This window comes from Colwellia sp. F1, assembly GCF_056238625.1.
The window spans coordinates 30,319-145,661 of the sequence record NZ_JBWDLI010000011.1 but is presented as its reverse complement, the minus strand read 5'-3'; the positions used below and the strand labels follow the sequence as shown (position 1 = coordinate 145,661).

General features: G+C 40.4%; 86 protein-coding genes, 2 pseudogenes and 1 riboswitch (1 of these 89 running past the window's edge). Of the genes and pseudogenes, 36 read left to right on the top strand and 52 right to left on the bottom strand.

Translation table 11 applies throughout. From position 1 onward, the window contains the following. The 4 genes from AC0UA9_RS12105 to ssb form a co-directional block, all read right to left on the bottom strand. A protein-coding gene (locus AC0UA9_RS12105) for a hypothetical protein (RefSeq protein WP_475660354.1) crosses the window boundary here: on the bottom strand, positions 1-1,427 show its 5' portion. The gene continues 811 nt to the left of window position 1, outside the view; only the first 1,427 of its 2,238 coding nucleotides appear in the window; its start codon is at positions 1,425-1,427; its stop codon lies beyond the left edge, outside the window. Beyond that, entirely contained in the window at positions 1,420-3,012 is a 1,593-nt protein-coding gene (locus AC0UA9_RS12100) for a site-specific integrase (protein WP_475660353.1), read from the bottom strand. Before AC0UA9_RS12100 ends, AC0UA9_RS12105 begins: the two co-directional genes overlap by 8 nt. Next, the gene (locus tag AC0UA9_RS12095; protein ID WP_475660352.1) at positions 3,002-4,345 is read right to left on the bottom strand and encodes a tyrosine-type recombinase/integrase; all 1,344 of its coding nucleotides are present in this window, start codon (positions 4,343-4,345) and stop codon (positions 3,002-3,004) included. Before AC0UA9_RS12095 ends, AC0UA9_RS12100 begins: the two co-directional genes overlap by 11 nt. A 150-nt stretch (positions 4,346-4,495) precedes the next feature. Then, complete coding sequence (gene ssb / locus AC0UA9_RS12090; protein WP_475660351.1) at positions 4,496-5,179, bottom strand: single-stranded DNA-binding protein; 684 nt, start codon at positions 5,177-5,179, stop codon at positions 4,496-4,498. 390 nt (positions 5,180-5,569) lie between these two features. On the opposite strand from ssb, the gene AC0UA9_RS12085 reads away from it, so the two are divergent. Next, the gene (locus tag AC0UA9_RS12085; RefSeq protein ID WP_475660350.1) at positions 5,570-7,174 is read left to right on the top strand and encodes a BamA/TamA family outer membrane protein; all 1,605 of its coding nucleotides are present in this window, start codon (positions 5,570-5,572) and stop codon (positions 7,172-7,174) included. Between the two features lie 103 nt (positions 7,175-7,277). On the opposite strand, the gene pssA is transcribed toward AC0UA9_RS12085, so the two are convergent. Next, positions 7,278-8,606, bottom strand: coding sequence for a CDP-diacylglycerol--serine O-phosphatidyltransferase (pssA, locus tag AC0UA9_RS12080; RefSeq protein WP_475660349.1), 1,329 nt, complete (start codon positions 8,604-8,606; stop codon positions 7,278-7,280). A 170-nt stretch (positions 8,607-8,776) separates the two neighbouring features. After that, positions 8,777-10,885 carry an oxidoreductase gene (locus AC0UA9_RS12075; RefSeq protein WP_475660348.1) on the bottom strand — a complete coding sequence of 703 codons (2,109 nt, stop codon included), beginning with the start codon at positions 10,883-10,885 and terminating at the stop codon, positions 8,777-8,779. Between the two features lie 230 nt (positions 10,886-11,115). On the opposite strand from AC0UA9_RS12075, the gene AC0UA9_RS12070 reads away from it, so the two are divergent. After that, a complete protein-coding gene (locus tag AC0UA9_RS12070) occupies positions 11,116-11,613 on the top strand; it encodes a hypothetical protein (RefSeq protein WP_475660347.1) in 498 nt (165 codons plus the stop codon). A gap of 50 nt (positions 11,614-11,663) precedes the next feature. Here AC0UA9_RS12070 and AC0UA9_RS12065 read toward each other — a convergent pair whose 3' ends face one another. The 8 genes from AC0UA9_RS12065 to AC0UA9_RS12030 form a co-directional block, all read right to left on the bottom strand. Beyond that, a complete protein-coding gene (locus AC0UA9_RS12065) occupies positions 11,664-14,234 on the bottom strand; it encodes a glycoside hydrolase family 3 protein (protein WP_475660346.1) in 2,571 nt (856 codons plus the stop codon). Between the two features lie 48 nt (positions 14,235-14,282). Continuing rightward, the gene (locus tag AC0UA9_RS12060) at positions 14,283-15,533 is read right to left on the bottom strand and encodes a sugar MFS transporter (RefSeq protein WP_475660370.1); all 1,251 of its coding nucleotides are present in this window, start codon (positions 15,531-15,533) and stop codon (positions 14,283-14,285) included. A 90-nt stretch (positions 15,534-15,623) separates the two neighbouring features. Continuing rightward, complete coding sequence (locus AC0UA9_RS12055; protein ID WP_475660345.1) at positions 15,624-18,605, bottom strand: TonB-dependent receptor; 2,982 nt, start codon at positions 18,603-18,605, stop codon at positions 15,624-15,626. Between the two features lie 127 nt (positions 18,606-18,732). Next, positions 18,733-21,405 carry a family 16 glycosylhydrolase gene (locus AC0UA9_RS12050; protein ID WP_475660344.1) on the bottom strand — a complete coding sequence of 891 codons (2,673 nt, stop codon included), beginning with the start codon at positions 21,403-21,405 and terminating at the stop codon, positions 18,733-18,735. Positions 21,406-21,656: 251 nt separating this feature from the next. After that, on the bottom strand, positions 21,657-22,511 hold the full coding sequence (locus tag AC0UA9_RS12045) for a LytR/AlgR family response regulator transcription factor (protein WP_475660343.1): 855 nt from the start codon (positions 22,509-22,511) through the stop codon (positions 21,657-21,659). After that, positions 22,504-23,619, bottom strand: coding sequence for a sensor histidine kinase (locus AC0UA9_RS12040; RefSeq protein ID WP_475660342.1), 1,116 nt, complete (start codon positions 23,617-23,619; stop codon positions 22,504-22,506). Before AC0UA9_RS12040 ends, AC0UA9_RS12045 begins: the two co-directional genes overlap by 8 nt. 143 nt (positions 23,620-23,762) lie before the next feature. Continuing rightward, positions 23,763-24,221, bottom strand: coding sequence for a Crp/Fnr family transcriptional regulator (locus tag AC0UA9_RS12035; RefSeq protein ID WP_475660341.1), 459 nt, complete (start codon positions 24,219-24,221; stop codon positions 23,763-23,765). Beyond that, entirely contained in the window at positions 24,221-25,624 is a 1,404-nt protein-coding gene (locus AC0UA9_RS12030) for an MFS transporter (RefSeq protein WP_475660340.1), read from the bottom strand. The genes AC0UA9_RS12035 and AC0UA9_RS12030 overlap by 1 nt, the downstream gene beginning before the upstream one ends. A 214-nt stretch (positions 25,625-25,838) precedes the next feature. Between AC0UA9_RS12030 and uvrA the strand changes: the two genes are divergently transcribed. Then, the gene (uvrA, locus tag AC0UA9_RS12025; protein ID WP_475660339.1) at positions 25,839-28,673 is read left to right on the top strand and encodes an excinuclease ABC subunit UvrA; all 2,835 of its coding nucleotides are present in this window, start codon (positions 25,839-25,841) and stop codon (positions 28,671-28,673) included. 151 nt (positions 28,674-28,824) lie between these two features. Here uvrA and AC0UA9_RS12020 read toward each other — a convergent pair whose 3' ends face one another. Continuing rightward, positions 28,825-29,592: a lysostaphin resistance A-like protein gene (locus AC0UA9_RS12020; protein ID WP_475660338.1), complete on the bottom strand. Its 768-nt coding sequence runs from the start codon at positions 29,590-29,592 to the stop codon at positions 28,825-28,827. Between the two features lie 86 nt (positions 29,593-29,678). On the opposite strand from AC0UA9_RS12020, the gene AC0UA9_RS12015 reads away from it, so the two are divergent. From AC0UA9_RS12015 to AC0UA9_RS12000, 4 genes are all read left to right on the top strand, one after another. Next, on the top strand, positions 29,679-30,215 hold the full coding sequence (locus AC0UA9_RS12015; protein WP_475660337.1) for a GNAT family N-acetyltransferase: 537 nt from the start codon (positions 29,679-29,681) through the stop codon (positions 30,213-30,215). 153 nt (positions 30,216-30,368) lie between these two features. Continuing rightward, complete coding sequence (locus AC0UA9_RS12010) at positions 30,369-30,938, top strand: fused MFS/spermidine synthase (RefSeq protein WP_475660336.1); 570 nt, start codon at positions 30,369-30,371, stop codon at positions 30,936-30,938. Next, the gene (locus tag AC0UA9_RS12005; RefSeq protein WP_475660335.1) at positions 30,931-31,824 is read left to right on the top strand and encodes a spermidine synthase; all 894 of its coding nucleotides are present in this window, start codon (positions 30,931-30,933) and stop codon (positions 31,822-31,824) included. Before AC0UA9_RS12010 ends, AC0UA9_RS12005 begins: the two co-directional genes overlap by 8 nt. Positions 31,825-31,911: 87 nt before the next feature. Then, on the top strand, positions 31,912-33,807 hold the full coding sequence (locus AC0UA9_RS12000) for a propionyl-CoA synthetase (RefSeq protein ID WP_475660334.1): 1,896 nt from the start codon (positions 31,912-31,914) through the stop codon (positions 33,805-33,807). Between the two features lie 257 nt (positions 33,808-34,064). On the opposite strand, the gene rluF is transcribed toward AC0UA9_RS12000, so the two are convergent. Further along, positions 34,065-34,868, bottom strand: coding sequence for a 23S rRNA pseudouridine(2604) synthase RluF (gene rluF / locus AC0UA9_RS11995; RefSeq protein WP_475660333.1), 804 nt, complete (start codon positions 34,866-34,868; stop codon positions 34,065-34,067). Positions 34,869-34,965: 97 nt separating this feature from the next. Here rluF and AC0UA9_RS11990 point away from each other — a divergent pair, with 97 nt between their 5' ends. Then, positions 34,966-35,664, top strand: a complete 699-nt coding sequence (locus AC0UA9_RS11990) for a glycerophosphodiester phosphodiesterase (protein ID WP_475660332.1) — start codon at positions 34,966-34,968, stop codon at positions 35,662-35,664. A gap of 70 nt (positions 35,665-35,734) precedes the next feature. Here AC0UA9_RS11990 and hutI read toward each other — a convergent pair whose 3' ends face one another. Next, positions 35,735-37,024: an imidazolonepropionase gene (hutI, locus tag AC0UA9_RS11985; protein WP_475660331.1), complete on the bottom strand. Its 1,290-nt coding sequence runs from the start codon at positions 37,022-37,024 to the stop codon at positions 35,735-35,737. Between the two features lie 153 nt (positions 37,025-37,177). Here hutI and hutC point away from each other — a divergent pair, with 153 nt between their 5' ends. The 4 genes from hutC to AC0UA9_RS11965 all read left to right on the top strand — a co-directional run bounded on the left by hutC (position 37,178) and on the right by AC0UA9_RS11965 (position 42,000). After that, positions 37,178-37,906: a histidine utilization repressor gene (gene hutC, locus AC0UA9_RS11980; protein ID WP_475660330.1), complete on the top strand. Its 729-nt coding sequence runs from the start codon at positions 37,178-37,180 to the stop codon at positions 37,904-37,906. Positions 37,907-38,019: 113 nt separating this feature from the next. Continuing rightward, the gene (gene hutU, locus AC0UA9_RS11975; protein ID WP_475660329.1) at positions 38,020-39,735 is read left to right on the top strand and encodes a urocanate hydratase; all 1,716 of its coding nucleotides are present in this window, start codon (positions 38,020-38,022) and stop codon (positions 39,733-39,735) included. 180 nt (positions 39,736-39,915) lie between these two features. Further along, positions 39,916-41,472, top strand: a complete 1,557-nt coding sequence (gene hutH, locus AC0UA9_RS11970; protein WP_475660328.1) for a histidine ammonia-lyase — start codon at positions 39,916-39,918, stop codon at positions 41,470-41,472. Between the two features lie 159 nt (positions 41,473-41,631). Then, positions 41,632-42,000, top strand: a complete 369-nt coding sequence (locus AC0UA9_RS11965; RefSeq protein WP_475660327.1) for a PH domain-containing protein — start codon at positions 41,632-41,634, stop codon at positions 41,998-42,000. Between the two features lie 11 nt (positions 42,001-42,011). Here the strand turns inward: AC0UA9_RS11965 and AC0UA9_RS11960 are convergent, their stop codons facing one another. The 3 genes from AC0UA9_RS11960 to AC0UA9_RS11950 all read right to left on the bottom strand — a co-directional run bounded on the left by AC0UA9_RS11960 (position 42,012) and on the right by AC0UA9_RS11950 (position 45,150). Further along, positions 42,012-42,953 carry a tRNA-dihydrouridine synthase gene (locus AC0UA9_RS11960; protein ID WP_475660369.1) on the bottom strand — a complete coding sequence of 314 codons (942 nt, stop codon included), beginning with the start codon at positions 42,951-42,953 and terminating at the stop codon, positions 42,012-42,014. 340 nt (positions 42,954-43,293) lie between these two features. Further along, positions 43,294-44,160: an NAD-dependent epimerase/dehydratase family protein gene (locus tag AC0UA9_RS11955; RefSeq protein ID WP_475660326.1), complete on the bottom strand. Its 867-nt coding sequence runs from the start codon at positions 44,158-44,160 to the stop codon at positions 43,294-43,296. Positions 44,161-44,223: 63 nt separating this feature from the next. Beyond that, positions 44,224-45,150, bottom strand: a complete 927-nt coding sequence (locus AC0UA9_RS11950) for a bifunctional GNAT family N-acetyltransferase/hotdog fold thioesterase (RefSeq protein ID WP_475660325.1) — start codon at positions 45,148-45,150, stop codon at positions 44,224-44,226. A 62-nt stretch (positions 45,151-45,212) separates the two neighbouring features. Here AC0UA9_RS11950 and AC0UA9_RS11945 point away from each other — a divergent pair, with 62 nt between their 5' ends. Further along, positions 45,213-46,001 carry a class I SAM-dependent methyltransferase gene (locus tag AC0UA9_RS11945; RefSeq protein ID WP_475660324.1) on the top strand — a complete coding sequence of 263 codons (789 nt, stop codon included), beginning with the start codon at positions 45,213-45,215 and terminating at the stop codon, positions 45,999-46,001. A gap of 118 nt (positions 46,002-46,119) precedes the next feature. Here AC0UA9_RS11945 and AC0UA9_RS11940 read toward each other — a convergent pair whose 3' ends face one another. Then, positions 46,120-46,920, bottom strand: coding sequence for a hypothetical protein (locus AC0UA9_RS11940; RefSeq protein ID WP_475660368.1), 801 nt, complete (start codon positions 46,918-46,920; stop codon positions 46,120-46,122). 206 nt (positions 46,921-47,126) lie between these two features. Further along, positions 47,127-49,316, bottom strand: a complete 2,190-nt coding sequence (locus AC0UA9_RS11935) for a M3 family metallopeptidase (protein ID WP_475660323.1) — start codon at positions 49,314-49,316, stop codon at positions 47,127-47,129. A gap of 311 nt (positions 49,317-49,627) precedes the next feature. On the opposite strand from AC0UA9_RS11935, the gene AC0UA9_RS11930 reads away from it, so the two are divergent. From AC0UA9_RS11930 to AC0UA9_RS11915, 4 genes are all read left to right on the top strand, one after another. Continuing rightward, a complete protein-coding gene (locus AC0UA9_RS11930; RefSeq protein ID WP_475660322.1) occupies positions 49,628-50,830 on the top strand; it encodes an NnrS family protein in 1,203 nt (400 codons plus the stop codon). Between the two features lie 145 nt (positions 50,831-50,975). Further along, positions 50,976-51,947 carry a D-2-hydroxyacid dehydrogenase gene (locus AC0UA9_RS11925; RefSeq protein WP_475660321.1) on the top strand — a complete coding sequence of 324 codons (972 nt, stop codon included), beginning with the start codon at positions 50,976-50,978 and terminating at the stop codon, positions 51,945-51,947. Between the two features lie 83 nt (positions 51,948-52,030). Continuing rightward, positions 52,031-54,439, top strand: a complete 2,409-nt coding sequence (locus AC0UA9_RS11920; protein WP_475660320.1) for an Ig-like domain-containing protein — start codon at positions 52,031-52,033, stop codon at positions 54,437-54,439. Between the two features lie 56 nt (positions 54,440-54,495). After that, positions 54,496-55,122 carry a GNAT family N-acetyltransferase gene (locus tag AC0UA9_RS11915; protein ID WP_475660319.1) on the top strand — a complete coding sequence of 209 codons (627 nt, stop codon included), beginning with the start codon at positions 54,496-54,498 and terminating at the stop codon, positions 55,120-55,122. On the opposite strand, the gene AC0UA9_RS11910 is transcribed toward AC0UA9_RS11915, so the two are convergent. From AC0UA9_RS11910 to hrpB, 10 genes are all read right to left on the bottom strand, one after another. Next, positions 55,123-55,542, bottom strand: coding sequence for a hypothetical protein (locus tag AC0UA9_RS11910; protein ID WP_475660318.1), 420 nt, complete (start codon positions 55,540-55,542; stop codon positions 55,123-55,125). It lies immediately after the preceding gene. A gap of 1 nt (position 55,543) precedes the next feature. After that, entirely contained in the window at positions 55,544-56,083 is a 540-nt protein-coding gene (locus AC0UA9_RS11905; RefSeq protein ID WP_475660317.1) for a DUF6942 family protein, read from the bottom strand. Continuing rightward, entirely contained in the window at positions 56,070-56,789 is a 720-nt protein-coding gene (gene ung / locus AC0UA9_RS11900) for a uracil-DNA glycosylase (RefSeq protein WP_475660316.1), read from the bottom strand. Before ung ends, AC0UA9_RS11905 begins: the two co-directional genes overlap by 14 nt. 36 nt (positions 56,790-56,825) lie before the next feature. Next, complete coding sequence (gene thrC, locus AC0UA9_RS11895) at positions 56,826-58,130, bottom strand: threonine synthase (RefSeq protein WP_475660315.1); 1,305 nt, start codon at positions 58,128-58,130, stop codon at positions 56,826-56,828. A 59-nt stretch (positions 58,131-58,189) separates the two neighbouring features. Beyond that, positions 58,190-59,200 (bottom strand): homoserine kinase, encoded by a 1,011-nt coding sequence (thrB, locus tag AC0UA9_RS11890; RefSeq protein ID WP_475660314.1) that lies wholly within the window; start codon positions 59,198-59,200, stop codon positions 58,190-58,192. After that, complete coding sequence (gene thrA, locus AC0UA9_RS11885; RefSeq protein ID WP_475660313.1) at positions 59,200-61,686, bottom strand: bifunctional aspartate kinase/homoserine dehydrogenase I; 2,487 nt, start codon at positions 61,684-61,686, stop codon at positions 59,200-59,202. The genes thrB and thrA overlap by 1 nt, the downstream gene beginning before the upstream one ends. A 449-nt stretch (positions 61,687-62,135) precedes the next feature. Continuing rightward, a complete protein-coding gene (locus AC0UA9_RS11880) occupies positions 62,136-62,891 on the bottom strand; it encodes a M48 family metallopeptidase (RefSeq protein WP_475660312.1) in 756 nt (251 codons plus the stop codon). A 45-nt stretch (positions 62,892-62,936) separates the two neighbouring features. Continuing rightward, positions 62,937-63,362 carry a YebG family protein gene (locus AC0UA9_RS11875; protein WP_475660311.1) on the bottom strand — a complete coding sequence of 142 codons (426 nt, stop codon included), beginning with the start codon at positions 63,360-63,362 and terminating at the stop codon, positions 62,937-62,939. A 176-nt stretch (positions 63,363-63,538) separates the two neighbouring features. Then, positions 63,539-65,905, bottom strand: a complete 2,367-nt coding sequence (mrcB, locus tag AC0UA9_RS11870) for a penicillin-binding protein 1B (protein ID WP_475660310.1) — start codon at positions 65,903-65,905, stop codon at positions 63,539-63,541. Between the two features lie 160 nt (positions 65,906-66,065). Next, positions 66,066-68,633, bottom strand: a complete 2,568-nt coding sequence (hrpB, locus tag AC0UA9_RS11865; protein ID WP_475660309.1) for an ATP-dependent helicase HrpB — start codon at positions 68,631-68,633, stop codon at positions 66,066-66,068. Between the two features lie 248 nt (positions 68,634-68,881). On the opposite strand from hrpB, the gene hutG reads away from it, so the two are divergent. Both hutG and AC0UA9_RS11855 read left to right on the top strand, forming a co-directional pair. Continuing rightward, a complete protein-coding gene (hutG, locus tag AC0UA9_RS11860; protein WP_475660308.1) occupies positions 68,882-69,670 on the top strand; it encodes an N-formylglutamate deformylase in 789 nt (262 codons plus the stop codon). Between the two features lie 68 nt (positions 69,671-69,738). Next, on the top strand, positions 69,739-71,145 hold the full coding sequence (locus AC0UA9_RS11855; RefSeq protein ID WP_475660307.1) for a formimidoylglutamate deiminase: 1,407 nt from the start codon (positions 69,739-69,741) through the stop codon (positions 71,143-71,145). A gap of 25 nt (positions 71,146-71,170) precedes the next feature. Here AC0UA9_RS11855 and AC0UA9_RS11850 read toward each other — a convergent pair whose 3' ends face one another. After that, complete coding sequence (locus AC0UA9_RS11850) at positions 71,171-71,527, bottom strand: hypothetical protein (protein ID WP_475660306.1); 357 nt, start codon at positions 71,525-71,527, stop codon at positions 71,171-71,173. 104 nt (positions 71,528-71,631) lie between these two features. Here AC0UA9_RS11850 and ccoG point away from each other — a divergent pair, with 104 nt between their 5' ends. The 3 genes from ccoG (at position 71,632) to AC0UA9_RS11835 (ending at position 74,819) form a co-directional block, all read left to right on the top strand. Beyond that, on the top strand, positions 71,632-73,071 hold the full coding sequence (ccoG, locus tag AC0UA9_RS11845; RefSeq protein ID WP_475660305.1) for a cytochrome c oxidase accessory protein CcoG: 1,440 nt from the start codon (positions 71,632-71,634) through the stop codon (positions 73,069-73,071). 56 nt (positions 73,072-73,127) lie between these two features. Next, positions 73,128-74,105, top strand: coding sequence for a serine/threonine protein kinase (locus AC0UA9_RS11840; RefSeq protein WP_475660304.1), 978 nt, complete (start codon positions 73,128-73,130; stop codon positions 74,103-74,105). 66 nt (positions 74,106-74,171) lie between these two features. Further along, a complete protein-coding gene (locus AC0UA9_RS11835) occupies positions 74,172-74,819 on the top strand; it encodes a thiol:disulfide interchange protein DsbA/DsbL (protein WP_475660303.1) in 648 nt (215 codons plus the stop codon). A gap of 112 nt (positions 74,820-74,931) precedes the next feature. On the opposite strand, the gene AC0UA9_RS11830 is transcribed toward AC0UA9_RS11835, so the two are convergent. The 4 genes from AC0UA9_RS11830 to AC0UA9_RS11815 form a co-directional block, all read right to left on the bottom strand. Further along, positions 74,932-77,073, bottom strand: a complete 2,142-nt coding sequence (locus AC0UA9_RS11830; RefSeq protein WP_475660302.1) for an SHOCT domain-containing protein — start codon at positions 77,071-77,073, stop codon at positions 74,932-74,934. Positions 77,074-77,192: 119 nt separating this feature from the next. Then, positions 77,193-77,903: a single-stranded DNA-binding protein gene (locus AC0UA9_RS11825; protein WP_475660301.1), complete on the bottom strand. Its 711-nt coding sequence runs from the start codon at positions 77,901-77,903 to the stop codon at positions 77,193-77,195. A gap of 216 nt (positions 77,904-78,119) precedes the next feature. After that, entirely contained in the window at positions 78,120-79,631 is a 1,512-nt protein-coding gene (locus tag AC0UA9_RS11820) for a DUF3360 family protein (RefSeq protein ID WP_475660300.1), read from the bottom strand. A 135-nt stretch (positions 79,632-79,766) separates the two neighbouring features. After that, a complete protein-coding gene (locus tag AC0UA9_RS11815; RefSeq protein WP_475660299.1) occupies positions 79,767-80,222 on the bottom strand; it encodes a thioesterase family protein in 456 nt (151 codons plus the stop codon). Between the two features lie 152 nt (positions 80,223-80,374). Between AC0UA9_RS11815 and recQ the strand changes: the two genes are divergently transcribed. Continuing rightward, entirely contained in the window at positions 80,375-82,207 is a 1,833-nt protein-coding gene (recQ, locus tag AC0UA9_RS11810) for a DNA helicase RecQ (protein WP_475660298.1), read from the top strand. 170 nt (positions 82,208-82,377) lie between these two features. On the opposite strand, the gene AC0UA9_RS11805 is transcribed toward recQ, so the two are convergent. Together AC0UA9_RS11805 and AC0UA9_RS11800 are read right to left on the bottom strand one after the other, a co-directional pair. Next, complete coding sequence (locus AC0UA9_RS11805; protein WP_475660297.1) at positions 82,378-84,468, bottom strand: TonB-dependent siderophore receptor; 2,091 nt, start codon at positions 84,466-84,468, stop codon at positions 82,378-82,380. Between the two features lie 208 nt (positions 84,469-84,676). Beyond that, a complete protein-coding gene (locus AC0UA9_RS11800; protein WP_475660296.1) occupies positions 84,677-84,979 on the bottom strand; it encodes a c-type cytochrome in 303 nt (100 codons plus the stop codon). A gap of 283 nt (positions 84,980-85,262) precedes the next feature. Between AC0UA9_RS11800 and AC0UA9_RS11795 the strand changes: the two genes are divergently transcribed. Then, positions 85,263-85,562 carry a DUF3630 family protein gene (locus AC0UA9_RS11795; RefSeq protein WP_475660295.1) on the top strand — a complete coding sequence of 100 codons (300 nt, stop codon included), beginning with the start codon at positions 85,263-85,265 and terminating at the stop codon, positions 85,560-85,562. A 115-nt stretch (positions 85,563-85,677) separates the two neighbouring features. Further along, positions 85,678-85,760, bottom strand: a riboswitch (cyclic di-GMP riboswitch). Positions 85,761-85,885: 125 nt separating this feature from the next. Here the strand turns inward: AC0UA9_RS11795 and AC0UA9_RS11790 are convergent. Next, positions 85,886-86,170 carry a hypothetical protein gene (locus AC0UA9_RS11790; protein ID WP_475660294.1) on the bottom strand — a complete coding sequence of 95 codons (285 nt, stop codon included), beginning with the start codon at positions 86,168-86,170 and terminating at the stop codon, positions 85,886-85,888. 160 nt (positions 86,171-86,330) lie between these two features. Here AC0UA9_RS11790 and tesB point away from each other — a divergent pair, with 160 nt between their 5' ends. Continuing rightward, entirely contained in the window at positions 86,331-87,188 is an 858-nt protein-coding gene (gene tesB, locus AC0UA9_RS11785; RefSeq protein WP_475660293.1) for an acyl-CoA thioesterase II, read from the top strand. 491 nt (positions 87,189-87,679) lie between these two features. On the opposite strand, the gene AC0UA9_RS11780 is transcribed toward tesB, so the two are convergent. Both AC0UA9_RS11780 and AC0UA9_RS11775 read right to left on the bottom strand, forming a co-directional pair. Beyond that, on the bottom strand, positions 87,680-88,594 hold the full coding sequence (locus tag AC0UA9_RS11780) for a LysR substrate-binding domain-containing protein (protein ID WP_475660292.1): 915 nt from the start codon (positions 88,592-88,594) through the stop codon (positions 87,680-87,682). Between the two features lie 156 nt (positions 88,595-88,750). Continuing rightward, positions 88,751-90,104 (bottom strand): annotated as a pseudogene (locus tag AC0UA9_RS11775) (catalase). A gap of 243 nt (positions 90,105-90,347) precedes the next feature. On the opposite strand from AC0UA9_RS11775, the gene ahpC reads away from it, so the two are divergent. Both ahpC and ahpF read left to right on the top strand, forming a co-directional pair. Next, positions 90,348-90,911: an alkyl hydroperoxide reductase subunit C gene (gene ahpC, locus AC0UA9_RS11770; RefSeq protein ID WP_475660291.1), complete on the top strand. Its 564-nt coding sequence runs from the start codon at positions 90,348-90,350 to the stop codon at positions 90,909-90,911. Positions 90,912-91,013: 102 nt separating this feature from the next. After that, the gene (gene ahpF / locus AC0UA9_RS11765) at positions 91,014-92,579 is read left to right on the top strand and encodes an alkyl hydroperoxide reductase subunit F (RefSeq protein WP_475660290.1); all 1,566 of its coding nucleotides are present in this window, start codon (positions 91,014-91,016) and stop codon (positions 92,577-92,579) included. Positions 92,580-92,646: 67 nt separating this feature from the next. Here the strand turns inward: ahpF and AC0UA9_RS11760 are convergent, their stop codons facing one another. Both AC0UA9_RS11760 and AC0UA9_RS11755 read right to left on the bottom strand, forming a co-directional pair. Next, positions 92,647-93,909 (bottom strand): mechanosensitive ion channel family protein, encoded by a 1,263-nt coding sequence (locus AC0UA9_RS11760; protein ID WP_475660289.1) that lies wholly within the window; start codon positions 93,907-93,909, stop codon positions 92,647-92,649. A gap of 3 nt (positions 93,910-93,912) precedes the next feature. Beyond that, positions 93,913-94,848, bottom strand: coding sequence for an acyltransferase (locus AC0UA9_RS11755; RefSeq protein WP_475660288.1), 936 nt, complete (start codon positions 94,846-94,848; stop codon positions 93,913-93,915). A gap of 224 nt (positions 94,849-95,072) precedes the next feature. Between AC0UA9_RS11755 and proB the strand changes: the two are divergent. Further along, a pseudogene (gene proB, locus AC0UA9_RS11750) lies at positions 95,073-96,176 on the top strand (glutamate 5-kinase); the annotation flags it as partial. 61 nt (positions 96,177-96,237) lie between these two features. Continuing rightward, the gene (locus AC0UA9_RS11745; protein WP_475660287.1) at positions 96,238-97,494 is read left to right on the top strand and encodes a glutamate-5-semialdehyde dehydrogenase; all 1,257 of its coding nucleotides are present in this window, start codon (positions 96,238-96,240) and stop codon (positions 97,492-97,494) included. 86 nt (positions 97,495-97,580) lie between these two features. On the opposite strand, the gene AC0UA9_RS11740 is transcribed toward AC0UA9_RS11745, so the two are convergent. Further along, a complete protein-coding gene (locus AC0UA9_RS11740; RefSeq protein ID WP_475660286.1) occupies positions 97,581-97,973 on the bottom strand; it encodes a Fis family transcriptional regulator in 393 nt (130 codons plus the stop codon). A gap of 173 nt (positions 97,974-98,146) precedes the next feature. On the opposite strand from AC0UA9_RS11740, the gene yegD reads away from it, so the two are divergent. Beyond that, entirely contained in the window at positions 98,147-99,502 is a 1,356-nt protein-coding gene (yegD, locus tag AC0UA9_RS11735; RefSeq protein WP_475660285.1) for a molecular chaperone, read from the top strand. An 87-nt stretch (positions 99,503-99,589) separates the two neighbouring features. On the opposite strand, the gene AC0UA9_RS11730 is transcribed toward yegD, so the two are convergent. Both AC0UA9_RS11730 and AC0UA9_RS11725 read right to left on the bottom strand, forming a co-directional pair. Beyond that, positions 99,590-100,048, bottom strand: coding sequence for an NfeD family protein (locus tag AC0UA9_RS11730; protein ID WP_475660284.1), 459 nt, complete (start codon positions 100,046-100,048; stop codon positions 99,590-99,592). A 68-nt stretch (positions 100,049-100,116) separates the two neighbouring features. Further along, complete coding sequence (locus tag AC0UA9_RS11725; protein WP_475660283.1) at positions 100,117-101,094, bottom strand: SPFH domain-containing protein; 978 nt, start codon at positions 101,092-101,094, stop codon at positions 100,117-100,119. Positions 101,095-101,229: 135 nt separating this feature from the next. Here AC0UA9_RS11725 and AC0UA9_RS11720 point away from each other — a divergent pair, with 135 nt between their 5' ends. Next, positions 101,230-102,870 carry a winged helix-turn-helix domain-containing protein gene (locus AC0UA9_RS11720; protein WP_475660282.1) on the top strand — a complete coding sequence of 547 codons (1,641 nt, stop codon included), beginning with the start codon at positions 101,230-101,232 and terminating at the stop codon, positions 102,868-102,870. 130 nt (positions 102,871-103,000) lie between these two features. Here the strand turns inward: AC0UA9_RS11720 and AC0UA9_RS11715 are convergent, their stop codons facing one another. The 4 genes from AC0UA9_RS11715 to ilvC form a co-directional block, all read right to left on the bottom strand. Continuing rightward, a complete protein-coding gene (locus tag AC0UA9_RS11715) occupies positions 103,001-103,918 on the bottom strand; it encodes a glycoside hydrolase family 16 protein (RefSeq protein WP_475660281.1) in 918 nt (305 codons plus the stop codon). A 215-nt stretch (positions 103,919-104,133) separates the two neighbouring features. Continuing rightward, positions 104,134-104,895, bottom strand: coding sequence for a sulfite exporter TauE/SafE family protein (locus AC0UA9_RS11710; RefSeq protein ID WP_475660280.1), 762 nt, complete (start codon positions 104,893-104,895; stop codon positions 104,134-104,136). 12 nt (positions 104,896-104,907) lie between these two features. Then, positions 104,908-105,225, bottom strand: coding sequence for a pyrimidine/purine nucleoside phosphorylase (gene ppnP / locus AC0UA9_RS11705; protein ID WP_475660279.1), 318 nt, complete (start codon positions 105,223-105,225; stop codon positions 104,908-104,910). Between the two features lie 264 nt (positions 105,226-105,489). After that, a complete protein-coding gene (ilvC, locus tag AC0UA9_RS11700) occupies positions 105,490-106,971 on the bottom strand; it encodes a ketol-acid reductoisomerase (RefSeq protein WP_475660278.1) in 1,482 nt (493 codons plus the stop codon). A gap of 191 nt (positions 106,972-107,162) precedes the next feature. Between ilvC and ilvY the strand changes: the two genes are divergently transcribed. Next, on the top strand, positions 107,163-108,056 hold the full coding sequence (gene ilvY / locus AC0UA9_RS11695) for an HTH-type transcriptional activator IlvY (protein ID WP_475660277.1): 894 nt from the start codon (positions 107,163-107,165) through the stop codon (positions 108,054-108,056). Between the two features lie 56 nt (positions 108,057-108,112). Here ilvY and AC0UA9_RS11690 read toward each other — a convergent pair whose 3' ends face one another. After that, on the bottom strand, positions 108,113-109,636 hold the full coding sequence (locus tag AC0UA9_RS11690; RefSeq protein WP_475660275.1) for a YifB family Mg chelatase-like AAA ATPase: 1,524 nt from the start codon (positions 109,634-109,636) through the stop codon (positions 108,113-108,115). Positions 109,637-110,155: 519 nt separating this feature from the next. On the opposite strand from AC0UA9_RS11690, the gene ilvG reads away from it, so the two are divergent. From ilvG to ilvD, 4 genes are all read left to right on the top strand, one after another. Continuing rightward, a complete protein-coding gene (gene ilvG, locus AC0UA9_RS11685) occupies positions 110,156-111,820 on the top strand; it encodes an acetolactate synthase 2 catalytic subunit (RefSeq protein WP_475660274.1) in 1,665 nt (554 codons plus the stop codon). Position 111,821: 1 nt separating this feature from the next. Continuing rightward, positions 111,822-112,103 (top strand): acetolactate synthase 2 small subunit, encoded by a 282-nt coding sequence (gene ilvM, locus AC0UA9_RS11680; protein WP_475660271.1) that lies wholly within the window; start codon positions 111,822-111,824, stop codon positions 112,101-112,103. 89 nt (positions 112,104-112,192) lie between these two features. Then, positions 112,193-113,119, top strand: coding sequence for a branched-chain amino acid transaminase (locus AC0UA9_RS11675; RefSeq protein ID WP_475660267.1), 927 nt, complete (start codon positions 112,193-112,195; stop codon positions 113,117-113,119). A 220-nt stretch (positions 113,120-113,339) separates the two neighbouring features. Next, positions 113,340-115,199, top strand: a complete 1,860-nt coding sequence (gene ilvD, locus AC0UA9_RS11670) for a dihydroxy-acid dehydratase (protein ID WP_475660264.1) — start codon at positions 113,340-113,342, stop codon at positions 115,197-115,199. Positions 115,200-115,343 lie beyond the last annotated feature (144 nt).

Genomic DNA, 115,343 nt, shown 5'->3' with positions numbered 1-115,343 from the left:
ATAGCGTTCAAGATATTCTGATTGTTAATCATGAGCCAACTAAAAGGTTTTACTGGCTTCTTTTTATTGAATTCACAATCACGTACCAAAGAAATACTTTCCCAAAGAGGTACTTCACCATAATAAGGAAAGTTTTGAGTTTTGTATTGACTATATACTAATGTAGCTAAATCATTATAACTTGGAAATCTAATTGAATGATCTGTATTCGTGTACTTAATTCTCTGACCAGGTTTTGCAACTTTCTGCAATATTTCATTGTTGTGACCTAATTTACAATTTTCAGGAATGAGCTTTCTCCAATTGGACACATCATTCAACTCTGAAATTAAAACATCAATCCAATTGCTTTTAGTCCATCGCCACCCCCTTATCTCCCCCCTTCTCGCAGGTCCAGTTCTGAGACCCATCGCCTTTCCGAACTGGTTGAAGGTCAACGACTTGTTTTTTGAGAAGTTTTTTGGTGTTATACACTCATCATGAATCATAAATGTGTCGGGGTAATCATAAGCAAATTTTACCGCTGCTCGGGCTGGTGCCGATATATTAATAAGACGCTCAAATGCCTGTTGAACGACATCTTCAAGCAGTTTTGGTATCCACTTTTGAATCGAGTCACCTCCCTTAGCAGGATGCCACATTAGGTACCATCGCCCTTTTTCAGTACGTTGCAACGAATGAATGGTTAACCCGTTTAATTCAATACTTCGACTGGGTTGGCACATTAACATGACACATAGGCTAGTAAAATACTTTTGACGCGGAGTTTCAGCGCGATTGAAGGCTTCAGCCACTTGCAGCATTTGGTAATCCGATGGGCATTTACCCATCTCGATTTCACGACTCTTTTTATCTACAGCGGTTCTAGTGGTAACTCTACTTGGAAAAGTGTTAAACCAATTTGGAAGATCAAGCTTAATACGCATTTTCTTTAGAAAAAACAACATTTTTTCCAATGATTTTCCGTATCCAAATTTTGTACCTACAGATAAACCCGACGCTCTAATAAGTTCTTCAGTTCTGTTGATTACACTGTTATTTATATCCATAACATCAATTGCTTTTTTCTTGTTAATTTTTGCTTGCTCAAGCAACGCCTGGTACAGGTATTTTAATGAGTATGCCCAATTCTTAGAATCTTTGTAATTTAGTGAAAGCTCATAACGTACATAAGCTTTCGCAAAGTCAACGTAAGGATACCTGTATAAAGTGTAATTAACTGAGTTATCACAAATTCCGTGCACAATGGAGAGTTTACTTCCTTTTGCAGTTATCCATATAAACTTATCACAAGCCCAGCCTTTTTTACCTTTATATTCGCACTCAGAAAAAAGTGTTAATTCGTTTTTTGAGAATGCGATAAAGTCGTCATAATTTTTCTGACAATCAAATTCGTATTTTGGTAAAAAAGTCAAGACTTTAGGCATCTATAGCTCCTTCATTCTTAAGGTTTTCTTTGCGTTTTTCACATGTTTTTATAACAACTTTTATTGCATCAATACTTCGGTTATGACCTTGTAAAACAAATTCACTTGCGCCCATATCTCGCTTGCGTTCTAGCTCTGACATAACGCTGTCGAGCACTTTTTTGTGAGGTGCGTTGAGCCATGGTTGAAACTTGTTGCAGGTATAACAGTGGATTGTACCGTTCGCGCAGAAACCAAAATCCCCACAGTTTCCCAATACTTTGCCATTACTGTTATTAATTCGGCTACGCGGATCATTAGCGCGGATTGCGTCTTTTTCACTGTCGATTAAAGTCCCTGAAAATGCCTGTGCAAGAGGAACTAAGCTCTGCGCTAAAGCAGCATCAATCCTGTCAGCGATTTCTTCTTTGAATTCTGTGTATACCTTGACGTGCTGAATGTCTTCGTGTCCCAGCTCATTTGCTATAGCAAATGAGCTGGCCCCCATAATTGCCATGTTAGTTGCGTGCGTATAACGGAATCGGCGTGGGTTGATATGCAGATCGCCAGGCTCACCGTTAACTATAATACGACGGGTTTTAAGCGGGCATAACTTTGCAATACGCGCAATCAAATCGGAATAACCAGTCCTTCTCAAACAAAAATAATCGGGCTTTGATTTAGTAATCTTCACAAAAGAATTAAAGCTACTCACTTCACCTAACTCAATTTCGCGAAGAAAAATAGGGACTATTTTCCTTTCATCATCATCAAGCTTAATGTCAAAATGTTTTTCTATTACTCCTACTGAATGTTTGGCTTTCGCTGAGAGCACTAACATTAAGTCCTCGCTAATATCCTCCCTATGATGAAAAGATTCTCTGATAGATTTATTTCGTTTCTTAGCATTAGGTAAATTTAGATCGAAATGCTCAACACCTGCTTCTATTCTTGTGGTTAAGTCGCCAAAATACAAATACGTTAACTGGATAGGTCTTGCTCCAGTTTGCTGTAAAGCCATAATGAATGCATAACCTTCAAGACTGATCAGTTTTTCGGTATAAGCATTGACATACCAATTGATGAATGCAATTTGTTCCTCAAACGTATAAGCACCACTGTACGGACACCCAGTAGCGACTGCCTTACCCTTTTGTGTACCTTTGAGCCTGAGTGACTCAAGCAAGAAAGCTGATTTTTTCTCCATTCCACTAAAGCCCTTTTCGTGCCAATCAAGCAAAAAAGAACGTATATAACCTAGTTTCCATTCGGTATCTGATTTAAGAGTCGCTTTAAAATTTATAATATCTTTTTCACGAATCTTATCTACCACTCCAAAAGTAAAAAGGTGTCGGCAATATGTGAATAAATTTTGGATATATGACCCACTAAATTCTGAAGCATAATCTGCCAAAACGAGGCGGAGGCTCTCTTCAAATGCCGAAGCTAAATTTAACGAAGATAGAAGTGTAAAATTTAATGTGTCATTTGAATCTAATTTCCATAAATCTTCATACACATCGAATCTGTAGTTTGCTTTACTCATGCGTTTATCTGATTTCAATTTAAATTTAGCTGCGGTAGCAATTATTAATTTACTTGCCATTATTCAATCCTTCTACTTTATACTTTAGTGCTGCTTGCATTTTTTGTCGTATTAAAGTTGCTTGTTTTTTCGCTGTTCTTTTCAGGTAGAGTTGTCCTGAAGCAAGTGACGAATGGCCATTTAGTTCAGCTCGGATCTCAAGTTCTCTTTGCTCCGAAATAGTATTCTCATATGCATATTGCTTAGCTTCCTCGAGTCGTCCTTCTTTTTCGAGTTTACTAACTTCGACTTGTGTAGCTTTTCTTTCTTTATCAATTTGTGTAGATAGTTGATCATTAAAAAAGTGCCGATAGGAGTGTGGCGAAATACTCACAAACCGCTCAAGATTGACGGCTACAATCTTCTCAAATAAGTTATTAACTGTTCGTTGAATAAGCGGTGAGCCAGTTTCATAACTACCTTTTTTAGATTTGTGTGACACGAAAATGTATGGGTGTGTAATCGATATTTTTGTTTTAATACGATACTGCTTAATATAAATGTAGAGCAATTCTCTTAACTCTCTCGAAATTGGCACACCTCGGCCCAATGTCTTAGCGGTTGGCTGTCTCAATCTGGGATCGTCTATACTGTCGTGCCTTCGTTCAACAAACAACCTTGGATCGTTGATGTCAGAACTAATATCACCAATTTGTAATGCTAACAGCTCGCTGCATCTCAAACCTGACTCATACAATGTTTGAACAATGAGGTAATTTCTGAATTTAATTACTGAATTTTTGAATGGGTTGTACTTAGAGTCAGGCTTTGAAACTGCGACAAAGTCTTCAAATGCATCATCTGGAATACCCGTCTTTTCAAGAGATGATTTTTTGGACCTTGATTTAGGCAGACCACTCTTAAAGAGTTTTTTCATACGATCTAGATCATCAAACAGTTTTGCTGCTGTACTCTTGTACTTGGATCGTTCTTGACCAATAAAATGTAAAAATTCTGCAATGTGTGCGATGCGGCTAGTATAATACTGTTTGCTAACAGTAGGAATATCATGTGTTTTAGACAAGTGGAAGGTGCCCATATCCACAACATTGCTGTTTGACTTAACCTTAAAAGCCACCGACTTATATGTACAATGCTCTTTTAGAGAATTTATGTCATTTCGATTCGGTACTTTGCCATGATATATCTCTTCAAGCAAATCCCTTTTATTAATGGACTCCCAAATTTTTAAATGCTTGATGTCTTTGAGGTACATCTCAATCGAAGTTGCGGCTTGATTCATACGCAACCTTTGCGTAACGAAATGTGTTACCCAAAAATCTGGCACGCCATTACTATCAAGCAAAAAGACATAACGTTCTCCGCTTTTAAACTTCTTTACTGAGACATGCATTAGCCCCTCATAAATCTACATATTATTTTGTTACACCAAAATATAGTATATATCTAATAGAAATCAACATTAATTTTCTATTAGAATTAAAAAAGCCGTAAAAAATACGGCTTATGAAATTAAAATCTACATTATTTATTTTGATTCTGGTTAAAACGGGATATCATCATCAAAATCAATTGATGGCTCTTGTGGGTTTACCTTAGGAGCTGGCTGTTGTGGTGCTTGCTGAGGCTGTTGTGGTGCGAAGCCTCCTTGTTGCTGACCTTGTGGTGCATAACCACCTTGTTGTTGAGGTGCTTGCTGACTTTGTGGTGCATAACCGCTTTGCTGTTGAGAAGCAGGTTTATTATAAGCTTGCTGTTGAGCTTGTGGGGCATAACCACCTTGCTGTTGAGCTGGCTGTTGTGGCGCTTGCTGTTGAAAACCACTATTTTGATTATGCTGCTGTTGGTTTTGTCCAGAAAAGCCGGTGTTTTGCCCTGACGATTTGCTGTCTAGCATTTGCATTACGCCATTAAAGCCTTGTAATACAATTTCAGTTGTATATTGGTCTTGCCCTTGTGGGTTAGTCCATTTACGTGTTTGTAATGATCCTTCTAGATAAACTTTTGAGCCTTTTTTCAAGTATTCGCCGGCGATTTCAGCTAACCTACCAAACATTACTACACGGTGCCATTCGGTTTTTTCTTTTTGCTCACCTGTTTGCTTGTCTTTCCATGTGTCAGACGTTGCTACGGTGATATTTGCCACCGCTCCGCCATTTGGCATAAAACGCACCTCAGGATCTTTGCCTAAGTTACCTACAATAATTACTTTATTTACACCTGCCATGAAAAAATCCTATTAATTGTGCTTTTCTAAAACAATTTGTGTGCTAAACACACACCGTTATTTCAGAGTTTAAAAAATTTAATTAAGAGTTCAATTCTATAGCGAGACAGGATTAAATTCTATAGTGCAACAAGACTAAATTTGAGTGCTTTTTGCTTTTAACCGCTTTTTATTTTTAGCTAGTTGATTTTTATCAATTTAGCTCAAACGAAAAAAATGAAATAACATATCAATTAAATAATATAGATCGGCTATACTCGAATATCGTGAAAAGTTTGTTTGCCTCGTTTACTAAACAAATAACTTGACAGAAGGGTTTTAATTATTCCTAGTAGCCGTAAACATTTACACTTTCTATCGCCTTCTACTCTGTTCATTTGGGTGATGGTAATGGGTATTATTACAACTTGTGCATATACACAAGCAGCCGAAAAGCAAGCAAGCGTGCTTGAAATAGAACGCTGTAGCCAACAACAAGCCAATATTATTTTTGACCCGCAAACTATTTTTGACAAAAATGAGCCTGGTTTTCTGCTGATTCATGAATGGGCCAATGCGATTCACATAGACACCAAGCAGCTTACCCTAGAAAACGAGTCTGCTTTTTTTCTTAATAAATGCATGAAAACCCCGGCCGATTTAGCCGAGTTAGAGCGGCACTTACGTAACAGGAAGTATTTACGCGATGCCAGAGTAACCAGTGATGATGACCTCCAAAACATCACGATAACCACTTGGGACAATTGGTCGTTATTGCCCACCATTAGCTTTGGACGACAAGGCGGTGCAAGCACTTATAGTTTTGGCATTAAAGACCGAAACTTATTAGGCTTAGGGATAGATGCTGAAATTGAAACCTATAGAAACTCTCAACGTAAAGGCTATAAAGTTAGATCAACCGCCCCCTTATTTAGCCAAAAAAATATCGACTTATCATTGCATATTGCCGACAACGATGACGGGACTCAACAAGCGATATTCTTACGTAAACACTTTGCCAGCTTTTATACCGACAATGCCTATACAATTGGCTTTAATGAGGAGTCTCGTAATGATACGGTTTATCAAAATGACAATGCACTGGCGGTATTTTCACATGACATTAGCTATAAAAGTGCTGAGTATGCCTGGCTAAGTTATAACAATGAACACTCTCTTGTTCGCTACCGTTTTGGCCTAACACAAGATCAACACAAGTTTGCTTATGCTAGCGATATTAACTATAACCCTCATTCATTGTTACTACCCCAAGACCGTGATTTTATCTACCCTTGGGTAGGGTTTGACTATATAGAAAAAGATTTTAGAAAACTCACCAACATTCATTTAATTAGCCAAATAGAAGATTTTAACCACGGTTGGCAGTTTAGCTCACGTTTAGGGGTTGGCGATGGTAAACAAGCAAATAATGCTTGGGCGTTACTGCAAGCTAAGCTTCATAAAGGCTTTGAAGTACATAATAATGCGCTGGTATTATTTGATCTGATGTTAAATGCTGATCTTTACGATGAACGTAAGGATAGGTTATTACTTGAAATTGACACCGAATATTTTTACAACTTCAATGAAAGCTGGGGTTACTATTTTAATAACACAACTATTATCAGTAAAAACCAGTATATTGACCAACTGGTTACTGTAGGGGGTAGTACAGGTTTGCGGGGGTTTCCTTTAGCATATCAACACGGTGAGCATAGCGTAAAGTTTACTCATGAAATACGTTATTACCCTTATATCAACTTATTTAAACTTTTTGATCTTGCGGGTGCTGCTTTTTTTGATGCTGCCAAAACCTTTGGCCAAATAGAAGCCCAGGGCATGGAAGCCAATGATGAGCAAGGATGGTTATATTCTCTTGGTATTGGCGTAAGGTTCTACTCACCGCACTCTTCTGGTAACCAGCAAGTTATTCATGTCGACTTTGCTTTTCCGCAAAGTGATAACGCAAACATAAATAAGTTTGAAATTAGGGTTGAAGCTAAGAAATCTTTTTAAACAAAAACTTAAGGTGCTAGTGACAAGCGCTAAAGGACTAGGGCTAGGAAAACTAACCGCTAAAAAACCTGGCCCTAAACCTAGGGCCGACAAATATTCATTACTATAAAAAACGTTTTAAAATTCGGTCAACCTGCGCCAAGCGTATTTTATTAAGCAGCTTTTTAGGTTTTACCGGGTAGTCACCCACTGCGTCAAGCTCACTAAAATGATTGATTTTTTGCGTATGCGCCATAATATCTGTTAATTCTGGCGTTACTTTAGCCATTAAGCTTTTGCTTGGGTCATCGAGTAATAGCCCGTTTTCTAAATCTAAGCCCCATGCTCGCGGATTTAAGTTACTACCGGTGAGTAAGTGATAACGTTCATCACTGATGATGCCCTTTAAATGAAAACTATTATCGTCATGTTGCCACAAATGTATATTTAACAGACCATTATCAATATAGTTTTGGTAGCGTTTTACAAAACGCTTTAATAGCATTTCGTAAATATAAGGGATTATGCCAATAGTGCTAAACGCTGATTCATCGGTAATATAAAAATCATTGGCCGTTTTATCGCCTACCACTAAGGTAATATGCACGCCACGCTTTAATGCATTAATCACATCTTTTGCCAGCGCAGGGGGTAAATTAAAATACGGCGTAAATATTAATAATTTATGCTCAGTTTCTTTTATAGTTACCCTGATTGCTTTATTTAATTTGTTTTTTATTCGCCCAAAGCCAACTAACGGGGTAACTGAAATGGGGTTAGCAATGACACCTGAGTTTTGCTCTGCGCATCTTGTGTTTATTGGGTAGTTTGACTTTTTCAACAATAACTTTAACGCAAGAATATTGCGCTTTTGTTCAATAGGGTCGGGTAACTTATGTTCGTTCAGTAAGGGTGCTAACCGAGAGTCGATAAACATACTTTGTAAATACTGGCAAAAGCTATCCGTTAACGAAGCGCTATGTATTTGGTAATATCGGTCTAACCGATAGCGCTTTTCTTGCTGCATATAAATGTTATTAATGCTTGCACCTGTATAGAAAAGTTCATCGTCAAAAACCATACCTTTTAAATGCAGTACACCAAACAGCTCTTTACGTTTAACCGCAATACCATATATAGCTATTTTTTGGCTGTATTGGTCGGCTAACTTAAGATACAAAGCTCGGTTGCCTAAACTATGTTGCTCGCCAATTAAGCCGCGTTGACCCCGATGAAAATCAACAAAAATACTAATGTCTAATGCTGGTGTAATTGCTTTAGCTTGATACAGTGCGTGTAATATTTCTCGTCCGGCTTCATCGTCTTGTAAGTAAAGTGTTGTGATGTAAATACGGCGGCGAGCGTTCGCAATTAATGATAATAACTGTTGTTTATATTGTTTTGGCGTGGAAAGGATTTTAATATCGGTATTACTGAGCACTAAATTTTTCATTTAAAAGGTCAAAAAAGTTAACTTAGATGTATGCATTTAGCCAGTATACGTCAGTTTTTAGCGATTCAACAAGGCCAAATATTTTAGCTGATAGGCAGGCACTACTGCGCACTTCATTAATACGATTATAAAAAGAGCAATATGAAACCCGCCAACAGTCTTTTGTGAACTTATATTACCATGGCCAACTCAGCTGCTTGGCGGATAGCACGCTTGGCATCAAGCTCAGCAGCCACATTAGCGCCACCTATTAAGTGTACTGGTAAACCGCCACTTTCAAGTGCTTGTTGTAAATCACGGTTTGACTCTTGCCCAGCACAAATAATGATATTATCTACCGCAAGTAACTTTTCCTTACCGTCAATATCGATAAGTAAACCGTCATCGGTGACTGACTTGTAACGAACACCGGGTATCATCTCAACCCCGTGCTTAACTAAATTAGCGCGATGCACCCAACCTGATGTTTTACCTAAGCCTTTACCTACTTTGCTTGTTTTGCGCTGCAATAAAGTGATTTGACGACCAGTTTCAACTTTTTCAAACAATTTATCATTATTTAAAGCGCCCGCATGTTGATAGCTTTTATCAACTCCCCAGTTTTTTAACCAAGCATCACGGTTTGTCGTTAATGACTCGCCAGACTCAACAAGGTATGTGGCCACGTCAAAGCCAATACCGCCCGCACCAATAATAGCGACATTTTTGCCTACGGGAATTTTTTCACGTAAAACTTGCAAGTAACTCAATACTTTAGGATGGTCAATACCTTCAATATCAAGCTTACGCGGTTTAATGCCCGTGGCTAAAATAACTTCATCGAACCCTGCTGTTAATAATGACTGTGCTGTTTGTTCGCTGTTTAAGTGCACCTTAATATTATGTACAGCAATTTGTTTGTTAAAATAGCGTAAGGTTTCATAAAACTCTTCTTTGCCAGGAATTTGTTTAGCAACATTAAACTGACCACCAATCTCACTTATTTTATCAAATAGCTCAACTTGATGCCCCCGCTCTGTCGCATAAACACTAAATGCCAAGCCGGCAGGGCCGGCACCAATAACGGCAAGTTTTTTCGTTTTATTTGTGGGTTCAAAATAAAGTTCAGTTTCATAACATGCTCTAGGGTTTACTAAACAAGAGGCTCTTTTTTGCTTAAAAACATGATCTAAACACGCTTGATTACAGCCAATGCAAGTATTAATTTCATCTGACTTATTTGCAGCGGCTTTGTTAACAAAATCTGCGTCGGCCAAAAATGGCCTCGCCATTGACACCATGTCGGCCTGCCCTGACGCTAAGATTTCTTCAGCAACTTCAGGCGTATTAATACGGTTTGTGGTAATTAGTGGCAGCGACACCTCTTTTTTCATTCGCTCGGTAACCCAGGTGAAGGCTGCCCTTGGTACCGACGTTACTATGGTTGGCACACGTGCTTCATGCCAACCAATGCCGGTATTAATTAAGGTCGCGCCCGCTTTTTCTACCGCTTTGGCCATTAATACCACTTCACCCCAGGTATTACCGCCTTCTACTAAATCAAGCATGGATAAACGAAAAATAATAATAAATTTCTCACCAACTTTTGCCCGCACCGCTTTAATGGTTTCAATCGCCAGGCGCATGCGGTTTTCAATACTCCCGCCCCACTCATCAGTGCGTTGGTTCGTACGAAGACAAGCAAACTGGTTAATTAGGTAGCCTTCACTCCCCATGATTTCAACGCCGTCATAATTGGCTTTAGCGGCTAAATGTGCGGCGTGAGCATAATCTTTAATAGTACTTTTAATTTGCCTATTAGACATGGCTTTCGGCGTAAATGGATTAATGGGCGATTTTATTTTACTTGGCGCAACATTAAACGGGTGATAAGCGTAACGACCCGTATGTAGTAACTGTAAACATATTTTGGTGGGGTATTTGTGCACTGCAGCCGTTACTTGTTTGTGTTTATTTACATGCCAAAAATGACTTAACTCACTACCAAAAGGTGCAATTCTGCCGCGCTTATTAGGGCTAACACCACCGGTTACAATAAGACCTACCCCTCCTTTAGCGCGCTCTTCATAAAAAGCCGCTAACTTGGGAAAACCACCACGCTCTTCTTCTAGCCCTGTATGCATTGAGCCCATTAATGTGCGGTTAGCTAACTGAGTAAAACCTAAATCTAAAGGCGCTAATAAGTGAGGGAACGCCTTATCTTCTTGTAAAGCCTTACCTGATAAAGCGTCTGGTGAAGCATTCTTTATTGCCGAATCATGGGTGTTTACCGTGCTCATATTAATTCCTATTGGTCTAACCAGTTAACTTGTTAAGGTTAATTTACTCACATTTTGCTAAAAACACAAGTCAATTTTGACACCTGTAAGATGAATTAAGTTTTCTGCTTCTTTGCCACGCTAACGTTAAAATAGCATCAGTGTTCATGTTATTTGGCTTATAAATTATTCTTTAATAGTAGTACAATTTAAGCCGATGCAAAGTAACTTAAGTAAGTACCCACACAGTAATGAGCCACAAAACTATTAACAAAAAATTATTACTCGCTTTTATTACTGCTCAACTAAAACGTGAATTAAGTCAGGCTATTAGTGCAGCCAATGAAGCGCATGCTGCCGCGGTAGACGACCAAAGTGTTGCAGAAACGCAGTACGACACCCTAGCCATTGAAGCAAGTTATTTAGCAGAGGGGCAATCTAGGCGAGTTAAAGAATTACAAACAGCGCTGCAAGCCTACCAAGGTTTGCAACTGGTTATTTTTAATGAAAAAACGCCAATAGGGTTAACAGCGTTAGTGCAACTGGAAAAAGATATTAACAAGCTGCATTGGTTTTTTATTGGCCCTGCTGCAGGTGGTTTCCGTTGTGAATTGTCGGGACAGCATATTACTGTGGTTACGCCACAATCACCTATGGGTTTAGCATTACTTAATAACTATCAAGATGATGAAGTTGCGATTAAACTTGGCGACAAGCAAGTTATTGACTTTATTGCTTTAGTGCAATAGCAGCGTAAGAAAACCACATCCTTGTGGTGCTCGTTAATGAGTGAGTTTTGTTACTGACACTGAATATCAGCCGTGTTTGCTGCCCCTGCTTTAAAGTATATATCGCTAACAGATAAGGTTAACGCACTTTTAGCTGAGAGTGAAAATGGTGTACTCAATTGTTCAAATGCTAAGCCTTGTTTTGCAAAGCATTGTAAATCCACAGTCAATTCATGCCACTGCTTTTTCGGCATTTGTGATAATTGCTTTGAAATATCAACACTGGCCATACAAGTTTTTTCTCCTTGCTCTGATTGTTCACACGCCATTGATACCAGTACAGGCGCGGTAATATTGCTGTCTCTTTTTACCATAAACGATAAGGCCGCGTTGTTTTGTAAATCAGCTGTAAGGTTAACACTTAAGCCCTCTACAGCTTTGAAGGCAACGCCTGCTTGTGAGCTACCATCTAACTGTATTTGAAAGGCATCTTCTTGTACTTCTTTATCAACTGTGCGATACGAAATTCCTGACAAAGCTAAGCTACTAGACTGAATTTTTTCACTGGCTTTTTCAGATGTTAATCGCATTTCCCATGGCTTCATTACCGTGCCGGAAAAAACTTTCGTCGTCTGTGAAGCTGTATTTAGCAGCGTAAATTCTTCTGATAAATTATCCGACAAGGTACTTGGCTCACCATATTTCAAACCAAAGCCATAAGGTAATAAAGGTTTATAGTCAGCATCAAAGCGGTTAACAATTTGTGTTGGCGAGTTAGGCCAAGAAAAAGAAAGTTTACCACTAAAGTCATACTGGATACGCTCATTAACATCTTTTAATAGCACATCAGCAACGGCTTTTCCTTCAGACCCTGGCAACCAAGCAGCAACAAACGCATCACTGGCATTCAACTCTGCATTCATCCACAAAGGCCTACCGCTAATGAAAACTGAAACAACCGGAATACCTTGTGCTTTGAGCCGCTTCAATAAGGCTAGATCTGATTTATGGCTTGCTTGATAAGCTAAGTTTTCTATATCACCTTGCCCTTCAGCGTAAGGTTCTTCACCAAAAACAACCACTGCCACATCAGGTTTTTGCGTAAACTTGCCTTGTTCATTCAATGTTATTTGACCACCCGCCGCTTTTACTTGTGCAGCTAAACCGTCATAAATTGAACTCCCCCCTGGAAAGTCACTATTTTGGTTATTCGTTCCTTGCCACGTAATTGTCCAACCGCCTGACTGCTTACCAATATTATTCGCAGCGTCACCAGCTACTAAAATATTCATTTTAGGCGACAAAGGTAATAATCCTGCATTGTTTTTCAATAACACTAATGACTCTCGTACCGCTTGTCGTGCTACCTCTCTATGCTCTTCGCTACCAATAAGTTCTGTTTTACCTGAAAATTGACGTTTAGCTGGGCTTGGCTTGTCAAATAAGCCAGCCCTTAATTTTACTCTTAATATGCGACTTACGGCATCATCAATACGCGATTGCGCAATTTCACCACTTTTTACTTGTGCGATAGTATTTTCATAGAGTGGCTTCCAAGCATCTGTTGGCACCATAAAAATATCTAAACCTGCATTAACGGATTGGGGACAACTTTCATTTGAGCATCCTTTAACTTGCCCATGGCCATTCCAGTCACCTACCACAAAGCCGTCAAAACCCATTTTCTCTTTGAGTGCTTCGGTAAGCAAATAACGATTACCGTGATTTTTCTTACCGTGCCAGCTGTTAAATGATGCCATCACCGACTGAGAGCCAGCCGCTAAGCCGCTGACGTACCCTTGGGCGTGCAGGTCAAAAAGCACTTGTTCGCTATCAATATTGTTGCCTTGGTCATCTCCATTAATTGTACCGCCATCGCCTATAAAGTGCTTAACCGTACTGATCACTCGGTTGTCAGCTAAAAACCCTTCGCCAGCTTTACCTTGTAACCCATGTACTATTGCAGCAGCATAGTCTTTTACTATTTCAGGGTCTTCAGAGTACCCTTCATAGGTTCTGCCCCAGCGATCATCCCTAACGGTGGCAACTGTGGGCGCAAAAACCCAGTCAATCCCCGTTACCATGACTTCTGTAGCCGTTGCTTGGGCAATTTTCTCGATAAGTGCTGGGTTATTGGCAGCACCTAGCCCAATGTTATGTGGAAATAGGGTCGCGCCAATGACATTATTGTGTCCATGTACCGCATCTGTCCCCCACATAGTTGGAATAGTACTACCGTCAAGTGAATCATCGACTGAAGCTTGATACATTTGCTCAGCTAAATTAATCCAGTCTTGTGGTGTCGCATGCTTATTATTGCCCGGAAAAGCGCCACCACCATTGAGGTAGGAACCAAAACCATATTTACGCATATCTTCAGGGGTAATATCACGAATTTCAGGCTGGATCATTTGAGCAACTTTTTGCTCTAATGTCATGGTAGATAAAATTTCTACTATTTTCGCTTCCAGTTTTGCATCGGGTTTTACGTCAAAGTCAAGCTTAGGCCATACGGTTGATGTTGACGCTGTTGTTGATTTTGTTAACGTTTTTTCAGTTTCTATCGTTGACTGACTACACCCTAAAATAGTGATAGGAACAAGCATTAATAATGCTTTGGATGTCAATAGTGATTTTTTCATTTTAACTCTCTTAGTTTTCTTGTCTTAATACATTTATTAATTACGGGGTTAACTGGCTACTTTAATTCTGCTACCTTTGACACCATAAAAAACTATGTATACATAACAAAATACGGGCAAAATAAAGGATATCTGCAGTGCTAAACTATCGGCTAATACGCCTTGCAAAAGTGGAATAATTGCCCCCCCTACAATAGCCAAACAAAGAATGCCCGCACCTTGGCTGGTATGCTTTCCAAGGCCACTGATTGCCAAGCTAAAAATGGTAGGGAACATAATAGAGTTACATAACCCCACTAATAAAATGGCCCACATAGCGATAGCGCCTGAGCTAACAATGGCCGTTGCTACCAATAGCACTGCCACTAAAGCACTAACCCCCAAGACTTTACCGGCATCAAACTTTTGCATAACGGCTGCACCAATAAAACGACCAAACATTGCACCGCCCCAATAATAGGTAAGGTATTTAGCCGCCTCTGTTTCTGGCAACCCCGCAATATCTGCTTCACCTAAAAAGTTAACCAAGAAGCTACCAATAGACACTTCTGCGCCAACATAAACAAAAATGCCAACGGCGCCTAATACCAAATGACGATATTGCCATGCAGAGCCTTCTAGTTTTTCATTATCAAGTGCTTCGGCACTGGCAATATGCGGCAGTTTTAAATAAGAAAATATTGCCGCGAGTATCAACAACATTGCGGTTAAAATTAAATAAGGGACTTTCACGCTATCAGCAGACGCTGAGTCAGACATGGCATTGGTCGCTTCATTCAGAATAAGTAATGCACCTAAATAGGGGGCAATAGTTGTTCCTAGTGAGTTAAAGGCCTGGGTCATATTTAATCGTGACGAAGCTGATTTTTGCGGCCCTAATAAGGTGACATAAGGGTTAGCAGAAACTTGCAATACGGTAATACCACTGGCTAAAACAAAAAGCGCTAACAAGAAAAAATTATAACTGTGTAACGCTGCAGCAGGGTAAAAAAGCAAACAGCCCAGTGCTGCGGTAACTAACCCAATAACAATGCCTTTTTGATACCCTAATTTTTTAACTATTCGGCCGGCAGGTAAAGACACTAAAAAATACGCGCCAAAGAAACAAAACTGCACCAGCATGGATTGTGTATAAGTTAAATTAAATATCGCTTTTAAGTGCGGTATTAAAATATCGTTAAGACAAGTAATAAAGCCCCACATAAAAAACAATGAGGTCAATGAAAACAACGCAAAACTATCCGTTTTATTTACCCCTGTATCTACTACAGGGTTGGGGCTTTCGGGTGAAATAGACATACCTGCCATAAGATGTATTCCTCGTTATTTGAACTAAAGCATTAAACAGTGGCGCTTAGTAACTCACTAAGCGCCCCCTTTTAAAAGTGACTAATTAAAGCTATAACGAACGCCTAATGAATAACGCGGGCCATATTGTCGAGCGAATAAAAACTGCTCTTCATAACGGCCAAAGCCTTGTTCTGTTTCGTTGTTAAGGTTAAGCCCCTCAAAGAATACAGTCAGCTCTTCAGTCACATCATAATTAATGCTCATATCCAGTTGACCAAATTCTTTAGCAAATTGTGGAGGGTTATCCGATGAGCCTTGATCTTGCCCTACGCCTAGTAGGAACTCATCACGCCATGCGTAAGTGAATTTCACTGACAAGCCTTCTTTTTCATAAAAAGCTTGTAGGTTTGCTGAATCACTTAACCCAGTTAATGGCGTTTGCTGTGCTAAATTATCAACATCAAATTTAACATCACCATCAACCAAGGTTGCGTTAGCACCAACACCAAAACCCGTTTCGCCAAACACATGTTGCAGCGCTATTTCAAAGCCATCCACTGTTTTGCTGTCAGGGGCATTAAAAGGCCGTGTAATATCCCAAGTCATTAACGGATCAGCCGCCGTAGGCTCTAGGTAACCTTGCTCATTTAATGCTGAACCATTGGCTTGAATTTGCGCAAAAATAGCATCGTTAGTGGCTTGCTCTCCTCGTCCTTGAATATCGGCTACCGCTTGCTGCCAACGAGGTCCTTGATAAATATCATTAAACCCTTCAATGGTAGTGGTAACTATTTCACTCCCAATAAAGTTTTTGACATCTTTTCTAAAGTAGCCGACTGAGGCATAGCTACTTTCACCATAGTAATATTCAAAACTTACATCAAAATTGGTTGATTCATAAGGCTGTAGGTTGGTATTACCTTCACCGCCATTTCGTGAACCAATTTTAGGGCTGCCTGACAACGATCGCCCGCCTGCCAAATGTCCTAATGGCGCTCTAGCAATCGTTTTACCCCAAGAGACCCGTCCAACTAACTCATCGCTCAGGTCAACTTTTACGTCGATCATCGGCAGGAATACATCATGTTTTCCCGTTAGTTTAAGGAAATTATTTTCGCCTGCTAAGTGTTGCGTGTGCCATTCACTACCGCCTTTCCACCATACCGCTGTTGGCACAGGTTGCAGCACGTTGCTGGTAACATCCGTTTCTTCATAGCGTACACCAAGGTTGACTTGTACTGGGAAATTCATCACATCAAACTCCAATGCGCCCTGCAGATAAACACTGGTCGTGTCTTCTTCTACTGAGCCAGATGATCTTGTGCCCATGTCGTGATAAGCCGTGGTGGCAAAATAGTCATCGCCGCCTAAAACGTCATTGGTTAAAAATGCTTCAGAGCGCGCTACTAATTCATCAAAATCAAAGGTGTAGTAGTAGTGGGGGTTTAAATCACTACCGCCTCCTTGAAAAGCATCTAAAAACCCGCTGGTATCATGACGTGTAAACATGCCGTCGGGTAACATGGCGCTATAATTGGGGTTAAACAAAAAGCCACCAATTAAGCCACTCCAAGCACTAGCACCACTCATGGTTTGTTTAATATGAGAAAAGCCAAATTTAATATCGATAAGTGGAATATCAAAAACAACATTATCCCAAATACCATCAAACATTATTTGTTCAACTTCTGATTTGCCCGGTGAGTGAACAAACTGACTAAAGTGAGAATCAATTTCGCTAGTTGCCAATTCATTGGTGCCATTGTTCCACAAAATAGTGGCATGAGGGACTTCACCAGTTCTATAGTCATATATTTTGGTGTTTAATTGGTCAGAACCCAACACCAAGGAACCTGCGCTATCCATCCCTTTATCTTTACCATTGTCTGCTTTATTAGTAGAGTTATGGTAATCAAGCGTGAAATAGAGACTGTCACTGGCAATCCATTCAATATTAAAGCCAATAGACTCCGCTTCAACTTCAGTGGTGTCGCGATTTGCGGTAAATGAACCATCATTACCGCTAATATCTGCATAAATAACGGTACCATTTTCATCTATTTCATAGCTGTTAATGTTGCCACCGTAATCATTCCACATTCCCCAACCAATACCGTTAGTGCCGGTGGTTGCTTTTGACGCTGTGTAGTCAAGCGTTAAAATTAGTTCGTCCATTGGGGCATATTGAAATACCGCGTAACCATTGGTTCTTTCGCGTTGAACATTTGAGATGCCATAGTTCATGTCACGAGGAAAAAAATGGTCTCCTATACGATTGCCTTCATCGTCTAATGGTCGAGGGTCGATAACATTGGCTTCATCAAGGTTTGTGGGCAAGTCAACATTCGCCTGCCATCCCTGAATATTAGCGCTTTGCTGTTGAAAATCACGGCGTTGGTGATTAATAGCAAATGAAAAGCCGACACTGTCATCAGCAAATGTATTTGAATACAAAGCTGACAACTCTGGTGTAATATCATTACCTTCCACATTAGAGCTGTCATGAATCGCTTTTGCCGACACTGACATTTTTTCACCTGGGCTCGTTAATGGCTTACTGGTAACAATATTAACCGTTGCACCTAAACCACCTGTTGGCTTATCTGCCCGTGCTGTTTTATATACTTCAAGTGCCGATACACCGTCTGACGCTAGGTTTTCGAAGCTAAACGAGCGACTGTTGCCTGTGCCTGGCATTTGTCTGCCATTTAAGGTAACTAGGTTAAAGTCTGGCCCAAAACCCCGTACTGTAATTTGGCTACCTTCACCATTACTGCGGCTTACCGATACGCCCGTTATACGCTGCAACGATTCAGCTAAGTTACTGTCTGGGAATTTACCCATTTCTTCTGATGAAATAGCGTCTACCACGCCTGACATATCCCTTTTTAAGTTCATGGCGCGGGTTAAGCTTCCTCTGATCCCTTGCACTACGATTACTTCAACGTCTGCTGCTTTGTCTGTTAAGGCGCTTTCCGCTAACGCGGCTTCTTCCGCTACTGCTTGAGTATTTAAACCAACAGTAAGCGCCGCTGATATATAAATGGCTAAGCGTTTTTTAGAAAATGTTAAATGTTTCATGTTTACCCTACTTTTTAAAATTGGTTCTAAAAATGAATGCTTAAAAATTGCGGTATCTGTTGAATAGTTTTTACCGCTCAACATTTTTAATGCGTTATTTTTAATTCACTATTTATAGTTAACGACGTTATTGTGCTGTTATCACCACATTATCAATACGATAAACAGCGCCTTCACCCATTCCCCAAGCAGGGAAGAACATTAAGACATCAATGGCGCTAATGTCTAAACCTTGATCAAATAGGCTTTGTAATGAAAAAGTATAGGTTTGCCATTGGTCAAGTACCGGTGCTACGCCTTCTTGACTGTCGGTTAAATTTAACTCGACAGCAGTACTGGCATCGCCCGACTCTATTTTGAATATCCAAGGTGCACTTGCTTCATTTGGCATAGTAGTTACTTTCATTTCGAATTGCACAATGCCCGTAGCAAGAAGGCTTGATGCGTCAAGGTAGACATCATCATCGGCTAAAATTCCCATAACCGTTGGTGTTGCGCCAATAACAAATTCAGCAACCATGCCGTGCGAGGTATCATCATTTTCTAGTGTCGGTGTGCTACCGCCACAACAATCCCATATACTCCACTGCGTTTTGGCTTGCTCTGCAAATAAAATGTGGCCATTGGCAGGGCCTGTTACGCTAGGGTCATAAATTTTGACGTTATCTACACGGTAAATAGCGCCATCACCAGCCCCCCACGCAGGGAAGACCATTAAAACGTCAATCGCGCTAACATCTAAGCCGGCATTGGCTAAGTCAGAGAGTTTGTAAGTATAGGTTTGCCATTGCCCCGCCACAGGTGACACGCCTTCAACACTTTCTTCAAGCCCAAGCGCTACGTCTGAGGTATTATTATCTGCTTCAACTTTGAAGGTCCAAGGCGCATCTGCTGTATTTGGCATCGTCACTATTTTAAGATCAAACGCAATTACACCATTAGCAAGAATGCTAGTTGCATCAAAAGGTGTAGGTTGTACCTCAGGGGCGATATTCGCTTCTCTTGAAATAAAACCCATTACCGTTGGCTCAGCGCCAATCATAAATTGCGCAACAGCACCGTGGTCTTCATCGTCTTGCTCAATCGTTGGCAATGAACCACCACAACAATCCCACATTGGCCAGCTTGTATTTTCTTCGTCGGCAAAAATAACCAGTTCAGGTGCGCTACCAATATCACCTGCAATAGTGACGTTGGCGATTAAATATTCTGCACCTTCCCCTGTACCCCATGCTGGGAATACCATCACAACATCAATTGCACTTAAATCTAAGCCTTTCTCTTGCAGAAGTGCTAATGGAAATGTGTACGTTTGCCACTCACCTGTCACAGGTGCGACTCCTTCCATGCTTTCATTAAGGTTCACGTCGCCAGTATTTGGCCCCCCTTCTCCCGCCTCTAATTTAAGTATCCATGCGCTAGCAGCAGGAGGCGCAGTAACAACTTTCATGTCAAAGGATAAAGTACCGTTTAAATCCACTAACGGTGATGCATCAAATGGGGCTGATTGACCAGTAAAGTCGTCAGGAAAGTGACCGGCTCGCGTACTAAAACCTAAAACAGTGCCATTATTATCAGCAATTGTTAATTCAACGACTTCATCTTTGTCTGCGTCGTTAATAATTGCTGGTGAAGTACCGCCGCAGCAATCCCATGCAACCCAGCTGCCATCTAACGTACCATCAAAGATGGTTAAGTTTTTAGCAACCCCTGTGCTTGGCAATTGGGGCACAGGCGCTTTTCCTTCAATTAATGCGTCATCTAAACTGTCGTATCCGCCGCGCACTGTTTCACAGCCTTTACCTGTGTCTGGGTTTTGATTACATTGATAGACACGAACATAATCAATTTCAAAGGTTTGGCCATTTTCAAAAGCACTGGCATCAACGCCTAAGTTGTTAACATTTTCAGGCCAATTTCCCCCAACGGCAAAGTTTAAAATCATAAAAAAGTTTTGATCAAATGGTGCTGCGCCCCAATGTGTGGTTAACTCACCGGTAATAACATCATAATACTCTGCAAACCACCCTTTATGGGCAAGCCCTACAGGCTCTTGTTTGCTGTTATAGCGCACCGTTGATTGACGCTGAGTTGCATAAAGATAGTCATCTACATACCAACGAATTTCACCTTCTTGCCATTCTACAGCGTAGGTATGGAAATCATCGGCTGGGTTAATACCATCGGGGAAAGTATATGCGCCGCCCGAATAAGCGTTATTTGGCCATTCTTGACCATAGTGCAGCGTACCATGCACTTTGTTTTCAACTAACCCGTCGGCATCTGTGGTTTTTAAGTTCACCGCTTCAAGAATGTCGATTTCACCTGATTTTGGCCAGCCACCGTAAACGGCATCGGTTGGCATCATCCAAAATGCCGGCCAACTACCTTGACCACTTGGTAACTTGGCTTTAACCTCAAAACGTCCATAGGTAAAGTCTGCTTTATTTTTTGTCACAATTCGTGCAGAAGTATAAGGTTTCTCTGCACCTTCTGCGGCGGGTAAAGCCACAATTTTTAATGTTCCGTCACTGACAAATGCGTTGTCTTCGCTGTCGGTATAACATTGTCGTTCTTGATTGCCTCCCCCATCACAATTAATTTCATGGCTCCACTTATTGTTGTCTATGGTGGTGCCGTCAAACTCATCGCTCCAGACTAATTGCCAATCACTGACCGGAAGTTGCGGGTCAACTTTGCTTGAGTCTGTGTTTGTTGCAACGTCTCCCCCACACCCTGCTAATGAAACCGCAGAAGCTAACACACACATTTGTGTTATTTTTTTTGTAATTTTTTTCATAGTTTGAATCCCAATGACCTAACTAGCATCGTTATAGTGCTTTATTAATTTTTTAATTTTTATTTCATAAAAATAAAGTAAACGATAGTTTAATAGTTATACGTTAGATACTTATGGTACGTATAAGCTACTCCCTATATCATCTTGTGCTAATGGTTACAGGGTTACAATTGAAATGCGGTATGAAGAGAACTAAATGCGGTATGGATACTTATTAGGCAAGTGATGCGACCAAACGAAACAAAAACAGGTTAACAGGTGCTCCCTATTTTTGACGCGATTAATTCTTGAATGGTTGAACTGTAATTTCGGCTTACCTTCAGTTGAATATCCCCCCCAAGCTGAAGAATACTTTCACTGTTACGTAAGGCTCGAATACTTTTTATGCAGTTTATGTTAACTAAGGTCGATTTGTGAATGCGTTTAAAGATACGGCCATCAAGCTGGCCCTCAAGCTTTTTCATGGTAATGCGTACTATGTGTGTTTCATCATTAGTGTGAACACACATATAATCACCTGCCGCATCAATCCAGCGTATTGTATTCACAGGCACAAACACTTTTTCATGGTCACTGTTTTTAATAATTAACTCTTGGCGAAATGAGGTAGGCAAAGGTGCATCTGAGGCGAGCCACTCTTCTAGTTCGGAAATGGCGACACCTGAGGTTTCACCAAGGGCTTGTAACAATTTAAACTTTTCTTTGTTTTGATGGTGCGTGCCAAGGTTATGCTTTGCTAATAGTCGTTCAACGGTTTTTTTTAATCGCCCTAAGTTGGCTGGCTTTAAAACATAGTCAATAGCGTCTAATTCAAATGCATCAAGCGCATATTCTCCATAAGCACTAACAAAGACAATCATAGGGAGAATATCAGCCTGTAATGCTTGCACTACCTCAATGCCGTTTAAACCAGGTAATTGTAGATCTAAAAATAAAACATCGGGGCAAAGTTCATGGCATAAAGCTATGGCTTGATCGCCGTCTGCTGCTTGGCCAATTACCGATATTTCAGGAATGTTTTCCAGACGTAACCGCAAGCCTTCCAGTGCTAGTGGTTCATCATCAACAATGATAGCTGTTAATATTGTCGTGTTTTCTTCACTCATAATAACCTCCAAAAGGCATAGATATCGCAACCGTAGTGCCTTGTTGTGCATTGTTTGTAATACTTAGATCATAGTCACCATTAAACATGGCTTTTAAACGGGCTTTAGTGTTTGTCATACCAATGCCAAAACCATTGCTTACTTTATTTTTTTGGCCATGACCATTATCAGCCACTTTAATCAGTAACCTATTTTCTTGTTTTTCAGCTGTGATAGTAACATGGCCGCCTTCTTTTCTTGGCTCAATGGCATACTTTATCGCATTTTCAACTAATGGTTGCAATAACATACTCGGTAACTGGCAATGGCGCACGTTATCCATTATGTGGATATTAACTTCTAAGCGGTCGCCAAACCTAACCTCTTCAATAGAAAGATAAAGTTCTAGTAGTTCTAGTTCTTTTTGCAGTGTGGTTTTGCTATTAGCATTTTGATCCAAAGTATACCGGAAGAACTCGCATAACTTGTCTAACATTTCATTGGCTTTATCATTTTCATGCTTATAAATAAGCGTTGAAATGGCGTTCATGGTATTAAACATAAAATGTGGGTTTAATTGATACCGTAGCATTTGTAATTGCGCATCTTTTGCCAAAGTTTGAGCTCTAAGCAAGTTTTCATGCTCTTTTTGTAGTTTTGTATTGTAGAGCATGATAAAAAATATTGAGGTCCAGGCAAACATTGTGGTTAAAGAGAACATTAACCAGCCACCAAATTCCAACATATTCCACGCTTCATTCCATTGCTGATGATGAACAACAACCTTAAACGAGCTAATTTTAATAATATTATAAATTAAACCAAGTAAGGCTGAAGAAAGGAAACTTAAGGTAAGTAGCTTTTTTAAAGGCAGGTGCACAATACGGCGAATAAGTACCCATTGCAGATACGATAAACAAAAGCCACTGAACGTTTCAATCGCAAGGTTAAGCAGTTGCCCACTAAGATTGAAATTTGGCGCATTCACTTGTGGCCTAACAATAGCTAAAAATACCAGTAGCGCATAAGCAAACCAACCGCCAATTTGCAGTGTCCAAAACTGTTCATTTTGTTTTGAAAATGCTTGTGGCTCTATTTCAAATGGACTTTCAATTCTATCGTCATTCATATTATTTATACCGTTTTATAGTAGCTCAACGTTTTTTAACGTTTATACCCACCAATAAATGTATAACAAGTCATCCGATAAAAGTCATTTTTGCGACAAGGCGGTTATATAATACTTTAAAGTGCACGCTAGGTAAGTGCTGTTTAGGAAAGCTGGTTAATTTGCTCGGTTAAATAAACTATTCTACTAGCCATACCTTCAATAATAGCGTCTTTGCACTTATCTTTAAGCTTGTTGGGTAAATCCCGCAGGGCATCTTGGTCAATACACAAGATAATTGCGTCATTTACCGCTTTGGCTGAAGCACTTTTACGGCTTTTATTAATAAAGCTACTTTCACCGATAAACTCGCCCACATTTACATAGCCAACAACCTTATCATCTGTATTACTTTTAGTGATGGCAACCTGGCCTGATAATACTATATAAAAGTGCCGGTTAAGGTCGTCCTCATGTTGAACATAGTTATCTTTATAGCATTTATAACAAGCTGACGAGTTTAACAGTAAATCTCGTTCACTGAGTGTAAGCCTTTTAAAAAAGCCAATACGAGCAACTATTTCTAACAGTTTTAAGCGTGAGATGTTTTTTAACGGTAACATTAATTACCCTCTTGATTTAACAAGGCTTTTACTGCCGTTAAGTCGATAACTTTTTCGTCTACTTTTAAATAAGCCACCGCGTAACCATTCTCTTTATCACCGTTTTTCACTTCATCTTGAACCAAGGTTGCTTCAATGATACCTGCCATCTTGATCAGTCGTTCAGATACTTCCTCTACCTTTGCTTGCGTGCTAATGTTGGTGTTAAAGCTATAACTTTTAGATTTTTTAAGTTGTTGCATACCAAAACTTAACACTAACCATAGCAGGCTTACTAACGCCATCACTAAAAAGATAGTTTGTTCACCATAAATGCTGGCAACAAAACCGCCAACAATCCCCCCCGCAAACGCACCTAAAAATTGACTACTAGAATAAATACCCATCGCACTACCTTTGACACCTGCCGGTGCCAAGCGCGATAAAATAGAAGGCATAGTCGCTTCTAAATAATTAAATGCGGTAAAAAATAGCACCACAGATAAAACTAAACTCCAAAACCCTACAGGTAATAACCAAAGTAATACTAATGCTAACGTTAACAAAGCAACTGCCGCACTGAACATAGGTTTTTCTTGCTGCTTTTTCATGGCAAAAATCATAAAGGGCACCATTAAAAAGAACGAGCCAAGTAAGGTGGGTAAGTATAATTGCCAATGGTTTTCTAACGCTAAACCACTAGCAACAAATTGTTTAGGTAGGGTAACAAAACAGGCGGTAAGTGACATATGTAAAATGAATACGCCCCAATTTAAACGTGACAATTGCGGATTCTTAATTAACTTGGCTATTTGTTTAGGTAGGGCAACATTATCACCACGTGGGGCTTTACTGACTGAGTATGGCACCATAAATTGAATTAATAGCATTGCTAACACAGTTAAAAAACCCGTAAACCAAAACAAACCACTTAAACCAAAGGCATCAGCTACTACAGGCCCTAAAATCATGGCAACCGTAAACGATAAGCCAATAAACATACCAATGGTCGCCATCACTTTAGGCCGTTGCTCTTCTCGGCTTAAATCAGCGGCTAGGGCTAAAATAGCGCTGGCAATAGCCCCCATTCCTTGTATCGCTCGGCCTATCACTACCCCATAAATAGTAGTGGAAATCGCCGCCACTATGCTGCCGATTAAAAAAATCACTAAGCCTGCTAAAATGACTGGTTTACGGCCATATTTATCAGACAAAATACCCATAGGAATTTGTAATAACGCTTGCGTTAAACCGTAAGCACCAATAGCAATACCTAGCCACAGTGGGCTATAGCCCGCTAATTGTTCACCATAGATGGCAAACACGGGTAAAATCATAAATAAGCCTAGCATGCGCACACCAAAAACACTGGCGAGGGAAAACGCAGCTCTTTTCTCAATACGGTTTAAACCTGAAACACTCATGAAATTTTACCTAATGAAAATCAAGGAAGAATTTAAAACTGGGGTAGTTTAGCACGCTATTCTTGGCAAAAAAAACCAGAATGTCACCATGCATTAAATAACCGCTTGTGCTTAGAAATAAATGCGTTTAATAACTGAACATCATTTTTCTTTATGCGGCGCTTTATGTCATAATACTTGGCTGTTGTTTTGCCAATAAATTGATAGATAAAAAATGAAAAGTATTGACGTTAGAGGCGCACGTACCCATAACCTGAAAAACATTAATTTAACCATCCCACGTGACAAATTAGTGGTCATTACTGGGCTTTCAGGCTCAGGAAAGTCTTCTCTGGCTTTCGACACTTTATACGCTGAGGGACAGCGCCGTTATGTTGAGTCTTTATCGGCCTATGCACGCCAGTTTTTATCCTTAATGGAAAAGCCTGATGTTGATCACATTGAAGGCTTATCACCTGCTATTTCTATTGAGCAAAAGTCAACCTCGCACAATCCTAGGTCAACAGTTGGCACCATCACTGAAATTTATGACTACTTGCGGTTATTATATGCGCGTGTTGGTGAGCCTCGCTGCCCAACACACAAACAGCCACTGGCCGCGCAAACTGTTTCGCAAATGGTAGACACAGTATTAGCACTTGAAGAGGGCACTAAAGTGATGCTACTTGCCCCTGTTTTACAAGACCGAAAAGGTGAGCATGTTAAATTACTGGATAACCTAGCCGCCCAAGGGTTTATTCGCGCACGTATTGACGGCGAAGTCTGTGATTTATCCGATCCACCGCCATTAGCGCTACAAAAGAAACACACCATTGAAGTTGTAGTAGATCGCTTAAAAGTACGGCCCGATATTCAATTACGCTTGTCTGAATCATTTGAAACGACACTCGCCTTAACTGCTGGCACGGCAAAAATAGCCTTTATGGATGAGCCAAATAAGGAAGAGTTACTGTTTTCCGCCAACTTTGCCTGCCCACACTGTGGTTATAGCATGCAAGAGTTAGAGCCTCGACTATTCTCGTTTAACAACCCCGCAGGTGCGTGTCAAACCTGCGATGGTTTGGGCATAGAGCAATTTTTTGATAGCAACCGGATTATAGAAAACGACGAGTTGAGCCTTGCGGGTGGTGCAATACGTGGTTGGGACAAGCGCAATTTTTATTATTTTCAAATGCTACAAGCACTTGCTGACCATTATCAGTTTTCTATCGACAAGCCCTTTAAAGAGCTCAACGATGAAGCTCGCAAAGCAGTACTTTATGGCAGCGGCAAACAAGACATTGAATTTAAATACATGAACGACCGCGGCGATGTTGTGCTACGCAAACATCCATTTGAAGGTATTGTGAACAATATGCAACGCCGCTATAAAGAAACAGAATCAAATGCGGTACGCGATGAATTATCTAAATATTTAAATAGCCAACATTGCCCTGACTGTCATGGCAGTCGGTTACGCTTGGAAGCGCGTAATGTTTTTATTGCTGACACGCCCTTAACAGAAGTGGCTGAGCTCGCGATTGCTGATGCACTGGCCTTCTTTGAAGGTTTATCGTTAACAGGGCAAAAAGCACAAGTTGCTGAAAAGATTTTAAAAGAAATTAATGAGCGCTTAGGCTTTTTGGTGAATGTTGGGCTAAATTATTTAAATTTATCTCGCGGTGCCAACACCCTGTCAGGTGGTGAAGCGCAACGTATTCGGTTAGCGAGCCAAATTGGTGCTGGTTTAGTGGGAGTAATGTATGTGCTTGATGAACCCTCTATTGGCTTACACCAACGCGATAATGAACGGTTATTAAAGACCTTAATTCACTTACGTGATCTAGGTAATACTGTCATCGTTGTTGAGCATGACGAAGATGCGATTCGTGCGGCTGATTTTGTCATTGATATTGGCCCAGGCGCTGGTGTGCATGGTGGTGAAATTATTGCCCAAGGCACGCTAGACGATATTTTACACTGCAAAGACTCACTTACTGGCAAATATCTGTCTGGAGTCGAGCGCATTGAAATACCTAAAAAACGCTACCCATTTAATAAGAAAAATGTGGTTACCTTAAAAGGCGCGAGCGGCAACAATTTAAAAAATGTTGATTTAGTGATTCCTAATGGCTTAATGACCTGCGTTACCGGCGTTTCTGGCTCAGGAAAATCAACCTTAATTAATGATACATTATACAAACTTGCGCACCTTGAGCTTAATGGCGCGACACTTGATGAGCCCTCACCGTATCACTCTATTACCGGTTTGGATCACCTTGATAAAGTAATTGAAATTGACCAAAGCCCAATAGGTAGAACACCTCGTTCAAACCCAGCAACCTACACAGGTATATTTACCGCCATTCGTGATATTTTTGCCGCAACACAAGAGGCGCGCTCACGGGGGTATAAGCCCGGGCGTTTCAGCTTTAATGTTAAAGGTGGTCGTTGTGAGGCTTGCCAAGGTGACGGTTTAATTAAAGTAGAAATGCACTTTTTACCGGATGTTTACGTGCCTTGTGATGTTTGTAAAAGCAAACGTTACAACCGTGAAACATTAGAAGTGGTATACAAGGGCAAAAACATTCATCAAGTATTAGACATGACAATTGAAGACGCCTTTGAATTTTTCCATGCTATTCCGGCAGTAAAACGTAAGCTGCAAACACTTCTTGATGTTGGCTTAGGTTATATCAAGCTTGGGCAATCAGCCATAACACTTTCAGGGGGTGAAGCACAGCGGGTTAAGTTGTCTAAAGAATTATCAAAACGCGATACTGGCAAAACCCTGTATATATTAGATGAACCCACCACAGGGCTACATTTTCATGACATTAAACAGTTGCTGCACGTTATTCATCGCTTACGTGATGCTGGCAATACTATAGTCGTGATAGAGCACAACCTTGATGTAATAAAAACAGCCGACTGGATTATTGATTTAGGCCCCGAAGGCGGAAATGGTGGGGGTGAAATACTGGTAACAGGCACACCTGAGCAAGTTGCCCAACATGAAACGTCATATACCGCGCGTTTCTTGAAACCTTTATTGGCTCAAGCAGATTAAGCGTTTTAGAAAAGGTTAGCAAGTTCGAGCTATAGCAAACAGGGGATATTAAATCCCCTGTTTGCTATAGCTTTTTAACACCCTAAAAAATAAGTATTTCCAGTGTTAACTATAAATAAAACTATGTGAATATAAACGGTATCAATAAAATTTATATCAGGAAAAAAAGACTTAACATCCCAAGGCTATTAAAAATGATATGCATGACGATAGGGTAGCTAATATTACCTGTTGTATGGCGCGCAAAAGCTAATAATAAGCCTAGGAAAAATATGATAACAAAAGTAATAATATTGTCATATTGTGTATGAATTAACGTAAAAGCAAGGGTACTTAATGCGAGTGCGCCTATATCACCTAATTTGGTTTGCGCTATTTTACTGTACAACCAGCCCCGAAAAACGAGTTCTTCCATAATAGGAATAACCACACAAATAGTCGCAACCAGTAATATCACAAGCATTGAACTCGTACTTTCCGCTTTTACATCTAACATGAACTGCTCTACCGGTAGGTTAAACAACTCACCTAAAATTGCAGAACCTACCCAAAAAGTAAGTGCCACAATGGACCAAGTCAACAATGCTTTAGCTGTCGCCGATTTTACTGCCCAAAATGTAAAACGTTCACGCCAGTTACGCGCAAATGTAGCGGCATTTAATAACGGAATAGTTAAAATAGGTGCGATAAGAGACATCATTAACAAGGTTGATACTGAGGTAAATTTAGCATCCATAGCCTCCACACTCACTCCCTGTACGCCTAGGATAACCCCGAAGCCCATATAAAGTAATATTTGTGGTACAAAAATGATGATGACTAACCAAAGCGCTATTTTAATAAAGCTTGATTTGGGCACTGAAACTTCCGCTAGCTGTTGTTCCAGTTGGCTTTTTTCAATTGTTGTGTCTGTTGTCATGTAAATACTTCCTTTTAAGTTTATTTATTCCTTCTATTCATTAATAGATTACAATAAACAAATGTTGATATGCAAATGATATAGTGATGATGAAAGACTCTGCACGATTAAAGTTTCGCCTTATGGGCCCCGAAGACGTACAGGCACTCTGGGTAATAGACCAAGACCCTGAGGTAATGCATTTTCTTAATGGCGGTAAACCAACGACTATGAAAACCATCAATGAGGTTTTCTTACCGCGTATGCAAGCTTACCGAGATCCGAGCAAAGGCTTTGGTATTTGGCAGGTATCTAACAAGGTTACTGGTGAGTATCTTGGCTGGGTGTTAGCACGCCCCATATCATTTTTTACCGACAAGCCAGACTTTACCAATATAGAATTAGGCTGGCGATTTTTCAAGAAAGCCTGGGGGAAAGGGTATGCCACCGAAGCGGCTATAGCCATGAAGTCGATGCTAGCTAAACAAGCTGATATTGCTCATATCTCTGCTTTAGCGGTAGAAAACAACCTTAGCTCTATTGCTGTAATGAAAAGAGTGGGAATGCAATTTATCAAAAACTACAATCACCAAGACCCTAAGGGTAACTTTATCGCGGTGCACTACCAAATGCCGATAAAATAGCTTATTCTGGTTTTTATCGCTAAAACTAAAAGGAGTACCCCTCTGGACACTTCAATTGAAAATTCAGACAGCCTTGATAATACAAGAGATTATCAACAAAATTATCCCAACATTTTAATTTACTTGCTTGCTTTCATCAGTGGTTTTTCCATCATGGGCATCGAATTATTAGGTGGCAGAATTTTAGCGCCTTATTTTGGTAGCTCTGTTCATATTTGGGGCAGTATTATTACTGTATTTATGTTGAGCCTATCGTTAGGGTATTTACTTGGCGGAAAACTGTCAACACGCTCTCCATCACTTGCCATTTATGGCTTAATATTCGTGGCTGCCGCTATTATGGTATTGCCCATTGTAATATTTGGCCAAACGCTAATGGAGTTCGTTTTTTTAACGATTGAAGATTCGCGCTACGGATCGTTACTCGCTTCAATCATATTGTTTTTTATTCCTACCGTTATTTTAGGTATGTTATCCCCCTACTCTGTCCGTTTACTTGTGACCAGCTCTGATGAGAGTGGGCAAGTAGCAGGAAAACTCTATTTTGTTTCTACCTTAGGTAGCGCTTTGGGTACAATTGTTAGCTCATTTTATTTAATTTTATGGTTTGATATTAATACCATTATTTATAGCTTTAGCGTGCTACTGGCTTGTTTAGGTTTACTCGCAATTTTTATCCACAAATCTCGGCAAGTAACAAGTATGGAGAATTGTCATGTATAAGAAGGTTACACTATTTCTTTTAGTTTTCTTCATAGGGCATACTGCTCACGCTAAAGTTGTTCATCAAGAGCGCTCGCTATATCGCAATATTTTAGTAGAAGATACCAACGACTTACGTTGTTTAAAATTTAACACTAAAAGCAGCAAAACCCAGCAAAGCTGTTTTTTAAAAAGCCAGCCTAACCAGCTTGTTTTTAATTACACAAAACTCTTAATGACAGGTCTATTATTACAGCCAGCACCTAAGCGTATTTTAATTGTCGGCTTAGGTGGCGGTACTATGTCAAATACGCTGTCTCAGCTTTATCCGCAAAGTAAAATAGATAACATAGAAATTGATCCTGCGGTAATTAAAGTGGCCCGTGACTACTTTGGTTTTTTAGAAAACGACCGAATTAAAACCTATGCACAAGACGGCCGTATTTTTATCAAACGGGCATTACTTAAAAAACAAACTTATGACTGGATAATTTTAGATGCTTTTAATGGCGATTATATTCCTGATCATTTAATGACAAAAGAGTTTTTACAAGAAGCTAAGGCCTTACTGACAGAAGATGGCATATTAAGCGCGAATACTTTTTCATTAAGCAAGCTTTACGCCCATGAATCTGCAACTTACAAAGCCGTTTTTGGCCATTTTTTCCAGGTAGCCAATAGCAATAATTCAAACCGAATTATTGTAGTGCGTAAAAATGGTTTCTCCAACCAACGCATTCACGACAGTGTAATTCAATCACTTGATAACAGTTTATCTGCTTATGGCGTTGATATTAAGTTGCTTTACCGCAACATGGTTAGTACAAAGGACAAGCAAGATTGGCCAGAGGATACACGTTTACTTACAGACCAGTTTTCGCCCGCTAATTTGTTAAATATAAAATAGCTGCAAAATTAGCCTAAGGTCTAATTGGTTTACTTTGTCGACACTTTTATAGTGTTTGTATAAGTCATCACTTAATCGAGGCATTTAATGAGCTTTGCAGACAAACAAAGAGAAGCGGTTAATTCAACAGAATCTTATTGGAACAAGCAGTCAAAGCTTGTTTCTTGGTTTACCCCCCCTAAGACCATATTGTCGACAAATAATAACGGTTGGACTGATTGGTTTGCTGACGGTGAATTAAATACCAGCTACCTGGCACTGGACTATCACGTTGAGCAAGGGCGTGGCGAACAAATTGCCCTTATTTACGACTCACCAGTGACGAATACTAAGCAAACATTTACTTACCTTGAATTAACCGAGCAAGTGGCAAAGTTTGCTGGTGTATTGCAAAAGCAGCAGGTAAGCAAAGGTGATCGCGTGCTTATTTATATGCCAATGATCCCACAAGCAGCTATCGCAATGTTAGCCTGCGCTAGAATTGGCGCTATTCACTCAGTCGTTTTTGGTGGTTTTGCCGCTAAAGAGCTTGCGGTGCGCATTGACGATGCTGAGCCTAAAGTAGTGGTGAGCGCTAGCTGTGGCATTGAAATTGAAAAAGTCATTCCTTATAAACCTTTGCTTGATAATGCAATTGAATTAGCAACGCATAAGCCAAGTAGCGCTATTATTTATCAAAGAGCGCAATTAAGCGCCAGCATGGACAATGAATGTGACCATGACTGGCAAGCGCTAATGGCTAACGCACAAGCTATTGCGCCCGTTAAACTTAAAAGTACTGACCCGCTTTATATTCTTTACACCTCAGGCACTACCGGCAAACCTAAAGGAGTGGTGAGAGATAATGGCGGCCACGCAGTCGCAATGCGTTACAGCATGAAGAATATTTATGGTATGAAAGCGGGTGATGTTTTTTGGGCAGCCTCAGATGTCGGCTGGGTTGTTGGCCACTCTTATATTATTTACGCGCCATTAATTGCGGGTTGCAGTACCATTTTGTATGAAGGCAAACCGATAAAAACTCCCGATGCTGGTGCTTTTTGGCGAGTATGTGAAGAATACAAGGTTAATGTACTTTTTAGTGCACCAACGGCGTTTCGTGCTATTGCCAAAGAAGATCCTGACGGCGCGTTAATGCACAAGTATGATTTATCTCACCTAAAACGCCTTTATCTCGCCGGAGAACGTTTAGACCCAGCCACTTATCATTGGCTAGGTCAAAAGTCTCAATTACCGGTTATTGACCATTGGTGGCAAACCGAAACTGGCTGGGCTATTGCTAGCACCCCTTTTACTGATGAAACCGGCACTGAGCTTATGCCAACCAAAGCTGGCTCAGCTGGTTTTCCTGTGCCAGGTTTTAATGTGGAAGTACTTGATGCATACGGTAAAGCCCTGCCCGCCAACCACCAAGGGACGGTTGCCATTAAACTACCAATGCCACCAGGATGCTTAGCCACAATTTACCAAGACGAAGCACGTTTTAAATCAAGCTACTTGTCAATACACCCAGGCTATTATGTGACCGGTGATGGTGGCTATATCGATGATTCGGGCTATTTGTTTATTATGGGACGAACCGATGACGTCATTAATGTTGCTGGACACAGGTTATCAACCGGCGAAATGGAAGAAGTGCTCTCTAGCCATAGTGCCGTAGCCGAATGTGCTGTTATTGGTATTAATGACCCCCTAAAAGGCCAAGTGCCTTTTGGGTTAGTGGTAATAAAAAATGGTATTGAAGAAAGTGATGACAGCTTAACAAAAGCCCTTAAAGGCAAAGTACGGACAGAAATTGGTGCCATTGCTTCATTAAAAGGGTTAATTATCGTTGAACGCTTACCTAAAACACGCTCTGGCAAAATTCTGCGCAAAACCTTAAGGCAAATGATAGACGGCCAACAAATTGATATTCCCTCCACCATTGACGACCCACAGGTATTAGATGAGTTAGCGCTTAGGTTAACGGGGATCACGAGCTAAGTTTATTATCTCTTACGCACCTAATACCTATTCATAGGTTAGACATTAAGATGCTATCAGTACTCTCTTCCTGATTATCATCATTTTGTCATGGTAGGTCGGCATTTATGCCGTCAAATAGCGGCCCATTAGGTCATGACTGATGGGCTAAAGCCCCACTGACAAATAAGTGATCGTTTTTAAAGTCCTACCTATGGGTACTAGATACTAGGTGCTAGGTACTAGGTACTAGATACTAGCATCAACAACTTAACCTATTAGGTCTTGCTATGTTGTCGTGCTATGTTTTTTGCCGCCGCGTGTTCATTACCTGTTTTACTAGAGCCGCCAACCGCTTGGTTAATTTCAGCCATTTCTGCTTGCGTTAAATCACGCCACTGCCCAGGCTTTAAATTATTTAAGGTTACATTCATAATGCGCAAACGCTTTAACTTTTTCACCTCATAATCTAAATATTCACACATACGGCGTATTTGACGGTTTAAACCTTGCGTTAAAATAATCGTAAAAACAAAACGGCTCTCCATGCGTACTATACAAGGCTTGCTGATAGTACCTAAAAGCGGTACACCACGTGACATACGTTTAATAAAGCGCTCACTAATGGGTTTGTCTACCGTGACCAGGTATTCTTTGTCGTGCGCATTTTCAGCACGTAAAATTTTATTAACGATATCACCGTCACTGGTTAGAAAAATTAAGCCCTCAGAGGGTTTATCTAAACGACCAATGGGAAAAATGCGTTCTTTGTGGCCAATAGCATCAATAATATTACCGCGCACATGTGGCTCTGTGGTGCAGGTAATACCCACAGGTTTATTGTAAGCTATATAAATACGGTCAGACTTATTTTTAGCGCTCGCTAAAATAGGCTTACCGTCAACCTTAACTTCGTCACCTATTTGTACCTTGGTGCCTAGTTCAGGCAACTTACCATTCACGGTAACACGATTCGCCTCAATTAATTTATCAGCACCGCGGCGAGAACAAAAACCAGACTCACTAATAAATTTATTTAAACGCTTGCTGTTACTTGCGTCATTAGTGCTACTGTTAGTCATTAGGTAATCTGCCATCTTGTTTTTTAAAAGGTGTATTATACTAAAAGCCAGTACCAAAACCCAACAGTAAAACCTAAATAATACCGTGGAGTTATTGATGAAAGTTTTTGCCCATCGCGGCGCAAGCGGCACAGAGCCCGAAAATACATTACGGGCTATTCAAGCAGCACTTGATGCTGACGTAGACGGTATAGAAATTGATATATATGAAGCGGACAACACGCTTTTTGTTATTCATGATCGCTGGTTACATCGCACCACTTCAGGCAATGGACAAATATCACATTATAATACTGCCCACTTGCGTAGTTTAGACGCTGGTTTAGGTGAAATAATTCCAACGCTGGATGAAGTGTTATTATTAATCGCCGGACAATGTATTATCAACATAGAATTAAAAAGCATTAATAACATAAATTTACTGTATAACTATCTTGATAAGGCTGTAAACACGACTTCCTTAACTGCTAACAATATTCTGTTGTCTTCATTTAATCATCGCTTATTAAATATTATTCACCAGCAACGGGAAGAGTTTGCTATTGGTGCGCTCACCGCTTGCTATCCGTTAGATTATGCACAGTTTGCCGAGCAACTTAATGCACATTCAGTACATTTAAGTGTTGATTTCATCAGTGAGCACTTTGTTGAAGACGCCCATAAACGTGGTTTACAAGTGTATGTTTACACCGTAGATGAATTGGAAGATATCCAAACAATGAAAGCGCTTGGCGTAGATGGTATTTTTTCTAATTTTCCCACAAGAACCAAAAGCCATTTAGCGCATTTACGTTAGCGTGTTTCGTCACAACAGCAGCACTAGGGCGCTTTATTCAGGGGGGCTTTCACCACGACTGCTTTACACACTAGATAACTCTGTTGCCATTTTGTATTAACGCACTTAACGGGTTAACACCAAACTGGTAACAAAGCTCTGCCGGTTGCTCAATATCCCACAGCACCATATCGGCATCAAAACCTACAGCTAGTTTGCCCTTCGTTGTAGACAACCCTAACGCTTTAGCGGCATTACAAGTCACTCCCGCAAGTGCCTCGCTTGGGGTTAAGCTAAATAAAGTACACGCCATGTTCAGCATTAGCATAATGGAGCAAAGCGGTGATGTACCTGGGTTAACATCCGTTGCGACTGCCATTGCCACCCCATGTTTTCGTAATAATTCAATGGGCGGTAACTGGGTTTCTCGTAAAAAATAAAAAGCGCCGGGTAATAACACAGCTGTCATGTTTGCGGCTTTCATCGCTTTTATGCCTTGCTCTGCTAGAAATTCCACATGATCACTCGACAAAGCTTGGTATTTAGCCGCCAACTCAGTACCCCCAATATTAGATAACTGCTCTGCGTGCAATTTTATCGCTAAGCCATGTTCGGCCGCTGCAATTAATACTCGCTCTGTTTGTTCAAGATTAAAGCCTATATTTTCACAAAAAACATCAACAGAATCTGCTAGTTTTTGCATGGCGATAACGGGTATCATTTCTTCGCATACTAAATCAATATAACTGTCGGCATCATCTTTATACTCTGTGGGTAAGGCATGAGCCCCTAAAAAAGTGCGCTTAATTGTTACCGGTAACTCATTAGCTAACTGGCCTGCCACCTTTAACATTTTTACTTCAGTGGTAAGATCTAAACCATAACCTGATTTAATTTCAACCGTGGTAACACCTTGTTGATGAAGCGCCGTTAACCGCGCCAAAGCACTTGCTAACAATTCGGCTTCTGTTGCTGCTCTTGTTGCCTGCACTGTGGCAAGAATACCACCGCCAGCTTGTGCTATTTCTTGATAGCTTTTACCTTGCAAACGCATTTCAAACTCATTGGCACGGCTTCCACCATAAACAAGATGCGTATGGCAGTCGATTAATCCTGGGGTTAGCCATTGCCCTTGAGCATCGATTACCTCTACTTTATCCGCGTCATAGGCAGGTAAATCAACCTGTTTACCCACCCAAGCAATTTTTCCATCACTAATGGCTATTGCTCCTGCTAAAATTTCAACATAATCAGACAGTTGGCTACAGTTATTACGCTTATCCATCGTGGCCAAGTTGACATTAAGCCACAGTGTTTGCCAGCGGTGAGCTTGAAGTTTGGCTTGCTTATCTATGGGTGTTCGCGCTGAAGTGCTTGTCATAACAAATACCTAGAATGTGTAAAATTTCATTCCACTGACTGTAGCTTAGAAAGGACTAACAAGCAATAGTTGTATATACAACTATTGCTTTGACGGTAAAATTATGCGAACGTATAGACAACTACTGCTAGTAAAGAATCAATTGGTTATATCATGAGTGAGACAAGTTCAAATAACAATAAAAAGCCGGCCAAATATAGTGTGATTAAAAAATACATCTGCCAGCAAATAGAGTCTGGCCAATGGCTACAACATTATAAAGTGCCTTCTGAAAATGAGCTAACACAACAGTTTGATGTCAGCCGTATGACCGCTCGCCGTGCCCTTCAAGAGTTAACAGAACAAGGCATTCTTGTTCGAACACAAGGCTCAGGCACTTTTGTTGCCACCTTAAAGTCACAATCATCATTATTAGAAATCCGCAATATTAGTGATGAAATCAATGAGCGAGGCCATCAACATCATGCGCAACAGCTTAAACTTGAGTCGGTAGCAGTGAATGAAGAAATTGGTATTTTATTAAACTTAAAAAATAATGAGCAGGTGTTCTTTTCACAAGTTTTACATTTTGAAAATGACCAAGCTATCCAATTAGAACAGCGTTATGTTAACGCCAACTTAGTGCCCGAGTATTTATTACAAGACTTTACTAAAATCACCCCACATGAATATTTGTCTGCCGTTGCCCCATTAACAGAAGCTACTCATGAAGTTGAGGCTGTTTTAGCAAGCCAGGATATTTGCCAGTTACTGGCGATTAATAACACGGTCCCGTGCTTACAAGTTAAACGTAGAACGTGGTCTAACAAAGGCGTAGTGAGCTTGGCCATATTAACCGCACCTGGCGACAAGTACCGACTAGGGGGCCACCTTAAGTTCTAGCGTTATTATTTTCACACGAACACTTCAAGCCAAGTAGTCGGTAAAAAGAACCTACCGAACAATTTTCTCTATTAATTATGAATACATGTAAAGCATTATAAAGAGGACAACTCATGACAACTCATTCTCCTACAGCAAATACCACTGCAGATAGTAATTTACGCCTTGATACGTCAAGGATTATTCGTGCTGATCGTGGCACAACAATGACCGCAAAAAGCTGGCTAACAGAAGCGGCCAAGCGTATGTTAATGAATAATTTAGACCCTGAAGTAGCCGAGCATCCACAGTCATTAGTTGTTTATGGTGGTATTGGCCGTGCTGCACGTAATTGGGCCTGTTTTGATAAAATTATTGAGGTGCTCAATCGCCTTGAAAATGATGAAACCTTAATGGTGCAATCAGGTAAACCGGTCGGCGTATTTAAAACCCATGAAAATGCACCGCGTGTGTTAATTGCGAACTCAAATTTAGTACCCAATTGGGCAAACTGGGAACACTTTAACGCATTAGATAAAGAAGGCTTAATGATGTACGGCCAAATGACTGCCGGCTCTTGGATTTATATTGGCTCTCAAGGTATTGTACAAGGCACATACGAGACCTTCGTTGCCATGGCTAAACAACATTTTAATGGCAATACTAAAGGCAAGTGGGTTTTAACTGGCGGCTTAGGCGGTATGGGTGGAGCGCAACCGCTAGCGGCAACTATGGCTGGGTTTTCAGCCTTGGTGGTTGAGTGTGACGAAACACGTATCGACTTTCGCATTAACACCCGCTACGTTGACAAAAAAGCAAAAAATTTAGACCAAGCATTGGCGATGATAAATGACGCTAGCGCAAAAGGTGAAGCGATTTCAGTGGGTTTATTAGGGAACGCTGCCGATGTTTTTCCTGAATTAGTAAAACGCGGGATCACGCCTGATGTGGTAACCGATCAAACGTCTGCGCACGACCCTTTAAATGGTTATTTACCACAAGGCTGGACGATGGACTATGCCGCTAACATGCGTTTAAAAGACGAAGCTTTGGTAGTAAAAGCCGCTAAGCAATCCATGGCAATACAAGTTCAAGCCATGCTTGACTTACAGTCGGCAGGTGCTGCCACAACTGACTATGGTAATAATATTCGCCAAATGGCACTCGAAGAAGGGGTAAGCAATGCCTTTGATTTCCCCGGCTTTGTTCCTGCTTACGTGCGGCCATTATTTTGTGAAGGCATTGGGCCATTTCGTTGGGTTGCCCTTTCGGGGGATCCTGAAGATATTTACAAAACCGACGCTAAAGTAAAAGAATTAATACCAAACAATCCTCATTTACATCATTGGTTAGACATGGCGCGTGAGCGTATTGCCTTTCAAGGCTTACCCGCGCGAATTTGCTGGGTTGGCTTAAAAGACAGAGCGCGTTTAGCGTTGGCCTTTAATGACATGGTTAAAGCAGGTGAGCTTTCTGCGCCTGTAGTTATTGGCCGTGACCATTTAGACTCAGGTTCAGTTGCTTCACCTAACCGTGAAACTGAGAGCATGTTAGACGGCTCTGACGCGGTGTCAGACTGGCCTTTACTCAATGCTTTATTATCAACTTCTGGTGGTGCTACTTGGGTTAGCATACATCACGGCGGCGGTGTTGGCATGGGCTTTAGTCAACATTCGGGCGTGGTAATTGTGGCCGATGGCACAGACGAAGCCGCTGCGCGTATTGGCCGTGTTTTATGGAACGACCCAGCTACAGGTGTTATGCGCCACGCTGATGCAGGTTACGATCTCGCAATCAATTGTGCGAAAGAGCAAGGGCTAGACTTACCGATGCTAGAGACTAGGTACTAGGGACTAGGGACTAGAGACTAGGGACTAGGGACTAGGTACTAGGTACTAGAGACTAGGTACTAGAGACTAGGTACTAGGTACTAGAGACTAGGTACTAGAGACTAGGTACTAGAGACTAGATACTAGGGACTAGAGGCTAGAGACTAGGTACTAGGTAAGACAACTAATATTGAGAAATGTATGAATCAAATAACAGAATTAACTATTACCCCAGGGCAGTTAACCCTTGCACAATTGCGCGAGGTGAACCGCTATGACGGTATTCAATACAGCTTAAATAGCAATGCCTTTGCTGATATTAACAAAAGTGCTGATGCAGTACAGCAAGTCATTAAAGATGGCCGTGTGGTTTATGGTATTAATACCGGCTTTGGCTTGTTAGCTAGCACGCGCATTAAGGAAAATGAACTGGAACTCTTGCAACGCTCTATTGTGTTGTCACATTCAGCAGGGTTTGGCGAGTACATGGAAGATGCGACCGTTCGCTTAATGATGGTGCTAAAAATAAACTCGCTGTCTCGAGGTTTTTCAGGTATTCGCTTAAAGGTCATTCAAGCGTTAATCTCTTTGTTAAATGCGCAAGTTTATCCTTGTGTTCCTAAAAAAGGCTCTGTGGGTGCTTCTGGTGATTTAGCGCCGCTTTCCCATATGGTTTTACCCTTACTGGGTGAAGGCGAAGTGTCGTATCAAGACCAGGTAATTACAGCGGCAGCTGGCCTAAAAATAGCAGGGCTTGAACCCATTACGCTAGCAGCAAAAGAAGGATTAGCTTTATTAAACGGCACACAGGCCTCCACAGCTTTTGCATTAGAAGGCCTGTTTCACGCGGAAGACTTATACGCTGCAGGAACGGTAATAGGCTCAATGTCTGTCGAAGCAGCAATGGGCTCACGTGCACCCTTTGACCACAGAGTGCACTGGGTTCGCGGACAGCAAGGTCAAATTGATGCGGCGCGTGCTTATCGTCATATTCTATCTGGCCATTCTGAAATTTCGCAAGCACACGTAAATTGCGACAAAGTACAAGACCCTTATTCGCTTCGCTGCCAACCACAGGTAATGGGTGCTTGTTTAACCCAAATTCGCCAAGCTGCTGAGGTTTTACATGCTGAGGCCAATGGCGTAACAGATAACCCTTTAGTGTTTGCTAACGAAGGTGACTTTATTTCTGCTGGTAACTTTCATGCAGAGCCCGTTGCTATGGCCGCTGATAATTTAGCTTTAGCCATTGCTGAAATTGGCTCCTTGTCTGAACGGAGAATGGCATTACTCATTGATGCTAGTTTAAGTAAATTACCGCCCTTTTTAGTTGATAATGGTGGAGTAAACTCTGGCTTTATGATCGCACAAGTCACTTCTGCAGCCCTTGCCTCAGAAAATAAAAGTTTAGCGCATCCTGCTTCTGTTGATAGTTTACCAACGTCTGCTAATCAAGAAGATCACGTTTCTATGGCATGTTTCGCTGGCCGCCGCTTAGTCGACATGGCAGAGAATACCAACGGTGTACTTGCTGTTGAATACTTAGCTGCAGCACAAGGGCTAGACTTTAGAGCACCACTAAAAGGCTCTGTTTTTATAGAACAAGCTAAAGCTATGTTACGGGCAACGGTCAGTTTTTATGACAAAGACCGATACTTCGCCCCTGATATTGTTGAAGCTTCCGCTATTATTAGCGACGGTGAGTTAAATCAGTTGATGCCTGAGCGCTTATTACCCAGCCTTGAGTATGTTTGCTAGCATATCAAGGCACCCTAACCAAAAGCGAGAGACGATTAAGGCAACTTTGTAACACTACCAATTTTGTTGATTTTCTCTATTGATAGTTATAAGGTTTATGAGAGGCTGCCCTCCACTTACACACCCTTGGGTTAAATTAGCACAACGAAAGGATACGCAATGATAGACTTTAATAACAAAACTGTTTTTAAACTAAAGCAGAACAGTGATTTCGCCGAGAAGGTAAGTGATTTACTACTCGATGACGAGCAAGTAATTGATTCGTATAAAACAATGCGTGATGGTGTTGTGTTTACCAGCAAAAGAATCATTGCCATTAATGTTCAGGGAATCACTGGCAGTAAAAAAGATTTCACCTCGTTACCCTATAAAAATATCGTCGCTTATTCTATTGAAACATCAGGCACCTTTGATCTTGATGCCGAGCTAGAAATATATTTTTCTGCCTTAGGCAAAGTTAAATTTGAGTTTACAGGTACCTCTGCCATGACTGAAATATCCAAAATCATTTCTGGGTATTGCTTATAAATGATTCATCATTAATCAGGTGAAAGCATATTCGTTATCGCCTGCGCTGTTTTCAGGGTACGGATTTCTTGAAACAGTGTATCGGCTTCACTGTAGGCTAGCTTGATGTATTTAAGCCATTGCTTAATGCGGTTTGGGTAATATTTACTTTTATCGCCATAAGTTTCACACTGGGTATAATCAAGTAACAAGTTTTGTACTTCATTCCATGGCATTACAGGCGCTTGCTGTTTAATTACTTGCGCTAAATTGGGTATCATTAAAGCACCACGGCCAACCATGATATCTTGGCAGCCAGTAATGTCTCGGCACTTTTGTGCATCTTCTTGGTTAAAGATATCTCCATTAGCAATAACGGGAATTTTGACACTTTGCTTTATTTTCGCAATCCATTGCCAGTGTGCTGGCGGTTTGTACCCTTCAAGCTTCGTTCTGGCGTGTACGGTTAATTCATTAGCACCTGCCGCTGCAATGGCTTGTGCGTTTTCGACCGCAAGGCTTTTATCTTCATAACCTAAACGAATTTTAGCGCTAACAATCGCCTCTTCTGGCACTGATTTTCTGATGGCGCTTATTATTTGATACAGGTTATCAGGATCTTTTAATAAAATCGCGCCCCCGCGGTTTTTATTCACCGTTTTTGCCGGGCAGCCAAAGTTAATGTCAACCCCATACGAGCCAAGCTCAATGACTTTAGCGGCATTGTCAGCCATACAGCTTGGGTCTTGGCCAAGTAACTGCACCCGCACAGGTGTGCCTGCCTCTGTTGTACAACCATAAGCATTCGCGTTAATCAGCTCGGGGCAATAGCGAAAAAAAGTTTTATCTGTGGTTAGTTGGTCAACAACGCGGACAAATTCAGTCACGCATAAATCATATCCACCTACTGTCGTTAGTAGCTCTCGCATTAAATGGTCAAGTACACCGTCCATTGGTGCTAATACAATTCTCATCATGATTAACTTTTATCCACGCTATTATTCGCGTCAGTGTCAAAATTTAGGCCAGCCTTAAGCTTCAGGTATTTTGTTATTAACCAATAGATATAGGTTGTTGCTAAGGCAATTAACAAGTGCACAAGTAAGGTAAGTGGCTGCAAATTTTCTTGCCACAAAAAAACCGGACCACGGTAGGTAATAAACACTAAATCTAGCAAGGATATATGCATCCAAATAATAATAAAAAGTAACTTGAGTCGGTGGCGTTCAAGAAAGGCTTTAGGAAATAAATTCAAACGATAACCAATAAAAGACGGGAGAAAATACTATTATACCATGTAGCCCAAAGAAGTAATTACTTAGTGTTAGAGGATAACCAACTGAGCAAGTCAGGGTAAGCAAATTGGTAGCCTAAAACGGCTTTCGTTTTTTCACCCAATACTATCTTAGTCACTTTCGTTTGATTTTCATGGGCAATAGGCGGCGGCTTTAACCCTAATATTTGCGCAGCCGTTTGATAATAAAGCCCTTTCGTTACGTGGGTATCACTAACACCATTAAAGATAGCTGAAGGAAGCAAGGTTTCAAGCAGTAATTTAATAAGAGCAGCGGCATCCTCTTGATGAATTAAATTCACCGGCGCTGTTGAGTTGCTTAAGGTTTTATTCGCCAAAATAAATTTACCTGGATGACGCCCTGGGCCTACTAGGCCGGCTAATCTCAGCACAAACCCTTGCTTGTCTTCTTGGTTAGCGAAGTTTAATACTGCCTGCTCAGCCGCGTTCAGTATTTGTACTTTCTCTGTTGCTAAATCAAGTGCGCTACTCTCATTTACCTCACCGTCTAAGCCGTCATATACCGCTGTACTTGACAGTAAAACAATGCGTTTAACAACACCGCTATTCTGCGCAGCCTGCACTAACTGACTGACTTTCTCGGCATAATCTACTCTGCCTTGCCTAAATTGTGGCGTAATGGCAATAACCAAACTTTGCTGTGTAAAGATATCGTGCTGGATGAGATTACTTTCTTTTGCCGGCAAGGTTAATTGTTGCGCGGGAATTGATTGTTGATTTAACTCATCTACATGTTTTTGCTGACTACTGGTTGCTAACACCGCAGTATTATTGTTGAGTAGCTTTGCGGCTAGGGCTTTTCCTAACCAACCACAGCCAATAATACCAACCGTGTTACTGGTTATTTTGTTTCTTTTATTTATCATTTTATTGCTGTCTCTTTAGAACTCTTTACCGCTATGTGATCTGCGCTATATAAAACTGCACCATTAAGCACCAACAGGGCTCTGCTTACCAGGGAGAACAACGTATTCACCTGTAAATGTGGCGGCAATATTATCACCGCAATATATACGTGCGACTAAATTAAAACGAGCTTTCTTACCTTGTGTTAAGTGGTCAAATTGGCCTGAAACATCTTTTGCAGCCACTTGCCCATAGGCTAAGCCTTTAATAGGTGAGTGATAGCGAATATTTGCCTGAGCTAACACAATATCGCCATTGAGTTCGGCATTCAATTGTTGTTGCTCTTGCAGCGCTAGGTAAACCCAACCCCACCCGGTTAAAGTGGCTAAGGTATAAATACTACCGGCAAACATTGTGTGATGAAGGTTTTGATTAAAGTCAGTATCACAAATTGTCATTAATTGGGTGCCATCATAATAACTAATTTGGATATTCATCGCCTTACTTAGCGGAATAGTTTTATGCCACAGGGTTTGTAATGCTTGCGTGTTACTATTTTTACTTTCAGGCAGTACCGTGAGTTTTTTTACCATGCGGTAATGCTTAATGTCATCGTATAGGGTATGTGAGTATTCTTGTAATTGGTAACCAAGTTTTTGATAAAAATGAATAGCACTTTCTCGGGCATTTAATACCAGCTCACTTATACCTAACTGTTGTGCTTGTTGCTCTAACGCATTTACTATTTTTTGCCCTAAGCCCTGACCTTGCCTATTATGCTTAACAGCCATGAAGCGAATTTTTCCTTGTGATATTTCGCCTTTTTCTAAGCGCCCTACCGCCAAAACTTCGCCCTGTTCATCAATAATCATTCGGTGAATAGCATATTTTTCTTGTGCGTCTTGCTCGCTGCCAAGTGCTTGTTGCCAGGGTTTTCTTAAAATTTCCCAGCGTAAATGATAATACTGTGAAAACTCTGTTGCAGTAATTGGTGCTCTTAAGGTGTACATTGTCTATCTGTCCTGATTTTTATTTTAATCACAATCTTTTTTAGTTAACCCGTTGGAGCATTATGCAATTAGCAAAACACGTTGCACAAGGAAAATTAATCTATTTGAGCCAAGATGCTAAAAGCATTTCAGTAAGCGAAAATGCACATTATCGTTGGCTTACTTTTGGCTGCGAGGTATTGGGCAGTAACAACAATGAACAGGTCATTCAAAGCGTTATGCTTAAGCGCAAACCATGGAAATTAACCTTACCCCATCAAACAGCCATGATGCTGCCTTTGTTATTTTTTAAACCTAACACCATGGTTGAATTAGGGTTAGGCGGTGGTAATATCCAGCGCTTCATCCGGCATGTATCTAATAAAATTATGCTACAAAGTGTTGAACATAGTAGCACAGTCATCAATTGCTTTGCTCAGTACTTTAATCCAGAAAACAACCACTTTACAATCATACATGGTGACAGCAAGCAATGGCTACAAGCAAATAACGGCAATTACGACTGGTATGTTTGCGATGTTTATCAGCAAGACATTGAGAGCTACCAGAGTACGGTGAATCAACTAGAGCAGTTAATCGCCAATATACAAGAAAACACCTGTTTATCAATTAATTTACCTGACGCTACAGACAACGAAGTTAATTTATTATTAACCTTATTAAAAGAAAGAGTCACCGAACACGATATTATTTATTTTCATATACCCAATTACTTAAATATTGTGATTCACTTAATACCAAAACAATGGCAAATTTATAAAAGGAAAAAACGCAGTAAACACAGTTACTTAGCCAAACATACCTTTGCAAGGTGGAAGAAGATTTGGCAGCACGGCAATAAAATCAGTTAATTTATGCCGTTATTTCAGCCGCTTAGTACAAGTGCATTAACTTGCTACTAAGCGTACTAAATAATGTACGTCACTTGTTAGCCGGCAATAGATTAAGCACAACAAAAAGGCCATTACTCTAAGGCTTTCTTTGGGTTGGCTGTGTTAAATTAACCCCTTTAGTCATGTAGATGTCATCATAAGCCAAACCACCATTACCGTAAGGTTTTTTAGCAGGCCCTGTATTGCTGTTAGCAAAAAAGGTAATTAATGCCTGCTCTCGCTTCATTCTAAAATCGGCATTTTTATAAACTAAGGTTTGCTTGCTAAATTCCCCCCCTTGTAGATAAACATCATAAGATTGCCCGCCATGTATGGCTAAGTCGTTATTGACTACATACCAAATTTGATACCATACATTGGTTTGCATCGATTTTGCTGGGCGATTTTCAGCAAAATTTTGTACTTTACTGTATTGTTGATACTTGTTATCGCTATCAACTTTCACCATAAGGGTGCCATCATTTTTAAAGCCATTAGACTCGAACTTGTCTGTCACCCGTAAGGTTGGCTCAAAGGCGTTATAACCGGCTTTTATGATTTGCTCAGGGGTTAAGTTACTGATACCAAAAGCATGATTATTTGGAAAACTCTCAACCAGAATACGCGTATAAAAAGTATATGTTTGCCCTACCGCTACAGGCTCAGGTAATACTTTAACGGATATCGCTTTACGATTGCCGACGATACCGTCGTCAGCAGGTTTTTTAATAAGGTAATGATTGTTATTGGCTGTATTTTTTTCTAGCCGAATTTGAGTTATTTGCGGGTTAGCGATAAAAGGCTTGGTCTCATTTTGTGTATCTGCGTTAAACCATCCCACTAACGCTTGTTGTTCAAAGTTGTCAATCAATAACCAAGTATCATTTTTAGGTGCCATTGAACAGGCACTCAATAATAATGTAACAATTGATAAGGATAATAAATGTCTCACGTGTCCACCTTTATTAAATGAAAACCTGAGTTTAGCAAATTTTTATTAAATAAACTGTAATGGCTACCCACCTTAACTTTGTCTCGACAAAAAACTCGCCGAAGCGAGTTTTTAAATGATCATTAATGTTAACCTAGTTAATCGTTGAAAAATCACTCAGTAACAGAAAAACCTCGGTTACGCATTAGCGCTTTAACGTCTGCATCTCTACCTCTAAAGGCACGATAAGCTTCTGCTGGGTCAACCGCATTACGGACACTAAATAAATGCTTAACCAATTTAGCCGCTACTTCTTTATCGTAAAAACCACCCGGTGATTGAGAAAAGGCTTCCGCTGCGTCAGCCGTTAATACTTCAGCCCACATATAACCATAGTAACTGGAAGCATAGCCTTCTGAGCTAAATACATGACCAAAATGGGTAGAGCGATGGCGCATCACAATGGATTCAGGCATATTTAACGCGGCTAAGGTATCACGTTCAAATTTTTGCGCATCAAGCCCTGTTGGGTCAACGGTGTGAAACTTCATATCAACTAAGGCAGACGCTAAGTATTCTGTCGTTTTAAAACCTTCATTAAAGGTTGCTGCTTTTTTAATTTTGGCAATTAAGTCACTGGGCATTGGTTTGCCCGTTTTATAATGTACTAAGTAGTTATTAATCACTTCATCTGTCGCTAACCAGTGCTCAAGTAATTGTGACTGAAATTCAGTGTAATCACGCACACCGCCATTTAAGGTGGGGTAAGTCACTTTTGACGATAAAAAGTGTAATGCATGGCCAAATTCATGGAAGTAGGTTTCAGCATCAGACCATGAAATTAGCGTAGGTTGACCATCTTCACCTTTTGAGAAGTTAGAGTTATTTGACGACAATACATTGGTTTGTCCGTCAAACGTAGTGTAGCTGCGGTAGGTAGTAGCCCATGCGCCTGAGCGCTTTCCTTGGCGTGCAAAAGGGTCTAAATACCACAAGCCAATATGCTCTTTTGACGTTTTATCTTTTACTTCCCAAACACGTACATCTTCATTAAATACCGGCACAGAGCCATCACTAACTTCGGTAAACTCAAAGTTAAACAAGCGGCCTGCCACATAGAACATTGCTTCACGCAACTTATTTAATTGTAGGTATTGTTTTACTTCGTCTGAGTCTAGGCTGTACTTATTTTTACGCACTTTTTCAGCATAAAAACGGTAATCCCACGGCTCAATTTTTTCAATACCATCTTCTGCTTTACCAATAACAAGCATGTCTGCAACTTCTTCGTCGACACGCGCTATTGCTGCCGGCCAAACACTTTCCATTAATTTAATGGCATTATCGGGTGATTTAGCCATGCGATCAGCCAAACGCCAAGAAGCATAGTTTTTATAACCAAGTAAATTAACACGCTCATGACGCAATTGTAGTATTTCAGCAATAATCGCGTTGTTATCAAATTCATCGCCGTTATTGCCACGGTTATAATAATTCTCCCATACTTGCTGGCGTAGTTTACGCTCAGTAGAATAGGTTAGAAACGGGTCCATTGATGAACGTGTATTGGTAATAGCATACTCGCCTTTTCGTCCGTGTACTTCTGCTGCAGAAGCTGCACTACTTATAATTGACTTGGTTAAACCGCCTAATTGGTCTTTAGTAAGGTATAAAACATAGCCTTCTTCGTCAGCTAACACATTATTGCCAAATTGCGTATGTAGCTCTGCTAATCTTTGATTAATTTTTGCATAGCGCTTTTTAGCTTCGCCTTCTAATGTAGCGCCATTATGCGCAAAGCCATTATAGGTTAAGTAAACTAAACGCTGCTGCTCTGGCGTTAGTGTCTTCATTTGGTCGCTGTGATACACAGCTTCAATACGTGAAAACAGCGCTTTATTTTGATTGATTTTAGAGTAAAAAGCCGAGAGCTTTGGTGCCATTTTAGCTTGAATTTCACGAAATTCAGGTGAAGATTCATTAGAGCGCCAAATACCATAGTAAGTAAATATTCGGTCTAAAGTAGCCCCGGTTCTTTCCATAGCAACAATGGTGTTGTCAAACGTAGGCGCTTGTGGGTTATTAGCAATGGCATCAATTTCAGCTAATTGCATTTTCATGCCTTCTTCCATTGCTGGAATTAACCCCGCGAGTGACACTTGATCAAATGCTGGCACACCTTGGTAAGGCCCTTGCCATTCGGCCAGTAATAAAGCTTTTGACTGTTCAACTTCATTCGTTGCTGCTACTTGTTTCGCTGCTGAAGTGACTTGCTCTCCCGGTGAATGGCCTCCTGTGCAAGCCATTAAAACACTAGATAGTAAAAAGGTAGGTATTAGTGTTTTAGTCATTGTTTTTTTCATATTAGGTTCATCTCTCGCTAATGTATAATGAGTAACAATAGTGCTTCATTTTAATAATGCGTAGTTTTTCATTAAAAAATTACTATTGAGTTAACCTAACATTAACAAGGATTAATTCAGAAATATATGACTTGCGCTGGTGTTCATCGTAAATTGTATACAGTTTAGCTTATTTAAAACACCTGCTTGCGTTTCTTAGTGCAATTTGATTAAGTTTATTGATCTATTTCGGGTAAATTAACCATTATTTTATTACAATGTATTATTAATACCCGAGTAAATTACTCAAGTTTTAAATAAGGCATACAATAATGCAAATTACTGACTTGCAAAAAGAGCAAAAAATCACCCCGTTACTTCGTTTAGGTTTTCGTCCCTTTTTTTTAAGTGGCGCTATTTTTGGTGCTTTTTCTATCATACTCTGGTTATTACTGTATAAGGGCGCAATAACTTTATCACCCTTGGGGGGCGGTTACTGGTGGCATATCCATGAAATGATCTTTGGTTTTGGTTGCGCTATTATTGCCGGGTTTTTATTAACAGCAGTACAAAATTGGACTGGCGCCCGTGGTGCCCAAGGTACCACCTTATTGATGTTGTTTTTACTGTGGCTAGCAGGCCGTATCGTTGTGCTTTTTCCTGATTTATTAGGCAACCTATTAACCACCTTTATTGATTTAAGTTTTTTACCTCTGGTTGCCTTTGTATTAGGGAAACCGATTGTTGCCATGAAGCAATATCGTAATTTATTCTTTGTACCTTTGTTGCTGTTATTTACCCTTGCGAACTTAGAAATGCACCTTGCTATTTATTACCCAAGCAACTTCACGACGGTTTACTCCGCCTATGCAGGGGTTATGCTAGTTACTTTTTTAATGTCGGTCATGGCGGGGCGGGTTGTGCCTATGTTTACTGCCAATGGGACAAAAACTGAAAAAGTCGTGCCATTAGCTTGGTTAGAAAAAATAACAAATGGCAGCTTGGCCTTGGCGATGTTTTATTTGTTACTTCAACCCTTAGTCGGTTTTTCTGACTGGGGCTTTGGCGTATTATTAATCATTGCAGGTGTTTTTCAAACGCTACGTTGGTTACGGTGGAAGCCTTGGATAACACTAGAAGTACCACTATTGTGGTCAATTCATATATCCATTAAGTTCATTGCCTATGGCTTAATTATTTTAGGTATGAGTTATTTAATGACAGAAATACCAAGTAACCATATTTGGCACTTATTAACCGTTGGTGGTATGGGCGGTTTAATTTTAGCAATGATTTCAAGGGTGTCGTTAGGTCATACCGGACGTCCCTTAACGCCCCCTAAAGCAATGACGCTAGCCTTTATCCTGATTACTCTTGCTGCGCTTGTTCGTTCACTTGGTCCATGGATAGTGCCTGAAAAAACAGTGTTACTTATCGATATTAGTGGCACTTTTTGGCTGTTAGCTTTTGGTATTTTTGTGGCTACTTACGCCCCTATGCTAATGCGCCCAAGAAAAGACGGTAGGCCTGGTTAACACAACACAAGTTACGTTAAACAAAAGGGAAACACCTCAAGTGATAGGCTTAGCAACTAAGCTCATCACTTGACTATCAACAACTGAGCCTCTATAACAGTATTGAAACAAATACACAGCCACACACTCAGTAGGAAACATCAATTTGAACGCCGTTTTTTTAGACAGCACAACTTTCAGCGCTAATATTTCCTTAGCGAGCCTTGAACAACAAGTAACCACGTTAACCTGTTATCCTAGCACAAGTGCAGCGCAAATAATTGAGCGCTGTCAAGGTGCTGATATCATTATTACTAACAAGGTCGTGTTAACCGCTGAAGTATTAGCGCAACTGCCGCAATTAAAGCTAATTTGCATCACGGCTACTGGCTATAATAATATTGCTATCGACGCAGCACAAAAACACAACATTGCTGTGACTAATGTAAGCGGTTATGCTGGCAATGCCATTGCACAGTATGTCTTTGCGCAAATACTCGAGTACTATCAACAAACGTCTCACAACAACGCTAATACAGCCCAGGGGCATTGGCAAAAAAGTGATATTTTTTGTTATCATGGTAACACCATCACCGATTTAGCAGGCAAAACATTAGCCATTATTGGTTATGGTTGTTTAGGGCAAACGGTCGCTAAAATTGCCGAAGCGTTTGAAATGAATATACTAATCAGTGAACGCCCCAATAACCCTAAAACTCGCCCTGGTAGAGTAAGTTTTGAACAGGCTATTAGCCAAGCCGATATTGTGACATTACACTGCCCCTTAACCAGCCATAATAACAACTTGATCAACGCATCAGTGCTGGCGCGCATGAAACCAACAGCCATGCTAATTAACTCAGCGCGTGGCCCACTCGTCAACAGTATTGATTTACTTCATGCTTTAAAGACGAAACAAATTGCTTATGCCGTACTTGATGTTTTAGAACAAGAGCCACCACCAGCAAACCACCCTTTGTTACTCGCATTACAAGAGAAGTCGGTAGATAATTTAAAAATTACAGCACACATTGCTTGGGCCAGTACTGCATCTCAGCAACGATTAATTAATTTAGTCAGTGATAACATCGCTGCCTATGTCCGAGGTGAGCAATTAAATCGCCTTGATGCAGTATAGTTAAGTTTGTCCATAGACATTTAATAACTATCGCATTATTCTAACGAAAGAATTTACTCTTATTGTTCTTAGGAAATAAAAGCATGAAGAAGCTTTACCTCGTCGCCGTTTCGTTTTGTCTCATTTTACTTACAGGCTGTAATGGCCATAATGACGATGGCTCAGAAGATGCCGCTAAAGTTGTTGCGACTATTTCCTTATCGCTTTTAGATCCTAACGGTAATGCTAAACACAGTTTTGCCAGCAATGAAGTGATCACCTTACAAGCAAAGGTGACTGATGAAAATAACAAAGCAATAGCCAATAGAGCGGTTAATTTTTCTGCCTCAATGGGCACGCTTACACCATCATCAAAGTTAACCAATACCGAAGGTTTAGCCATAGTTACTATCAGCAATGAGTTATTGACTTTGGGTGCTGGTAGCGCCAATGCTAGCGTAGGCGAAGTCAGTGCATTGGCTAAAGACTATGAGTTTATCGCCTCAGAGACAGTAAGTATTGGCCCTAACTTAACAACAGTGATGACGCTAAATAATGTCGCGGTGAATCAATTTAAAGCCGATGAAAGTGTAGAGATAACAACAAAGTTAACCGATGAAAATGGCCAAGGGATTGCCAATGAAATTATCACTTTTACTGCCGACATTGGCACCTTAAGCGCACCAAGTGTGTTAACCAATGACCAAGGTGTGGCTGTGGTTACCTTAAGTAGCAATGACGATGTACTTAGCGCCGGAGTCTTTTCCAGTAATTATCGCATTAATGAAGGTACTGACATCAGCAACACCTTCAATTATCAAGTTTTACCTGCCGATGCTATTATTGATAGTAATATACGTTTAGGATATTTTGACCAAGACAACAATTTTATTGAGGGTGTTATTGAATTATCACTGACAAACAAGCAGCTTAGTGCCGGCGGAACCTTAGGCTTAAGCGTTGATTTAGTCGACGAAAATGGTGATTTAGTAGTAACACCAACGCCCGTAAACTTTACCTCTAATTGTGTGCAAAACAGTAACGCCCGCATTGATGAATCTGTATTAAGTATTAACGGTAAGGCAAGCTCAACCTTTGAAGATATTAATTGTGCAGGCACAACGGGGACAGATGATGTGCTAATTGCCAGTGTTGCTGTTAACGATATAACGAATACTGCCACTGAAACGATTACTATTTATGGTGAGCAATTAGGCTCAATAGAATTCGTCTCTGCCGAGCCTAGCTCCATCGTGCTAAAAGGCACTGGCGGACAAGGTCTACAAGAAACATCAACACTGACTTTTAAAGTAAAAAGCCAATTGGGCAATGTGCTAGCACAACAAAAGGTAAACTTTACCTTAACCAGCGCTGTTGGCGATATTAGCTTAAGTCGCGATTCAGGCTTCACCAATAGCCAAGGATTAATTAATGTACAAGTTTCTGCAGGCACAGTGCCTACTGCGGTGCGTGTAACCGCTTCTGCTGCCATGGACTTTAATGATAAACAGATCACAGTACAAAGCCAGTCTGATTTATTATCTATTAATACCGGCTTACCCGAGCAACGCTCAATGACCATTGCCGCCAGTATCTTAAACCCTGAGGATCTTAATGGTAACGAGTCTATTATTACTGTGTGGTTAGCAGATAACTTTAATAACCCAGTGCCTAATGGCACCACAGTTAACTTTACTACCGAAGGCGGCAATATTGAGCCAAGTTGCCTAACGATCAATGGCAGTTGCTCAGTTATTTGGACTAGCAGTGAACCTAGGGTGGCGGATCACCGCGTCACTATTTTAGCCACGGCTTTAGGTCATGAAACCTTCTTTGATACCAATGGTAATAATGTTTTTGATAATGCTGATGGCAATGCTATTCGTGATATAGGTACTAGCAACAACCCAAATATTGATTCTGGTTTAGGTAATTACCCGGCACAACCACGTGGTTTTTTAGATATGTCAGAAGCATGGCGTGATGACAATGAAAATAGTGTGCGTGATACTGGTGAAACCTTTATCGACTTTAACAATGACAACAGCTTTAGTCTTGCTGACGGTGTTTTTAATGGGCCTCAATGTCAAGCAGCTAACTGCACAGATCAAGTTAGTCGCAGTATCCATGTAAGAAAAGCATTAGTGCTTGTCATGGCAAGCGCTACTGCCCAATATAAGCTAACAAGCAGTAACGGTGTTGTTAATCAGGCTGAGTTGCCTGCGGTAGAGAACGGCGGGAGTCAAAAATTTACTTTTTCTTTTGCTGATACTGCATCGCCCGCGCAAACCATGCCTTTTGGCACAACAGTTGATATTTCATTAAGTGCAGGCACGCTAGTAGGCGACACCAACTTTACTGTGGGTAATCATAATAAAGCCGGCTTTAAAGATATGGCGTTTTCTGTTATTCAAGAAGCGGGCAATGAGCCGCAAACCGCACTACTATCCTTCACCATCACTTCTCCTAGCGGTGTTGTTACCAGCATGCATAAAGAGATAGAATTGTTATAAAGATAAATAAATCACTTTATTATTATGCCAACTAAATCATGCCACTAGAGCAAATAGTGAACGTTCGCTACGAAAAACTAACACCACAGTACTTCACGCAAGTAATTAAATTAGCTAATGAAGTACATGGTGCTGGTTATCTCAATGAACAACGCATGGCTGATTGGGCTGCCCGTGGCATCTGTACTGGTGCTGATATAGACAGTGATCTCAGTAAGACTAATCATAATTATGTCGCCTTACTCAATAACCCAACAGAGACTAAAACAAGTAATAGTACAACCAAAAGTGAGGTAATTGGCTTTCGCATTACGTTCGCTGCTGAACATTGGCAAGCCGACCAATGGTGTAGCCCTCAATTGTGGCAAGTGCCGCCAGCTAAATGTTGCTACTTTAAATGCAACACTGTTCATGAAGCTTATCGCGGTTTAGGCCTAGGGAAAAAGTTACTACAGCTTTCAATTCAAACCGCTAAAAAGCAAGGCTCACTCGCTGGCGTATCGCATCTGTGGCGGCAAAGCCCCAATAACAGTGCCGTGGCCTACTTTACTCAGTGTGGCGGTGAATTGATCAAGTTTCATCCTGATAAGTGGTATGAAGACAGTCAGCAGGGGTACCGTTGTGTTTTATGCGGACATGACTGTCACTGCGAAGCCGCTGAAATGATACTTTATTTTACCTGATTATTTAAACTGATTTTCAACCTGTAGTGAAAGCTTTTCAACTTGGTCTAACTCTGCTGCTGATAGCCTAGTGTAGAATCTTGGATAACTCCAACCATATCCCCAGCGAAAGCTTGTCGGTAAATAAGGGCTCCCACCCACTCTAACGCCTGCTAGCATTAATAGTGCAATAGTTGGCTCGCCCACTTGTTCTACACACACTTTTAAGCGGTGATCAGAAGCTAGTCGTTGCTGATACGTACCGCCTTGCCAATAATCAAAATCATGACGATGACAACAAGATAACCACAGTTTTTTTTGGCTTAACGTCCCATCAGGAAACGCGCTACAACCATCGCTAGTAAAAGGTTTAAGTGTATCGGCTGCCGCCAAGAGACTAAAACAACTGAGCATCAACACGTACAAGGCACGGATGAACATGCTAAAGTAAATCTTTCATGAGCGCTGCTAAACGTTCAATTTTACTATTCGATAATTGACGATAATCAAAATAAGGGCAAACGATCACTCGTGCCACTTGATTAACAGCAAACTCATTATCAAGCCAAGTTAACGGTGCTGTTAGTGCTTGTGACTTAACCAATGATTTGGCATACGTTCTGCCCATTATTATATGAATGGCTTTACCATGAGCAGTATGAATAATGGGCGCATTGAATAATAATGCGGTGTGCGAGTTAGCTTGTAATAAAAAGTTATCTCGATAGGCTTGCCATGTGCTTGCTCGTTGTGAAAAAGTAAAGGCGTCTTTGTCTAGGCTATAAAGTAATTTGGCGTAAACATTAAATACCTTACGCCAACCGTTACCACAATGTTGTACTACAGTAGTAATATCACCTTGATTAAGTGCCGTTACATAGTCAAGGCTTTGGTATTGCGCCATCGCTGGTCGATTACCAATATATACCGCAATACTGTAAGGCTGATCACCAAAGCCAATGTTCTGATCACTGTTGCACATGTAAATGCCAATCAATCGGTGCTAGACCTTGGGCTTTTAACCAAGTATTCGCTGTCGAAAAGGGCTTGCTACCAAAAAAACCACGGTAGGCTGAAAGTGGTGACGGGTGCGGACCATTTAAAATGAGGTGCTTATCGTTATCAATATTTCGGCCTTTCTTTTGTGCATGCGCACCCCACAAAATAAAAACACAGCCTTGGTTATGCTGGTTGAGTTGTGCAATTATTTTATCCGTAAAAGTTTCCCAACCTAATTTTGCATGGGAATGCGCTAAACCTTGTTGCACGGTAAGTACGGTATTTAATAAAAGGACACCTTGCTTGGCCCAAGCCGTTAAATTACCGTGCTCTGGGGTAATAAAGCCGTTTATATCTGTGGTTAGCTCTTTGTATATATTGACCAACGAAGGGGGAACCTTCACGCCGTGTTGTACAGAAAAAGCTAAGCCATGTGCTTGTGGTATGTTTGCAGGTAACCCTTGCTTTAGCGCACTTTTTCCTGATACGCCGTGGTAGGGATCTTGGCCTAAAATCACCACTTTCACATCGGTTAAGTCAGTAAATTCAAACGCGCAAAAAACATCTTTTTCCTCTGGGAAAATAACGATGCCTTGCGCTCTTTGTTGGGTAATTTCAGCCTGTAACTGGCCATAGTAATCTTGCAGTTGCTCTTGCTTAATTATCTGTTGCCAGTGTGGTTTGATCATAGTGATAAGCCTATGAAATACGTTAGGTCAAATAGCTTATTTTAAAAGGTATGCACGCAAATCTGCAAAATCTGTAGTCATATCTTGCGATAAAATTGGCTCGCCGGCACAATCTGCTAGCTCTTTAGGTAACCCTAAAGGCTGGCCTAAAATGCTTTCAACTACATCTTTAAATTTAGCGGGATGCGCTGTGCCTAAAAATACACCAAATTCTCCTTCTTCAGCGCTATGTTTTAGGGCTTTATAAGCAACCGCTGCATGGGGCTCGGTAATATAACCTAATTTACCTAAACCAATAACAGTAGATTGCGTTTGCTCTTCGTCAATAGATACTGAGGTTACACACCCATCTTCCACAATACCTGATTTAAGCATATGCTCTACTCGTGGCCAATTGTTGGGGTTACTAACATCCATAGCGTTTGAAATAGTAGCCACTGTTGTGTTTGGCGTCCATTCTCCCGTTTCTAAATAACGAGGCACAGTATCATTTAGGTTAGTTGCCGCGATAAAACGCTTTATCGGTAACCCCATTGCTTTAGCAAATAAACCCGCGGTTAAGTTACCAAAGTTACCACTAGGAATAGAGAAAACAAGATCATTTAAATTAGTTTTCGCTCGTGACAGCTGAGCAACGGCTTCAAAGTAATAACAGATTTGTGCTAATAAGCGACTAATATTAATTGAGTTAGCCGAGTTTAACCCGATAGTCGTGGCAAGCGCTTTATCATCAAATGATTTTTTAACTAATGCTTGGCAATCATCAAAATCACCATCAACCATCAATGTTTCAATATTACCACCGAGCGTAGTAAACATTTTTTCTTGTAGTAATGAAATTTTCCCTTTGGGATACATGATCACGACACGAATATTATCAATCCCGTGAAAAGCATGCGCAACGGCTGCACCTGTATCACCTGAAGTAGCGGTTAATATGGTTAAAGGCTTAGTTTCACCGGTAGCTTTAGCGCTTTTAGTAACAAAAGCCTGCAAGCATTTAGCCATAAAGCGCGCACCAAAATCTTTAAACGCTAATGTTGGCCCATGAAATAATTCTAAAATAGCACGGTCATTGCTAATAGGTTGCAATACTGCTGGGAAATTAAAAGCTTCTGTTACAATTTCTGTGAGTTCTTCTTCGCTAAGATCTTCTTCAACAAAGGGATGTAATATTTTCACGCTACGCTCAACCAGTGGCAAAGCTAATAATTCATCAATATTGTCAAATTTAGGCATGGTTTTAGGAAAAAACAACCCTTGATTTTTACCTAAACCTTGCTTTACTGCTTGAGCAAAACCCACTTGCTCGTCATTTTCTTTTAAGTTATAAAATTTCACTGTCTGTTCCTACTAATCTAGAATATGCTTTTACTGGCTGGTACTCGTATCGTAAGAGATTAAATCTCTATCGCGCCAGCTTCATCTACCTGGCAAACATGAACAAAGCCAAGTGCTGTTTGTAAATAATTTTCTTTAAGCCATAACGCATAACGTTGTGCTTGCTGTTCGCTTTCACAAACACAAAACAAGGTTGGGCCAGAGCCAGAAATGCCAACGGCATAAGCGCCATTAGCCATTAAATAATCATGAGCCTGTTGATATTTTGGTAATAAATTTACTCTGTAAGGTTCAGCAACAACATCGGTTAATACAGAAAAAGCTTGCGCTTTATCTTGTCTATGACAAGCATCAACAAAGGTTGCTAAATTTTGGCCATAGCTTATCACATCTGCGCGGCTATAACTTGACGGCAAGACATCTCGCGCCGCTTTGGTTGACACTTCAATCCCCGGATAAGCCATGACATAATAGCAGTCGTTGAAGCCAGGTAAAACTCGGCTAATCGTTTCGCTATCAGGCACCATTAATTGTAAGCCACCTAAGTAACAAGGAGCAACATTATCATAATGTAAACTACCGCTGATTTGTGCTTCCATTTGCCCTGTCATTTTTAACAATGTTTTTTCATCAAAACTAAAGTTTTGGTACTTACCATAAAAAGCATTTAAGCCTGCAAGCGCTGCTACCACTGAACAAGCACTAGAGCCTAAGCCACTGCCCACAGGCATTTTTTTGTCTAAGGTCATTTTTACAGTAACAATGCTTTGTCCTTGCGCATGCAAGGCTTGGTTAAACAGCTGCAAACACGACCAAACAATGTTAGCTTCTTTTGCTTGTGGTAGTTTATCAGCAAAGGCACCAACCACAACAAGGTTATCTTCAGTGGCACTTTCTACACTCACTACATCACCTAGCAAGGTGCCATCAATAGGCTTTACCGCTAAGCCTAACACATCGAAACCAACACTGAGGTTACCAATAGAAGCAGGAGCAAATACTGACACACTGCCTTGAACTTTTGCTTCGTTACTTAAAGGTTCATGGCTTGGCACTTTACTTGTTATCATTAGTGTTGCTGCTCCCACGCTAAGGTTCTTAATATGTCGCCAAACACACCTGCTGCTGTAACTTCAGCACCAGCGCCATAACCTCGTAGTACAAAAGGTAACGGCTGGTAATAACGGCTATGAATGGCTAACGCGTTTTCACCATTTTTCACACTATAAAGTGGGTGGCTTGCATCAACAGCTTCAATTGAAACTTGACACTTACCTTCTACAATATTTCCAATATAACGTAATACTTTACCTTCTGCTTTTGCTGTTTCACAAAGTGTATTAACGCTTGCGTCTAACTTAGATAAGTTGCGCATAAAGGTGTCAACATCACCGCTATCGTCAAAATCACTCGGCAATACAGACTCTATTGTTATGTCTGATAACTCTAATGGTATACCAGACTCACGCGCCATAATTAATAATTTTCTCGCCACATCCATACCGCTCAAGTCGTCACGAGGATCCGGCTCAGTAAAGCCATTCGTTTTGGCAATAGCTGTTGCTTCAGACAGTGACATACCTTCATCGAGTTTACCAAAGATATAAGACAATGAGCCCGATAATATCCCCTCAAAGCGCACCAGTTCATCGCCTGCTTTAATTAAGTTTTGTAGCGTATCAATAACCGGTAAACCAGCACCAACTGTTGTTTCATATAAGAATCGACGGTTAGTTTTTTGTGCCGTGCTGCGTAATTCTTGATAGTATTCCCATGAGTCTGTATTTGCTTTTTTATTAGGAGTAACTACATGGAAGCCTTCTGCAAGATAGTCTACATAACTCATTGCTAAGGCTTCATTAGAGGTTGAATCAACCAAGACAGGGTTAATTAAATGGTTGTCGCTGACAAAGGCTTTTAAATTTTTAGCGTTAACTTCAACCGCTTGCTTGTTTTCTATTCCTTGAGCACACACCGCCTGCCAGTTATCTAAGTCAATACCTTCTTTATCAAAAACCATGCCTTTTGAATTAGCAATACCATAAACGGTTAAAGCGATATTTTGCTTTTTCAAACTTGCTTGTTGGCGTGATATTTGGGCAATTAACTCACTACCTACTACGCCACAGCCCACTAAAAATACATCAATAGCGGGTTTGTGTGAAAAGAAGTTTTGGTGACTCACTTTCATTGCTGCGGTACATTTTCTTTCTTCTATTACTACTGAAATACTGCGCTCTGAAGAGTCTTGAGCAATCGCCACTACGTTAACGCGTGCTTGCTCTAATGAACTAAAGAATTTTGCTGCAACACCACGTTGATGATGCATACCATCACCGACTAATGAAACGATAGACAATTCACTTTTTAACCCAATGGGCTCAAGTAAACCATTTAGTAATTCTAGTTCAAATTCTTCTTTTAAACTAAGCTCTGCTTGTTGTATGTCGGCTGAATGAATACAGAAGCTAATGCAGTACTCACTTGATGATTGGCTTATTAATATTAGCGAGATGTTTTCTCGGCTCATGGTAGCAAAAACACGGCTTGCCATACCTACCATGCCTTTCATGCCCGGTCCTGACACATTAACCATCGTTAAGTTGTCAAGGTTTGATATTGCTTTAACACATTTTTTTTGATCGTTTTCATTTGAGATCAATGTGCCCGGTGCTGTCGGGTTATTGGTGTTTTTGATTAAACATGGAATATGGTATTGCGCAATCGGCCCAATAGTTTTTGGGTGTAAAACACTGGCACCGAAATAAGAGAGTTCCATTGCTTCTTGGTAAGACAAGTAATCAAGCAATAAGGCTTCTTTGATCATACGTGGGTCGGCATTATAAACACCGTCAACATCGGTCCAAATTTCACAACACTGCGCTTCCATACATACGGCTAACACTGCTGCTGAGTAATCTGAGCCATTACGACCCAGCGTAGTTACTTGGCTTTCTTTATTATCTTTAGCCACACTCATACCAATAAAACCTGGCATGAGTGACACTTGATTTAGCGTTGCATATTCAGTGGTGAATTTATCTTTAGAAAGCACTAAATCAGCCACAGCATTTAATGACGAATCATTTGTAAACAGAAACTTTTCTGGTGAAAGTAATGACACCTGTATACCAGATGATTGCAGTACGGCTTCAAGAATAGCAACACTTAAACGCTCACCCATACTGATAATACGCGCCCGAATATGATCAGGGCAGTAAGTCAACATTGTTGCCCCTTGCATATAGCGCTGTAACTGGTGCTCGTAATTACCCAGCACCTGCTTACAGTGGTGTGAATTGAAATCACTTATATTTGCCGACAATTCTTCAATAATAGTACTAATAGCGCGTTTAAAATGCCCTAAATCTGTCACCAACTTCTCTTCGTCGGTAATATTTTCAGCCATTGCTACTAAGTGGTTAGTAACACCTTGTGGTGCTGAAACAACAACAGCTATTTTTGATTGTTGGCTGTTATCTTTGATGATATTGGCTACTTGACGAAAACGCTCAGCTGATGCCAACGATGAGCCACCAAATTTAAGTACACGCATTATTTTTTCCCTTTCTTGAAAGCAAAAAGCTCGTAACCTTTTTACAAGTTACGAGCTTTGATAAATATTTTTTACACATCAGCCGGCAACCATCATCCCTTTTGGGTGTTGGTGGTGGTAATAATAATAATTTGGCTAATAGTCATTTTCATGGGGGATAAAATGCCTTATTTACGGGGCACTGTCAATACCTATTCGCCTGATAAAAGCAGAATAAAAAATTATAGGTTATGCATATTTACCCAAATGCTATTTTAGCATAAATAGGATAAAGCTAATTGATTAACAGCCTCATCAACAATAATAGTTGAAGATACATAAGTCACTGTCAGAAAATCTTCGCCAAGTTCAAGCTTTACATCGTTATTTTTGTTGGCTTTTAACTTAAATTATAATAAAAAACTTAACTAACTTCCTGCCTATTCACTTACTCATTATGATAGTGCTAACTAAGAAGGCGTTTGCCAATACAAAGCTGACTGATGGGTTTTTATCCATTCTGTAGCAGTAATATAATCTGGAAAGTGCTGCGCAACTAACTGCCAAAAGTGCTTTGAATGGTTTAAATGACGTAAGTGACACAGCTCATGCACAATCACATAGTCAATAACTTCTATTGGCAGCATCATTAATAAGTAATTAAAACTTAACTCGCCTCGGCTATTGCAACTTCCCCATCGCGCACGGTACTGCCTTATTTTAATTGCACTAGGCTTTAACTGCGTTAAATTGGCGTAATACGCGACTTTGGGTAATATAAGTTGTTGCGCTTGTTCCTTAAAGTACGCTTCAAGCTGTTTTTTTACTACTTTAGCCAATGCTAGTTTATCTCGATTTTTATTGGCTATACTCGCTGACAGTGTCACCGTAAGCATTGACTGCTGGTGAGCGTCTTTGCTCATAAAAACCTTCGGTTGACTGCCTCGTTTATTAGCAACAGTGTTGGCTGCCCTTGCCACAACAATATTTAGTGTGACTAATTGCCCCAATAAAAATAATGTCGCACCTTGATTGAAATTACACGATAAATCGACCATTTGTTGTTGCTTGGTAACTTTATCTTTTAGCCATGCGCTTTTTTTCTTAACAAATAAACGAATAAACTGCGCATCTACATGATAAGGGGCGCGAACAAGCACCTGTCCTTGCTTTACCTGTAACGCAACTGTTTTACGGCGGCTTCGGACAACTTGATAACTAATCATAACGTTATATTAACTTGTTTGAACACCTTCACTAGTACAAAAAAATTAACTTACCTTACTTAACTTTGCTGGTTTAGCTGATTTAGCTGGTTTAGCTTTTAACGCAGCATCTTTGTTCGCTATTTGTTCATCAGCTGTTGTCTTTGTTTCTTGTTCAACTGGTGCGGTGTTATCTGACGATTTAGCTAACGTCGCATCAGTCATTTTTTTAGGCGCTACTTTTTTCACCGGCGTTTTAGCGGGTTTTTTCGCCAGTAATGCCACTAAAACGGCTTCACGGTGTTGGGCTAAATAAATACTTAATTCTTCACTTACGTTATCGCTTAGCGCTACCGGTGACTGTGCAAACATATCGGCCAAGTTATCAGCCATATCCAACATTTTGTCATATTCATCTGCTGATTTTTTGTCCATAAATGTTTTTGCCTCCACACCGTGCCTAATGACGACGAATCGACTTTCAACTGCCATTATTATTCCTTACTCATGTAAAAAGAGAGCAACAATAAAAAATTGAATTTATTGTTAACCAGTAAACAATAGCACAACAAAATAAAAAACTGTATATAAAAACAGTTAATATTTTATTGACTAAGCGATTTTTTCAACGGTATTTTTTAAAACTAAGCCCGTGTTAGTTGCCTGCATTAGTCAGAAAATAACTTTTCAAACCAAGAGCGTTCATCGGCTTTTTCTTCAAGACAACCTTGCTTTATCATCACGCCTGCTGAAATAGCTGGATAACTTTGGGTGTTATCACATTGTGCAGTCACTGCGTGACCAGTTTTCTTCTCAAATAAGGTCATGGCAATCGCATTCGGCTGTACACGCTCTTTATCCATAACACCTTGCTTGTTCATAAAGTCTGCAAATAATACTAAGGCACCGCTACTGCCTGTTAAACTGGTTGGCTGGTTGTCATCCTTGCCTATCCAAGTTGTCACTAGGTGTTTGTTATCATAGCCAACAAACCAGCTATCACGTAAATCGTTGCTTGTGCCTGTTTTTCCGGCCAGCAAATGGTTATTTAAGCGCCAAGTAAGCGATTTAGCCGTGCCTATTTCTGTTACTTTGGTTAGGGCATAATCCATCAAGTAAGCAGCATTTGCCGAAATAACTTGTGTATTAGCGCTGTGATGCTGCCACAAGGTTTCTCCTTTACTCGAAACTATTGTATTAATTGCGTGCGCTTGCTCAGCATAGCCTTGGTTAGCAATTGTTAAGTACAGCTGATTCACTTGTACAGGTGACATGTTTAATGCGCCAAGCAGCATGGAGGGACGCATCGTAATATCGTTATTAAAACCAAGTAAATGAATAGCTTTGGCAACGTTTTCTAAACCTAAAGCCATCCCTAGGTTAACGGTTGGAATATTAAGTGAATTAACTAAAGCATCCATTAAGGGGACTTGCTGGCGATACTTACCATCATAATTTCTTGGCTGCCAGTTTTTGCTGCTTTGCCTGTTATTCGGTGTGACTTCGCTGGTAACACCATTCGCCAGTGTTATGGGTTTATCAGCCAGTAATGTGGCAAAATTAAACTGCTCATAACGCTCTAAAGCGGCCAAATAAATTGCTGGCTTAATAAGCGACCCAATAGGCCGTTTCGCATTGATGGCTCTATTAAAGCCAGCATAACCTGGTTTTCTGTCGCCGACAATGGCTCTAATTTCGGCGCTTTTAATATCGGTTACTATCATAGCTGTTTGTAAGTTTTTCTGCTGATACTTTAGCTCTAATGTCGCTAACTGCTCCTTAACCGTTTGCTCTAAGTGCTGCTGTGCAAGGTGAGAAAAGCCCGTAAATACTCGAATCCCATTTTGTTGTAAAGATGAAGGCAACAACTGATTTAGCTCTTGCTGTACTAGCTGCACATAAGCCGGGTATTCTTGTGTTTTAAAACGTCTATTTTTACGTATTGATAACGGTGAGCCTACCATTTCCTTAAATTCTTCCACCGAGAAAAAGTTGTTTTCAAACATTAGCCTTAATACTAAATCACGACGCGCTTTTGCTCTTGCAGGGTTGCGCCAAGGGTCGTAATAACTTGGACCTTTCACCTGTGCAACTAATAAGGCTATTTGAGCGCTGTTTAATTCTTGTAATGTTTTGCCAAAATAAAATTTAGCCGCCAAGCCAAAACCGTATATACCATTCGCATAATGTTGGCCTAAATACACCTCATTAATATAAGCCTCTAACAATAAGTCTTTACTGTAGCGCTGCTCAATAATAATCGCCATGATCGCTTCTTGAACTTTACGGGTGAGCGTGCGCTCTTGGGTTAAAAACATATTCTTAATCAATTGCTGAGTTAAGGTGCTACCCCCTTGTACTGTGCGCCCCGCCATAATATTGCTGTATAAGGCGCGCAAAATACCTAAAGGTGAAATACCTTGATGATGATAAAAATTACGATCTTCAATTAACAGTAACGTGTCAAGTAATTGGGTTGGTGTGTTCTGCAGCGCTGTTAATACACGATCTTCTTTATTGTTGGGCACTAACCTGGTTAATAGTATGGGCTCTAATTTCACTGAATTAACAGGAACGTCATCAACAAAAAGCTGGCTAATTTTACCCTGGGCAACATCAATGGTTAATTGTGTGGCCTCGGTTGTATTAACCCACTGAGACTGTGGAAAAGAAAATGCACGACGAAAAATAATTATTCGCCTCGCTGACTGAGCATACTGCCCAGGCGCATACACAGTTCTCACTTTTTGATAATTATTGAGTGTTAACGATTTACCAAGGTGATTAAGGTTAACCGGTTCGCCCACAGACAAACTTTCAATTTGGCCATAAATTTGTGCAGGTACTTGCCAACGCTGCCCTTCAAAAGTTTGTTGTACTTTAGCGTCGAGATAAATGGTAAAAATAGCTAAGGTAAAGAAAAGGGCTATCGCAAGTTTCAAGCCAGTATTAACCACCCAACGCAAGTGCCTGTTAGGTTTTGCTGTTGTTTTTTCACTTTGCTTACTGGTAACTGTTTTTTTACTTTTTGACATAAAGGGGTATTTCACTGTAACGGCATTAACGGATATTATTCTTGGTCAGGACAGTTAATATTTTACTATGTTATAAAGGCGGTGAGTAGCTTTGAAGAGCTCAGCCCCTTTTTATCGGGCAGCCCGCCATTAGAAACTCTTATATGAAGCTGGGTTTACATTACTTAAGATGACGTTTAGTTTTATTGGTTGGTTGGGCATTTGCTGGGTCGTCTGGCCAATAATGTTTAGGATAACGTGATTTCATTTCTTTTTGAACCGCTTTATAGCTGCCCTGCCAAAATTGCACTAGATCTTGTGTAATCTGAATTGGCCTTTGCGCGGGCGACAACAACTCTAACAATAAAGCAATACCGGGCTGGTTATTAATTCCGCCTACATGGGGTGTTTGTGTTTCACCATAAAGCTCTTGCATTGGCATAGACACTTTAGGAGATTTTTCGGTTGAGTAAGTAATAGGGCAATGCCGTCCTGTTGGACCAATATAAACACTGGGTGCTGCTTGTTTTAATAGTTGCTGTTGTGCATAGTCGAGCTGTGACAACAACATGGCTGATAAATCTAACTTAGCGAGCATGGCTGTTGACTTTATTTCACCAACAAAGGGGCTAAACCAATGTGATAAATTATTTAATAGCGTTTGGTCGTCAATTGCCGGCAAGTTATAATCTTCATAGTAGCGCGTTAGCCATTGCCAACGCGCTTTTAGGGCTAGATCTTTCCCTTGCCAATGAAGAAAACCCAAGCCTTTTTGTCTGATTAAATCTCCCCACATGCTAGCAATGCTTTGCGCTGATAAATTATTTTTACTGGCCACTTCCTGCAATATCAAAGATGAATATTTAGTTTGCTTACGGGCAATAATTTTACCACTGGCTTCATCAAATACGGCTGTTTCTTGTTCAGTAATATGGCCATTAAAGTGTGTTTCTATTTGTGAAAAGTCAATTTTTGCTGCTAAGCGTACTTTAGCATCACCTTTAGTTTGCAGTAAATCTGCAATAACTAAAAACTTTTCACCCGCTAATGCGTCTTGCGCATCAAGGGTAACGCCTTTTCCGTTAGCACAAACAAAACTTCCTATCGCTCCGCGCGCTTTGGCAAGCCTTTCGGGGTAAGCATAAACCAGTAATACACCAAGATACTCTAAGGGTAAGTGAGTTTTTACTCGGGTATTTACCTTGTTAATACCAACACGTTTGGCTAAGTTGATTACTTGCTTCACTATATTAGCTAATATCCCATTTGGCTTATGAAAAACGTTAATTAACTGAATTACTCGGTGGCTAATATCACTATTAATACGGCTTTTCTCGGCAGGAAAAATATCTCGCTCTTCGAGTAAAGCGGCTAACAGACAAGCTAAAAGTGTGACTTGTTCAGGGTTTTTATCATGAGATAATGTTTGAGCAAGTTTTTTAGCTGAGAGGATCATGTGGGCGAATCGAGGGTGACAAGAAAGCTGCGCTACTTTGTTGCCATGTTGGCTCAGCTTATTATTGCGATCAACAATGGCTAAGCTTCTTAACTCTTGCCAAGCTTGTTGCTCTTTTATTGCCGGCGGTAACTCTAGCATAGGCAAGTCAGCCAAGGCATTAACTCCCCAACGTGCTGCTTCTATTAGGGGAGGCAGTAAGTCTGCTTGTGCAATGTCGTTAGTACTTTGCGCTGGGCGACGTTCAAAATCGTCTTGCGCATACAAGCGAATACACGTACCCGCCATTAAGCGCCCTGCCCGACCGGCCCTTTGAATAGCAGACGCTTTTGCTATTTTCTGCTGCACTAATTTATTTAATAAGCTAGCGCTGTCGTAAATAGCGACTTTTTCAAAGCCACAATCAATCACTAAGTTAATTCCGTCAATTGTTAAGGAGGTTTCAGCAATATTGGTCGCCAGCACTACCTTTTTTAACCCTGGTTCACACGGAGCTATTGCTTGCTGTTGTGCGTTTAACGTTAAGTCACCATATAGTGGACAAAGTAATACTGTTTTATTGATTAAGTCAGCCAAGGCGTCAGTTAAGCTACGGGCAATAAAGCGGATATCAGCAACACCTGGTAGAAATACTAATATAGAACCTTGATGCGTTAAGGCTTGGGCTTTAATGACACTCAGTGCATGTTCTCGCCAGCGATGGTAATTCACCGGCGCATTGTAAACCACATCAACAGGAAAACTTTTCCCCTCACTCGCCAGTGCTTTTGCCTCTGGTAATGCGTTAGCTAAATTATCAATATCAAGCGTGGCAGACATTAACAGTATTTTTAAATCATCACGTAAGCCTTGTTGAACATCACGTGTGAGTGCAAAGGCGAAATCGCCATGTAAACTGCGTTCATGAAATTCGTCAAATACTACCAGTGCACAGTCAGTAAGCTCTGCATCCTGTTGAATTATTTGCGTTAAAACACCTTCTGTCATTACTTCTAAACGGGTATTTGTAGCAACGTTACTTTCATTACGTAAGCGGTAACCCACGGTTTCACCAACGGCTTCATTTAACTGATGAGCTAAATAAGTGGCAATCGTTTTAACCGCCAAACGCCGTGGTTGTAATAAATATATTTTTTGGCCAGACAAGGCTTCAAGATTAAGTAGCCACAAAGGCAAGCAGGTTGATTTACCTGCCCCAGGAGGCGCTGACAAAATCACGGTATTACTGGTTGACAGGGTTTGACAAAATTGTGTTTTAATTGCCCTTATTGGCAAAGTTTCTAATGCTGGCATGTTAATAATATTAATGAGAGTAGTCACTATAATAACAATTTATAGCGAGCAACCCCAAAGAATTATTCAACGTTACCGGTAGGCGATTAAGAGGGAGGAGTAAACCTTGTGTGCTAAAGCGCTGAGCTTAAAGTGTTAGCTAAAACACCGCGCCAACGTAAACATTTGCTTATTACGCACGCGCCATGATAAATTAACTTGTATATACAATTTGATTTACCACTGAACGTAACCCATAAGAGTTAATAATGAACGCGACTTATTCTTTAACTTCAGGCACTGTGGGCATGTTAATTAGCATGCCACATAATGGCCAACAACTACCTAAAAACATTGCCGACACCATGACAACTAGTGGTAATAATGTTGTTGACACCGACTGGTATATAGACAAGCTCTATGATTTTGCAACGGCAATGGGGGTTTATACCTTAAAGCCCAAGTATAGCCGTTATGTTATTGATTTAAACAGAGCCCCAAATGGCGTTGCTTTATATACAGGTGCTAATAATACCGAGTTATGTCCAACAACCGCTTTTGACTTGTCTGCACTTTACCAAGCGCACCAAGAGCCAGCGCCGGATGAAATAAACCGCAGAATAAAACATTACTGGCAACCATATCACCAGGCATTGGCAAGCATTTTAACGCAATTAAAACAACGGTATAATAAGGTTGTTTTACTGGATGCACATTCAATTTTGTCAACAGTGCCGCGCTTTTTTGAAGGACAACTACCCGATTTTAGTTTTGGTAACGCTGACGGCACCAGTTGCGCACAAGCGCTATTAACTGAAATACAAAAACTTAACTTCTCACCTTACAGCACCGTTTACAATGGCCGCTTTAAGGGGGGGTATATTACGCGCGCCTACGGAGATCCAAGCAATAACATTCATGCGATTCAACTTGAATTATCGCAACGAACCTACCTTGATGAACCGAGCAACCACTACAACGAAGCAAAAGCTGCTCAAGTGAAAAAGCACTTACAAAGCTTAGTACAATGCCTAATTGCTTTTAGTCAGTCACACTAATGTTAGCAGCATTGCTGCAAGTTAAAACAAACGCTACGCTTAAGGTAAGCCATGCAAATGAGGGAAAAATGAAAAAATACTACGCCAAAGCTATTTTATTAAGTGACGGTTGGGCAACAAATAAAACCCTCACCATAGACAAAGGAATTATTACCTCAATTACGCCGGGTAAAGAAGCCAATGCTGCGGCCTTTGAAGGCGTGGTTATTCCAGGTATGGTCAATTGTCATTCGCATGCTTTTCAGCGTGCCTTTGCCGGTTTTAGTGAGCAAGGTAGCCAAGGCAAAGATAGTTTTTGGACCTGGCGTAATACCATGTATAAATTTCTAGCTAAGCTTACCCACGCAGATGCACAAACAATTGCAGTGCAACTCTATATTGAAATGCTAAAAAAGGGTTATACCCGTGTGGCTGAGTTTCATTATCTACATCATGATATTCACGGCAACAGTTACAAACAAAGTCAATCGCCAGAAAATGAAAATCACGCGAGTACTAAACTAGCCACCATGGCACAGGCCATTTTTAATGCGGCACAAAGCACAGGTATAGGTTTAACACTGTTACCTGTTTTATATCAATATGCAAGTTTTGGCCAGCAACCGCCAAGCAAAGGGCAAAAACGCTTTATTAATACCACGGCACAATTTAATCAACTGGTCAGCGATTGCTTTGCGCTAAGCCAGCAATATTCAAATACCAATATTGGCATAGCACCGCATTCATTACGCGCTGTCGATAAAGCCCCCATATTAGCAGCAGTAAAACATGTTCGTTCATTAGATGCTAACGCGCCTATTCATATTCATATAGCCGAGCAGCAACAAGAGGTAACCGACTGTTTAAATTACTATAGTAAACGCCCAGTTGAATGGCTGTTAGATAATATCAATATTGACCAACACTGGTGCTTAATTCACGCAACACATATCAATGAACAGGAACAGCAAGGCATTGTAGCGAGCAAGGCCGTCGTCGGCATTTGCCCAACAACCGAAGCTAATTTAGGTGATGGTATTTTTCCAGCAAGCCAATTTTTATCCTTAAATGGTACTATTGCGATAGGGTCTGACAGCCACATATCTGTTAATCCTATTGAAGAGTTACGCTGGCTAGAATATGTTCAACGCCTAATAAAACAGCAAAGGGCGATTCTTACCTCTCCCGAGACACGCTCAGTAGGGCAAAATTTATGGCAAAAAGCTGCTGCAGGAGGTGGGCAAAGCACCAGTTCAAATACCGGTGCGTTAGCAGTGGGAAAACAAGCTGATTTACTGGTGCTTAATGAAAGTGAAATCAACTTATTTGCTAATAAAAGCGACCACTTACTTGATAGTGTTATTTTTGCTAGCCAAAATAACCCTGTTAAAGATGTGATGGTTAACGGCACTTGGGTTGTTCAAAATGGCCAACATAAAAAAGAGCAGAACAGTGCAGATAATTTTGCCTTATTATTAGCTAAATTATCGGCATAAATGGTTACATAGTATTGACACAAATTTATAGCAATTTTGAATACTTGTTAATAGACTTACAGATTTTAGCTTGGTTAGTTGGGTGAAAACTCACACTCGGTGTTTGTGTTTTACAGTGGGTTTGGTAAAAACCTTTTACCTGGCTTCTAGAGCTAGTTATTTCTTCTAGGATAATAACCTCTTCTGCTGAAAAACTATTTAATTCTGGTTTTAAATCAATTAATATCTGATCCGCTTTAAGGCGCACACTGGTGTCACTAAATTCTGCGAAGCCATCTAATAAGGTTTCTTTGGTGCCATTATAAAATTTTGTTACTTCAGGTTGTGGATAAAAATGGAGATAAAGTGCTACGGCAACGATCAAGATCAATATATTTTTCATAAAACCCCGTATATTAGTATGAGCTAATTTATGTTATTCTCTGCAAAACAATAGCATAATAATTATTTTTAGACTAATTCACATCTCTCTTCTAAGGATTTATCGTGAGCATAGACGAAAAGCCATCATCACCGAGTGCTGTAAAAATACCCGTTACTAATGTAGAAATTCATCCGGCTAAAAGTGGTAAAGAGCGCTATAAACCTGGTGACCAAATTTATGTTAGAAAAAGTTCAGGCTTTTTTCAAAAGCTTAGGCAGCGTATGAACTTAGTCTACTTTGCCTTTTTCGCACTTATCCCTTGGTTACAATATAATGGCCATCAGGCTGTATTATTTGACATTAGCGAGCAGCGCTTTACCTTATGGGGCCTAACCTTATGGCCGCAAGACCTAACCCTGCTAGCTTGGTTCTTTATTTTTGGTGCCTTCCTTTTATTTTTTGTCACCACCTTTTTAGGTCGGGTATGGTGTGGCTATATGTGCCCACAAACCGTCTGGACTTTTATCTTTATTTGGTTTGAAGAAAAAATAGAAGGCACGGCAAACCAGCGAAGAAAGCTAAATCAACAAAAAATGAGTGCAACAAAGCTATGGAAGAAAACGCTTAAACATACCAGTTGGCTGTTGTTTTCTTTATTTACTGCCATGTCTTTCGCCGGCTATTTTTCTCCAATGAATGAATTACTTATTAATATAGTTACGCTTAATACCTCAGTAACTATGGCGATCATATTAGCTTTTTTCACCTTTGCCACATACGGTAATGCTGGCTGGATGCGTGAAACAGTATGTTTACACATGTGTCCTTATGCCCGCTTTCAATCAGCAATGTTTGATAAGGACACCCTAACCGTTTCGTACGACAGTAACCGAGGTGAAGCTCGTGGCGCAAGATCAAGAAAACAAGATCCTAAAGAAATAGGCCTCGGCGATTGCATTGACTGTAACTTATGTGTGGAAGTATGCCCTACCGGTATAGATATTCGCAATGGTTTACAATATGAATGTATAAACTGCGGTGCCTGTGTTGATGCTTGTGCCAGTGTAATGAGCAAAATGAATTACGAACCTGGCCTAATTCGTTATACAACCGAGCACGAGCTCGACGGTAAAAAAGTTAACATTATTCGGTCAAAATTGGTTGGCTACGCGATTGTGTTAGTTATTATGAGCACAATGTTGATTATGGAAGTCGTCAACCGAGTGCCACTATCCCTTGATGTTATTAGAGATAGAACTGAGCTCGCTAAAGAGAATTTTAATGGTGACATAGAAAATGTATATACTTTAAAAATACTGAATATGTCACAAACTGACAACACTTATAAGGTTTACGCTACCGGTATTGAAAATAGCCAATGGCACGGTAAACAAGAAGTTTTAGTGCAAGCTGCGACCGCTTATACATTGCCCATTAGTATTTCTGTTGACCCTTATGAATTAGATGGCTATATGACTGATATTACCTTTACGGTTGAGCAGATTTCTCCAGAAGGTGATGCAAAAATTGAAAGTGAAAGCCGCTTTTTTAATAAGCGATAAACTTAGCTAAACCGGGTGCTCCTCCTAGCGCCCTAACAAAAAGTGAATGAGTATACATGGCACAGTTTGATTTTAAATCGCTTTCCCCCGACACTATTATTGATGGCTTAGAGAGCGTAGGTTTTAACGTAGACAGTGGTTTACTCGCACTGAACAGTTATGAAAATCGGGTTTATCAGTTTCATGACGAAAAATTAACGAAATACGTTACTAAGTTTTATCGGCCTCAGCGTTGGCAACTCGCGCAAATTCAAGAAGAGCATGATTTCTCTTTTGAACTTGACGAGCAAGAGCTCCCTATCGTTGCACCATTAAAAATAAATGGTACCAGCTTATTTGAACATCAAGGATATCATTTTGCTGTATTCCCCTGTCGAGGTGGTCGAATATTTGAAGTAGATAATTTAGACCAGCTTGAATGGATGGGTCGATTTATTGGCCGTATTCATGCAGTTTCTGCGCGAAAACCTTTCATACACAGGCCTAACTTCACTGTTGACGAAATGCTGTATCAAGCCAGCGACACAATAAAAAACAGTGGTTTTGTACCCAAACCATTGCTTACGCCTTTTTTTTCAATATTAGAACAAGTGATAGAAATTGCTGCCAAACAATACCAAGTAAAACAGCAAATACGCTTACATGGTGATTGCCATGCAGGGAACATTTTATGGCGCGATGAAGGCCCTCACTTTGTTGATTTAGACGACTGTCGCACAGGGCCTGCCATTCAAGATTTATGGATGATGCTCTCAGGTAGCAGACAACAACAATTGTTACAACTTGACACCTTATTAATGGGTTATGAAGAGTTCTTTTCATTTGAATCTTCACAGCTTACTTTGATAGAATCATTAAGAACTATGCGCGTAGTTAATTATATGGCATGGTTATGTAAACGTTGGCAAGATCCTGCTTTTCCAAGAAACTTTCCTTGGTTCGACACACCAGAGTATTGGGAACAGCAAATATTAATGCTAAAAGAACAAATGTTGGCACTACAGCAGCCGCCATTAAGTTTATTACCAGCATAAACACCGATTTACCAATGCTTTCTTTCATTGCAACATCAATTAACTATCAAGAGATTAGGACAAAACATGAAAACAATGCAACGCTTATTTATGGTGTTATTAATGCCCCTTTTAGCTTTTTCAATCACTGCTAGCGCAGCAAAGTACACCGAAGGTAAGCAATATACCAAAGTCAGTGAAACCGCCTCAAAAAATACTGAAGTGCGTGAGTATTTTTCTGTTTATTGTGGTCACTGCTTTAAATTTGAACCTATTATGCATGATATAAAAGAAGCACTGCCTGCTAATGTTAAATTTGAGCGTAACCACGTTGATTTTATTCGAGCAGCGTCACCTGAAATACAACAAATGATCTCCAAAGCCATTGCGACGGCTGAGCAGCTTGAAAATGGCGACAAGTACATTGGTGCAATCTTTAATTACATTCACCTACAACGCGCTATCATTAGTAATGAAAAAGATCTGCGCAATATTTTTGTCCTAAATGGTGCTGATGGCGCTAAGTTTGACAAGTTAATGAAAAGCTTTAGCGTCAACGCTCATGCAAAAGCGATGAAGAAGCACCAAGACAACATGTCTAAAACTCGCGCTTTAACCGGTGTTCCAACAGTAATAGTGAATGGTAAGTACCGTATCAATTCGGGTGAGCTAGATAAAAGCAACCCCGAAGCAGACTTTAAAAACTTGGTGCAGTACCTGTTAACGATTAAGTAATGTAATAAAGCCTAGCCTTGCATTAAGCCGTCAGGTTTTAGTGCAAAATGCGCAGGTTTTAGCCTAGTGTTGTAGTATCAAAACTATAGCCCAATACTACAACTAGGCTAAGTTAGCTCGATAACCCACGTAGTAATTTTTCTTTGCTTTGACTAAACTCTTCCTCTGTTAAGAATCCTTGCTTCTTTAACTCAACTAGCTTTTCTAGCGCGCTGACCAAGTCAGTATTAATGGTTGCGATACTGGCATCTTTGCTCTTTTCCGCGACTATACCCTGAGCACTTTTATGCTTATCGTTAACTTTTTCGGGTGTTTTACTGTTTGATGCTGGAGCAAAGTTTTCATTTTTATAAACAGTTAAGCGGTTGACTGCCGCTTGCTCATGTAATGACGCTTTCTTTTGTTTCGCCGTAAAAACATCCTTTTCTGCTGCTAGCATTATGCTCGTTTTGCTTTGCCTTGAGCCAGTATTCGCAGGGTTAATTTTGCCAGCTATTAACCAACACCAATCGATTACCTCTTCAATGACAGCGCTATATGATTTTTTAGTCACACGGTCACTACCTTTGCGCATATATAAACAAACGGTATGGCACTTTTGCTGTTTAGTGGTGAAAGACAGGTTAACTTGCCGCATTTTGTCATTAATCATTTTGTCGATTTTTTCTTTGATAAAAATAGCGCGTAAGTCTTGCTCTTTATTATTATCAAAACCATGGTTGTTGTTTCGATCAATAACATTAATTATGGTGTCATTTAACTTCACTGCAAACGTGGTAACTTCTGCTATATCAACAAGGGTATCTATGTTTTTATGATGCCGGTGATAAAAACCTATTTGCTGTTGCGACTCACTTAGCGCTATCTGGGCAAATTGTTTCCTGACAATGGCTTTTGCCGAAAATCTATTGCGCTTAATTAAATAAAGCAGAACTAAAACAATCAATAAAAAAACAAGCACAAGATAAATACTGTTATTAGGCTCGGTTTTAGCCTTATTAGCAACACTGTTATTTGTCGGTGCTATATGAGGTTGATTCATCAGTTTTTTAGTTACTTGCAGCACTTTTCCCTGAGTTTTATCAATAACTAATACTTCACCATCACGGTCTTTACCCAAGGATACTTCACTATCGTGCGCTAATTGCGCGGCGGTAAATTGCCACTCTTTTTGTAAATTAGTATCCGCTGGTATTGCACTTAACGACTGGAGCAACCAACCTTGCTTGCGATGAACCAACAGGAGTAACTTATTGCGTAAGCCATTGAGGTTACTTCCTCGATACAATAATACGCTTTCAATCGGTTGATCACTTTGGTAAAGCACATTTTTTGGGGCCTGTTTACGCCAGTCCTTATTAGGAGCGGTTAATGATAATAAAAATTTATCCTTGTATTGATGAGACAACAAAATGTCGTCGGTATTTTTATCTGGCCAAATAAATTGTGATATCTCTTGCCCGCCAAATAAATATATTTCGTCTTTAATGGCCTGATCTTTTACATAAGGATTAGAGGTTGGCACTGTAAAGCTTCGTAAGCCGAATTTTGCGGGGTTTATACGTAAAATTACTCCAGAATAGAGTGGTTGTTGCCATTTTTCATCACCCGTTAACGCAATGTAAAGCAAGCCAAAGCCTTCATTCCATGATTGAGTATAAGGGTTAAATGACATTTGTTTAATGGTAACACTATGGTCTGGTACCGCTATGCGTAATACTTCCCGCTGAGTATCAAAATCAATCACTTGATAGCTACTTGAATGAAATTGCCATTCAGTAATAACGGCGTCAAACTCTAGCGGTAAGCCTTCACGTGGTGCTTGTAGCCGTTTAGTTTTGCTTTTTTTATTTAACGTTTCCAGGTGTGCGGTATAAAAAGTACCATATCCGAGTTGGTCTCGTAGCGCAAAATTAGGGTGTAGCACAATGGCGGTTAATGTAATGGCTGGTAAATCTTTACCATGAGTAGCATTTAAGTTTAACACTTGCTGTAACGTTTGCATTTCATCAATAAGATACATTTGAGCAGCCTTATTGATCGCAAAATATTGCTCAGCATTATTTGGTGACGCAACGAATTGTAACCACGGAGAAGGCTTAGCTAACGTTTGCTCTACTTGCACTATTTGATCAAATTGGTAGGCATGTTCTGTTGCTGATGCCTTGATGGTTATAAAGCTTAAAAAGCCCAGTAGTATAAGGAAATACATTAGCGCGTTTATTGATGTTACAGGCTTATATCTACTGTGCATATTTTTCTCTTGATTTAATATGGCTCGCTCAAATGTCTAAAACATAAAAAGGGGAAGTCGATTAACATTAGCAATGACTGACTTACCGTACTCCATGGCATAAGTGGCCTTACATAAAGCTAATCTAATAGATGTACCGCTTTAGCTTCTATAAATTGTCTTTTATCAGCCGTTGCTAAATAACTTAACTTACCCTCAACCACAACATTAACATCAAGTTTAGCGTTTTCAACTAAGTATTGTGCTTGCTTCCCCCAAATGTGTAGTTCTCGCTCTACACTGTGGCTTTGCCATTGCTGCTTATCAATAGCGTAGTATTGATGATTTATCATCATATTCACTTGGGCTAAATGTTTATTATTTTGTGTGGTGATAAGTTTTGGTAGCGAAACAAGCTGACCACTGCATAACACTTGATTAATTGTTTGAGTATAGCCTTTGTTAAATTTTTGGATAAAAGTAGCATGCACAATGAATAGATCTTTGTTGTTTAGCCCATTATTTGCCTGAACAGTAGAGCTTTGCAGAGTGGATGTGTCGCTTTTTAAATTAGTTAAGTAACCTTGCACCAGAAGAATATCGCCTTTATTAGCGGTTAATAAGGCTTGTTCAACAAGCTCTCCTTCAACTTTAATGTGATGATAGCTAGTCCACTCTTTGTACTGATTAGTTTTTTTATCTAGCCACTTGGTATTCGTCGCGAGGGTAATTTCCGTGATTGCAGAGACAGGGTTTGCTCGATAGCGAATATCTGGCTTAGCCACTAGGTTTCCTAACAAGGTAACAGCACACAGTTGTTGGTTTGGCGTAGTTGTTTTTACTTTATGCATAATAAGTTAGCCCTTGTGGCGTTTGGGAGGTTTGCATTATTAAGAGCGTTTTATATTACTAACTCCTTAGTTATATACATAATAGTTTTAAGTTTCAACATTGTATAGATTTAAAAAGCTCACATCCGCGTGCAAGCTTTTACAATATCAACCAATACGGTTAGTCAGCCTACTGCTGTTAAACGTTGTTACTAATGAAGAGTGTTTACCGCCTACCTAGTGACGAAAGCTGGGGACTAATGCCGGAATGCCCGGTAACATGCCTACTGCAGCCATCACCGCGGTTAACACCACAAACATAGCACATGGAATAATCCAGCGATTCATCTGGCTTAATTCCAAGCTTCGCGCTTTACAACCAATTAAGCCAAGATTATCCAGCAACATAGTAAGCGCCCAACCAAAGGCGGGGTTCACTAACGCTGAAGAAAACACCACAATTGCCGCTGACTGTGTTGTTTTTCCTTCACGAGTCATTTCCATCCCTGCTTCAAGTAATGGAATAAATACGCCGACCACTAAGGCGACACAAAGCACAGGTTGCCATATAGCGAGATCCATTGGGTAGCCCCAAATACCTGCCACGATGCAAAACAAGGCAGTTAATAGTGCGCCCGCTGGAATTGGGCGTTTAGCAATTGCTGCCGGCACCACATAAGTTCCCCAAGAAGATGCAAAATTAGCCCCACCGAGTAAAGAGCCAAAGGTTTGACGAATAGAAGCACTGACCATGGTATCGTCAATATCCATTTGCACTTTTTCGGTGCGCGCTGGGTAACTAATTTTCTGAAAGACTTGGTGACCCAAAAAGTCAGGAGACCACATTGCCACTGCCAAAATAGCAAACGGTAATACAACAGCAAAACTTTCTAAGGTAGGCAACCCAAGCATCCAACCTGTATTTTCACCCCACCAATAGCTCGGATTCATGTTAGGTAACCCTGGGCTAGTGACAAACTCAAAGGGTGCGCCCATAGCAAAAGCGATTGTACCGCCTAGTAAGCAGCTTAACGGCACGGCCAACCAGCGTTTTCCTTTGTGCTCAAGTAAGGCATACAATAAAATGGTAGCTAAAATGACTACAAAAGGAATATGTGCCATGCCAATATCCTCTCCCCAAGCAAAGAGTTTTTTAACCTGTGAAGTAGTACCGACAAAGCCAAGGTAAAGTAACAGCCCACCACAAACTCCTTTACTGGTCAGGTTGGCCAGCATACTACCGCCTTTACTCAAAGCTAAAATTAAACCAAACGCACCAATGAGCAAACCAAATGCCATGGGATGGCCGCCCGCAGCAACCACAATAGGAATCAGCGGTATTAATGGGCCATGCGTGCCTGCCAAATTAGCCGTGGGTAATAAAAAGCCTGAAAAAATAATAATAAAAAATGAGACAATTAATAACTCATAACGAACATTTTCTAAGATAAAACTTTCATCAAGCCCTAGCGGTGCCGCAAAGGTTGCCGCTATTGCACCCACCATAACCACTTTGCCAATGGTTGCCGCCATTGCTGGAATCGTGTCTTCAATTTCAAAGCGATAGTCTCTAAAGGGTAAGTTAGGTCGCCAACGTTTAGGCGCCATTATTTGGAGTTCGTGCTTTAAATACTCTTCGCGGCTATTAAATGCGGCACTGGGTTTATGCTGCTGCTCGTAACTCAGTTCATCACTGTTTCTATGCGGCTCGGCTTTATTATTAGGGGTAGATTTTGAGGTGTGATCCATGTTTACTGCCTTTATGCGTGAGTTAAAAATGGTGCGCAAACTAAAAAATGCTAATATAATTTAAGGCAAACATCCTATATTAACAGGGTGCTTATTACTAACAACAAGCCTCACTCTTTAGTCGTAGACGCTCCTTTAACCTACCATATAAGTACCGGTACCAAACGCAATATGTTGACCAAGCTCATTGTGCATTTCCATGCGTGCCACGGCAACTTTACTACCATTACGAATAATATGTGCGGTAACAATAAACTCTTCTCCGCGTCCGGGGCGTAAATAATCAGTACGTAAATCAATGGTGCCAATTTTAGCTAAACTCTGTTGCACTGTTTCAGGCGTAATATCGGGTAATTGTTCGATAATGTTCGCCGCGGCTACCGCACCACCGGCTAAGTCAAGTGCTGATGCTGTTACCCCACCATGGAGAATTTTTTGTACTGGGTTACCAATAAGTTTATCATCCCAGACAAAGCGTACTTCTGCTTCTTTTGCACTAAAGCGGGTAATTTCAAAACCCAACAATTGATTGAAAGGCATATTGTTATTCCAAAAATCAATTAACTGCTGATATATAAGCTCACGATTCATATATAACTCCACTGCAATTTGTTTCAACGCTATCTGGTCGGACTTGTAAAGGATTAGCCTATCATCATTTTTATAAAAAAGGAAAATAATGATGTCACAACACCTTCTCTCAGGTAAAATGAGCGCCACCATGAATTATTAAAGACTGTCCGTTGAATACTGTTACTCTGCCTCCTTCTTCTGCAGCTGAGCACCAAGACTTATTGCTTAGCACACTAAAGCATCACTTTGGTTACGATAGTTTTCGCCCAGGCCAAGCAGAGATTATTAACCAGCTAATGCAAGGAAGAGACTCTTTGGTATTAATGCCAACGGGTGGCGGAAAATCTTTGTGTTATCAATTACCAGCAATACTTTTACCAGGTATTACTATTGTGGTGTCACCGCTTATTTCTTTAATGAAAGATCAAGTAGATAACCTCACACACCAAGGCATTCCGGCAGCCTTTATTAATTCGTCGTTAGACCAACAAACCATTAATGGTATTTTTTCAAAATTAGCGCAAGGTGAAATAAAACTACTTTATGTCGCACCTGAGCGACTCGCAAGTCGCTATTTTTTACAAGGCATAGCTGAGTTACCTCTGAGTATGTTTGCCATTGATGAAGCACATTGTATTTCTCAATGGGGCCATGACTTTCGCCCTGCTTACACACAACTCCATGCACTCAAGCAACACTTTCCTTATGTGCCGGTGATGGCGTTAACGGCGACTGCTGACGTTACCACACGCAAAGATATTCTTACGCAATTGGCATTAAATAACCCATATATCCACTTAGATAGCTTTGACAGACCCAACATTCGTTTTACCTTAGCGCCAAAATATGACGGTGAAAAGCAGCTACTGGGCTATGTAAGAAAGCAAGGTGATGATTCTGGTATTATTTATTGCAACAGCCGCTGGCAGGTAGAAAAGCTCGCTAAATATCTAGCGGCTTGCGGTATTAATTGTGCTGCATACCATGCTGGGCTTGAGGCGGATATTAGGGCCTTAGTGCAAGAAGGTTTCACTAAAGATAATATTCAAATCGTTATTGCCACTGTTGCTTTTGGCTTAGGCATTAACAAACCTAATGTTCGTTATGTTATTCACTTTGAGCCGCCACGCACGTTAGAGTCTTACTATCAAGAAATAGGACGAGCGGGCCGCGATGGTTTACCTGCTGAGGCTTTATTTTTGGTGGCTGAAAAAGATATAAGCCGTATAAAAAAACGCATCAGTGAAGGTGATAACCCACAACGGGTTAACGTAGAAATGCAGCGTTTTTCAGCAATGAATGCGTTTATTGAAGCTCAAAATTGCCGCAGACAAGTCGTGCTAAACTATTTTGCCGAATACACCCAGCAAGGCTGTGGTAATTGTGATATTTGTTTAGATCCACCTAGCCAGTTTGATGCAACAGAAGCGTCTCAAAAAGTATTGTCTTGTGTTTTTCGAATTAAGCAACAAGGAGATATAAACCATGTGGTTGATGTGTTACGTGGTGAAACTAATGATAGGGTATTGAGTCAAGCTCATGATCAAGTATCAACTTTTGGCATAGGTAGCAATAAAACGCCCGGTTATTGGTTTGCCATTATTGGTCAATTAATTCATTTAGGTTATTTACAACAAGACATCGAACAGCAGTCTGCACTTTGTTTAACAGAGGCCTCACGCAGCGTATTAAAAGCAACCGAGCCATTAATGTTGGCGAGCCCTCGTTTACAAAAGGCGAGTTATTGGCAAAGCATAAAACAAGATAAACCCTACGACAGAGTGCTATTTAGTAAGTTGCGTGTACTGAGGAAAAGCATTGCCGACAGTGAAAACATTGCACCGTTTATTGTTTTTAACGATGCAACCCTATCTGAGTTGGCCAGAGTGAAGCCTATAACGTCTAGGCAAATGCTGACCATCAGTGGTATTGGTGATGTAAAGCTATCTCGCTACGGCAAAGCTTTTATTGATTTAATTAAAGAGCACGAGCAAAACTCGTAAACACAACCCTTGTTTACTTCTCGCGGGGTCAGATAACTCAATCTACTAGGTATCAGTGCTTACTTACGCTGAACCCGGCTTAATACATACCTTAAACCGAGTTCACATCAGACTACTTACAGCTATAACAAGGGGTTACTCCGCAAGAAAGCAGTAAGAGATATTAATGCTTAAAATGACATTTTAACTTCTAACTGCGCCATTCGCTCACCACCAATAGTGACATTATTTATCCCACCGCCGGCAAAGTAGTCTGTATCAAGTAAGTTTTCAATATTAAAGCGATAGTCAACTGACACACCTGCAATATCAGTTTTATAGGTAGCACCAAAATCGACACGCGTATAAGCCTCTTTAGTCACCGTATTAGCACTATCTGCAAAGCGCTCACCCTGATAGAAAATACCTGCATTTAACGCTAACTGCGCTGATATTTCATACCTAGACCAGGCAGATGCCGACCATTTTGGCGCGTCGACTGGCGTTTTTCCTTGGTATTGATTGTCTTTTTCATAAACAGCGTCAAGGTACATAGTTGACACCATTAAAAATAGTCTATCGGTTACTGCCCCCTGGGCAGACAACTCAAAACCTTGGTGCTTTTGCAAGCCTGCCTGTGTGGTAATCGTTTCAAAGTCAGGGTCATTCAGTAAGCTTTCTGTAATAGATGTACCGACCTTTTCAATGTCAAAAACAGCGGTTTCTATTAATAACCGATCTGAAACTTGCCATTTTGCTCCGATTTCAACTTGCTCTGAGGTAACGGCCTTAAGTGCCATGCCATGGTTTTTATCCGTATCATTATCAAGCGTTTCTCTTGATGCTGGCTCAAAGCCTTCTGCGTAGTTAAGGTACACTGTTGCTGTATCTTGCGGGTGATATAACACACCTACTTTAGGTACAAAGGAATCGCTATCAGCGTTCTCCTTGTTTTGCTGATCAAAACGGCCACCCAATACAACTTGCCAATGCTCAGTTATCGTCACTAAATCTTGAAAGTAAAAGCCATAGTAATCATATTCAGATGTGCTTAATGTATCATCGGTATGGTAACTAATATTGGGTTTTATTGGCGCTAGTTGTCCAGGAACATACACCACAGTTGGCGCCGTGGTTTTTAACTGCCCATAATAGTAATCAAGGCTATTTATACCAATTAGCACTTGATGATCCATTGAGGCCAATTCAAACTCACCGGTTAAATCAACGTATGCTGTTTTAAATTTCCAGTCGTCAAATCGGTCATAAGGCTTAGAAGAATAACTATCCCCTTCGACATAGTCAGCAGGTTTTTGAGGAGAGGATTCAAAACGCTGGCGTTCAAATCTTTGCTCGTTGTACCCTAATTTTACTGTCCATTGTGGGTTAATATAGTAGCTTGCTTTAGCACCAATATTATTAACGGTAATATCAGTAAATGCCCATGAAAAGTCATAAATATTTTCTTTATTACCTAGTAAATTACCCTGACTATCTAACCAAGCACCTGTATCTAAACCAGCTTTATCATTAGTTTGGTCATAGTAAACATTAAAAGTTAGCTTGTCGGTTACCTGATAATCTACAATGATGGAACCAAGAAAGCGATCGCGCTCACGTTCAACTCCATGTTGATATTCACGCGTGTAGTTGGCATCTTGCTTCACCAGCACACTCCGAAATGCTAAATCATCAAAAATTTCACCACCAGCATCTAGCATAAAGCGTGATGAGCCGTTTTGATCCATGTCGGCACTAAAATCAAATAAAGGCTTGGCTGTTGGCTGTTTGGTTACCATGTTAATCAAACCACCCGGCGCAGATTGACCATATAATATACTTGAAGGACCTTTTATTATCTCAACACGCGATAATGTTTCAATAGGTTGCTGATAGTGTGACCAATGTTGGTGACCATCGCGTAAGTAGCCATTTGAAGAGCTTAACTCAAAGCCACGTGAATTAAACACCTCACGGTTACGCTGCTTTGACCCTGGAGACATACTCGCATCATTAGAAAGTACTTCGCCTAAGGTGGTCGCTAATTGTTCGTCGATAATAACTTCAGGAATGACGGTTACGGCTTGTGCAGTTTCTAACAATGAAGTGTTGGTACGTGTTGCACCGGATGCGCTATCAATTTGGTAGTCATTGAAATAAGTGCCGCTTACTTCAATGTGTTCAATGTCTGGGGTTTCTGGCTGTTCAGCATTGGCAGTTTGGCTGAATGTTAGCAGTGCGATAGAAACCGCCGCAGTTACAGATAGGTGTTTTGTTGTCATATATTTCCGCACATATTGATGAATGTTGTAAAATCGCGCGGAATTATATATTAATCACAAAAGGTAATGCAACACATTCTCATTTAGATTGGCGTTTATGATAAAAACTTTGATCTCCAACAGTAAATTAATGCCATACATGGTATTAATTGATTAAAAAAAGCGCTAAAAGCGCTTTTTTTAATAAATAATAAACACCGGTTTACTTTTATTTTAAGCTTGCGTAGTAAGCGCTTAAGTCAGCCATGTCTTGCTCGCTTAACGACGCAACCATGCCTTTCATAACCGCATCAGTACGTGCGCCTGATTTAAAATCTTTTAATTGCTTGGTCAAATACGCTGCATGTTGCCCTGCTAGATTAGGGTACATTGGAATAGGTGAAATGCCTGCAGGGCCATGACATGCTGCACACATCGCTGACTTACCTTTACCAGCTGCTGCATCACCAGCAGCAAAAGCTGGAGATGCCATCAATACAGTGGCTGAAAGTGCAAGGATCAGTTTTTTCATAATAATACTCTCTCTTTGTTACGTTAACTTTAGGATTAAATTTCAAAAATCAGTATAAATAAAATAAGGTAAGCTGTCGTCAGCTTTTCGCCTATTAAGTGATTAACATCAAATTCTCACTGTTACTTTCAACTGTTATACTAACAAAGTTAGGCTAATTTTATAACTTTAGCCATATATTAATTTATTCGCCACACGCTACGATAGGCATATTAATTGATAGCTTGCACCTGCTAAAATAAAATACTACCTATTGTATGACGGCCAATTTTATAAGGTAATGATGATAAACAATACTATAAACACTGTGACTTATGCTGATGAAAAAATAGCGATTGTTTTTAGTGAGCAATGGTTTCAAGAAGATATAAGTGTGCTTAAAGCGCTGCTATTAAGTAAGGTTCACGAATGTGTTATAAAAGAAACAACACTGGGCGCCGACCGAGAAGACATCCGTTTTTCTTGGCTTGACGCTGAGTTTTCATTAAGTTTTGATTATTATAGCCAATCTTGCTGGTTTAGTGCGCAAGATGAGTTAAGTACGATAAAAATTGAGCCGCTGTATCAACTCATTAGCCGCTAACGATTGGTATGTTAATAACATGAAATGGATATTAAACGGCAAGGGAAGCCACGCAAAGTAACCTGAGGGAAACAACAGACTGTTTTAACGTAGACGAGCCCCCACTACATCTAGTTTTTGCAGTACCGCTGTCATAGGTTTCCCCGTAGACCGGTTACTTTGCGTCTCTAGCTTTCGCTAGATTTGCCCTTGGTGAGCTGCTAATAGCTCAAAATCATTATAACCATCCTGTTCTATTTGTAAACAAAAAGAGGGGTATTTTGGTCAACCATATTAAGCATTTAAACAGATAATTGGTAAACCCTTGTTTTAAAAAATATTACCTAAGTCCTGTACGTTACTTTAGGTGCTGTATCAACCTTACCTTCCTGAGAAATTGTTGTAATTTGCCCATTGTAAAACATAAACGCTAAATTACCCGCTTTACTCTGACGAATAAAGTTCAGTTCATAACCCAGTTTTATTAAGCTCTTTACCGCAACTTCTTGTGCTGATGATAACAGACGAAGTAAGGCTTCAGGTGTTTTATGTTTTTGTACACGCCTTTCTAATAGTGCGGCTCTGGGTCTGGCAAAGTGCATAAGCATCTCAAGTGTTAGCCTAATCATTTTCTCTCAAGGTAAAGACAAATTATCTTAAATTGTTTTATTCAGCAACACTTATGTAACAAAAAAGCTGTTATTATAATACAAACAAAGGTGTAAAATAATGACACTTTGCACTGAATTAAGTGATTAAATTATTATTAACAAGACTGAGTATAAAACCATGAGTGTTGTATTAGATGAACTACTAGCTTTACTTAAGTTAGAGGTAATAGAACAAGGAATATATCGCGGCCAAAGCCAAGATTTAGGTTTTAGAGCTTTATTTGGAGGCCAAGTAATGGGCCAAGCATTATCGGCAGCCCAAGAAACAATAGACGAAAATCGTTTTGTACATTCACTTCATTCTTATTTTTTACGTGCCGGCGATGCGTCAAAACCCGTAGTGTATGAAGTAGAAAATATTCGCGACGGCGCAAGTTTTAGCACCCGTAGAGTACAAGCAATACAAAATGGCAAAGCTATCTTTTATATGACAGCTTCTTTTCAGCGGCCTGAAGAGGGCTTTGAGCATCAAGATACTATGCCAACCGTACCAGGCCCTGAAGGCATTCCTTCATACCATGATTTTATCGCCAAATACCAAGCAGCTCTACCACAGGCAATACGTGAAAAACTGTTAGCCGAGAAACCCATTGATATCCGCCCTATTCAACAATATAACTGGCTCCAACCTGAAAAAGCTGACGCTAAATGCCAAACATGGCTAAAAACCAATGGTAGCTTACCTGATGATTTACGCCACCATAGTTGTATGCTTGCTTATGCGTCTGACTTTCAGTTTTTACCTGCGGCTTTAATGCCACATGGTGCGAGCCATTTTACCCCTAATTTTCAAATCGCTACGGTTGATCATGCTATGTGGTTTCACCGCCCTTTTCGATTTGACGACTGGTTGCTCTACTCTATCGACAGTCCTTCCGCGAGCAACGGCCGAGGCTTGGTACGCGGGCAAATATATAACCGTCAAGGCGAGTTGGTTGCCTCAACCATGCAAGAAGGGGTTATTAGGCAACGATAATTGAATTAAAAACCAGCTAATAAGTTCAAGCTTTATTGAGTGAAACCTTTTTAGAATAAGTCGTTAATATCAACATCATAATCAATAGCGTTTATAATACAGCCAGTTGCTCTAAGTAATGTATATATAGATAAGGTCATATTAATAAAACTTTTTAATTGACCACATATAAATTAATTTAATTAGGATATTAAAGAGTGTAATGCACTGATTAAATTATGTTACTTAGCTAAAGTGGCGCTGGCCGCTATTCATAGCCAAATCACTTACATTGACACACTTGATCCCCATAATAATTATTTGGATAATTACAGTCAACTCGTGCTTTTTTAGCCGCCTTAGTGCCTAATATAGCTTTTAAATTGTGAATAATGTTTTTCATCATAGTAACCTCTTGTTTGTCTGATAACCATAATGACCAAACACTTTAATTGAGTAAATACAAATAAATAGAGGGCTATGTTCTATTTATTCGATTACTGTTCTTAAAGTCAGCTACCCTTAACCGAGACTTTCTGGGTTAACTGCGCCTTAAAGATATCTTTTAGCAGGGATATTTCATCTGTTCTCACATAATTCGGTCGAATAATTAAGGCTATTTTACGGTGTGGTCCCGGCTCATTTAAATGAATAGCACATAACTCTGATGCATTGTAAATTAACTGATCCAGTGCCATTTCGGGCACTAAGGTTGAGCCAAGTTTTCCGGCAACCATTTGAATTAGCGTATATAAACTGGCCGAATCAAAATCTGATTCTTGCTTATTATTAGGTAAACTACAGGCGGCCAAGGCATGCTCTTTTAGGCAATGTCCTTCCTTTAATAACATTAATTTCTCAGCTGTTAGTTGCTCACTAGTGATCTCTTTTAATTGATTTGGACACTCATCTTTATGGCTCACCCAATAAAAGTCTTCTTGCCAAAATTCAAACGGCAGCAAGCCATCAATAGCATAAGGCAGAGCCAGAATTGCTGCATCAATATTACCGTTTCGCACCATTTCAACTAATACATGCGATTGCTCTTCAATTATTTTTAATTTAAAGCCTGGGTACTGCTTACGTAACTCTGGTAACACTTTAGGCAATAAATAAGGGCCTATCGTGGGAATAATACCAATAGTCATCGGGCTGACAAAGGGTTGCTGGGTTGCTTGTGCTATTTGTATCAGATCATCTACTTCAAGTTTAACGCGTTTAGCTTGATCTAAAATTACTTGCCCTTTATTTGTCACTAATACCTTTTTATTATTACGCTCAAAAATAAGCATACCTAACTGCTTTTCCAGCTCATTAATAGCTGTACTTAATGCCGACTGCGAGACATTACATGCCTCAGCCGCATTTTTGAAATGTAAGGTTTGCTCAACTGCTAGCGCATAATGTAATTGTTTTAATGAAATCATTCGTCTCTATAATCAGTGGTATTGAACGTCTATGACATTCTCATTAATATTTTAGTATATTGTCATATTGTCGCGTTAATATACCCCCAATAGCAACTCCCCTTTTAAGTCACAGGAGGCATTGCTATTGAATAAACTTTAACAGTGTGTTGCTAGTTATAAACCTAACGCTGCTTTGATGCCCTTGCCGTAATCTGCATCAGCAGCACTACAGTGCTTAATGTGGCGTAGTTTTATCTCATCTGGCACACCTGCCATAGAAGCCGCGGTATTATTAAATAACGCTTGCTGCTGCGCCATCAATTGCTAAAGGTGGCTCTGAAAAATCAGCTTGCTCTGCCCATTCACCTTGGCTGTTCGGCTCATAACCAACAGTTGCACCATAGTTGCCATCGGTACGCATTTGCCCGTCTCGATGATAGCTATGTACAGGACAGCGCGCGGCATTAACCGGAATATGGTGATGATTCACACCAAGGCGATAACGCTGTGCATCTGCGTAGGAAAATAATCGCCCTTGTAGCATTTTATCGGGCGAGAAGCCGATGCCAGGCACTATATTGCCTGGGTTAAAGGCTGCTTGTTCAACATCAGCAAAATAATTTTCTGGGTTACGATTTAACTCCATTACCCCAACGTCTATTAATGGGTAGTCTTTGTGCGGCCAAACTTTTGTTAAGTCAAAAGGATTATACGCCACTGTTGCTGCCTCATTTTCTGGCATAATTTGCACTTTCAGTGTCCACTTAGGAAAGTTCTGTTGTTCAATCGCGTCAAATAGATCTTTTTGATGGCTTTCTCTATCTTTTCCGACCAACACTTCCGCTTCTGCATCGGTCAAATTTTTAATACCTTGCTGTGTTTCTAAATGAAATTTCACCCAAAAACGTTCATTATTTGCATTGATAAAACTAAAGGTATGGCTACCAAAGCCATGCATATGTCGGTAACTTGCTGGTAAACCGCGATCACTCATCACAATGGTGACTTGATGTAATGCTTCAGGTAATGAGGTCCAAAAGTCCCAATTATTAGTTGCACTACGCCTATTGGTTTTTGGGTCGCGTTTAACAGCATGGTTTAAATCGGGAAATTTTAACGGATCACGCAAAAAGAACACCGGCGTATTATTACCCACTAAATCCCAATTACCTTCTTCGGTATAAAATTTAATAGCAAAACCACGAATATCTCGCTCTGCATCTGCAGCCCCACGTTCACCCGCAACGGTGCTAAAGCGGGTAAACAGTTCGGTTTCTTTCCCTATTTCAGCGAATATTTTTGCGCGCGTGTATTGGGTAATATCGTGTGTTACCGTAAATTTACCAAATGCTGCAGAGCCTTTCGCATGCATACGTCTTTCAGGTATCACTTCACGATCAAAGTGTGCCAGCTTTTCTAAAAACCAAACATCTTGTAAGAGTTGTGGCCCTTTAGGCCCAGCAGTCATTACATTTTGATTATGCGCCACAGGGCAACCTGATGCTGTAGTGAGCTTCTTATCTGTCATCGACTTATTCCTTACTCGTTGGGGTGATTAAGCTTCTTAGTCTTTCAGTTTTTTACCTCTTTAAACCTAGCCTATTCTGGAGAAACCGCCACTCATTTACATTCTATTTATTAGATGATTGAATTCAATTTAATCAATTTTACCTATACCAAACCAAGTACTATTATACCTCCATCGAAAGCAAAACGGCTTTCAATGCAAAACCCTTAATCACAAATTGACATTAATGAAGAGGAAAAAATCATGGCTCAAATAGGCAAGTTAATCCCAGAATTTACAGCACAAGCATTTCACAATGGTGAGTTTGTTGAAGTAACATCAGACAGCGTTAAAGGCAAATGGTCTATCTTTTTGTTCTACCCTGCTGACTTTACTTTTGTTTGCCCTACTGAATTAGAAGATATGGCGAACCAGTACGCTGAACTACAAGATTTAGGTGTTGAAGTATACGCAGTATCCACTGATACACACTTTTCCCACAAAGCTTGGCATGATTCGTCTGAAGCAATTGGCAAAATTAAATTCCCAATGCTAGGCGACCAAACAGGCAACATTACGCGCGGTTTTGACGTAATGATTGAAGAAGATCACATGGCTCACCGTGGTACTTTTTTAGCAGACCCAGACGGTATCATTCAAGTGGCTCATATTCATGCCGGTGGCATTGGCAGAAGTGCTAAAGACATGGTGCGTAATGTTAAAGCGGCACAATATGTTCGTGAAAACGATGGCGAAGTATGTCCTGCGGCTTGGGAACAAGGCGAAGCAACCTTAACACCAAGTTTAGATCTGGTCGGTAAAATCTAACGTTACTCATTCACTTTATCTTCTATGTTAGGCGGGCACTGGGTTTCCCATTCCCGCTTTTTTTAAAGATTGTTCACTAGAATATTCAAATAAGGTAGCACTATGTTAAGCAACGACATTTTAAAGGCATTAAAAACATATACTCAAAATATGACTAACAAAGTGGCACTAGTTTTACAAACTGGTGAACATGATAAACGTCCCGAGTTAGTTAAATTTTTAACCCAATTATGCTCTATATCAGACAACTTAAGCCTAATTGAGCGTGATGACAACTTACGCAGCCCTATTACATTCTACTTAGCGGTAGATGATGTGAATAATGGTATTCATTTTTCAGGCATACCTAGCGGCCATGAGTTTAACTCATTAATTTTAGCGATATTGCATTCCTCAGGTACTGAGTTAAAGCTTGATAACACCCTAGCTAACATGATTAAAAAAATCAAAACGCCTTTGCATTTTGAAGTGTTTGTATCATTAAGCTGCCATAACTGTCCTGACGTGGTGCAGTCATTAAATCAGTTTGCTGTATTAACCCCTCACATCAGTAGTGAGATGATAGATGGCGGCTTATTTCAATCTTTGGTGAGCGAGCGTAACATTCAAGGAGTGCCAAGTGTCTACCTAAATGGTGAGTTATTCGCTAACGGTAAAATTGACACCGCGCAGTTAGTGGATAAGTTAATGCAACGTTTTCCTGAAATTGTTGGTAGAGACACTACAAAAGCCCTACCTTTACAAGACGTTACCGTTATTGGCGGTGGCCCAGCTGGTATTGCAGCAGCCATTTATTCAGCACGCAAAGGGTTAAATGTCACTATGATAGCTGACCGCATTGGTGGTCAAGTAAAGGATACTGTTGGTATAGAAAATTTAATTTCAGTCCCCAAAACAACAGGAAGTGAACTCACGGGTAATATGCAAACACATTTGAATGATTATGATGTTACCATTAAAGAATTTTTACGGGTAGATACCATTGAAACAGGCGATATTGACACTAAGTCGCCACATAAGCTACACCTTTCAAGCGGTGAGGTAATAGAAACAAAAACTATTATTCTGGCTACGGGTGCAAAATGGCGTGAACTTGGCGTACCTGGCGAGCAAGAAAATGTTGGCGCTGGTGTCGCTTATTGTCCACATTGTGACGGTCCTTTTTTTAAAGGCAAGGATGTGGCTGTCGTCGGTGGTGGCAACTCAGGTGTTGAAGCGGCTCTTGATTTAGCCGGCATGGTAAACCATGTAACCGTCTTTGAGTTTCTACCTCAGTTAAAAGCAGATCAAGTTTTAGTGGAGAAAGCACAGGCACATGAAAAAATTACCATAATTAAAAATGCGGCCACGAAAGAAGTATTGGCTGAAAATGGCAAGGTTGTCGCGCTTTCATATGAAGATAGAGCAACAGGTGAGATTAAACAACAAGCATTAGCGGGTATTTTTGTGCAGATAGGCTTATTACCTAATAGTGGTTTCTTAAAAGAGGTGGTTGAATTAACTCAGCACGGTGAAGTGGTCATTGATGAAAAGTGCCAAACCTCTACGCCAGGTATCTTTGCCGCAGGTGATGTAACCACCGTACCTTATAAGCAAATTATTATCGCAATGGGAGAAGGTTCAAAAGCGTCGCTATCCGCCTTTGACTATATCATTAGGGCTGCTTAACTCCTTACCCATCGAATAAAGCAAAAGAGGTGAATTAAACAATTCACCTCTTGTAGCTCGTCTGATTTTAAGCACTTTTATCTGTATTTACAGTACTCTTCCAGTCATGCCCGGTAGGGTTTTGAAATACCCGTAAATCAAAATGTGGTGCTATGGCAAATAAATGGTCAAAAACGTCTGCTTGAATACCTTCATAGACTTTCCAGTCTGTTGAATTAGCAAAGCAATACAACTCTAAAGGTAGGCCACTTTCAGTTGCTGGCAACTGCCGTACCATACAAGTTAAGTCGTTTCTAATACTAGTATTTTGATGTAAATACATTTCAATATAAGCGCGAAAAGTGCCAATATTGGTTAATTGTCGGGTATCTATTACATTCAAAGCACCCTCTTTATTTAGCGTATTATTTTCTTCTTCAAGCCTTTGTTTTTTGTCTGTTAAATAACTTTTTAACAAGCTTGTGCTGGCTAAAAAGTCTACTTTTTCTAAGGAATAAAAATCAATACTACTAATATCAATAATTAAGGTACGCTTAATCCTTCTTGCACCTGTGTGGTACATATTACGCCAGTTTTTAAATGAATCACTAATTAAGGCATAAGTAGGAACTGTGGTAATCGTTTTATCAAAGTTTTGTACTTTCACCGTATTTAAACCAATTTCAATTACATCTCCGTCTGCGCCATATTTAGGCAGCTCGATCCAGTCACCTGCTACTACCATTTTATTAGCTGAAATTTGAATACTAGCAACTAAGCCCTTGATGGTATCTTGAAACACTAAGATTAACACGGCGGTTAACGCCCCCAAACCACTCAGCAAATAAACAGGTGAGCGGTCTATAATTAAAGCGATAATTACAATAGTACAGACTAAGTAAACCACGAGTTTAATTACTTGCACAATGGAATTAAGCGGTAGGTATTTTTGTTTCGCTGTTTCGTCATACAAGGTTTTACTCATATTAAGAACAGAGCTAATACTACGCGCAACCTGAAATGTAAGGAATACTTTAGACAACAATAGCAATAAATCAGCAAACAAGTATTCTTCAGGAAAGAAATATGGCGTTAAAAATAGAATAACAACAAAAGGCAATAATAGAGTAACACGCGTTAACACGTGGTGTTCTATTAAGGCATCATCCCAAGTATTTTTTGTTTTAACAATTAGCTTATGCGCTATACGAAGCACTTGATTTTTAGCAATATAATACACAATAGTAGCAACAGAAATGATAGTCAGCATAGCGACAGCTGTAACACTCATCTCAATGTATTTATTACTAATTCCTTGATCTAATAACCAAGCAGTAATCAACTCATTCATATATTATCCTTGATTAATGTTAGTTTTTTCATTACCTAAATGCTTTGTTGCATCGGTTTTCATTTTTTCAAGCCGCGCATCCTTCTCATGCCAAAATTGTGTTAACCACTTTTGAAAAGCAATTTTATGCGCTCTGTCATTGCTGTAATCACCGCTAAGTTCTTGGTCTATTTCACGGGTATGAATTTCTAGATGAACTCTTTTCACTCGGCCACAAAGAAAGTCCCAAAAACTCGGTATGCCATCTGGGTAATAAATAGTGACATCCACAAGAGTCGTTAAGTGTTCTCCCATCGCATCAAGTACAAAAGCAACACCACCCGCTTTAGGTTTAAGTAAGTGATTAAAAGGTGAGTTTTGTTTATCATGCTTTAGTTGCGTAAAGCGAGTACCTTCAATAAAACTCATAACGCTAACAGGCTTATATTTAAACTTTTCACAGGCTTTACGCGTAGTATCTAAGTCTGTACCGCGCAAATGTGGATTTTTTTTCAAAAATGCTTGGCTATAACGCTTCATAAAAGGGAAGTCTAACGCCCACCACGCCAAACCTAGAATAGGCACATACATTAATTCTTTTTTTAGGAAGAATTTTAAAAAAGGTATTTTTCCATGCAACACTCTTTGCAGTACCACAATATCCACCCAGCTTTGGTGATTCGCTAACACTAAGTACCAATCTTTTGTATTGAGTTCATCTAAACCGGTTACTTGCAGCTGCATTTTCGTAAATAGTTTTTGGTTAACTGTGTTAACAGCTACCCAATTACTGGCCATTAAGTCTAATAAATAGCTGAAAAGCTTTTGGGAAAAGCCTAAAGGTATCAATGCTTTAAAAAGTGAAAAAACCACAATTGGGATAACCCAAAAAAGCGTATTTAGGGTGTAAAAACTAAAAGACAAAAGCGCTAACAGGGGGGTAGGTAAAAAATTAAACATTTTAAAGGTAATTTACTATTTAAATAAAAGAAAAATTATCCATATTTAATCATGCTTTAGCTATTAATTGTATTTTTTAATTGATTTATAGACAGAAGATGTACTTAATTGCTACTTTTAAACAGAATAACGTCGCAGCTTATCAATGGTTTTTGGCTATATAAGTTGAATGACTACCGTGTTTTCATCATAATAGACGACAGGAAATAATAACAGGAGGAAAAATGAATTTTAACCGTGCTGTAATTAAAGTCGGTAGTGCCTTAGTAGCCCCAACACAGTCGGGTTGCAGCGGAAAGTACCTTTTAGCCATTGCGCAATTCATCACTAAGTGCCATCAACAAGGTAAAGAAGTGATTCTAGTTTCTTCAGGCGGCGTCGCTGCCGGACGTAGTATAATCCGCCATGGTAGTCCTGAATTATCCCCGTCAGTGAAAAAGGCTATGTCGAGTGTTGGGCAAATGCAAATGATGGCAAACTGGCAACGTTTTTTTGATATACCTTGCAGCCAAATATTAATCACACAAGATGATTTAGAAGATCGAGAACGCTATATTTCAATCAGAGATACCATTCAAATCCAGTTAGAAAATGGCATTATTCCTATTGTTAATGAAAACGACACTGTAACCACTGAAGACCTAAAAGTGGGTGATAATGACAACCTTTCGGCTCTTGTAGCACAAGTGTGCGAAGCCGACAGCCTCTTTATTTTAAGTGATATTGACGGTGTCTTCACTAAAGACCCTAACGTGCATGATGATGCGGTACTCATTCCTGTCATCGATGAAATTACCGATGAAATATATGCTATGGCTGGCATCAGCCGTAACCATTTGTCTACTGGTGGCATGAAAACTAAAATAGAAGCCGCTGAGAAAGCTACTGAGCATGGTATTAACACTTACATTCTTAATGGCACAAAAAGTGAAGTGTTTAGCTCTTTAATTAGACAGGTAAACCCTGGTACACGCTTCTCTGCTGATCAAAACACCATTAGAGCTAAAAAACACTGGCTTAAACACACAGTAAAAAGTCAGGGTAGAATCACTTTAGATAAAGGCGCGGTTAATGCGCTGCTCAACAAAGGTGCTTCGTTATTGCCTATTGGTATCAAGTCTGTTGCTAAAAAATTCGATGTTGGTGACTGTGTCGACATCATTGACCAACAAACTAAAACCATTATCGCCAAAGGTATTACGCAATATAGCAACAAAGAATTAAAGCGTATAAAAGGCAAACACAGTGATGAAATTAAACTTATCTTAGGGCACGAAGAAGGTGATGTTGTTATACATCGCGATGACATGGTTGTTATAGAACAAAACATTGAAGTTAAACCTGCCAAAGTGGCCCCAAAGCGTAAAGAAGAAAAAGGAAGCGAACCCAATGCAACAATTTAATATGGCAACAATGGCTGCTAACGCCAAGCTCGCTAGCCGAGCTGCTGCCCAGTTAACAACAATAGAGAAAAATGCACTGTTAAACGCAATAGCCGATGCTATTGAAGCCAATAGTGCTGAAATTATTCTAGAGAATAGTAAAGACATTGAGGCAGGCCGAGCTAAAGGTTTAGCGGAAGCTATGCTTGATAGGCTTTTACTCACCGAGCAAGGTATTAAAGATATCAGTAGCGCTATTCGTGAAATAGTCGCCTTAACCGATCCTGTTGGTGACATTGCCAAACTAGCCTTACGTCCCAATGGCATGCAAGTAGGGAAAATGCGTATACCTTTAGGTGTAATCGCCATGATTTACGAAGCTCGTCCAAACGTAACAGCCGAAGCTGCTGCACTTTGTATAAAATCGGGTAACGGCGTTATCCTTCGTGGTGGCTCTGAGGCAATTCACTCTAATTTAGCCTTAGCAAACTGTTTACATAAAGTATTAACCGAGCATGGCGTAGATAAAAATATTGTTAGCGTTATTCCTGATACCAGTCGCGGCGTTATTGAAGAGCTATTAAAACAAAGTGAAACCATTGATTTAGTTATCCCTCGTGGTGGTGAAGGCTTAATTCGTTATGTTACTGAAAATAGCCGCATTCCAGTTATCCAGCACTTTAAAGGGGTTTGTCATTTATTTATTGATAAATTCGCTGATTTAAACAAAGCGGTTAATATCTTGGTTAATGGTAAAACCCAACGACCAAGTGCCTGTAACGCACTAGAAACTGTTTTGGTACATAGTGATATCGCCGAGCAGTTTTTACCGATAGCAGCTAAGGCTCTCGCCAATGCTGCCAATGTGAAAGTACATGCGTGTGAAAATAGCCTAAGTTATTTTGATAGCGCAGAAAAAGCAACCAACGATGACTATCATGCTGAGTATTTAGCACAAGAAATTGCTGTTAAAGTTATTGCCAGCTATGATGATGCGGTTGCGCACATTAATGAGTTTACTTCGGATCATACCGAAGTTATTGTCACGCAAGATACGTCGCGCTCACAACGCTTTATTCGTCAAATCAACTCTTCGGTAGTGATGATCAATGCCTCGTCAAGGTTCTCCGACGGAAACCAGTTAGGTCTTGGCTCAGAAATTGGTATTTCTACCAGTAAACTGCATGCGTACGGTCCTATGGGGCTTGAGTCATTAACCACTGAAAAATTTGTGGTCTATGGTGACGGGCAAATTAGAGCGTAATACTCTACCTGCTATTTATTAAGCTTGTTGTACAGGTAATTAATTGTTAATTACCTGCTAATCAAAGCTTAGATTTAATAATAAACCTAATGCAGCCTTCTTGTTGCATTAGGTTTTTGTTTTATCTTCGACAGTGCTAATCGTTTTGGCCATGCCCCTTGATGCTGTTTTAAACAGGCTTCTTCGCTATCAAGGTGTATTTGTTGTTTGGCTTTTTTCACCACAACGCCCGCCTTCAATAATTGTTTCACAACCTCATTACGTAATAACGTGTCCTGCCCTTGTTGCTTTACCGCTTCAATATCAGCTTCTGTTTCAAAAACACAAGTAATCACTAAACTGGCAGGAAAGTTGGTGTAACTTGCTCTATGTGTTAACCAAGTAAACCCTGGAATAACCGACAATAATGACTCACAAGCCAGGGTTAGTGCCTGACAAATGTTATGATCAATTTTTTGGCTCGTTTTATTCAATTTCATCTTAATCGCTACCTTTAAACCCTCGCATTCCTGCTATCATTTTTTAATACCATTATTATTATGCTAAGCCCCTACTTTAACCTATTGCGCCCCTTGTACCTAAGACATTATCTCAGTATGCTATGCGGCCATTTTTAATCACGACAATACCCAACAGGTATAAAAGGTAGTCAATGATAGGTTTTGATTACGGCACATCTAATTGCAGTGTTGCTGTTATGAATAATGGTCAACCCGCCATAGTGCCTCTTTTGAAAAATAACACAATAGCGTCTAATTTATACGCCCCCGATCGTGACGTGATTGTGCACTGGTTAGCGCAACAATTAACAGGTGAGCAACAGCGTAGTTTTCAAACTCAACGTCAAGTGCAGTTACAAAAAAGCCAAAGAGCCCTACGAGAGCTAGCTTTTGATGGTATTGATAGTAACTTAGTTTTCGGTACACCAGCACTTGAGAAATACTTAGAAGACCCTGAAGAAGGCTATTATATAAAATCACCGAAATCCTTCCTTGGAGCCAGTGGTCTAGCCCCCGCACAAATACAGTTATTTGAAGATATTGTTGCCGCCATGATGAGCAATGTTAAACGCTTAACAGAAGCCACCTTAGGCCGAGAAGTTACCCAAACCGTTATTGGTCGACCAATAAACTTTCAAGGTTTACATGGTCAAGAGAGCAACCAACAGGCAATTACAGTACTTACGAATGCGGCTAAACGCATAGGTTTTAAAGACGTTGAGTTTCAATTCGAACCGGTTGCTGCCGGCTTTGAGTTTGAAGCTAGCTTAAGTAAAGAAACTCGAGTTTTAGTGGTTGATATTGGCGGCGGTACCAGCGACTGCTCTATGTTATTAATGGGGCCTGAATTAAGCAACACTAATGACCGTGCCAAGCACTTACTTGCTCATAGTGGTGTGCGTATTGCGGGTAATGATTTTGATATTCAACTCGCTTTACAAGGCATTATGCCTAGCTTAGGTATGAACAGTTTACTAAAAACAGGTAAGCCTATACCTAGCAGCAGCTTTTACCAGGCATTAGCCATTAATAACATTAATGAGCAAACAGCATTTTATAGTGCTCAACATAGGCGCGAATTAGTGCAGTTATCGCGCGATGCAAAAGAAACCGCTATCGTTGAGCGCTTAATAACCGTGCATGATCACAAACTCAGTTACCAATTAGTAAACGCAGCAGAGCAAGCTAAAATAGCTTTATCAGAGCAAGCAAAACACACAATTAATTTAGATGATATTCGCAATGGTTTAAGTGCTGAGGTTAACAAAGAAACCTTGCGCTTTGCCAACAAACGCACCTTGGCAAGCATTGGTGATTTAATGCAAGCGGCGGTCAAACAAGCACAATGCCAACCTGAGGTGATATTTGTTACGGGCGGCACCGCTAAGTCACCCGTGTTAAGTGAGTTTATTCAACAACAAATACCTAATGTTCCTGTTGTTGTGGGTGATCACTTTGGCAGTGTAACGTCGGGCTTAGCACGTTGGGCAGAAAAAATTTATCAATAAACAGTTGGCACGCCCCAGCTTTTTATCAAAGTAACAGCAAGTTAAAAAAGGTAAACACTTCGTTTTAACTTGCACTACGCACTGTGCTTATCGTGCTTTTACCAGCATAATATTACCCGTTATAGCAACAATTTCACAACGACCTTTATCATTGATCTGTGGTGCGCGCTCGTCAAACAAACGTGCTTGCCAATTAATCCCCGAATAACGAATAGTACCACTTGTCGTAGAAATGTTCGCACTGGCGAACACTTCCAAGCCAACCATATCACTTGCGGTATCTTTCTTACTTGTTGAGTTTTGAAATTGCCTTAATGGCTTCCATAAAGCTAACGTAATTAACCCCGACAATAACCCTACCGTTAACATTTCACTTTGCCAGCCACTCACCAGCCCTAAACTCACAAAAATCCCTGTACCTAAACTGGCAAGGGCAAAAAATAATAACGGCCCACTTAGCCCCATAATACTGAGTTCAATGACAAGGCTGATACCCGCAATTAAAAACCATAACTGCGCAGAGTTTTCTATAAAGTATTCCATCATACGCCTACCTAGTGCCTTTATTTTTATCTATAAATAGCCAAGCTACCTCAAGGTGCTTGGTCTAGATGTTAGCTTGGTATCTTCAAACTACTTGAAACAGCAATCGCTTGAGCAACGGTATTAGCAATATTATCGCCTGTTTTACCATCGGTTAAAACTACAGTGCTTTCATGGGCAATCGCTTGGTGCGCGGTAATTGCTTCTTTCGCCAATGTTAACGTTACAGCTGCTTGGCCTTGCTCAGTATCAGCTACATTACCGATTACCGCTAATGCACTAGCGTCGGCCTCTGCCACCAAGCGAATAGCCTCAGCTTTACCCGCAGCCATCAGCACTTGTGACTCTTTCGATGCTTCTGCAGCTAATACTTGCTCTGCTTTGGCAGCTTCAGCGTCTAATACTCTGGCTTGTTTATTACCTTCAGCTTCGGTAATTGCTGCCGTTTTTACTCCTTGCGCCGTTAGTATTACCGAACGTTTTTCACGTTCTGCGGTCATTTGTTTTTCCATATCTTCGCGAATGGTTTGCGGTGGTGTAATATCTTTAATTTCGTAGCGAGTAACCATGACCCCCCAAGGCGCTGTTGCTTCTGTCATCGCAATTAAAATTTGCGCATTAATCGCATCGCGATTTTGAAAACACTCATCCAATTCCATTGAGCCAATTGCATTTCGCATTGTTGTCATCGCCAATTGCGTCACTGAAAGTTTATAATCCGTAATGTTATTCGTTGCCGCCGCTGCATCCGTCACTTTCATAAACAGAATGCCGTCTATGTCTAGGGTGATATTATCTTTGGTTATTGCGGGTTGAGAGGTGATTTCTAGTGATTGTTCTTTCAGGTTACGATCAGCCGCAACCGTTTGTATAAAGGGAATAATAAAACTTAAGCCAGCAGGCAGTGTTTTACTGTATTTACCTAAGGTATAAATAACATAACCACGGTTTTGTGGCACAAAATATATGCCTTTTTTTAAGGTGTATAAAATAACAATAGTAAGCCATAAAGCAGGGCTAGTGATAAAACCTTCAACAATATTTTCCATCAGTGAACTTTCCTTAATTTAGTCTTATTTACAATCATAAGGTAATTAAGGGGTAGCGCAAGTATTAAGTTGTACCCTCTTAGAAAGTAAGCCAAAATAATACCTATATTTTTCTTGTTAGCCCGCTATCCGCTCATGCATTTTTATTATATCAGCCCCTCCCAGGGTAACATTGAACTTAACCTAACCGCGGGTTTTGCCATCAAAGCAGGGAAGAAGATAAATATTCGCGCAAAAACTTTATTGGTATTGAGACATCTGATAAACCATAAAGATCAAATTGTCACCAAACAATCGCTACTAAAAGACATTTGGTATGATGTCATAGTACAAGAACAAGTATTGGTTCAATCAATTAAAGAAATACGTGACTTATTAGGAAGTAACGTAGTAAAAACTTACCCACGTCAGGGCTACCAATGGGTTGCAGAGTTAGTTGTTATACCAAGCAAACCACGAACTCAAATACTCTCTAAAAAATGGCTTTATGGCGTCAGATTTTTAATCCTATTGTTACTGCTAAGCGCCTTTTTATTTTATACAGATACGTTTGATACACATAAAGAACATAAAGGTAGCTTTAGCGTTACTTTTTTACCCGTAGAAAATGCAATGCCTGATGATATTCATGATTGGATACCCTTAACAGGAAGAGATTATTTAAGCCAACGTTTACAACAGCAAAGCCAGTTACACGTGGTAAGTAAACAAACATTGCTCAACTTATTTGATACAGAAAAAATTAACACTATCACCAAAACACAACAGATTGTCGCTTTACGTGAGAAGTTAAAGACAGATCTCATCGTGCAAACCCGTTTATTAGGTTTTCCACAAGACTTTCAATTGCATTACACTTTATACCTCCCACACAATATTGAGCGCGGCATTGAGTTTGCTAACTCGGCCGAAAAAGCATTTGAACAATTAGTTGAAAAAATAGCGCAACGTTTTAGCCAGTTTACGCCAAACAAAGTGCAAACTTACCAAAATGATTTTAGTAGTGAAGCTTTCGCACGTGGTATAGATTTTTATTTACAACGCAATTATGAACAAGCCATTATATTTTTCAACTCTGCGCTAAGTAGTAATGGCTCTTTACTTGTGGCGCGTCGCTACTTGGCTGCGAGTTATATTAATCATGGTGATATTGAGCCAGGCATCAACCTGATGAAGACTAACATTAAGCAAGCACAAGATAAAAATGCTCACCGTGAAGAAATTCGAAGTAACTTAATGATTGGCGTATTATTACTGAATAGACAACAAGGTGGTCAAACGAATAGCAGCAACCTAGCCGAAGCAGAATATTATATCCAACAAGCAAAAGGTTTAGCAGAGCGACATCAAGATAAGCTTTTTATTGCTTATACCCATGAAGAACTCGCTAAAGTAAAGCGCTTGCAGCAACAATATTCACAGGCAATTTTGCTCTTAAATGTCGCCCTAAAAAAACACCAAGAATTCCGTGGGAGTTATGGGCAAACGAATACATTAATAGAATTAGCCCGTGTTGCCAGCGCCCAAAATAACAAACAACTAGCTGACAATTATTTTGCGCAAGCAACCGCTATTGCTAACAAAAATGGCGTCGCTACCAATAAAATTAATATCTTGCTTGCCAAAGCAACACTACAGCAAAAATACGGACACAAAGAGCAGGTAAATAAAAGCGTGCAACAAGCAAATGAAATAGCCATACAAGCGAATAACAAGGCGCTAAAGGCCAAAGTAGCCGCATGGCTTATGAATAATGGTAGCTATGAAATTAACTAACTGAGACTCAGTTTAATCATTTTTTATTACAATTTTCCGCTATTCACCAAGTGAGATAACGCTAAATTATCTTCTGCTGAGTCTCTCACTTGATGAATATCACTGAGATAGCACAATACTTTAATTGCTCTTACAACCCGCAATAGCTATCAAGCTTAGGTTGCCAATGTGGCACCGTATCTTTTTGCTTAATATGGCTAGCGCGCAGCTTACTCACCTCTTTTAAGACCTGCTCCTGCGCTAACGATTTATTGGCATTAAAATAGACCCAATCGACCTCTTGATGATATTGACGTGGCTCAGTACTATCAAGTACAGCTTCAGGGATAAACCAGAGATTAAAATTCAACGACATCGCCACTTCAGGGTAAACATCACTACCATGTTGCGAAAACAAATGGCCATTAATATAGTACTTTATTTTATTATCAAACACTTGCAATACAAGCGTATTCCAACCTTGTAAACTTTTCACATAGGTATCAAAGGCATTCACTTTTGTCCACGGCTCTAATTGGAATGTTTCCCAAGAAGTAGAAAAGAGTACATTTTCTTTTTCGCCCCAACCACCATTTGCTAAATATTCAAAATCCATTTCGCTATAGTTTTTATCCATAGGAGACTCGAGTGGGCTAATAGTATAGAAGGTTTCTACTATACCGTCGCCATCAGGGCCAAAGTCTGGTTGGTCATTAAAATAAACGCGAGCAGCATAAGTACCTTCCAAATACTTACGTTGATGACAAATTTGTGTGTGACGCGTATTTTCAGCACTGCCATCTGTTTTAGATGTTAACCGCATTACCGTATTACTAGAATTACTTTGATCAACATGAAAACTAATGCCCTCAGACCACCAAGTGGCGTTTTTAATACCAGGGTGGCCGGCCTGAGTGCGCGGCACCCAACCATTTTTTTGTGCATCTGCGAGTGTTTTATAGCTAAAGTCATCAAACATAACTTGATCAGACGCCATAGCGAAAACAGGGGTTGTCAATAAAAGTGCACTGCTTATCACTAAGCGATGCAAGGTACTTTGAACTGTCATTATTATTTAATTCCTTAAGGGTTAATGGTAATTAACTGCGCTTAAACTCACCATTGTTTATGGTGGTTTTGATACGCTAAACCACTAAAACAGCCCCCCGCATCGATTACTAATTAAATAATATGAAAAATGCGTTTTTTACAAATTAAATTTTATTAAAGCCTGTAAGATTGTTACTTACAGGCTAATTACTGCCATAGATTAGACTACTTAACTTATTGAAAATAAGCTGCTGCACTAGCAAAAACGGTCATCACTAATACCATAATTTTTAAAGTCCTTGCTTTCACCTCTACGGCAAATTTAACAGCCACTTGCGCACCAGCAATACTGCCCACACCCAGTAATAAACCAGGCAACCAAGCAACCTGGTCTCTAAAAATAAAAACCACCAAAGAAATGCCGGTAAAAATAACGGTTGCCACAACTTTCATGGCATTGGCACGTAATAAATCATAGTTTAATACCCCCACAAACGCGGCAATTAAGACAAAGCCAACCCCTGCTTGGATAAAACCACCATAAAAACCTGCGCCAAAAGTTGCTAACAGTGTTAACGTGCTGTCGTAACAGCTTTTTCTTTTGCTGCTATCCTCGGGTTTAGTGTCACTTTTAAAAATCACCCATAAAGACACCACAATCATGGTGCCAAGCAATAAAGGCTTAAGTAATTCAACACTAAGGTATGACGCGGTTACCGCGCCCGCCAACCCGCCAGCGAGTAACGGTACAAAGCTATCTTTAACGGCAGCAGCGTCAACCTTGCCATGGCCATGAAAACCACGTGCTGCGGTTAGCGACTGCATTAACACACTGACTCTATTAGTGGCATTAGCAACATCTGCAGGTAAACCTGTCATCATCAGTGCTGGCAGCGACAAGTTAGATCCCCCACCTGCAAACGTGTTAATGACACCTGCCAGTACCCCGATAACAATGAGAATAACGACCTGAGAAAAATCAACGGTATTAAGCATGATTTGTTCTCATTACTCGCTGATGTAGTTACAACAATAATCAATAATGGTTTTAGCTTTTATTTCAAACTCGCTATTGGCAGGCACATAAAAAGATTCTCCACCTTTAATGTTTTGCCACTCGCTACTGCCTGGTAATAATATTTCACAATCACCTGCGGTGATTTCCATTAATTCTTTTTCAGCGGTAGCAAATTTATAGTCTCCTGGCATCATAATGCCTAATGTTTTAAAGCTACCGTCAGCAAAGGTGATTTTTCGGCTAGTGACTTTACCGTCAAAATACACATTAGCGGCTTTGGTTATGGTGATATTGGTAAATTCTGTCATTTTGTATCCTATCAAGTTGAGGGTTATCTCATTTTAGTATTATGCTTTCATACAGTATTTACATACTGTGTCTTAGCGTTTCGCTAGTAATAAAAAACGGCATTAACTTATTAAAAATTAAATGCCGTTTCTAATTATTCAACCTATTAAAAGGCATAGTTTATTTAAAGGCAATCGCGTTTTGTTTTCTTTCTCGTTGTCAGTGCAAACAAGTTCCCGCTTACAATCACAACGTTTAATGCCGTTTGCCTAACTTAATACAAATTAGTTCGCTTCAACGATTTTTTTCATATCAGTCATGTAGCCACGTAATTCCTTACCAATTAATTCAACACCATGGCTGCGAATGGCTTCGTTCACTTCAATTAAGCGTACGTTATCTACGCCGTTTGATGGCTCAGTAATACCGCCACCTAACTCTTCTAGCGTTAACTTACTAGTAAACTCAGCTAATAAAGGTACTGCTGCATGAGTAAATAAATAGTTACCGTATTCTGCTGTATCTGAAATTACTACGTTCATTTCGTATAGTTTGTTACGTGCAATACAGTTGGCAATTAATGGTGTTTCATGTAAAGACTCGTAGTACGCAGACTCTTCAATAATACCCGCTTCAACCATTGCTTCAAACGCTAGCTCAACACCGGCTTTGATCATTGCAACCACAAAGATACCTTTGTCGTAATATTCTTGTTCTGTGATTTCTGTATCACAATCAGGGGCTAACTCAAACGAAGTGTCTGCGGTTTCTGCACGCCATTTCAATAAGTTGGCATCGTCATTTGCCCAGTCAGCCATCATAGTTTCTGAGAAACGACCTTCAATGATGTCATCCATGTGCTTTTCAAATAATGGGCGTAAAATAACTTTTAATTCTTCAGACATATCAAACGCTTTAATTTTAGCTGGGTTTGATAATCGGTCCATCATGTTAGTGATACCACCGTGTTTTAAACCTTCTGTTGTCGTTTCTAAGCCGTATTGTAGTAATTTACGTGCGTAGCCTGCGTCAACACCTTGCTCTACTAATTGCTTATGACCTAAAACAGCTGCAGTTTGCAACATGCCACACAAAATAGTTTGCTCACCCATTAAGTCTGACTTAACTTCAGCAATAAACGAAGACTCAAGTACACCTGCTCTGTCACCACCTGTAGCACTTGCGTATGCTTTAGCAATAGCTAAGCCATTACCCTGTGGGTCATTTTCTGGGTGAACAGCAATAAGCGTTGGTACACCAAAACCACGTTTGTATTCTTCACGCACTTCCGTACCTGGACATTTTGGCGCAACCATTACCACAGTAATGTCTGGACGAATTTGCATGCCTTCTTCAACAATATTAAAACCGTGTGAGTAAGCTAAGGTAGAGCCTTGCTTCATGTATGGCATAACAGCAGTTACTGCAGAAGTATGTTGTTTGTCAGGCGTTAAGTTTAGTACTAAATCAGCTTGTGGAATTAATTCCTCGTAAGTACCCACAGTAAAACCGTTTTCAGTAGCCCACTGCCAAGACTGACGCTTTGAAGCAATCGCGGCATCACGTAAAGCATAAGATATATTTAAACCAGAATCACGCATGTTTAAACCTTGGTTTAAACCTTGTGCACCACAACCAACAATAACAATGTTCCAATCTTTAATGAAGTTACACCCATCACTAAATTCTTCACGGTTCATAAAACGACACTTGCCTAATTGGGCAAGTTTTTCACGTAAGCTTAAGGTATTAAAATAGTTGCTCATGATCTTTCCTATAAATATTGCTAAATGAAGTACAAACTACCAAGCATTATCTGCATCAGTAATTATTAAGTTGCCTAAAGCATAACCTAAAAGCGCTGTTGCACAAAATGATATATTTGCATCTATATGTTTCATTTTGTGCAACAAAGGCTGTATATTAATACTACTTTATAAATTTTTTAAGGGTAAAGATGGAACAAAAAGCATTAGCCATGTTTGTGCACTTAAGCCAAACATTACATTTTGGTAAAACAGCGTTAGCCTTTCATGTTAGCCCTTCAACATTAAGCCGGGTGATTCAGCGCTTAGAGCAAGAGGTTAATAGCGACTTACTCCATCGAGATAACCGCAGCGTGGCGCTAACCGCTGCAGGAAAAAAGTTTAAACAGTATGCCGAGCAACAATTGGAGCAATGGCAATCTTTTAAAGATTCTTTAGATGAAAAAAAGACACTGTTAACGGGCAAGCTGCATATTTACTGTTCAGTAACTGCTGCCTATAGCCATTTGCCACCACTACTTGAGCGTTTTCGTAACCAACACCCCTTAGTTGAAATTATGCTAACCACAGGCGATGCTGCCGACGGGGTAGAGTTAGTACAAAATAAAGCTGTTGATTTTGCCATAGCCGCCTACCCTGACAACTTACCCCGCAGTGTTTATTTTCACCACCTTGCGACTATTCCTTTGGCAGTTATTGCACCTACGATGCAATGTCGTGTCTTGCAACTGTTGAAGATTGGCCAGCAACAAAACACCACAATAATGTGGTCTGAGGTACCCATTATTCTGCCTGAGCACGGTGCTGCGCGTAAGCGCTTTGAGTATTGGTATCGAAAAAAACAACAAGGTAAGGCTAATATATACGCCACGGTTTCAGGCCATGAGGCTTTAGTGAGCATGGTGGCACTCGGTTGCGGGGTAGGCATAGTGCCTAAAGTAGTCGTTGAAAATAGCCCGATAAAAGAGCGGGTGCAATACCTAGCCGATGTCGGTGAAATAGAGCCATTTGACCTAGGCGTATGTTGCTTAAACCAAACACGAAGTCAACCGCTGATAAAAGCGTTTTTCTCTTCCATTAGTTAGCTTGCGCTTAACTTAACGCAACGGTGGCAAGTGCGCCACAAGAAGCAAAAAATTAACTACACAGCTACCGAGTTGGTTAAATGGCGTAACAGTCTATCCATTGCTCTGTACGACAATGCTTCTGTAATGTGCTCATGGTTGATCTTATCCTCGCCTTCCATATCTGCTAGCGTACGCGCTATTTTTAAAATTTTATGATGCGCACGCGTTGAAAGCCCTAGCTTCTCAACGGCCACTTCAAGAAACTCATTATCAGATGCTGGCAACTGACAAAAACGCTTCAATTCACTCGTGCCAAGGTGTGCGTTGGCTTTACCCTGGCGTGCTAATTGTTTTTCTCGACACGCCTGCACGCGCTGTTGCACAACAACACTGCCTTCGTTCATCTCTGTGTCACCTGCCCAAGTACCGCGAGGCAAACGTGCTACCTCTATTTGAATATCTATGCGATCTAAAAAAGGCCCTGATAGGCGGTTCAAATAACGCAACACTTGCTCCGGCGTGCTACGGTTGTCATTATAAAAACCAGTTGGGCTGGGGTTCATGGCAGCAATAAGTTGAAAGCGCGCAGGAAAACTTTGTTTGTGCATAGCGCGCGAGATAGTCACCTCGCCTGACTCCATAGGTTCGCGCAAGACATCAAGCACTTTACGCTCAAATTCAGGTAGTTCATCAAGAAACAATACGCCATTGTGTGCTAACGAAATTTCACCGGGTTGTGGCTGCCCACCACCACCAACCAAGGCAGCCGACGAAGCGGTATGGTGGGGCGCACGAAAGGGACGAGTTAACCACGACTTGGCACTAATGCGTTGATTACTTATTGATTGAATAGCAGCAACTTCTAATGCCTCATGTTCAGTCATTCTAGGCAAAATACCGGCTAACCTACTCGCCAGCATGGTTTTTCCTGTGCCGGGTGGGCCAATAAAAAGTAAATTGTGGTTACCAGACGCTGCAATTTCTAATGCACGCTTAGCGAGGGGTTGACCAATAACATCACTAATATCTAGTGTATTAATATCACTAAATTGCTCAAGTGCTTTTTCTTCCACTAAAGGTAACACCACTTGTCGAGCAAAATGAGGATAAAGCTGATTTAAGTGGTCAACAGCATGAATTTTAGCTTCTTTAACCCAGCTTGCTTGCTCACTGTTTTGCCTAGGAATAATTAAAGTTCTTTTACTTTCACAACACGACATCGCCATAGGGATCTCACCTATTATAGCCCTTAACTCACCTGACAAGGCTAATTCGCCGGCAAATTCATATTGCGCCAAGTCAACTTGCGGTATTTGCTCAGACGCAGCCAAAATGCCCACAGCAATGGGTAAATCAAAGCGCCCCCCTTCTTTGGGTAAGTCGGCTGGTGCAAGATTAATCGTGATTCTTTTTGCGGGGAACTCATAGCCGCAGTTAATGATGGCGCTACGCACCCTGTCTTTTGACTCTTTAACAGAGGTTTCGGGCAAACCAACAATATGAAAAGCCGGTAAGCCATTGGCAAGGTGTACTTCAACGGTAACCAGAGGTGACTCTAAACCAACGCGGGCTCGACTAAAAACACAAGCAAGTGACATAATAATTCCTTTTATTTAATACTTTTATACTCTAGTGTAGGCGGGTATTTATTATAATACCATTAAGTCCATTACGTTATCTCCCACAGAGGAAAACTGAAAGCCTGAGCGGCACAGCTTGGTCATGCCAAACCAAGCCTCATTACTTATTGAACGCGACAACAGTATTTTAGCAAAAAACTAGGAAAAAGCTTGCCTCAAGTATGCGAGCTATGGTACTAATTAGTGTATAGAAACTGTGCATAGAAATTTGTAATAAAAATTCATAATAAATACATAAATCGTCAGTCTTTAACTAAATTATCTTTATATTTCACTTAAAAAAAAGTACACTTAACCTTAATGCAACTCTTTAACTTAATTATTATCAATGTACTCGTCGTGGTGATTAAATCATCTCGGGGGTTTTCGTTGAGCTAAAGAAAGGCAAACAGAAATATAAACCCTCGCTTCGCAAGAATCGAGGGTTTTGTGTTTCTAGGGAAAAATTTAAAAACATTAAACAACTTTGGAACTATCATGACTGACAGCAAACCGTTAACTGGCGGCGGATTACTATTTAACGTACTAGAACAACACGGCGTAAGCCATGTTTTTGGCTACCCTGGCGGCGCTATCATGCCTATTTATGATGCTTTATACGACAGCAATGTTCAGCATTTTCTTTGCCGACACGAGCAAGGCGCGGCATTTTCTGCAGTAGGTTACGCACGCGCTTCAGGTAAAATCGGTGTTTGTATGGCAACCTCTGGCCCAGGCGCAACTAACCTAATCACCGGTCTTGCTGACGCCCTTGCTGACTCCATTCCCTTGATTGCCATTACAGGTCAAGTACCTACAGCAGCCATGGGTAGCGACGCTTTTCAAGAAACTGATATTTTTGGTTTATCATTAGCCTGTACTAAGCACTCATTCCAAGTTGCCCATGTAGATGAATTAGAAAAAGTATTACATCAAGCTTTTGAAATTGCCTTAGAAGGCAGACAAGGGCCAGTACTTGTCGACATACCAAAAGATGTGCAAATGGCTGCCGTAGTACAAAACTTTACCGTAAGTGCACCGCTTAAAAATAAAGTAGAATTACCACTTGCAGATATTAGTAAAGCGCTTGATTTACTTAAAAATGCCAAACAACCCATTTTATATGTGGGTGGCGGTGTAGGTATGGCGAATGCCATTGACGAAGTCAGAGCCTTTGCTAGCGAAACAGGTATGCCCGCTGTGTCCACGCTAAAAGGCTTAGGCGCATTAGATACTACCAGCGAAAACTATATAGGCATGTTAGGTATGCACGGCACTAAAGCCGCCAACTTAGCTGTGCATGACTGTGACTTACTTATTGCTGTTGGTGCTCGTTTTGATGACAGGGTTACCGGCAAGCTAGATCAGTTTGCACCTGAAGCAAAAGTTATTCATTTTGATATTGATACTGCCGAAATTAATAAACGCAGAGCAGCAGATGCGCCTATATTAGGTGATTTAAAAGCAAACCTGCCCTTGTTGACTATGCCACTGAACATTGAAAAGTGGCAAGCAAAAGTTCAGCAAATGAAAATAGATTGCGCTTGGCGTTACGACCACCCTGGTGAGAATATTTTTGCCCCTGCAGTATTGAAAGAAATCAGTGATTTAATGCCGAAAAACACCTGTGTAACAACGGACGTTGGCCAACACCAAATGTGGGCAGCTCAGCACATGGAATTTGACGATCCCTGTAATTTCTTAACCAGTGGCAGCATGGGGACTATGGGCTTTGGTTTACCCGCGGCCATAGGTGCGCAAATTAGTCGCCCACACGACACCGTGATAACCGTGTCTGGTGATGGCTCAATCATGATGAATATACAAGAATTAGCGACCATTAAGCGCTACCAAATTCCGGTAAAAATTCTACTTATCGACAATGCAAAATTAGGCATGGTCCGCCAATGGCAAGACCTCTTTTTTGAAGGTCGATTAAGTGAAACCGATTTAGCTGACAACCCTGATTTTTGCATGCTATCTAATGCTTTTGATATTAAAGCTAAACAAATAACACGTAAAAGTGAAGTCACCGAGGCTATCAACGAAATGCTAGATCACGACGGTCCTTACTTTTTACAAGTAAAAATTGACGCCCAAGATAATGTATGGCCTTTGGTACCACCAAATAGTGCTAACAATGAGATGATGGAGAGCACTTAATATGAGTACCTTACCCTTGAATGATTACACATTAATTATCATGACCGACGATAAACAGGTTGTTCTTGAACGTATTTTACAAGTTACCCGTTACCGTGGTTTTTTAATAGATGGCATTACAGCCAGTGTTAATAACACCAATAATATCGCGACTATTGAACTATTAGTCAGTAGTGATCGCCCTATTACACTTTTAGTTGATCAAATTAATAAACTGGTCGACATCAAGAGTGTCAAGGTAGACAATAACGCATCGCAGCTAGCTGACGATGCAAAAGCATAGTGCACCATATAAATTAATTGTTTAACGGGCTTTATTTCAATAAAAATAAAGCCAGTGTAAATGAAGTCACAGACAACATAGGAAAGATAATGGCGAAAGTAAATGCAGATCTAATTTGGTTCAACGGTGAACTCATGCCGTGGAAAAATGCCACCGTTCATGTAATGAGTCACGCTTTGCATTATGGCTCATCTGTCTTTGAAGGTATTCGCGCATACGATACTCACCAAGGTACATGTATTTTTCGTTTAAAAGAGCACATAGAACGTTTATTTGATTCTGCTAAAATTTACCGCATGAATATTCCTTATACGGTAGAAGAAGTAATGCAAGCCTGTAAAGATTCAGTAAAAGATAACGATTTAAAAGCGGCTTACTTACGCCCTTTAGCCTTTTTAGGTGATGTAGGTATGGGATTACGCCCACCAACTGATGCTACCGCTGATTTAATGATTGCTGCGTTTAGCTGGGAAGCCTATTTAGGGGCCGATGCGATTGAAAATGGCGTAGACGTTGGTGTTTCAACCTGGAACAGGTTAGCACCTAACACTATGCCAACAGCAGCTAAGGCCGGTGGTAACTACCTTTCTTCACAGTTAATTTCAATGGAAGCAGGTCGCCATGGTTACACTGAAGGTATTGCACTAGACGTGAATAACCAAGTGAGTGAAGGCGCTGGCCAAAACCTATTTTTAGTGCGTAATGGTATTATCTTTACCCCACCAGGAACCGCATCAATTTTACAAGGGTTAACCCGTGATACTGTTTTTGTACTCGCGAAACAATTAGGTTATGAAGTACGTGAAGAAACCATTGCTCGTGAAGGCTTATACCTAGCAGACGAGTTTTTTATGACCGGCACAGCCACTGAAGTTGTCCCAGTAAAATCTGTTGATGGTATTCCCGTAGGTACAGGCTCACGCGGCCCTGTTACCAAAGCAATTCAAGATGCTTTTTTTGGTATTTTCAATGGTACTACTGAAATACCAGACAACTGGTTAGATCCAGTAAAATAGACGCCTCCTTAACATTTCAGCAACGCTAAAAGTGCTTACTGGCTTAGGCCAGCATAGCGCTTTCGCTTTGCTGAAAAGGCAAAACATAAAGCTGTGACTACTGATATCAAAACAAAGTTATATTTTGAAAGCCTACACCTTACAATGCTGCCCAATGCACACTAACTGAATTGGCTGTCAAAATACAATTTTTCATACTTTTCAAACGGAATACAACACCATGCCTAAATTAAGATCCGCAACTTCTACTCAAGGCCGTAATATGGCCGGTGCTCGAGCCCTATGGCGTGCAACTGGCATGACCGATGGCGACTTTGGCAAACCCATTATTGCCGTTGTCAACTCATTTACCCAGTTTGTACCAGGCCATGTTCACTTAAAAGATATGGGGCAATTAGTCGCAGGCGCCATTGAAGAAGCCGGCGGTGTTGCGAAAGAATTTAACACCATTGCTGTCGATGACGGTATCGCCATGGGCCACTCAGGCATGCTTTACAGCCTACCCTCTCGTGATTTAATTGCCGACTCTGTCGAGTATATGGTTAACGCACATTGCGCCGATGCCATGGTGTGTATTTCTAACTGTGACAAAATCACCCCAGGCATGATGATGGCAGCAATGCGCCTTAACATCCCTGTTATTTTTGTTTCAGGTGGTCCAATGGAAGCCGGTAAAACAACGCTTTCAGATCAAATTATTAAACTCGACTTAGTCGACGCTATGCTGCAAGGCGCTGATCCTGAGGTGAGTAATGAACAAAGTGATGAGGTAGAGCGCTCTGCTTGCCCTACTTGTGGCTCATGCTCAGGTATGTTTACTGCCAACTCAATGAACTGCTTAGCAGAAGCATTAGGCTTAGCATTACCGGGCAATGGCTCTATGCTAGCAACACATGCAGACCGAAAAAATATATTTTTAAATGCTGGTAAACAAATTGTTGAATTAACCAAGCGTTATTACCAAGACAACGACGACAGTGCATTACCACGCAACATCGCGAATAAAGCTTCATTCTCTAATGCCATGTGTTTAGATATTGCTATGGGCGGCTCAACGAATACTATTTTACATTTACTTGCTATCGCACAAGAAGCGGAAATTGATTACACCATGGAAGACATGGATCAATTATCACGTGTGGTACCACAACTTTGTAAAGTAGCGCCATCAACACCTGAATACCACATGGAAGATGTTCATCGTGCAGGTGGTGTGATTGCCATTTTAGGTGAACTAGCCCGTGCTAAGTTACTCACTACCGATGTACCCAACGTATTAGGTAGTACTTTAGCTGACGTAATTGCCAAATACGACATTACCGTAACTGATGACGAAGAGGTTAAAAAATTCTACCGCGCTGGCCCTGCGGGTATTCGCACCACCAAAGCTTTTAGTCAAGATTGCCGCTGGGATACGTTAGACGATGACAGAGCCAACGGTTGTATTCGTAGTATTGATAATGCTTTTTCAACTGAAGGTGGTTTAGCCGTTTTATCTGGTAATATTGCTGTTGATGGCTGTGTCGTAAAAACTGCTGGCGTTGATGATGAAAACTTAACCTTTACCGGCCCAGCCCATATTTTTGAAAGCCAAGATGCGGCAGTAGCCGGTATTTTAGCGAAGGATGTCGTGGCTGGTGAAGTAGTTGTTATTCGCTATGAAGGGCCTAAAGGCGGGCCTGGCATGCAAGAAATGCTTTACCCCACCACTTACTTAAAATCTATGGGGCTAGGTAAGGCCTGTGCATTATTAACTGATGGTCGTTTCTCAGGTGGTACTTCAGGCTTATCCATTGGCCATGTTTCACCAGAAGCAGCTGATGGCGGCACTATTGCACTTATTGAGCAAGGCGATATTATTCATATTGATATCCCTACACGTAAAATTACCTTACAAGTCAGCGATGAAGTCATAGCACAGCGTAAAGCAGCGATGTTAGCTAAAGGTAAAGACGCATGGAAGCCTAAAGACAGAGTTCGCCCAATTAGCTACGCATTGAAAAACTACGCTATGCTGGCTACTAGCGCAGATAAAGGCGCAGTACGAAATAGAGCATTATTAGACGGTTTAGTAGAATAGTCGTTTTTCATGAAAAATACGCGCTCTATCATAGTAAAGCCACTAGCGCAGATAAAGGCGCAGTACGAAATAGCGCATTATTAGACGGTTTAGTAGAATAGTCGTTTTTCATGAAAAATACGCGCTCTATCATAGTAAAGCCAC

What these genes read in the sequence shown, in the direction of transcription:
- AC0UA9_RS11910 (WP_475660318.1), bottom strand. Translation starts at nt 55,542, where the DNA reads ATGTTCATCCGTGCCTTGTACGTGTTGATGCTCAGTTGTTTTAGTCTC.
- AC0UA9_RS12100 (WP_475660353.1), bottom strand. Translation starts at nt 3,012, where the DNA reads ATGGCAAGTAAATTAATAATTGCTACCGCAGCTAAATTTAAATTGAAA.
- AC0UA9_RS11965 (WP_475660327.1), top strand. Translation starts at nt 41,632, where the DNA reads ATGATAGACTTTAATAACAAAACTGTTTTTAAACTAAAGCAGAACAGT.
- AC0UA9_RS12065 (WP_475660346.1), bottom strand. Translation starts at nt 14,234, where the DNA reads ATGAAAAAATCACTATTGACATCCAAAGCATTATTAATGCTTGTTCCT.
- AC0UA9_RS12015 (WP_475660337.1), top strand. Translation starts at nt 29,679, where the DNA reads ATGATGAAAGACTCTGCACGATTAAAGTTTCGCCTTATGGGCCCCGAA.
- AC0UA9_RS11815 (WP_475660299.1), bottom strand. Translation starts at nt 80,222, where the DNA reads ATGAATCGTGAGCTTATATATCAGCAGTTAATTGATTTTTGGAATAAC.
- ppnP (WP_475660279.1), bottom strand. Translation starts at nt 105,225, where the DNA reads ATGACAGAATTTACCAATATCACCATAACCAAAGCCGCTAATGTGTAT.
- AC0UA9_RS11920 (WP_475660320.1), top strand. Translation starts at nt 52,031, where the DNA reads ATGAAGAAGCTTTACCTCGTCGCCGTTTCGTTTTGTCTCATTTTACTT.
- AC0UA9_RS12085 (WP_475660350.1), top strand. Translation starts at nt 5,570, where the DNA reads ATGGGTATTATTACAACTTGTGCATATACACAAGCAGCCGAAAAGCAA.
- AC0UA9_RS11855 (WP_475660307.1), top strand. Translation starts at nt 69,739, where the DNA reads ATGAAAAAATACTACGCCAAAGCTATTTTATTAAGTGACGGTTGGGCA.
- hutC (WP_475660330.1), top strand. Translation starts at nt 37,178, where the DNA reads ATGAGTGAGACAAGTTCAAATAACAATAAAAAGCCGGCCAAATATAGT.
- AC0UA9_RS12055 (WP_475660345.1), bottom strand. Translation starts at nt 18,605, where the DNA reads ATGAAACATTTAACATTTTCTAAAAAACGCTTAGCCATTTATATATCA.
- hutI (WP_475660331.1), bottom strand. Translation starts at nt 37,024, where the DNA reads ATGACAAGCACTTCAGCGCGAACACCCATAGATAAGCAAGCCAAACTT.
- AC0UA9_RS11740 (WP_475660286.1), bottom strand. Translation starts at nt 97,973, where the DNA reads ATGAAATTGAATAAAACGAGCCAAAAAATTGATCATAACATTTGTCAG.
- AC0UA9_RS11930 (WP_475660322.1), top strand. Translation starts at nt 49,628, where the DNA reads ATGCAAATTACTGACTTGCAAAAAGAGCAAAAAATCACCCCGTTACTT.
- ung (WP_475660316.1), bottom strand. Translation starts at nt 56,789, where the DNA reads ATGATCAAACCACACTGGCAACAGATAATTAAGCAAGAGCAACTGCAA.
- AC0UA9_RS11830 (WP_475660302.1), bottom strand. Translation starts at nt 77,073, where the DNA reads ATGCACAGTAGATATAAGCCTGTAACATCAATAAACGCGCTAATGTAT.
- AC0UA9_RS12060 (WP_475660370.1), bottom strand. Translation starts at nt 15,533, where the DNA reads ATGTCTATTTCACCCGAAAGCCCCAACCCTGTAGTAGATACAGGGGTA.
- AC0UA9_RS12005 (WP_475660335.1), top strand. Translation starts at nt 30,931, where the DNA reads ATGTATAAGAAGGTTACACTATTTCTTTTAGTTTTCTTCATAGGGCAT.
- AC0UA9_RS12020 (WP_475660338.1), bottom strand. Translation starts at nt 29,592, where the DNA reads ATGACAACAGACACAACAATTGAAAAAAGCCAACTGGAACAACAGCTA.
- AC0UA9_RS11825 (WP_475660301.1), bottom strand. Translation starts at nt 77,903, where the DNA reads ATGCATAAAGTAAAAACAACTACGCCAAACCAACAACTGTGTGCTGTT.
- AC0UA9_RS11730 (WP_475660284.1), bottom strand. Translation starts at nt 100,048, where the DNA reads ATGATGGAATACTTTATAGAAAACTCTGCGCAGTTATGGTTTTTAATT.
- AC0UA9_RS11780 (WP_475660292.1), bottom strand. Translation starts at nt 88,594, where the DNA reads ATGATTTCATTAAAACAATTACATTATGCGCTAGCAGTTGAGCAAACC.
- AC0UA9_RS12040 (WP_475660342.1), bottom strand. Translation starts at nt 23,619, where the DNA reads ATGAATGACGATAGAATTGAAAGTCCATTTGAAATAGAGCCACAAGCA.
- thrA (WP_475660313.1), bottom strand. Translation starts at nt 61,686, where the DNA reads ATGCGTGTACTTAAATTTGGTGGCTCATCGTTGGCATCAGCTGAGCGT.
- AC0UA9_RS11690 (WP_475660275.1), bottom strand. Translation starts at nt 109,636, where the DNA reads ATGTCACTTGCTTGTGTTTTTAGTCGAGCCCGCGTTGGTTTAGAGTCA.
- ilvD (WP_475660264.1), top strand. Translation starts at nt 113,340, where the DNA reads ATGCCTAAATTAAGATCCGCAACTTCTACTCAAGGCCGTAATATGGCC.
- AC0UA9_RS11940 (WP_475660368.1), bottom strand. Translation starts at nt 46,920, where the DNA reads ATGGCACCTAAAAATGATACTTGGTTATTGATTGACAACTTTGAACAA.
- ilvG (WP_475660274.1), top strand. Translation starts at nt 110,156, where the DNA reads ATGACTGACAGCAAACCGTTAACTGGCGGCGGATTACTATTTAACGTA.
- AC0UA9_RS11795 (WP_475660295.1), top strand. Translation starts at nt 85,263, where the DNA reads ATGATAAACAATACTATAAACACTGTGACTTATGCTGATGAAAAAATA.
- AC0UA9_RS11820 (WP_475660300.1), bottom strand. Translation starts at nt 79,631, where the DNA reads ATGGATCACACCTCAAAATCTACCCCTAATAATAAAGCCGAGCCGCAT.
- mrcB (WP_475660310.1), bottom strand. Translation starts at nt 65,905, where the DNA reads ATGTCAAAAAGTAAAAAAACAGTTACCAGTAAGCAAAGTGAAAAAACA.
- AC0UA9_RS12035 (WP_475660341.1), bottom strand. Translation starts at nt 24,221, where the DNA reads ATGTTACCGTTAAAAAACATCTCACGCTTAAAACTGTTAGAAATAGTT.
- ilvC (WP_475660278.1), bottom strand. Translation starts at nt 106,971, where the DNA reads ATGAGCAACTATTTTAATACCTTAAGCTTACGTGAAAAACTTGCCCAA.
- AC0UA9_RS12050 (WP_475660344.1), bottom strand. Translation starts at nt 21,405, where the DNA reads ATGAAAAAAATTACAAAAAAAATAACACAAATGTGTGTGTTAGCTTCT.
- AC0UA9_RS11755 (WP_475660288.1), bottom strand. Translation starts at nt 94,848, where the DNA reads ATGTTTAATTTTTTACCTACCCCCCTGTTAGCGCTTTTGTCTTTTAGT.
- AC0UA9_RS12095 (WP_475660352.1), bottom strand. Translation starts at nt 4,345, where the DNA reads ATGCATGTCTCAGTAAAGAAGTTTAAAAGCGGAGAACGTTATGTCTTT.
- ahpF (WP_475660290.1), top strand. Translation starts at nt 91,014, where the DNA reads ATGTTAAGCAACGACATTTTAAAGGCATTAAAAACATATACTCAAAAT.
- AC0UA9_RS11990 (WP_475660332.1), top strand. Translation starts at nt 34,966, where the DNA reads ATGAAAGTTTTTGCCCATCGCGGCGCAAGCGGCACAGAGCCCGAAAAT.
- AC0UA9_RS11720 (WP_475660282.1), top strand. Translation starts at nt 101,230, where the DNA reads ATGCATTTTTATTATATCAGCCCCTCCCAGGGTAACATTGAACTTAAC.
- AC0UA9_RS11955 (WP_475660326.1), bottom strand. Translation starts at nt 44,160, where the DNA reads ATGATAAATAAAAGAAACAAAATAACCAGTAACACGGTTGGTATTATT.
- AC0UA9_RS11950 (WP_475660325.1), bottom strand. Translation starts at nt 45,150, where the DNA reads ATGTACACCTTAAGAGCACCAATTACTGCAACAGAGTTTTCACAGTAT.
- hutU (WP_475660329.1), top strand. Translation starts at nt 38,020, where the DNA reads ATGACAACTCATTCTCCTACAGCAAATACCACTGCAGATAGTAATTTA.
- AC0UA9_RS11790 (WP_475660294.1), bottom strand. Translation starts at nt 86,170, where the DNA reads ATGATTAGGCTAACACTTGAGATGCTTATGCACTTTGCCAGACCCAGA.
- AC0UA9_RS12045 (WP_475660343.1), bottom strand. Translation starts at nt 22,511, where the DNA reads ATGAGTGAAGAAAACACGACAATATTAACAGCTATCATTGTTGATGAT.
- thrB (WP_475660314.1), bottom strand. Translation starts at nt 59,200, where the DNA reads ATGATAACAAGTAAAGTGCCAAGCCATGAACCTTTAAGTAACGAAGCA.
- pssA (WP_475660349.1), bottom strand. Translation starts at nt 8,606, where the DNA reads ATGAAAAATTTAGTGCTCAGTAATACCGATATTAAAATCCTTTCCACG.
- tesB (WP_475660293.1), top strand. Translation starts at nt 86,331, where the DNA reads ATGAGTGTTGTATTAGATGAACTACTAGCTTTACTTAAGTTAGAGGTA.
- AC0UA9_RS11835 (WP_475660303.1), top strand. Translation starts at nt 74,172, where the DNA reads ATGAAAACAATGCAACGCTTATTTATGGTGTTATTAATGCCCCTTTTA.
- hutH (WP_475660328.1), top strand. Translation starts at nt 39,916, where the DNA reads ATGAATCAAATAACAGAATTAACTATTACCCCAGGGCAGTTAACCCTT.
- AC0UA9_RS11850 (WP_475660306.1), bottom strand. Translation starts at nt 71,527, where the DNA reads ATGAAAAATATATTGATCTTGATCGTTGCCGTAGCACTTTATCTCCAT.
- AC0UA9_RS11800 (WP_475660296.1), bottom strand. Translation starts at nt 84,979, where the DNA reads ATGAAAAAACTGATCCTTGCACTTTCAGCCACTGTATTGATGGCATCT.
- ahpC (WP_475660291.1), top strand. Translation starts at nt 90,348, where the DNA reads ATGGCTCAAATAGGCAAGTTAATCCCAGAATTTACAGCACAAGCATTT.
- AC0UA9_RS11935 (WP_475660323.1), bottom strand. Translation starts at nt 49,316, where the DNA reads ATGAAAAAAACAATGACTAAAACACTAATACCTACCTTTTTACTATCT.
- AC0UA9_RS11805 (WP_475660297.1), bottom strand. Translation starts at nt 84,468, where the DNA reads ATGACAACAAAACACCTATCTGTAACTGCGGCGGTTTCTATCGCACTG.
- AC0UA9_RS11725 (WP_475660283.1), bottom strand. Translation starts at nt 101,094, where the DNA reads ATGGAAAATATTGTTGAAGGTTTTATCACTAGCCCTGCTTTATGGCTT.
- ilvM (WP_475660271.1), top strand. Translation starts at nt 111,822, where the DNA reads ATGAGTACCTTACCCTTGAATGATTACACATTAATTATCATGACCGAC.
- AC0UA9_RS12000 (WP_475660334.1), top strand. Translation starts at nt 31,912, where the DNA reads ATGAGCTTTGCAGACAAACAAAGAGAAGCGGTTAATTCAACAGAATCT.
- AC0UA9_RS11875 (WP_475660311.1), bottom strand. Translation starts at nt 63,362, where the DNA reads ATGGCAGTTGAAAGTCGATTCGTCGTCATTAGGCACGGTGTGGAGGCA.
- hrpB (WP_475660309.1), bottom strand. Translation starts at nt 68,633, where the DNA reads ATGCCAGCATTAGAAACTTTGCCAATAAGGGCAATTAAAACACAATTT.
- AC0UA9_RS11745 (WP_475660287.1), top strand. Translation starts at nt 96,238, where the DNA reads ATGCAACAATTTAATATGGCAACAATGGCTGCTAACGCCAAGCTCGCT.
- AC0UA9_RS11880 (WP_475660312.1), bottom strand. Translation starts at nt 62,891, where the DNA reads ATGATTAGTTATCAAGTTGTCCGAAGCCGCCGTAAAACAGTTGCGTTA.
- uvrA (WP_475660339.1), top strand. Translation starts at nt 25,839, where the DNA reads ATGAAAAGTATTGACGTTAGAGGCGCACGTACCCATAACCTGAAAAAC.
- yegD (WP_475660285.1), top strand. Translation starts at nt 98,147, where the DNA reads ATGATAGGTTTTGATTACGGCACATCTAATTGCAGTGTTGCTGTTATG.
- AC0UA9_RS11945 (WP_475660324.1), top strand. Translation starts at nt 45,213, where the DNA reads ATGCAATTAGCAAAACACGTTGCACAAGGAAAATTAATCTATTTGAGC.
- AC0UA9_RS11905 (WP_475660317.1), bottom strand. Translation starts at nt 56,083, where the DNA reads ATGTGCAACAGTGATCAGAACATTGGCTTTGGTGATCAGCCTTACAGT.
- AC0UA9_RS12010 (WP_475660336.1), top strand. Translation starts at nt 30,369, where the DNA reads ATGGGCATCGAATTATTAGGTGGCAGAATTTTAGCGCCTTATTTTGGT.
- AC0UA9_RS11960 (WP_475660369.1), bottom strand. Translation starts at nt 42,953, where the DNA reads ATGAGAATTGTATTAGCACCAATGGACGGTGTACTTGACCATTTAATG.
- AC0UA9_RS12075 (WP_475660348.1), bottom strand. Translation starts at nt 10,885, where the DNA reads ATGAGCACGGTAAACACCCATGATTCGGCAATAAAGAATGCTTCACCA.
- AC0UA9_RS11715 (WP_475660281.1), bottom strand. Translation starts at nt 103,918, where the DNA reads ATGACAGTTCAAAGTACCTTGCATCGCTTAGTGATAAGCAGTGCACTT.
- hutG (WP_475660308.1), top strand. Translation starts at nt 68,882, where the DNA reads ATGAACGCGACTTATTCTTTAACTTCAGGCACTGTGGGCATGTTAATT.
- AC0UA9_RS11710 (WP_475660280.1), bottom strand. Translation starts at nt 104,895, where the DNA reads ATGCTTAATACCGTTGATTTTTCTCAGGTCGTTATTCTCATTGTTATC.
- AC0UA9_RS12030 (WP_475660340.1), bottom strand. Translation starts at nt 25,624, where the DNA reads ATGAGTGTTTCAGGTTTAAACCGTATTGAGAAAAGAGCTGCGTTTTCC.
- AC0UA9_RS12070 (WP_475660347.1), top strand. Translation starts at nt 11,116, where the DNA reads ATGAGCCACAAAACTATTAACAAAAAATTATTACTCGCTTTTATTACT.
- rluF (WP_475660333.1), bottom strand. Translation starts at nt 34,868, where the DNA reads ATGACTAACAGTAGCACTAATGACGCAAGTAACAGCAAGCGTTTAAAT.
- AC0UA9_RS11675 (WP_475660267.1), top strand. Translation starts at nt 112,193, where the DNA reads ATGGCGAAAGTAAATGCAGATCTAATTTGGTTCAACGGTGAACTCATG.
- ssb (WP_475660351.1), bottom strand. Translation starts at nt 5,179, where the DNA reads ATGGCAGGTGTAAATAAAGTAATTATTGTAGGTAACTTAGGCAAAGAT.
- AC0UA9_RS11760 (WP_475660289.1), bottom strand. Translation starts at nt 93,909, where the DNA reads ATGAATGAGTTGATTACTGCTTGGTTATTAGATCAAGGAATTAGTAAT.
- AC0UA9_RS11840 (WP_475660304.1), top strand. Translation starts at nt 73,128, where the DNA reads ATGGCACAGTTTGATTTTAAATCGCTTTCCCCCGACACTATTATTGAT.
- ilvY (WP_475660277.1), top strand. Translation starts at nt 107,163, where the DNA reads ATGGAACAAAAAGCATTAGCCATGTTTGTGCACTTAAGCCAAACATTA.